106 protein-coding genes, 47 tRNA genes, 1 riboswitch and 1 other annotated feature (1 of these 155 cut by a window edge) are annotated in these 115,343 nt (G+C 39.0%); of the genes, 29 read left to right on the top strand and 124 right to left on the bottom strand.

The genetic code is table 11. The features are described 5' to 3' along the window. From phnM to CZ487_RS04195, 11 genes are all read right to left on the bottom strand, one after another. Positions 1-732, bottom strand: partial view of a phosphonate metabolism protein PhnM gene (gene phnM, locus CZ487_RS04245; protein WP_077210934.1) — the 5' portion only. 447 nt of this gene lie to the left of the window's left edge; the window shows 732 of its 1,179 coding nt (coding positions 1-732); its start codon is at positions 730-732; its stop codon lies beyond the left edge, outside the window. A 45-nt stretch (positions 733-777) separates the two neighbouring features. Next, complete coding sequence (locus tag CZ487_RS04240; RefSeq protein WP_077210933.1) at positions 778-1,623, bottom strand: ATP-binding cassette domain-containing protein; 846 nt, start codon at positions 1,621-1,623, stop codon at positions 778-780. Further along, positions 1,620-2,477 carry an alpha-D-ribose 1-methylphosphonate 5-phosphate C-P-lyase PhnJ gene (locus CZ487_RS04235; RefSeq protein WP_077210932.1) on the bottom strand — a complete coding sequence of 286 codons (858 nt, stop codon included), beginning with the start codon at positions 2,475-2,477 and terminating at the stop codon, positions 1,620-1,622. The genes CZ487_RS04240 and CZ487_RS04235 overlap by 4 nt, the downstream gene beginning before the upstream one ends. After that, complete coding sequence (locus tag CZ487_RS04230; RefSeq protein ID WP_077210931.1) at positions 2,477-3,601, bottom strand: carbon-phosphorus lyase complex subunit PhnI; 1,125 nt, start codon at positions 3,599-3,601, stop codon at positions 2,477-2,479. Before CZ487_RS04230 ends, CZ487_RS04235 begins: the two co-directional genes overlap by 1 nt. Next, positions 3,601-4,200, bottom strand: a complete 600-nt coding sequence (phnH, locus tag CZ487_RS04225; RefSeq protein ID WP_077210930.1) for a phosphonate C-P lyase system protein PhnH — start codon at positions 4,198-4,200, stop codon at positions 3,601-3,603. Before phnH ends, CZ487_RS04230 begins: the two co-directional genes overlap by 1 nt. Before the next feature lie 19 nt (positions 4,201-4,219). Then, complete coding sequence (phnG, locus tag CZ487_RS04220) at positions 4,220-4,642, bottom strand: phosphonate C-P lyase system protein PhnG (RefSeq protein WP_077210929.1); 423 nt, start codon at positions 4,640-4,642, stop codon at positions 4,220-4,222. A 184-nt stretch (positions 4,643-4,826) separates the two neighbouring features. Next, the gene (locus CZ487_RS04215; protein WP_077210928.1) at positions 4,827-5,528 is read right to left on the bottom strand and encodes a GntR family transcriptional regulator; all 702 of its coding nucleotides are present in this window, start codon (positions 5,526-5,528) and stop codon (positions 4,827-4,829) included. A 137-nt stretch (positions 5,529-5,665) separates the two neighbouring features. Next, positions 5,666-6,301 carry a DapH/DapD/GlmU-related protein gene (locus CZ487_RS04210; RefSeq protein WP_077210927.1) on the bottom strand — a complete coding sequence of 212 codons (636 nt, stop codon included), beginning with the start codon at positions 6,299-6,301 and terminating at the stop codon, positions 5,666-5,668. Positions 6,302-6,336: 35 nt separating this feature from the next. After that, positions 6,337-7,194, bottom strand: coding sequence for a PHP domain-containing protein (locus CZ487_RS04205; protein WP_077210926.1), 858 nt, complete (start codon positions 7,192-7,194; stop codon positions 6,337-6,339). Positions 7,195-7,333: 139 nt separating this feature from the next. Continuing rightward, on the bottom strand, positions 7,334-8,104 hold the full coding sequence (locus CZ487_RS04200; protein WP_077210925.1) for an ABC transporter permease: 771 nt from the start codon (positions 8,102-8,104) through the stop codon (positions 7,334-7,336). Further along, positions 8,101-8,778 (bottom strand): ABC transporter ATP-binding protein, encoded by a 678-nt coding sequence (locus tag CZ487_RS04195; protein ID WP_084783173.1) that lies wholly within the window; start codon positions 8,776-8,778, stop codon positions 8,101-8,103. Before CZ487_RS04195 ends, CZ487_RS04200 begins: the two co-directional genes overlap by 4 nt. Before the next feature lie 172 nt (positions 8,779-8,950). On the opposite strand from CZ487_RS04195, the gene CZ487_RS04190 reads away from it, so the two are divergent. Further along, complete coding sequence (locus tag CZ487_RS04190) at positions 8,951-9,430, top strand: glutathione peroxidase (RefSeq protein WP_077210923.1); 480 nt, start codon at positions 8,951-8,953, stop codon at positions 9,428-9,430. 74 nt (positions 9,431-9,504) lie between these two features. Here CZ487_RS04190 and CZ487_RS04185 read toward each other — a convergent pair whose 3' ends face one another. The 5 genes from CZ487_RS04185 to gltB form a co-directional block, all read right to left on the bottom strand. Beyond that, positions 9,505-9,930 (bottom strand): OsmC family protein, encoded by a 426-nt coding sequence (locus tag CZ487_RS04185; RefSeq protein ID WP_077210922.1) that lies wholly within the window; start codon positions 9,928-9,930, stop codon positions 9,505-9,507. 15 nt (positions 9,931-9,945) lie between these two features. Further along, positions 9,946-11,130, bottom strand: coding sequence for a DHH family phosphoesterase (locus tag CZ487_RS04180; protein WP_077210921.1), 1,185 nt, complete (start codon positions 11,128-11,130; stop codon positions 9,946-9,948). Positions 11,131-11,240: 110 nt separating this feature from the next. Then, a complete protein-coding gene (locus tag CZ487_RS04175) occupies positions 11,241-12,179 on the bottom strand; it encodes an FkbM family methyltransferase (RefSeq protein WP_077210920.1) in 939 nt (312 codons plus the stop codon). 196 nt (positions 12,180-12,375) lie between these two features. Beyond that, positions 12,376-13,854, bottom strand: a complete 1,479-nt coding sequence (gene gltD / locus CZ487_RS04170; RefSeq protein WP_077210919.1) for a glutamate synthase small subunit — start codon at positions 13,852-13,854, stop codon at positions 12,376-12,378. A gap of 15 nt (positions 13,855-13,869) precedes the next feature. Beyond that, on the bottom strand, positions 13,870-18,420 hold the full coding sequence (gltB, locus tag CZ487_RS04165; protein ID WP_077210918.1) for a glutamate synthase large subunit: 4,551 nt from the start codon (positions 18,418-18,420) through the stop codon (positions 13,870-13,872). A 159-nt stretch (positions 18,421-18,579) separates the two neighbouring features. Here gltB and CZ487_RS04160 point away from each other — a divergent pair, with 159 nt between their 5' ends. Further along, positions 18,580-19,482 (top strand): glutamate biosynthesis transcriptional regulator GltC, encoded by a 903-nt coding sequence (locus CZ487_RS04160; protein ID WP_077210917.1) that lies wholly within the window; start codon positions 18,580-18,582, stop codon positions 19,480-19,482. 18 nt (positions 19,483-19,500) lie between these two features. Here the strand turns inward: CZ487_RS04160 and glsA are convergent, their stop codons facing one another. From glsA to CZ487_RS03930, 48 genes are all read right to left on the bottom strand, one after another. Continuing rightward, the gene (glsA, locus tag CZ487_RS04155) at positions 19,501-20,430 is read right to left on the bottom strand and encodes a glutaminase A (RefSeq protein ID WP_077210916.1); all 930 of its coding nucleotides are present in this window, start codon (positions 20,428-20,430) and stop codon (positions 19,501-19,503) included. Between the two features lie 408 nt (positions 20,431-20,838). Further along, positions 20,839-20,913, bottom strand: a tRNA-Asn gene (locus CZ487_RS04150). Between the two features lie 55 nt (positions 20,914-20,968). Then, positions 20,969-21,045 (bottom strand) — tRNA-Ile (locus tag CZ487_RS04145). Positions 21,046-21,051: 6 nt separating this feature from the next. After that, positions 21,052-21,125, bottom strand: a tRNA-Gly gene (locus CZ487_RS04140). Between the two features lie 3 nt (positions 21,126-21,128). Continuing rightward, positions 21,129-21,203, bottom strand: a tRNA-Gln gene (locus tag CZ487_RS04135). 12 nt (positions 21,204-21,215) lie between these two features. Beyond that, positions 21,216-21,291, bottom strand: a tRNA-His gene (locus CZ487_RS04130). A 30-nt stretch (positions 21,292-21,321) separates the two neighbouring features. Then, a tRNA-Tyr gene (locus CZ487_RS04125) sits at positions 21,322-21,405 on the bottom strand. Between the two features lie 8 nt (positions 21,406-21,413). Then, positions 21,414-21,486, bottom strand: a tRNA-Phe gene (locus tag CZ487_RS04120). Positions 21,487-21,644: 158 nt separating this feature from the next. After that, positions 21,645-21,721, bottom strand: a tRNA-Asp gene (locus CZ487_RS04115). 57 nt (positions 21,722-21,778) lie between these two features. Further along, a tRNA-Met gene (locus CZ487_RS04110) sits at positions 21,779-21,852 on the bottom strand. A gap of 165 nt (positions 21,853-22,017) precedes the next feature. Continuing rightward, positions 22,018-22,110 (bottom strand) — tRNA-Ser (locus CZ487_RS04105). 4 nt (positions 22,111-22,114) lie between these two features. Beyond that, positions 22,115-22,188, bottom strand: a tRNA-Met gene (locus tag CZ487_RS26520). A gap of 16 nt (positions 22,189-22,204) precedes the next feature. After that, a tRNA-Ala gene (locus CZ487_RS04100) sits at positions 22,205-22,277 on the bottom strand. Between the two features lie 22 nt (positions 22,278-22,299). Beyond that, a tRNA-Pro gene (locus tag CZ487_RS04095) sits at positions 22,300-22,376 on the bottom strand. A 15-nt stretch (positions 22,377-22,391) separates the two neighbouring features. Further along, positions 22,392-22,468: transfer RNA gene (locus tag CZ487_RS04090), tRNA-Arg, on the bottom strand. Between the two features lie 36 nt (positions 22,469-22,504). Then, a tRNA-Leu gene (locus CZ487_RS04085) sits at positions 22,505-22,593 on the bottom strand. A gap of 9 nt (positions 22,594-22,602) precedes the next feature. Further along, positions 22,603-22,677: transfer RNA gene (locus CZ487_RS04080), tRNA-Gly, on the bottom strand. A 20-nt stretch (positions 22,678-22,697) separates the two neighbouring features. After that, positions 22,698-22,779, bottom strand: a tRNA-Leu gene (locus tag CZ487_RS04075). Between the two features lie 9 nt (positions 22,780-22,788). Beyond that, positions 22,789-22,864: transfer RNA gene (locus tag CZ487_RS04070), tRNA-Lys, on the bottom strand. 7 nt (positions 22,865-22,871) lie between these two features. Further along, positions 22,872-22,947, bottom strand: a tRNA-Thr gene (locus tag CZ487_RS04065). A 9-nt stretch (positions 22,948-22,956) separates the two neighbouring features. Beyond that, positions 22,957-23,032: transfer RNA gene (locus CZ487_RS04060), tRNA-Val, on the bottom strand. A 5-nt stretch (positions 23,033-23,037) separates the two neighbouring features. Then, positions 23,038-23,112 (bottom strand) — tRNA-Glu (locus CZ487_RS28140). Then, positions 23,113-23,850, bottom strand: a sequence feature (16S ribosomal RNA rRNA prediction is too short). It abuts the tRNA gene before it with no gap. Between the two features lie 474 nt (positions 23,851-24,324). Then, positions 24,325-24,398: transfer RNA gene (locus tag CZ487_RS04050), tRNA-Arg, on the bottom strand. A gap of 10 nt (positions 24,399-24,408) precedes the next feature. After that, positions 24,409-24,499, bottom strand: a tRNA-Ser gene (locus tag CZ487_RS04045). A gap of 11 nt (positions 24,500-24,510) precedes the next feature. Next, a tRNA-Asn gene (locus tag CZ487_RS04040) sits at positions 24,511-24,585 on the bottom strand. 18 nt (positions 24,586-24,603) lie between these two features. Then, a tRNA-Ile gene (locus CZ487_RS04035) sits at positions 24,604-24,680 on the bottom strand. Between the two features lie 8 nt (positions 24,681-24,688). After that, positions 24,689-24,762: transfer RNA gene (locus CZ487_RS04030), tRNA-Gly, on the bottom strand. A gap of 16 nt (positions 24,763-24,778) precedes the next feature. Beyond that, positions 24,779-24,860, bottom strand: a tRNA-Leu gene (locus CZ487_RS04025). 13 nt (positions 24,861-24,873) lie between these two features. Next, positions 24,874-24,947 (bottom strand) — tRNA-Cys (locus CZ487_RS04020). An 8-nt stretch (positions 24,948-24,955) separates the two neighbouring features. Further along, positions 24,956-25,030, bottom strand: a tRNA-Gln gene (locus CZ487_RS04015). A 12-nt stretch (positions 25,031-25,042) separates the two neighbouring features. Continuing rightward, positions 25,043-25,118 (bottom strand) — tRNA-His (locus CZ487_RS04010). A 9-nt stretch (positions 25,119-25,127) separates the two neighbouring features. Continuing rightward, positions 25,128-25,201 (bottom strand) — tRNA-Trp (locus CZ487_RS04005). An 11-nt stretch (positions 25,202-25,212) separates the two neighbouring features. Beyond that, positions 25,213-25,296: transfer RNA gene (locus tag CZ487_RS04000), tRNA-Tyr, on the bottom strand. Between the two features lie 7 nt (positions 25,297-25,303). Continuing rightward, positions 25,304-25,376 (bottom strand) — tRNA-Phe (locus tag CZ487_RS03995). Positions 25,377-25,426: 50 nt separating this feature from the next. Continuing rightward, positions 25,427-25,503, bottom strand: a tRNA-Asp gene (locus CZ487_RS03990). A 3-nt stretch (positions 25,504-25,506) separates the two neighbouring features. Beyond that, a tRNA-Met gene (locus tag CZ487_RS26515) sits at positions 25,507-25,580 on the bottom strand. A 20-nt stretch (positions 25,581-25,600) separates the two neighbouring features. After that, positions 25,601-25,693 (bottom strand) — tRNA-Ser (locus tag CZ487_RS03980). A gap of 11 nt (positions 25,694-25,704) precedes the next feature. After that, positions 25,705-25,778: transfer RNA gene (locus CZ487_RS03975), tRNA-Ile, on the bottom strand. Positions 25,779-25,788: 10 nt separating this feature from the next. Next, a tRNA-Met gene (locus CZ487_RS26510) sits at positions 25,789-25,862 on the bottom strand. Between the two features lie 16 nt (positions 25,863-25,878). Further along, a tRNA-Ala gene (locus tag CZ487_RS03970) sits at positions 25,879-25,951 on the bottom strand. Between the two features lie 19 nt (positions 25,952-25,970). Then, positions 25,971-26,047: transfer RNA gene (locus CZ487_RS03965), tRNA-Pro, on the bottom strand. Between the two features lie 11 nt (positions 26,048-26,058). Beyond that, positions 26,059-26,135 (bottom strand) — tRNA-Arg (locus tag CZ487_RS03960). Between the two features lie 35 nt (positions 26,136-26,170). Further along, positions 26,171-26,259, bottom strand: a tRNA-Leu gene (locus CZ487_RS03955). A 9-nt stretch (positions 26,260-26,268) separates the two neighbouring features. Further along, positions 26,269-26,343 (bottom strand) — tRNA-Gly (locus CZ487_RS03950). Positions 26,344-26,382: 39 nt separating this feature from the next. Continuing rightward, positions 26,383-26,458, bottom strand: a tRNA-Lys gene (locus CZ487_RS03945). 58 nt (positions 26,459-26,516) lie between these two features. Then, positions 26,517-26,592: transfer RNA gene (locus CZ487_RS03940), tRNA-Thr, on the bottom strand. Positions 26,593-26,777: 185 nt separating this feature from the next. Beyond that, a tRNA-Val gene (locus tag CZ487_RS03935) sits at positions 26,778-26,853 on the bottom strand. 68 nt (positions 26,854-26,921) lie between these two features. Continuing rightward, positions 26,922-26,996, bottom strand: a tRNA-Glu gene (locus tag CZ487_RS03930). A gap of 291 nt (positions 26,997-27,287) precedes the next feature. Between CZ487_RS03930 and CZ487_RS03925 the strand changes: the two genes are divergently transcribed. Further along, positions 27,288-28,658, top strand: a complete 1,371-nt coding sequence (locus tag CZ487_RS03925; RefSeq protein WP_077211848.1) for an aldehyde dehydrogenase — start codon at positions 27,288-27,290, stop codon at positions 28,656-28,658. Between the two features lie 46 nt (positions 28,659-28,704). On the opposite strand, the gene CZ487_RS03920 is transcribed toward CZ487_RS03925, so the two are convergent. Further along, entirely contained in the window at positions 28,705-30,255 is a 1,551-nt protein-coding gene (locus tag CZ487_RS03920; protein WP_077210915.1) for an ATP-binding protein, read from the bottom strand. A 188-nt stretch (positions 30,256-30,443) separates the two neighbouring features. Between CZ487_RS03920 and CZ487_RS03915 the strand changes: the two genes are divergently transcribed. After that, positions 30,444-31,562, top strand: coding sequence for an NAD(P)/FAD-dependent oxidoreductase (locus tag CZ487_RS03915; RefSeq protein ID WP_077210914.1), 1,119 nt, complete (start codon positions 30,444-30,446; stop codon positions 31,560-31,562). Between the two features lie 71 nt (positions 31,563-31,633). On the opposite strand, the gene CZ487_RS03910 is transcribed toward CZ487_RS03915, so the two are convergent. Together CZ487_RS03910 and CZ487_RS03905 are read right to left on the bottom strand one after the other, a co-directional pair. Beyond that, positions 31,634-32,020: a YidH family protein gene (locus CZ487_RS03910; protein WP_077210913.1), complete on the bottom strand. Its 387-nt coding sequence runs from the start codon at positions 32,018-32,020 to the stop codon at positions 31,634-31,636. Positions 32,021-32,065: 45 nt separating this feature from the next. Continuing rightward, positions 32,066-32,743, bottom strand: a complete 678-nt coding sequence (locus CZ487_RS03905) for a DUF421 domain-containing protein (protein WP_077210912.1) — start codon at positions 32,741-32,743, stop codon at positions 32,066-32,068. Positions 32,744-32,911: 168 nt separating this feature from the next. On the opposite strand from CZ487_RS03905, the gene cidR reads away from it, so the two are divergent. Together cidR and CZ487_RS03895 are read left to right on the top strand one after the other, a co-directional pair. Next, complete coding sequence (gene cidR / locus CZ487_RS03900) at positions 32,912-33,796, top strand: cidABC operon transcriptional activator CidR (RefSeq protein ID WP_077210911.1); 885 nt, start codon at positions 32,912-32,914, stop codon at positions 33,794-33,796. Between the two features lie 234 nt (positions 33,797-34,030). Then, positions 34,031-34,402: a hypothetical protein gene (locus CZ487_RS03895; RefSeq protein WP_077210910.1), complete on the top strand. Its 372-nt coding sequence runs from the start codon at positions 34,031-34,033 to the stop codon at positions 34,400-34,402. Between the two features lie 74 nt (positions 34,403-34,476). Here CZ487_RS03895 and CZ487_RS03890 read toward each other — a convergent pair whose 3' ends face one another. After that, on the bottom strand, positions 34,477-35,922 hold the full coding sequence (locus CZ487_RS03890; RefSeq protein ID WP_077210909.1) for a DEAD/DEAH box helicase: 1,446 nt from the start codon (positions 35,920-35,922) through the stop codon (positions 34,477-34,479). Between the two features lie 112 nt (positions 35,923-36,034). Between CZ487_RS03890 and CZ487_RS03885 the strand changes: the two genes are divergently transcribed. Further along, positions 36,035-37,378, top strand: a complete 1,344-nt coding sequence (locus CZ487_RS03885; RefSeq protein WP_077210908.1) for an NAD(P)/FAD-dependent oxidoreductase — start codon at positions 36,035-36,037, stop codon at positions 37,376-37,378. Positions 37,379-37,427: 49 nt separating this feature from the next. On the opposite strand, the gene CZ487_RS03880 is transcribed toward CZ487_RS03885, so the two are convergent. Together CZ487_RS03880 and map (CZ487_RS03875) are read right to left on the bottom strand one after the other, a co-directional pair. Continuing rightward, complete coding sequence (locus tag CZ487_RS03880; protein WP_077210907.1) at positions 37,428-38,042, bottom strand: PH domain-containing protein; 615 nt, start codon at positions 38,040-38,042, stop codon at positions 37,428-37,430. A 219-nt stretch (positions 38,043-38,261) separates the two neighbouring features. After that, positions 38,262-39,002 carry a type I methionyl aminopeptidase gene (map, locus tag CZ487_RS03875; RefSeq protein WP_077210906.1) on the bottom strand — a complete coding sequence of 247 codons (741 nt, stop codon included), beginning with the start codon at positions 39,000-39,002 and terminating at the stop codon, positions 38,262-38,264. 156 nt (positions 39,003-39,158) lie between these two features. Between map (CZ487_RS03875) and CZ487_RS03870 the strand changes: the two genes are divergently transcribed. Both CZ487_RS03870 and CZ487_RS03865 read left to right on the top strand, forming a co-directional pair. Beyond that, positions 39,159-40,220 (top strand): acyl-CoA dehydrogenase family protein, encoded by a 1,062-nt coding sequence (locus tag CZ487_RS03870; protein ID WP_077210905.1) that lies wholly within the window; start codon positions 39,159-39,161, stop codon positions 40,218-40,220. Between the two features lie 399 nt (positions 40,221-40,619). Continuing rightward, on the top strand, positions 40,620-41,114 hold the full coding sequence (locus CZ487_RS03865; protein ID WP_077211847.1) for a L,D-transpeptidase family protein: 495 nt from the start codon (positions 40,620-40,622) through the stop codon (positions 41,112-41,114). Positions 41,115-41,215: 101 nt separating this feature from the next. On the opposite strand, the gene CZ487_RS03860 is transcribed toward CZ487_RS03865, so the two are convergent. Next, the gene (locus CZ487_RS03860; protein WP_237562796.1) at positions 41,216-42,469 is read right to left on the bottom strand and encodes an MFS transporter; all 1,254 of its coding nucleotides are present in this window, start codon (positions 42,467-42,469) and stop codon (positions 41,216-41,218) included. A 225-nt stretch (positions 42,470-42,694) separates the two neighbouring features. Here CZ487_RS03860 and CZ487_RS03855 point away from each other — a divergent pair, with 225 nt between their 5' ends. Continuing rightward, positions 42,695-44,281 (top strand): sensor domain-containing diguanylate cyclase, encoded by a 1,587-nt coding sequence (locus CZ487_RS03855; protein WP_077210904.1) that lies wholly within the window; start codon positions 42,695-42,697, stop codon positions 44,279-44,281. Positions 44,282-44,342: 61 nt separating this feature from the next. Here the strand turns inward: CZ487_RS03855 and CZ487_RS03850 are convergent, their stop codons facing one another. From CZ487_RS03850 to CZ487_RS03810, 10 genes are all read right to left on the bottom strand, one after another. Beyond that, entirely contained in the window at positions 44,343-45,023 is a 681-nt protein-coding gene (locus CZ487_RS03850) for a Na-translocating system protein MpsC family protein (RefSeq protein WP_077210903.1), read from the bottom strand. A 121-nt stretch (positions 45,024-45,144) separates the two neighbouring features. After that, the gene (locus tag CZ487_RS03845) at positions 45,145-45,846 is read right to left on the bottom strand and encodes a Na-translocating system protein MpsC family protein (protein WP_077210902.1); all 702 of its coding nucleotides are present in this window, start codon (positions 45,844-45,846) and stop codon (positions 45,145-45,147) included. Positions 45,847-46,049: 203 nt separating this feature from the next. Beyond that, the gene (locus CZ487_RS03840) at positions 46,050-47,135 is read right to left on the bottom strand and encodes an ATP-binding protein (protein ID WP_077210901.1); all 1,086 of its coding nucleotides are present in this window, start codon (positions 47,133-47,135) and stop codon (positions 46,050-46,052) included. 381 nt (positions 47,136-47,516) lie between these two features. Then, positions 47,517-48,074 (bottom strand): hypothetical protein, encoded by a 558-nt coding sequence (locus CZ487_RS03835; RefSeq protein ID WP_202617783.1) that lies wholly within the window; start codon positions 48,072-48,074, stop codon positions 47,517-47,519. Then, positions 48,071-48,709, bottom strand: coding sequence for an SCO family protein (locus CZ487_RS03830; RefSeq protein WP_077210899.1), 639 nt, complete (start codon positions 48,707-48,709; stop codon positions 48,071-48,073). Before CZ487_RS03830 ends, CZ487_RS03835 begins: the two co-directional genes overlap by 4 nt. A gap of 192 nt (positions 48,710-48,901) precedes the next feature. After that, positions 48,902-50,593, bottom strand: coding sequence for a cbb3-type cytochrome c oxidase subunit I (locus tag CZ487_RS03825; RefSeq protein ID WP_202617782.1), 1,692 nt, complete (start codon positions 50,591-50,593; stop codon positions 48,902-48,904). Positions 50,594-50,607: 14 nt separating this feature from the next. Continuing rightward, positions 50,608-51,069: a cytochrome c oxidase subunit II gene (locus tag CZ487_RS03820; protein ID WP_084783120.1), complete on the bottom strand. Its 462-nt coding sequence runs from the start codon at positions 51,067-51,069 to the stop codon at positions 50,608-50,610. A gap of 17 nt (positions 51,070-51,086) precedes the next feature. Further along, positions 51,087-51,254 carry a hypothetical protein gene (locus CZ487_RS26505; RefSeq protein WP_154676010.1) on the bottom strand — a complete coding sequence of 56 codons (168 nt, stop codon included), beginning with the start codon at positions 51,252-51,254 and terminating at the stop codon, positions 51,087-51,089. A 252-nt stretch (positions 51,255-51,506) separates the two neighbouring features. Next, positions 51,507-52,481 carry a cation diffusion facilitator family transporter gene (locus CZ487_RS03815; RefSeq protein WP_077210896.1) on the bottom strand — a complete coding sequence of 325 codons (975 nt, stop codon included), beginning with the start codon at positions 52,479-52,481 and terminating at the stop codon, positions 51,507-51,509. A gap of 151 nt (positions 52,482-52,632) precedes the next feature. Then, the gene (locus tag CZ487_RS03810; protein WP_077210895.1) at positions 52,633-53,583 is read right to left on the bottom strand and encodes a phosphotransferase; all 951 of its coding nucleotides are present in this window, start codon (positions 53,581-53,583) and stop codon (positions 52,633-52,635) included. A 216-nt stretch (positions 53,584-53,799) separates the two neighbouring features. Here CZ487_RS03810 and CZ487_RS03805 point away from each other — a divergent pair, with 216 nt between their 5' ends. Beyond that, positions 53,800-54,564, top strand: coding sequence for a polysaccharide deacetylase family protein (locus CZ487_RS03805; protein WP_077210894.1), 765 nt, complete (start codon positions 53,800-53,802; stop codon positions 54,562-54,564). A gap of 91 nt (positions 54,565-54,655) precedes the next feature. On the opposite strand, the gene CZ487_RS03800 is transcribed toward CZ487_RS03805, so the two are convergent. The 6 genes from CZ487_RS03800 to CZ487_RS03775 all read right to left on the bottom strand — a co-directional run bounded on the left by CZ487_RS03800 (position 54,656) and on the right by CZ487_RS03775 (position 61,374). Next, a complete protein-coding gene (locus CZ487_RS03800; RefSeq protein ID WP_077210893.1) occupies positions 54,656-55,924 on the bottom strand; it encodes a mechanosensitive ion channel family protein in 1,269 nt (422 codons plus the stop codon). 212 nt (positions 55,925-56,136) lie between these two features. After that, positions 56,137-57,525: a 23S rRNA (uracil(1939)-C(5))-methyltransferase RlmD gene (gene rlmD / locus CZ487_RS03795; RefSeq protein WP_077210892.1), complete on the bottom strand. Its 1,389-nt coding sequence runs from the start codon at positions 57,523-57,525 to the stop codon at positions 56,137-56,139. A gap of 37 nt (positions 57,526-57,562) precedes the next feature. Then, a complete protein-coding gene (locus CZ487_RS03790) occupies positions 57,563-58,423 on the bottom strand; it encodes a DNA-3-methyladenine glycosylase family protein (protein ID WP_077210891.1) in 861 nt (286 codons plus the stop codon). Between the two features lie 124 nt (positions 58,424-58,547). Next, positions 58,548-59,348: a delta-lactam-biosynthetic de-N-acetylase gene (gene pdaA / locus CZ487_RS03785; protein WP_077211845.1), complete on the bottom strand. Its 801-nt coding sequence runs from the start codon at positions 59,346-59,348 to the stop codon at positions 58,548-58,550. 132 nt (positions 59,349-59,480) lie between these two features. Then, a complete protein-coding gene (locus tag CZ487_RS03780; protein WP_077210890.1) occupies positions 59,481-61,028 on the bottom strand; it encodes a fumarate hydratase in 1,548 nt (515 codons plus the stop codon). Positions 61,029-61,188: 160 nt separating this feature from the next. Next, a complete protein-coding gene (locus CZ487_RS03775; RefSeq protein WP_077210889.1) occupies positions 61,189-61,374 on the bottom strand; it encodes an SE1561 family protein in 186 nt (61 codons plus the stop codon). Positions 61,375-61,528: 154 nt separating this feature from the next. Between CZ487_RS03775 and yfkAB the strand changes: the two genes are divergently transcribed. Beyond that, on the top strand, positions 61,529-62,647 hold the full coding sequence (gene yfkAB / locus CZ487_RS03770) for a radical SAM/CxCxxxxC motif protein YfkAB (RefSeq protein WP_077210888.1): 1,119 nt from the start codon (positions 61,529-61,531) through the stop codon (positions 62,645-62,647). Positions 62,648-62,699: 52 nt separating this feature from the next. Here yfkAB and CZ487_RS03765 read toward each other — a convergent pair whose 3' ends face one another. Both CZ487_RS03765 and CZ487_RS03760 read right to left on the bottom strand, forming a co-directional pair. After that, positions 62,700-63,512 carry a YfkD famly protein gene (locus CZ487_RS03765; RefSeq protein ID WP_077210887.1) on the bottom strand — a complete coding sequence of 271 codons (813 nt, stop codon included), beginning with the start codon at positions 63,510-63,512 and terminating at the stop codon, positions 62,700-62,702. A gap of 56 nt (positions 63,513-63,568) precedes the next feature. Continuing rightward, entirely contained in the window at positions 63,569-64,186 is a 618-nt protein-coding gene (locus CZ487_RS03760) for a YczE/YyaS/YitT family protein (protein ID WP_077210886.1), read from the bottom strand. A 482-nt stretch (positions 64,187-64,668) separates the two neighbouring features. On the opposite strand from CZ487_RS03760, the gene CZ487_RS03755 reads away from it, so the two are divergent. Beyond that, complete coding sequence (locus CZ487_RS03755; RefSeq protein WP_077210885.1) at positions 64,669-65,850, top strand: MFS transporter; 1,182 nt, start codon at positions 64,669-64,671, stop codon at positions 65,848-65,850. A gap of 213 nt (positions 65,851-66,063) precedes the next feature. After that, complete coding sequence (locus CZ487_RS03750; RefSeq protein ID WP_077210884.1) at positions 66,064-67,986, top strand: heavy metal translocating P-type ATPase; 1,923 nt, start codon at positions 66,064-66,066, stop codon at positions 67,984-67,986. Positions 67,987-68,268: 282 nt separating this feature from the next. On the opposite strand, the gene CZ487_RS03745 is transcribed toward CZ487_RS03750, so the two are convergent. Genes CZ487_RS03745 through CZ487_RS03735 form a run of 3 tightly spaced genes read right to left on the bottom strand, consistent with a single transcriptional unit; the run spans position 68,269 to position 69,957 of the window. Then, positions 68,269-69,096 (bottom strand): YihY/virulence factor BrkB family protein, encoded by an 828-nt coding sequence (locus tag CZ487_RS03745; RefSeq protein ID WP_077210883.1) that lies wholly within the window; start codon positions 69,094-69,096, stop codon positions 68,269-68,271. A gap of 44 nt (positions 69,097-69,140) precedes the next feature. Beyond that, positions 69,141-69,473: a YtxH domain-containing protein gene (locus tag CZ487_RS03740; RefSeq protein WP_077210882.1), complete on the bottom strand. Its 333-nt coding sequence runs from the start codon at positions 69,471-69,473 to the stop codon at positions 69,141-69,143. Continuing rightward, on the bottom strand, positions 69,457-69,957 hold the full coding sequence (locus CZ487_RS03735; protein WP_077210881.1) for a low molecular weight protein-tyrosine-phosphatase: 501 nt from the start codon (positions 69,955-69,957) through the stop codon (positions 69,457-69,459). Before CZ487_RS03735 ends, CZ487_RS03740 begins: the two co-directional genes overlap by 17 nt. 222 nt (positions 69,958-70,179) lie before the next feature. Here CZ487_RS03735 and CZ487_RS03730 point away from each other — a divergent pair, with 222 nt between their 5' ends. Together CZ487_RS03730 and CZ487_RS03725 are read left to right on the top strand one after the other, a co-directional pair. Beyond that, entirely contained in the window at positions 70,180-71,535 is a 1,356-nt protein-coding gene (locus tag CZ487_RS03730) for an alanine/glycine:cation symporter family protein (protein WP_077210880.1), read from the top strand. Positions 71,536-71,753: 218 nt separating this feature from the next. Beyond that, positions 71,754-71,981 (top strand): DUF1128 domain-containing protein, encoded by a 228-nt coding sequence (locus tag CZ487_RS03725; protein WP_077210879.1) that lies wholly within the window; start codon positions 71,754-71,756, stop codon positions 71,979-71,981. 72 nt (positions 71,982-72,053) lie between these two features. Here CZ487_RS03725 and map (CZ487_RS03720) read toward each other — a convergent pair whose 3' ends face one another. Further along, complete coding sequence (gene map / locus CZ487_RS03720; protein WP_077210878.1) at positions 72,054-72,824, bottom strand: type I methionyl aminopeptidase; 771 nt, start codon at positions 72,822-72,824, stop codon at positions 72,054-72,056. Positions 72,825-73,040: 216 nt separating this feature from the next. Here map (CZ487_RS03720) and CZ487_RS03715 point away from each other — a divergent pair, with 216 nt between their 5' ends. Then, complete coding sequence (locus CZ487_RS03715) at positions 73,041-73,364, top strand: helix-turn-helix domain-containing protein (RefSeq protein ID WP_077210877.1); 324 nt, start codon at positions 73,041-73,043, stop codon at positions 73,362-73,364. A gap of 226 nt (positions 73,365-73,590) precedes the next feature. Here CZ487_RS03715 and CZ487_RS03710 read toward each other — a convergent pair whose 3' ends face one another. The 5 genes from CZ487_RS03710 to motA all read right to left on the bottom strand — a co-directional run bounded on the left by CZ487_RS03710 (position 73,591) and on the right by motA (position 79,652). Beyond that, positions 73,591-73,734, bottom strand: coding sequence for an anti-repressor SinI family protein (locus tag CZ487_RS03710; RefSeq protein WP_077210876.1), 144 nt, complete (start codon positions 73,732-73,734; stop codon positions 73,591-73,593). Positions 73,735-73,764: 30 nt separating this feature from the next. Continuing rightward, positions 73,765-73,854, bottom strand: a riboswitch (cyclic di-GMP riboswitch). Positions 73,855-74,910: 1,056 nt separating this feature from the next. Continuing rightward, positions 74,911-76,113 (bottom strand): ornithine--oxo-acid transaminase, encoded by a 1,203-nt coding sequence (locus CZ487_RS03705; RefSeq protein ID WP_077210875.1) that lies wholly within the window; start codon positions 76,111-76,113, stop codon positions 74,911-74,913. Positions 76,114-76,256: 143 nt separating this feature from the next. Further along, entirely contained in the window at positions 76,257-77,804 is a 1,548-nt protein-coding gene (gene pruA / locus CZ487_RS03700; RefSeq protein ID WP_077210874.1) for an L-glutamate gamma-semialdehyde dehydrogenase, read from the bottom strand. Positions 77,805-78,094: 290 nt separating this feature from the next. Next, entirely contained in the window at positions 78,095-78,865 is a 771-nt protein-coding gene (gene motB / locus CZ487_RS03695; RefSeq protein ID WP_077210873.1) for a flagellar motor protein MotB, read from the bottom strand. Beyond that, positions 78,858-79,652, bottom strand: coding sequence for a flagellar motor stator protein MotA (gene motA, locus CZ487_RS03690; protein WP_077210872.1), 795 nt, complete (start codon positions 79,650-79,652; stop codon positions 78,858-78,860). The genes motB and motA overlap by 8 nt, the downstream gene beginning before the upstream one ends. A 256-nt stretch (positions 79,653-79,908) precedes the next feature. Here motA and CZ487_RS03685 point away from each other — a divergent pair, with 256 nt between their 5' ends. From CZ487_RS03685 to CZ487_RS03680, 3 genes are all read left to right on the top strand, one after another. After that, positions 79,909-81,384 carry a methyl-accepting chemotaxis protein gene (locus tag CZ487_RS03685; RefSeq protein WP_077210871.1) on the top strand — a complete coding sequence of 492 codons (1,476 nt, stop codon included), beginning with the start codon at positions 79,909-79,911 and terminating at the stop codon, positions 81,382-81,384. A gap of 130 nt (positions 81,385-81,514) precedes the next feature. Then, positions 81,515-81,679, top strand: coding sequence for a hypothetical protein (locus tag CZ487_RS27025; protein WP_202617780.1), 165 nt, complete (start codon positions 81,515-81,517; stop codon positions 81,677-81,679). A 128-nt stretch (positions 81,680-81,807) separates the two neighbouring features. Then, entirely contained in the window at positions 81,808-82,131 is a 324-nt protein-coding gene (locus CZ487_RS03680) for a YbjQ family protein (RefSeq protein WP_077210870.1), read from the top strand. A 125-nt stretch (positions 82,132-82,256) separates the two neighbouring features. Here the strand turns inward: CZ487_RS03680 and CZ487_RS03675 are convergent, their stop codons facing one another. Beyond that, entirely contained in the window at positions 82,257-84,443 is a 2,187-nt protein-coding gene (locus tag CZ487_RS03675; protein ID WP_077210869.1) for a DNA topoisomerase III, read from the bottom strand. A 274-nt stretch (positions 84,444-84,717) separates the two neighbouring features. Here CZ487_RS03675 and CZ487_RS03670 point away from each other — a divergent pair, with 274 nt between their 5' ends. Both CZ487_RS03670 and CZ487_RS03665 read left to right on the top strand, forming a co-directional pair. Next, positions 84,718-85,437 (top strand): YebC/PmpR family DNA-binding transcriptional regulator, encoded by a 720-nt coding sequence (locus CZ487_RS03670; RefSeq protein ID WP_077211844.1) that lies wholly within the window; start codon positions 84,718-84,720, stop codon positions 85,435-85,437. Positions 85,438-85,529: 92 nt separating this feature from the next. Then, a complete protein-coding gene (locus CZ487_RS03665) occupies positions 85,530-86,762 on the top strand; it encodes an aminopeptidase (protein WP_077210868.1) in 1,233 nt (410 codons plus the stop codon). A gap of 45 nt (positions 86,763-86,807) precedes the next feature. Here CZ487_RS03665 and panF read toward each other — a convergent pair whose 3' ends face one another. The 3 genes from panF to queF all read right to left on the bottom strand — a co-directional run bounded on the left by panF (position 86,808) and on the right by queF (position 89,219). Beyond that, entirely contained in the window at positions 86,808-88,250 is a 1,443-nt protein-coding gene (panF, locus tag CZ487_RS03660) for a sodium/pantothenate symporter (protein ID WP_077210867.1), read from the bottom strand. After that, on the bottom strand, positions 88,250-88,531 hold the full coding sequence (locus CZ487_RS03655) for a YhdT family protein (RefSeq protein ID WP_077210866.1): 282 nt from the start codon (positions 88,529-88,531) through the stop codon (positions 88,250-88,252). The genes panF and CZ487_RS03655 overlap by 1 nt, the downstream gene beginning before the upstream one ends. A gap of 190 nt (positions 88,532-88,721) precedes the next feature. After that, entirely contained in the window at positions 88,722-89,219 is a 498-nt protein-coding gene (gene queF, locus CZ487_RS03650) for a preQ(1) synthase (RefSeq protein ID WP_077210865.1), read from the bottom strand. A gap of 319 nt (positions 89,220-89,538) precedes the next feature. On the opposite strand from queF, the gene mscL reads away from it, so the two are divergent. After that, positions 89,539-89,910, top strand: coding sequence for a large conductance mechanosensitive channel protein MscL (mscL, locus tag CZ487_RS03645; protein ID WP_077210864.1), 372 nt, complete (start codon positions 89,539-89,541; stop codon positions 89,908-89,910). A gap of 54 nt (positions 89,911-89,964) precedes the next feature. On the opposite strand, the gene CZ487_RS03640 is transcribed toward mscL, so the two are convergent. The 3 genes from CZ487_RS03640 to CZ487_RS03630 all read right to left on the bottom strand — a co-directional run bounded on the left by CZ487_RS03640 (position 89,965) and on the right by CZ487_RS03630 (position 93,143). Further along, positions 89,965-90,957 carry a DMT family transporter gene (locus CZ487_RS03640; RefSeq protein ID WP_077210863.1) on the bottom strand — a complete coding sequence of 331 codons (993 nt, stop codon included), beginning with the start codon at positions 90,955-90,957 and terminating at the stop codon, positions 89,965-89,967. A gap of 212 nt (positions 90,958-91,169) precedes the next feature. After that, complete coding sequence (locus CZ487_RS03635) at positions 91,170-91,688, bottom strand: acyl-CoA thioesterase (protein ID WP_077210862.1); 519 nt, start codon at positions 91,686-91,688, stop codon at positions 91,170-91,172. A 120-nt stretch (positions 91,689-91,808) separates the two neighbouring features. After that, positions 91,809-93,143, bottom strand: coding sequence for a polysaccharide biosynthesis protein (locus tag CZ487_RS03630; protein ID WP_077210861.1), 1,335 nt, complete (start codon positions 93,141-93,143; stop codon positions 91,809-91,811). 210 nt (positions 93,144-93,353) lie between these two features. Between CZ487_RS03630 and CZ487_RS03625 the strand changes: the two genes are divergently transcribed. After that, positions 93,354-93,806: a DUF2269 family protein gene (locus CZ487_RS03625; RefSeq protein ID WP_077210860.1), complete on the top strand. Its 453-nt coding sequence runs from the start codon at positions 93,354-93,356 to the stop codon at positions 93,804-93,806. A gap of 55 nt (positions 93,807-93,861) precedes the next feature. Here the strand turns inward: CZ487_RS03625 and CZ487_RS03620 are convergent, their stop codons facing one another. The 7 genes from CZ487_RS03620 to rraA all read right to left on the bottom strand — a co-directional run bounded on the left by CZ487_RS03620 (position 93,862) and on the right by rraA (position 98,720). Beyond that, positions 93,862-94,494 carry a response regulator gene (locus CZ487_RS03620; RefSeq protein WP_077210859.1) on the bottom strand — a complete coding sequence of 211 codons (633 nt, stop codon included), beginning with the start codon at positions 94,492-94,494 and terminating at the stop codon, positions 93,862-93,864. After that, entirely contained in the window at positions 94,487-95,533 is a 1,047-nt protein-coding gene (locus CZ487_RS03615) for a sensor histidine kinase (protein ID WP_077210858.1), read from the bottom strand. The genes CZ487_RS03620 and CZ487_RS03615 overlap by 8 nt, the downstream gene beginning before the upstream one ends. After that, positions 95,530-96,261 (bottom strand): cell wall-active antibiotics response protein LiaF, encoded by a 732-nt coding sequence (gene liaF / locus CZ487_RS03610; protein WP_077210857.1) that lies wholly within the window; start codon positions 96,259-96,261, stop codon positions 95,530-95,532. Before liaF ends, CZ487_RS03615 begins: the two co-directional genes overlap by 4 nt. Positions 96,262-96,350: 89 nt before the next feature. Then, complete coding sequence (locus CZ487_RS03605) at positions 96,351-96,995, bottom strand: PspA/IM30 family protein (RefSeq protein WP_077210856.1); 645 nt, start codon at positions 96,993-96,995, stop codon at positions 96,351-96,353. A 36-nt stretch (positions 96,996-97,031) separates the two neighbouring features. Then, on the bottom strand, positions 97,032-97,373 hold the full coding sequence (locus CZ487_RS03600) for a lmo0954 family membrane protein (protein ID WP_077210855.1): 342 nt from the start codon (positions 97,371-97,373) through the stop codon (positions 97,032-97,034). A 166-nt stretch (positions 97,374-97,539) separates the two neighbouring features. After that, positions 97,540-98,157: a SafA/ExsA family spore coat assembly protein gene (gene safA, locus CZ487_RS03595; RefSeq protein ID WP_077210854.1), complete on the bottom strand. Its 618-nt coding sequence runs from the start codon at positions 98,155-98,157 to the stop codon at positions 97,540-97,542. An 83-nt stretch (positions 98,158-98,240) separates the two neighbouring features. Next, positions 98,241-98,720: a ribonuclease E activity regulator RraA gene (rraA, locus tag CZ487_RS03590; RefSeq protein WP_077210853.1), complete on the bottom strand. Its 480-nt coding sequence runs from the start codon at positions 98,718-98,720 to the stop codon at positions 98,241-98,243. 117 nt (positions 98,721-98,837) lie between these two features. Here rraA and CZ487_RS26500 point away from each other — a divergent pair, with 117 nt between their 5' ends. Then, a complete protein-coding gene (locus CZ487_RS26500; protein WP_154676009.1) occupies positions 98,838-98,996 on the top strand; it encodes a hypothetical protein in 159 nt (52 codons plus the stop codon). Positions 98,997-99,062: 66 nt separating this feature from the next. Here CZ487_RS26500 and CZ487_RS03585 read toward each other — a convergent pair whose 3' ends face one another. Beyond that, on the bottom strand, positions 99,063-99,791 hold the full coding sequence (locus CZ487_RS03585) for a sirohydrochlorin chelatase (RefSeq protein WP_077210852.1): 729 nt from the start codon (positions 99,789-99,791) through the stop codon (positions 99,063-99,065). 199 nt (positions 99,792-99,990) lie between these two features. Here CZ487_RS03585 and CZ487_RS03580 point away from each other — a divergent pair, with 199 nt between their 5' ends. After that, positions 99,991-101,517, top strand: a complete 1,527-nt coding sequence (locus tag CZ487_RS03580; RefSeq protein ID WP_077210851.1) for an FAD-dependent oxidoreductase — start codon at positions 99,991-99,993, stop codon at positions 101,515-101,517. Positions 101,518-101,570: 53 nt separating this feature from the next. Here the strand turns inward: CZ487_RS03580 and CZ487_RS27650 are convergent, their stop codons facing one another. The 9 genes from CZ487_RS27650 to CZ487_RS03540 all read right to left on the bottom strand — a co-directional run bounded on the left by CZ487_RS27650 (position 101,571) and on the right by CZ487_RS03540 (position 108,779). Then, positions 101,571-101,699 carry a hypothetical protein gene (locus tag CZ487_RS27650; RefSeq protein WP_272914186.1) on the bottom strand — a complete coding sequence of 43 codons (129 nt, stop codon included), beginning with the start codon at positions 101,697-101,699 and terminating at the stop codon, positions 101,571-101,573. Between the two features lie 81 nt (positions 101,700-101,780). Beyond that, entirely contained in the window at positions 101,781-102,923 is a 1,143-nt protein-coding gene (locus tag CZ487_RS03575) for a DEAD/DEAH box helicase (RefSeq protein ID WP_077210850.1), read from the bottom strand. Between the two features lie 71 nt (positions 102,924-102,994). Next, positions 102,995-104,218, bottom strand: coding sequence for a Ger(x)C family spore germination protein (locus tag CZ487_RS03570; RefSeq protein ID WP_077210849.1), 1,224 nt, complete (start codon positions 104,216-104,218; stop codon positions 102,995-102,997). Next, a complete protein-coding gene (locus CZ487_RS03565) occupies positions 104,218-105,801 on the bottom strand; it encodes a spore germination protein (RefSeq protein WP_077210848.1) in 1,584 nt (527 codons plus the stop codon). The genes CZ487_RS03570 and CZ487_RS03565 overlap by 1 nt, the downstream gene beginning before the upstream one ends. Continuing rightward, positions 105,788-106,912 carry a GerAB/ArcD/ProY family transporter gene (locus CZ487_RS03560; protein WP_077210847.1) on the bottom strand — a complete coding sequence of 375 codons (1,125 nt, stop codon included), beginning with the start codon at positions 106,910-106,912 and terminating at the stop codon, positions 105,788-105,790. Before CZ487_RS03560 ends, CZ487_RS03565 begins: the two co-directional genes overlap by 14 nt. Continuing rightward, positions 106,909-107,136: a hypothetical protein gene (locus CZ487_RS03555; protein WP_077210846.1), complete on the bottom strand. Its 228-nt coding sequence runs from the start codon at positions 107,134-107,136 to the stop codon at positions 106,909-106,911. The genes CZ487_RS03560 and CZ487_RS03555 overlap by 4 nt, the downstream gene beginning before the upstream one ends. Before the next feature lie 163 nt (positions 107,137-107,299). Next, positions 107,300-107,458 carry a DUF1540 domain-containing protein gene (locus CZ487_RS03550; protein WP_077210845.1) on the bottom strand — a complete coding sequence of 53 codons (159 nt, stop codon included), beginning with the start codon at positions 107,456-107,458 and terminating at the stop codon, positions 107,300-107,302. Positions 107,459-107,534: 76 nt separating this feature from the next. Continuing rightward, entirely contained in the window at positions 107,535-107,996 is a 462-nt protein-coding gene (locus tag CZ487_RS03545) for a threonine/serine exporter family protein (protein WP_077211843.1), read from the bottom strand. Positions 107,997-108,014: 18 nt separating this feature from the next. Beyond that, the gene (locus CZ487_RS03540; protein WP_077210844.1) at positions 108,015-108,779 is read right to left on the bottom strand and encodes a threonine/serine exporter family protein; all 765 of its coding nucleotides are present in this window, start codon (positions 108,777-108,779) and stop codon (positions 108,015-108,017) included. A gap of 169 nt (positions 108,780-108,948) precedes the next feature. On the opposite strand from CZ487_RS03540, the gene CZ487_RS03535 reads away from it, so the two are divergent. Continuing rightward, a complete protein-coding gene (locus CZ487_RS03535; protein WP_077210843.1) occupies positions 108,949-109,785 on the top strand; it encodes an HAD family hydrolase in 837 nt (278 codons plus the stop codon). Positions 109,786-109,868: 83 nt separating this feature from the next. Next, the gene (locus CZ487_RS03530) at positions 109,869-110,864 is read left to right on the top strand and encodes an NADPH:quinone oxidoreductase family protein (RefSeq protein WP_077210842.1); all 996 of its coding nucleotides are present in this window, start codon (positions 109,869-109,871) and stop codon (positions 110,862-110,864) included. An 89-nt stretch (positions 110,865-110,953) separates the two neighbouring features. Here the strand turns inward: CZ487_RS03530 and recQ are convergent, their stop codons facing one another. Together recQ and CZ487_RS03520 are read right to left on the bottom strand one after the other, a co-directional pair. Continuing rightward, positions 110,954-113,101, bottom strand: coding sequence for a DNA helicase RecQ (gene recQ / locus CZ487_RS03525; protein WP_077210841.1), 2,148 nt, complete (start codon positions 113,099-113,101; stop codon positions 110,954-110,956). A gap of 277 nt (positions 113,102-113,378) precedes the next feature. After that, positions 113,379-114,173 carry an HAD family hydrolase gene (locus CZ487_RS03520; RefSeq protein ID WP_077210840.1) on the bottom strand — a complete coding sequence of 265 codons (795 nt, stop codon included), beginning with the start codon at positions 114,171-114,173 and terminating at the stop codon, positions 113,379-113,381. A gap of 214 nt (positions 114,174-114,387) precedes the next feature. Here CZ487_RS03520 and CZ487_RS03515 point away from each other — a divergent pair. After that, positions 114,388-115,343: MFS transporter (locus CZ487_RS03515; RefSeq protein ID WP_077211842.1), on the top strand; the 956-nt coding region annotated here is incomplete at its 3' end.

Genomic DNA, 115,343 nt, shown 5'->3' with positions numbered 1-115,343 from the left:
CTTTTCAACAGAATCATCATCATGGGAAGCAATAGCGATATTGTTTTCCTTTGCAATCTGTGCAATCTCCCGAATATCATCAATGCTCAGTTTTTCCTTTGTTTGATGGTTATGAATCAGCACATCTATCGACGAATCACTTAACTCGTTATACCCTTTTACAGTATTTCTCCATATTTCTAAATGACGGTACTGCCCTTGCCCTGGCGTATGATCCATAAAAGAGACTAAATGTACTTTTTTATCAGAAATATATTTTTTAAGATTGTTAATTTCATCGACATTATCAATCTCTAACCTCGCATGAAAACGATGGCGGACAAGATGCTTCATGCTGTGAGTTTGATGGATTAAATTTATTAATCTTCTCACATTATCCGGCTCACGAATCGGTTTATAAGAATATTCGCTTCCCTTAATCAGCGAAAGAGAATGAAACATGGTGGTAATACCGTGCGAGATCAATTCCTTTTCTGTTTCCCGCAGGCTGACTTGAAAATTCATTAATGAAGTCGGTCTTGGCGCTGCCATATGCTCGATATAGTCCGAATGAATATCGATGAATCCTGGTGTTACATAGCCTCCTGCAGCATCAACAATTTCCATTGATTCTTCAAATTTTAATTCGCCCTTAGGAACTATTTTTGCTATTTTGTCGTCTTGTATTAAAAGATCATAGCCTTGCAAAATCGCATCCTCTGTAATCAATTTTCCATTTGTAATGACATACACGGTACTTCCTCCTTAAATAAGTAATCCGATGATGTTGCAGCTTAGTTACAGTAAAGAATGAACAAGCTGCTGTGTATACTTGGCTTGGGGATCTTCTAGGATTTGGTCTGTCAGTCCCTGCTCAATCACTTTTCCTTCAAGCATTACCAATGTCCGGTCTGCAAGCATCCGTATCACGCCCAAATCATGGGATACTAAAACAATGCTGATGCCAAGCTCTCTTTGCAGGCTTTTTATCAAATCGAGTACACTAGCCTGCACAGATAAATCCAAGCCCGTTGTCACTTCATCCAAGAGGAGCAGCGGAGGGTGATTAGAAAGTGCTTTGGCAATTTGAACACGCTGCTGCATCCCGCCAGAAAAGTTTTTCGGAGCTTCTTTGCGGCGATGCACCGGGATATTCACTTTGTTCAAAAGTTCTGTTCCTCTTTCCTCCATCATTCCAACCTGACGATTGCCGGCAGCAATCAGCTTTTCGGCAATATTTCCTATCGAAGAAAAATTCATTCTAAGTCCAAGCATCGGATTCTGATAAACTTTTCCCATCATATGGTTACGAATATATCTCTTCGCCTGAGCTGATTCTTGAAAAAGATTTCTCTCGCCATTTTGATACGTTGAGATATAAGCTTCACCCCTTGTAACATCTTGATCAAAATAAAGACATTGCATCAACGTTGACTTTCCACTTCCGCTTTCACCCACGATTCCCAAGACTTCGCCTGGATATACTTCAAAAGAAACATCCTTGCACGCGTATACAGTTCCGCAAACCTGACAGTAATTTTTGATCATTTTAGTAGATTGAGTTTGTTGACAATATGGGCACCCCGGTCCAAATTGCTTATTTAAATTTCTGACAGACAGTACCGGCTCCTCTAACCCGTTCATACCCTTACCTCCAAAGCTGCGTCTTCATTTAATTTTTCCAAACAATAACTAGTATCATTGCACTGGTAAACCGTCTCTTTGCTTTCCTCATCGATAAGCTCATCCAAAAATACATCGCTTGCGCCACATAATCGACAGCACTTTCCAGCAAATGTCTCTCTTTGGAAAGGATAATCATCGAAATCCAGAGAAACTACTTTTGTATATGGAGGAACGGCATATACCTTCTTTTCACGTCCTGCTCCTAAAAGAATAAGTGCTTCACTCTCGTTCATTTTGGGATTGTCGAAACGCGGAATCGGACTTGGTGCCATGACATACCGATCGTGAACCATAACAGGATGATCAGCGCCTGTCGTCATGGACCCATATTTCATAATCTGTTCAAACAACATCAGCCAAGCTCCGCTGTACTCTTTTTCACCATGAAGCTTCTTTGTCTCGTATTCACTTGGTTCGTAAAAACGCAGCGGTTCAGGAATCGGAACCTGCAATACGAGAATTTGATTGTTTCTTAGCGGCACCTCAGGAATTCTATGTCTTGATTGGATGATCGTCGCATTTGAAGTATGATCGGTTATTTCAACACCCGTCGTGTCACAAACTAGTTTTTTTATGTTCACTGCGTTGACAGATTCGTCTGATCCCTGATCAATTACCTTAAGGACATCCTCTCTGCCAATAAGTGAAAGAGTTAATTGCAGACCACCGGTTCCCCAGCCGCGGCCAATCGGCATTTCTCTTGACGCAAACGGGACCTGATAGCCAGGGATTGCAATCGCTTTTAATGTCTTTCTTCTAATCTCTCTTTTTGAACCTTCATCGAAAAAAGCAAAGTTATAAGCTATATTCATCAACCTCTCACCTCTTCTTTTTCTGCTGTTGTTTTGGTCTTTCTTGCAGCATCAAGCTTCGATTGGAACGTGACATAATGAGGCATTTTTAAGTGCGAAATAAAGCCTGTCGATTCAACAGCATCGATATGATATAGAACAAACTCCTCGTTATGACTCGGGTAGGCAGGATCAGGATTTTCCAAGCAATGATCCAAGATTCCCATCGCAATCGCTTTTGTTTCATTTTGTCCAAAACATATTCCATAGCCGATCTCAAACTCTATTTCTTTTTTCCCTAATTCCTTTTCAACGGTAACCGGCATCAGCATCTCTACTTCAGTCGTTTTAATAGAACCAATGTAAAATCCGTCCTCATCATCACCATCTTCAAGTGGATGGTCGACATAAACTGGGAAACTGCCCACTCGAAGTTCTCCTACAGTTGGATGAAGCGCACCGTAGCCTCTGATAACAGCATAGGCAAGTGACGTGACGGCTCCCGTTTGTCCTCTCGTTAATACCTGAAGGCGCTGACTCCTAGCCGCGGGAAAATCCAGACTCTCTCTTGTAACGTCCCTTGGCTCCTGGTCATTATTTTCACAAGGAGCAATCAGGCCTTCCCCACGTAAATAATCCAGTACTTTCGGAATGGTGAGATCAGTTGTATGAGACTCCTCATTCGCTTCCATTTGTTCTGAATGGAACTGAGCAAGCCATTCCTTTACCTTTTCCTCTGTTTCCTCCAGCAGGTTAAAATCTAGCAGCCGTTGCGTATAATCTGTCGTAGCCCCTAGTATCTGTCCCCCTGGAATATCTTTAAAACTAGCGGATATCCTTCGTTCCACTAACATCTGCTCTGACTCTATGACTCTTGAAACATGTTTTCTTGGTAATGTTGAACGATATGCTCTTAAAAGAAAGACGGCTTCTTCTGGATTTCCTTCGGCTTGCTTAATCGCTAAAGAAGCTAAACTCTCGCTGTACAAGCTGCTTTCTGACATTACCTGATCTATTAACCCTCTTAGCCCGGCTTCAATTTTTTCTACTTCAATCGTCGATCCTTTATGAACTCTTTCATATTTGAGGCGCTTAATACTTTCTTCAATTGCTTTAGTCCCGCCTTTGACCGCAACATATCCCATTAATTCATCACCCTGTTTTTTATTATTCTCGTAGTCCTCGGCAACGCTAAAAGCTGATGCTGTTTATCAACAAACAGCAAATCGATCCCCATTGGATACTCAGTATTTTTGAACTGACGCGCTTCTACCCAGCTGTCGCTTTCACCTACAGCCACCGTATTACTTTTTTGAATGCCCGGCCCTGTTAATAGCAGCTCCCCGTCATCAGATAATCTATCTACTTCAGTAATAATCGTCGCTGACACATGAGGATCTTTCAGTGTACCTGGCTTGCCTTGTTGGATTGCCTCTACAAGGGAACCTTCTTCAGCATCTTTTAGGACAAATATATAATCAGCCTCATCTGCATCTTTCTTTTTCGCATAAGTAAGCGTACTAATTTTCTCTGACACCATATGGGATTCCTTCGAGTACACTTTAAAACTCACTTCAGGATCCAACAGTGTCAGCGCTAAGAGCAGAATCGACTCAGAAAAATCAACTGTATCATCAAGTTTATCTGCCTCAGGTACCAAATCCGAAATAAACCCGGGTCTTGAGGTGGAATCAACGAGTTTTCTATACACGGTTTGAAGATCATGAACACTGTCTAACTTCACTTGCTTTTCCTCCTTTTCCTTAAACATCCATATTTTCGAAACTAACTTTCATTTTTAAAATATCGTTATAATAAGACTTTCGGTCTTCATTAATTTTGCTCTCTTCTTTTTGAAGCAATCCTATCCATCTTGCCGTTTCAGGTACTTCTTCTAAAAAAGCGGCATCAATTACCGCAAGCTGATAAGCAAATTCAGGCTGATCTCCTATGACAACACCAATTCCGATCGAATCCTTTAACATCACCTTGCATTCTGTTACGATGACTTCCCCAAGATAAAACAGACTTTTTTGTGCTGTTTCACGTGTTTTTAACATCACCATTCCATGCTGGGGTTCCTGTATCACTTCAAGGGAATAATATTTTTCTATGTCACTAGCCATATTCTTCGCTAGCTGCCGAGAGCCGTTGATCAATATTTCCGTTCTTCTTTTTCTTTTCATCCCATGGCCTCCATTTGTCTTTGTTCTGCACTTTTACTCTATCTTGTTGCCAAGTGGGTGAACGTAAAAAAACGATTAAGTTCGTACGAGTTTTGTAAATTTCTTTAACGGAACAAATGCGGGAAGTCCCTTGGCGTGGAACTGAACGCAAAAAAAGCCCGCTGTATTAGCGAGCTCGGATAGATTAGATGACATATGTAAAGCAATCACTGCGATAATGAATTTTCGTATATTCAAGTACTGTCCCTGTTGCTTGATCGACACAGCCAGATTCTAAGAGAATCAGTGGTACCAAGCTTGTGCATTTCAAAATGGATCTTTCCTCTTGATTGGGAAAGACGACGCTTAAATGACTTCTTAAGCCCATGAAGTCCCGATATCCTTGACTTTTATAAAAATGAAAAATGGAAGTAATCTCTTCTCCAACTTCATCAACATTTCCAAACACTTCTTGTGAAACATAGGATGTATGAATAGCTACTGGAACATCATTGACAATTCTAAGGCGGCTGATTTTATAGATATGCTCCTCCGGTTTTGCTTGAAGCTTATGATAGACCTTTGAATCATAATCAATTTTTTCACAGCAAAGATTTACCGTTTCAAAATCAAATTCTAGCTCCCGCATTTTTTCACTAAAACTGATGTCACCCGAAAGAATTAAAGGAATTTGCAATTTTTGATTTTGCACATAACTGCCCTTCCCCTGTCTCGAGTAAATAAAACCAAGTTCCTGCAATCTTTCATACGCTTTTCGAACAATCATCCTTGGCACTTGAAATTGTTCTGCCAGCTGATTTTCTGATGGCAGTTTATCATTCGGTTTGTATTTTCCTCCCTGTATGTCCGAAATCAGTACATCAACCAAAATCATCTTTTCGCACATTTAGACAATACCCCCATCCGAAAGTTCAGATCACTGTAAATTTTAACCTTTTTATTTAAATCAGGGATTAAAATAATGTAAAGTTTTTATGGACAACCAAAAAAAGCCCTGCAAAATGAGCAAGGCTTTTATGAACATTATTTCCTATGTGCTACTATGAAAGTTTCGACGTCATTCAGTTCATCAAAGTGAGTTTCTAGTTTTTCACGGGACCAATCCCACCAAGATATTTTTAATAGGCAATCAGATATTTCCGGTGAAAACCTTCTCTTAATAGGCTTAGCTGGGACCCCCGCAACAATCGTGTAGGGATCCACGTTTTTTGTCACGATCGAACCCGAAGCAATGACAGCGCCAGTTCCAATCTCAACGCCTTTCATAATGATAGCTCCGTGACCGATCCAGACATCATGGCCGATTTTCACTCTTTGCGTGCGGCGCCAATCAAAGATTTCCTCATCATCTTCAGACCCAAAACCATAGGAAACTTTACGATAGGTCATATGATGCTGTGTTACTCTGTTCATTGGATGCTGAACGGGATTTATGCAAACATGTGAAGCAATACTGCAGAATTTACCGATTTCCGTATAATTAACTGTCACATCATCCATCGTATAAGTGTAATCTCCAAAGCTTGATTCAATGATTTTATTATAAGCGCCAATGGACGTCCATTTTCCTGCGTAACTATTTATAATCTGGCTGCTTTCATCAATATAAGGAGTAATGGACAACTTTTCTTCCTGCTTAGGTTTGTATATAAGCGGCACTAGCAGCGACCTCCCCTTCCTTTTTTACATAATTATTATTTTGCTATTTTCACTCTCCTAGCTGCTAATGCGTTCAAGCATTCTATCCCTGGATTTTTACTTCCCAACAGGACAGGCTTTTCTCCATACTCCCCATGAAAATCCGAGCCGCCTGTCATCACTAAATCATAATCAAAAGCTAATTTCCTCGCTTGTTCTTCATGTACTTTGCTGTGCAGTGGATGCCAGATTTCTATTCCTTGAAGACCTGCTTCTACTAATTCTGGGACGTATTCAAAATTACCATATTGTCCGGGATGAGCTAAAACAGGAACTCCTCCCGCTTCTCGAACTGCCCGGACAGCATCTTTAGCATCTACATATTCCATTGGGATAAAAGCAATGCCCGGCTTTTCTCCATTTTGTCCGCGATTAAATAATTTACGATACAGGTCCCCGTAAATTTGATCCGCGTACCCTGCTTCTATCAAAGCATGCATGATATGCTGCTTGTAAACCCCTGTTCCTCCAGCAGATAGCTCTAAACAACGTTCCCATTTAATGTTATAGCCAGCCGTGATCAAACGCTGCACCATCTCATAAGATAGAGCATGCCTTTTCTCAATTATTGGCTGGCATAGGCTGGTAATCGCATCATGTCCAGGTGTTACAAAGTAACCAAGAATATGTACTCTCCTGCCTCTTTGAAAATCAAACCCAGATACTTCAATACCTGGTATTACTTCAATCCCTAATCTTTTCCCTTCTTCCATAGCTTCTACTAACCCTTTTGTTGTATCATGATTGGTAATTGCGATATGGCTGATCCCTTCCCCTACAGCTAAAGACAAGACTTCTTCACTAGACAACGGGCAGTCAGATATATTTGTATGGCAGTGCAATTCAACCTTCATCTTGTTCCTCCTCTATCTTCTTTTCTTCTAGAGTAACTTGGCACCAAGTATGAAAGGTTAATAGAGTGTAAAATTAAGGTAAAAAATTCACGGCTTATCATGTCTCGGATTTACATTATTAGGAATAAGACAATAACCGTTATTTACCTTTTTTTAAGAAAACATGAACATCTAACTGCTGTTCCTTATTAAATAAGCCCGGATAAATTAAAAAACCTAAAACAATTGCCGTTAAAGTAGCGGCTGACATAATTAAAAAGACAATTAGCAGTTGGAATCGGACTGCCTGAATCGGATCTGCACCAGCAATGATTTGACCTGTCATCATTCCAGGAAGCTGTACAAGCCCGATCGTCTTCTGACCTTCAATTGTTGGGATAAGGCTTGATTTAATAGACCTTTTTAAAATCGGATAAATCGCTTGCTTAACACTTCCCCCAAGCGACAGTACCAGCAGGATCTCTTCCTTTCTAATCTCCACTTCCCCTTTAAGTCTATTTAGGAATAAATTTGCAATAATCATTGAATTTCCAATGATCATCCCGCTGATTGGAATGATATATTGCGGTGTTGCCGGCACAATTTTCAATCCTAACAAAAAACCCTGTGTAATGATTTCAACAATCGTGATCGTAATAAATATTTTCCAAAAAACATATGGCAATCCCCGCCCCTGCTTGGCAGCATTTTTCGTTGCGACCGTAATCATTAATAAAAGCATCAGAATCATCGCAAACGGATTATCAAAGCCGAAGACGATTTTTAAAATATAACCAACAATCATTAATTGAATTGTGGCACGGATTGTTGTGATAAGCAGGTCTCGCCCAAGGCCCAGCTTAAAAGCAGCAGACAAGAAATAAGCAATCATAACAAAGCTTAAACTAAGAATAAGTGCGAGTATGTTCATTGTGAATCCCTCATCAGATTATGTAAAAACTCCTTTGTTCTGTTATCTTTAGGTTGTGAAAAAAACAACTCAGTTGGGCCTGACTCAACTAGACTCCCTTCCATAACCATCCAGGTTTGTGTCCCTACGCGTTTGGCCTGATTCAGATCATGAGTGACCCAAATAATTGTCGTCTGCCTCTCGGCGTTAATCCTCATGATGAGTTCCTCTATTTCTTGCGATGATATGGAATCGAGCGCTGACGTTACTTCATCAAGCAATAAAACAGATGGCTTGTTGACTAAAGTGCGCGCTAAAGACAACCTCTGTCTTTGGCCGCCGGAAAGCTCCTTCGCTTCTCTCGTAAGTAAATCCTTGGATAATCCTACGAAGTCCAAGTACTTCTCTGGTTCTTCAAGTGATTGACCGCGCAGTTTCAAAGGCAGACATAAATTTTCTTCAACCGTTCCGGCAAGCATGGGTGCCGATTGAAAAGCGATTCCGACATAACGTCTTAACTCTTGTATATTCCATTCACGAATTTCTTTTTCACCAACATAAATCTCTCCTTCATCCGGTGTGCTCAACAAATTACATAGCGATAATATCGTACTCTTTCCCGAACCAGATGGACCAATAATCGTTAATATCGACCCCTTCGTAACTGTTCCGCTAACCTTTCTTAAGGCATACATTTCCTCACCATCGTTAACGAATATTTTTGAGACGTTTTTTAATTCCACTTCGGTAATCTTCTGCAATTTAACTTGTTCCTCTCAATTGTTTTTATATTTCAATAAATGTTATCATACATCAATAATAAAGCCTTACAAGAATAACTGACTAGCTCTTAACAGGAGGATTATAATGACAAAAGTATATGATTTCACTGTAGAACTGCCGAATGGGGAAGAAAAATCTTTAAAGGAATACGAAGGAAAGCCTTTAATTATCGTCAATACTGCAAGCAAATGCGGGTTAACTCCGCAATTTAAAGGATTACAGGAGTTATATGATAAATACAAAGACCGAGGGTTAGTTATCTTGGGTTTCCCATGTGATCAATTTAATAATCAGGAGTTCGAGGATATTTCAGAAACCACTTCATTTTGCCAAAAAAACTACGGTGTAACCTTTCCGATATTCGCTAAAATTGATGTAAATGGCGATACTGCCCACCCTCTTTTTACTTATTTAAAAGAACAGAAAAAAGGTGTGCTATCGAAAAATATTAAATGGAACTTCACCAAGTTTTTAGTAAGCCCATTAGGTGATGTGGTAGAACGTTATGCTCCCACAACGGAACCTGCGAAAATCGAGGAAGATTTAATGAAACTGTTGGCATAGAGTAAACAAGGATACAAGGTCGACTTGTTGTCTCTTTGTATCCTCTAGTAAGTATCTTTGTTAGTTGCTTTACTTTATACTTGTTTTTCCCCTTTCACTCCGTTAATCGAGTAACTTGCGGTTATTTCAGCATTTAGTGAATGAGAAACAGAACAATATTTATCTTTTGATAATTGAATAGCTCGAACTACCTTATCTTCTGGAAGTTCACCTTCTAGCGCATAATGAATATGAATGGTTGTAAATCTCTTTGGGTGATCATCGGCGCGTTCGCCTTTGACATCCATTTGAAAAGATGTCGGTTCTAAACGCATCTTTGTTAAAATCGAAATAATATCAATCCCTGTGCAGCCCGCAACAGCATTCAACAATAACTCCGTAGGCCTAGCACCCGTATTTTGACCGCCAATTTCTTCTGCTGCATCCATATTAATTTCATGACCAGACGGAGTTTGTCCTGAAAATGCCATTTTCTCTTTCCATTTAATACTGAATTCCATTGTATAACACTCCTCTTATTTACTGCCCTTTTTTACAAGCTTTATTAAATAGTTTACAAAATGTTCATCTCTAACAAGCCATGCTGCATAATTTCTTTTTAAAAATACTTCTCCATCATTAAAGCTAGTGAACACATTTTCTAATATCTTTTCCCCCTTCTTAATTCTCCATTGTTGATCATTTTCAGGATAAAGCAGGTATTGATGTTCTTTCCTGTCCTCATATAATGTACCAAATGAAGACTCCTTTACATTATAGCGATTTCTTTTCGCATCTTCTCGCAGTGGCTCTAAATGGAATGTCTCCGTTACAAACTTTTTATACGCTTCCTCATTTAAAGAACAGCCGGAGGCTTTGACATGACCACCGCCGCCAAACCGGCTTGCAACTTCTGATACATCGACATGATCATGTATCGTTCGGAATCCCATCCTCTTCCCGCCTATATTAAGGATAGCGATATAATCAAGATGTGGATATTCCTTCCCTAATTGATTCCCCAATTCAGAATGATAAGACTCAGCATAAACAATTCCTGCAAAATAATCATCAATTTCCGCTTGAACTAATTCACGTCTCTTTCTGCGGATATAGCGCTCAATTTTGTCTTCTTCCATATCAAGAATTTTTTCTTCAAAGTCGTTAAAGGTAAAGCTATCCCCTTCCTTTAAACGGCTGAGCATGCTCTCTTCAAATTCATCAATGGAAACGAGAAAAAATAAAGCATTCAACCGCTGTGCTTTTTGGTTATCATTCTTTTCCCATTCCCATGTGTCATATTGCCTGACTAACTCCACAAACTCTGCTACTGCATTAGAAGGTTCCATTAGCTCATGCTGGACTAAATACTGATATAACAAAGAAGTAGCAGAAGTTAAATGCCCGCTTTCTTCCTCAACTTTTACATATCCCCAGTCATACTCATTAAAATGAAGAGCCGTTTGGTGGTGATCAATCATCTGAACTTTGCCGCCTGACTGATAAAACTCCTCTAATCTTTTTTCATTCCCCTCATTAACCGACAAATCTGTTATGAACAAAAATGTCTCCTTACCTTCATTTTCAAGAAACCATTCCACCTCATGATTTAGGCCGCCAATGGAGTTGTAGCGGACTTTAACATCATCACCAAAAGCCAGCTTGGCAATGATTCCGCAGCCAACTCCATCAAGATCATTATGTGACAATAGACGATACATTCATTTCACCTCAGCATTTAGTATGTTTCTACTATAGTAAAAATATTGAAAGAAAGCTCTTATAATCCCTCAAAAAATACCCCTCAGTGAGAGGAGTACAATAGGTAAGGTTAATTTTTAAAAATAAATTCCGATAATCCTATTTCAAAATCCTTATTGACCAATATAAAATCTGTATGGATATATTCAGATTGAAATGTTTTCTGTATATCCTTATAGGTAAGGTCATTTCCTTTAATGATTACTTCATCCTCAAGAAAGATATAAATACAAAAGTAGGATTTCAAAGAATCTAAAAAATGGTCAAGATCAATTCCTAACTTCTCTACATACTCACTATTGAATTCAATAAAACCGATTGCAGAACTGCATCGATCTAATAAATTCGTCATTCCCTTTAAGACAAACGGCTCATAGCCTTCCACATCAACCTTGAAAAGCAGTTTTGGTGACGCTGCATCACTATGAACGAGAGAATCAATGGTGATTGATTTGACAGGAACCTTTTCAATCATGTTATGAGCAGGCATATAAGTAGCGGAGGATGTTCCAGACCAATGCTTGTCTTTATAAAACATAACACTCTCATAGTCTTGCTGTGATACAAAAGCATTAATGATCTTCATTTGCTCTTGGTTGGGATGCACTTTTCTTGATTCATGAATATACGGTATTAAATCTGCATTGGCTTCAATTCCATAAATAACAGTATGCTGTGGATAGGTTGTTGAAAATAAACATTCTCCATAATTCAATCCTACATCAATCACAAGATCCGGCGCGAATTCCTTTACAGCCTTACCCCAAAAATTTGTCAGTCTTTTTTGTGTCGTCCCATCGCTAATTAATAATGCACGACCTCGATTTTCATCCTTGTTAACATAGAGGGTATGGGAAGATGATAGGGTAATATGATCAGGGATATTCTTGGAATTCCATGTTTTATACTTAAGCAAAATTCCTACATCAATTAAAAACTTCCATGTTCGTGGATGCTGTTCCCACATTTTTAAAAAAAATGTATTTCGGACTGCTGTTCTTGGTCTCACTTTATGCCCTCCTATATTTAGATCACGGCTTGTTTACACATTCTTTTTTCATCGAAACGTTTCCTCTAACGTATGGAAGGCTTAACAAAAAATTTACAGAACCAAAACAAAGGCAAACAGACTAAGTCTGTTCGCCTTTAGATTTATCACCAGCTGATATCCGCGGTCAATTTAAAAGTAAACTCCATTAAAAATGCTAGACCACTTTCAATCCAAGATACTCTTCTACTTCTTTTGCCACTTCACGCCCTTCATTAATAGCCCAAACAATTAAACTTTGACCTCTTCTTGCATCACCAGCGGCAAAGATACCTTCAACATTTGTTTTAAATTTACCGTTAGTATCAGCAATTAGATGATTTTTTGTTTCCACGCCAAGTTGTGTTGTTAAAAAAGCTGATTCTGTTCCTTCAAACCCTATCGCGATGAAAACATACTGCGCCGGCCATACCTTTTCCGTACCAGGTACCTCTTTAAAAAAGTATGTACCATCCTCGCCCATCACTTTTTCCATTTCAACGGTGTGTAACTCTTTCACACGTCCATATTCGTCAGCAACCATTTTCTTCGTTTGGATGGAGTACTCCCTTGGGTCACTGCCAAATCTTGCTTCCGCTTCTTCATAGGCATATTCAAGCGTATAAACATTTGGATATGCCGGCCACATATTGTCAGAGGTACGTTCTGCTGGCAGTTTCGGATGTTTGCCAAATTGGACAACACTTCGGCAATTTTGCCTTAGTGCAGTTGCTACACAATCTGCCCCCGTGTCTCCTCCGCCGATGACAATCACATCTTTTCCTTTTGTATCAATAAATGCACCGTCATTAAAGTTCGAATCTAGTAAACTTTTTGTTGCAGCAGTTAAGTACTCCATTGCGAAATGAACACCTTCTGCATTCCTGCCTTCAATCGATAGATCACGTTGTTTTTGTGCACCCGTACACAAGATCACAGCGTCGTATTGCTGCTGAAGTTCCTCGGCTGTAATGTCCTTGCCCACTTCTGTATTTAGCACAAAATGTATTCCTTCTTGCTGTAACAATCCAATTCGGCGTTGTACGATCTCTTTATCAAGCTTCATGTTAGGAATTCCATACATTAATAGCCCGCCCGCACGATCATCTCTCTCATAGACAGTAACGGAATGTCCAGCTTGATTTAATTGATCAGCGCTTGCCAATCCCGCTGGACCTGACCCAATGATAGCGACTTTCTTTCCTGTCTTTTTCTTCGGAATCCTAGGTGTGATCCAGCCATTCGCAAACCCTTTGTCAATGATTGTCCGTTCGATATTCTTAATCGTTACAGCTGGATCAGAGATAGCTAATGTACAAGATCCTTCGCATGGTGCAGGACAAACACGTCCTGTAAATTCCGGAAAGTTATTGGTCTTTAGCAGGCGATCCAACGCTTCTTTCCATTGCCCGCGATAGACTAAATCATTCCATTCAGGAATTAAATTATGAATCGGACAACCAGTCGTTGATCCTTGTATCTCCATTCCCATATGACAGAAAGGAGTTCCACAATCCATACAGCGGCTTCCCTGCTTTTTTAACATACTATCGCTGAAACAAGCTGAATACTCTTTCCAATCGTTTAGCCTTGCGATAGGCTTTCTTTCTGTTGGCTTTTCTCTTTTATATTCCATAAATCCAGTTGCTTTTCCCATTTTCCCCTCTCCCTTCTATTGTAAAATTGCTTGTAATTCCTTTTTTAAACTTTTATCCTCTTTTTTTGAGATTGCTTGAAATGCGCTCATAATGGCTTTTTCTTCTGGTAAACCTGCTTTCTTATACTTTTCAATGCTGTCCGTCATCACCTTATAATCTTTCGGGACCACTTTTACAAATTTCTCAACCAGTTCATCCCATCTCTCAAGAACATAGCCCGCTTTCAGACTTCCCGTATAAATATAATGGAATAATACCATTTCCCAGACGATATTGAGATCGCTTGAATCCTCAAGTGAATGAAATTCAATCATTTCCTGATTGCATAATGACTTGAACTCTTCCACATCTTTAGGGAGAACGTAGGCAATCCCGCCAGACATGCCTGCACCAAAATTCTTTCCTGTATCACCCAAAATAACAACCCGGCCTCCAGTCATGTACTCACAACCGTGGTCACCAATTCCTTCAACAACCACATTTGCACCACTGTTTCTAACAGCAAAGCGTTCTCCAGCACGACCGTTTATATAGGCTTCTCCTTTTGCAGCCCCCATTAAGGCGACGTTTCCAGCTATTACATTCCTTGATGCTTTAAACTGAAATGGTTCCGGAGCTTTGATAACCAGCTTTCCGCCAGACAAACCTTTGCCTAAATAATCATTAACATCACCTGTTAAATGGAGAGACATCCCGCTTGGTACAAAGGCTCCAAAGCTTTGCCCCGCCGATCCGTTAAAACGAAGTGTAATCGTTTCTTCCGGAAGTCCTTCTTCGCCCCAGCGTTTTGAGATTTCACTGCCTACAATTGTCCCTACTACACGATGAACATTCGTAATTGGCAGTGTAAGATCAACAGGAGTTCCATCCTCTAAAGCTGGTTGAACTTTTGGCAGTATTTCTTGTATATCAAGGGAATTACTTAGATTATGATTTTGTGAAGTCTTGAACGTTCGTACACCGTCTGTTTTATATAAAAGAGCTGATAATTCCAGCTGTCTTGCTTTCCAGTGTTCCTTTGTGCGGTCACTGATCTGCAGCACCTCCGTACGGCCAACCATTTCTTCAATCGTTCTAAAACCAAGTTGTGCCATAATTTCACGAACTTCCTGGGCTATGAAACGCATAAAGTTCACAACATACTCTGGATTACCTGTGAATTTTTCCCGAAGCTCAGGATTTTGTGTAGCTACTCCAACAGGACAAGTATCCAAATGACAAGCACGCATCATCACGCATCCAAGAACAATTAATGGAGCTGTCGCAAATGCAAATTCCTCTGCCCCCAGAATGGCTGCCATAACGACATCTTTTCCAGTCATCAGTTTTCCATCTGTTTCAAGTACGACACGTTCCCGCAACCCGTTCATCATTAACGTTTGATGGGCCTCAGCCAAACCAAGTTCCCAAGGCAGACCGCTATGTTTGATACTTGTTCTCGGAGATGCCCCTGTTCCGCCATCATAGCCGCTGATCACAATCACATCGGCACTTGCCTTCGCTACACCAGCTGCAATCGTACCAACTCCTGCTTTCGAAACAAGCTTTACGCTGATTCGTGCATCGCGGTTAGCGTTTTTCATATCATGAATGAGCTGTGCCAAATCTTCAATTGAGTATATATCATGATGTGGAGGCGGTGAAATCAGTCCGACACCTGGAGTAGAACCTCGGACTTCCGCAACCCAAGGGTATACTTTATTCCCTGGCAGCTGACCGCCTTCACCTGGCTTTGCTCCCTGTGCCATTTTGATTTGGATTTCATCAGCGTTAACTAGATAATGACTGTTGACCCCAAATCTTCCAGAAGCTATTTGCTTAATCGCACTGCGTCGGTTATCACCATTTTCATCTAAAGTGTAACGCTTAGGATCTTCTCCGCCTTCCCCGCTATTACTTTTTCCTCCAAGCCGGTTCATAGCAATGGCCAATGTTTCATGCGCTTCCTTACTCAATGAACCAAATGACATCGCGCCTGATTTAAAACGGCGGACAATGGAATCGATCGATTCTACTTCTTCTATTGAAATCGCTTTTCTATCAGGGTTAAATGAAAATAAGTTTCTAAGAAAGCTCATTGTTTCTTCATTAGCTAATTTAGTGTATTCTTTAAATAACTCATAATCTCCTTTGCGAGTAGCCCATTGCAGGGTATGGATCGTCTTCGGATTAAAAGCGTGATGTTCTCCTTCTTTTCTCCATTGAAAATCACTGCCAGACTCTAACGTTTTATCATCTAAATCCCTATACGCTGTCATATGACGGATTTTTGCTTCTTTCGCAATCGTTGCCAAATCAATACCGCCTAATTGTGAGGATGTTCCAGTAAAATATCGTTCAATCACATCTGTACTGATTCCGACCGCTTCAAATATTTGCGCTCCACGGTAGCTTTGTACAGTAGAAATCCCCATTTTAGACATTACCTTCACAACACCTTCGGTAATCGCTTGCTTATAAGTATTAACACAATATTCGTAATCTCCAGTTACTAATTGAGCCTCTACGGCTTCCTTCAAAGTAGCATACACAAGATAAGGATTAATTGCATCACCACCATAACTAATCAGTGCCGCAAAATGATGAACTTCTCTTGCTTCTCCTGTTTCAACGATCAAACTAACTTTGGTACGATTACCTGACCTTACCAGATGGTGATGAAGAGCACTTACAGCTAGTAAAGACGGGATTGCTGCTTCATCATTGTTCATATTGCGATCAGATAAGACTAGCAGCTGAACGCCTTCTTCAATAGCCTGATCTGCTAGTTGAAACATTCTTTCTAATGCACTTTCCAGATCATCTGAAAACAGTGTATGGATCTCCTGGCTTTTGAAGGATTGCTGGGACTTCAATTCCTGCAACTGACTATTTGTTAAAATAGGTGTTTCTAATTGAATTCTTTGACAGTTACTTTCATCTGGATGAAGGAGATTCCCTTCACGGCCAAGATAAGAGACCGTCGACGTAACAATCTGTTCACGGATTGCATCAATCGGTGGATTTGTTACTTGTGCAAAGGATTGCTTAAAGTAATTGAACAGGGACTGCGGCCGTTCTGAAAGTACCGCTAAAGGACTATCATTCCCCATAGACCCAAGGGGATCCTTTCCTTCTAGAATCATAGGAATTAAGTACTTTTGAACATCTTCATACGTATAACCAAAAGCTTTCTGCCGTGTGATTAAATCTTCTATAGCTTCCTCTTCTTCACCATTTTCACGGTCTAATTTTACAAGTTTTTGATTTAACCATTGCTGGTAGGGATACTCATTTGCCATTTCTGTTTTAATTTCATCATCTGAAACAATACGGCCTTTCTCTAAATCGATCAAAAGCATTTTACCAGGGCTCAAACGATCTTTATAGAGAACGTTTTCAGGATCAACATCAATGACTCCTACCTCTGAAGAGAAAATAATATAATCATCTTTTGTGACATAATATCTTGCTGGACGAAGTCCGTTCCGATCTAATATAGCTCCAATTTGCTTTCCATCTGTAAAGGAAATTGCAGTTGGACCGTCCCACGGTTCCATTAAAGTACTATGATATTCGTAAAATGCTTTTCTATCTTCCGGCATATGCGGGTTTTCTGACCATGGTTCCGGAATTAACATCATGGCTGCGTGTGCTGGTTTCCGTCCCGCTAATACAAAGAACTCTAGAGCATTATCTAGTATAGATGAATCACTGCCGTTTTTATCTAAAATCGGAAACACCTTTGACAGATCTTCTCCAAATGCTTCAGAAACAAACTGCTGTTCACGGGCTTTCATCCAGTTAATATTCCCTCTAAGCGTATTAATTTCTCCATTATGGATGAGGTATCTATTAGGATGTGCTCTCTCCCAGCTAGGAAATGTATTTGTACTAAAGCGGGAATGCACTAAAGCAAAAGCCGAAACGAATGATTCATCTTGTAAATCGAGGTAAAATTTATCCACTTGTTCTGGAGTAAGTAATCCTTTATACACAATGGTTCTAGTGGACAAACTAGCAAAATAGAATCGCAGTTCCCGATCAGCTGCCCATTTTTCTGCTTGTTTTCTAATCATGTACAATTTCCGTTCAAAATTAATATCTTCTTCCATGTCTTTGTTCGCACCAATAAAGACTTGGCGGATCGCTGGGCATGTTTCTTTCCCTGATTCTCCAAGTTTATTTTCATTAACCGGAACGTCCCTCCAGCCAAGGAGTTTTTGTCCTTCCAGTTTGATTAATTCATTTACTGCCTTCTCAATCATCTGACGTTCCTCATCATCATTCGAAAAAAAGATCATCCCAACTCCGTACCGGCCTTTTTCTGGAAGATTGATGTCACTGCATGCTTTTCTAAAAAATTCATCCGGAATCTGTACCATTAATCCAGCTCCGTCACCTGTTTGAGGATCACTGCCCTGTCCTCCGCGATGATCTAATTGACATAGCATTTGCAAGCCTTTTTTGACAATATCATGCGTTGCATATCCTTTTATATGTGCGTATAAGCCGATTCCACATGCATCATGTTCAAATTCAGGACGGTAAAGACCTTGTGCATTTGGGATTTGATTATAAGACATAATTAACACCCTCCGTTTCAAAACTCACATTTTTCATTATATTTATCATTTTATGTTCCCATTTCAATATAAACAATATATCATTTATATATAATCATTCTTGATTTTAGATGAATTACAGTCAATGTAGTGATATAAAGAGGTTTTAGGAGGTATAAAATGGAATATCGCCAAATTCGTTATTTTATAGAAGTAGCGGAAAGGGAGCATGTGACAGCAGCTGCAGAGCATCTTCATGTCGCGCAATCCGCAATCAGCTTTCAAATTTCAAAACTCGAGGAAGAACTAGGGATTAATTTATTTGAACGGAAGGGACGAAACATAAAACTAACACAGATTGGAAAAACCTTTCTAAAATACGCAAAAAGATCCATAAAAGCGATCGATGACGCAAAAGTAAAGATCGATGAATACCTAGACCCTGAGAGCGGAACCATTAAAATCGGATATCCAACAAGTCTAGCAAACCACCTGCTTCCTACCGTTATTTCAGCATTTAAAGTAAAATACCCTAATATTTCCTACCACTTACGGCAAGGATCATACGCTTTTTTAATTGATGCTGTTAAAAATGGGGAGATTGATTTAGCCTTTTTAGGACCGGTACCATCAAATGACATCGAGATAAAGTCTCATATTTTATTCTCTGAAAGTTTCTCAGCGGTTGTCCCCTCCAGCCACCGGCTCGCTCAAAACAAAGTGATCACTTTAAAGGACCTTAGAAATGATTTCTTTGTTTTGTTTCCCGAAGGCTATGTGCTGCACAAAATCGCAATTGATGCGTGCAAACAAGTAGGATTTGAACCAAAGATCTTAGCTGAGGGAGAAGATATGGACGCGATTAAAGGGCTTGTTTCTGCTGAAATTGGTGTGAGCCTTTTACCGGATGGAACATTTTTTGATAGATCTACCGCCAGAACAGTGCAAATACCCATTGATAGACCGAAAGTAACTCGAACAGTTGGAATCATTACCCCGAAAGATCGTGACCTCGGACCAACAGAAGAGGTATTTTACGAATTTGTTAAAGACTTCTTCTCAAGACTAGAAAAATACAAATAAAAAAGGGGGTGCCTCCCCCTAGAACATACTTAAACTATAGTTTTTTGATAATAACTCTAATAACTTGATGCCGGCAATACTATTACCTTTTTCATCTAATGCCGGACCAAAAATCCCAATCCCGAATTTCCCGGGAACAGCTCCCATAATTCCTCCAGAAACACCGCTTTTAGCGGGAATCCCAATTTTTATTGCAAATTCGCCCGATGCATTATACATCCCACAGGTAACCATGAAAGTTTTACAAATACGAGCTATGTCCTTAGGAATGATCTGCTTCTCACTTATTGGATCTACCCCGTCCATAGCAAATACTACACCAATCCTTGCTAAATCTAGACAGTTCATCTCAATAGCACATTGTTTCGTATACAATTCCATTAACTCTTCTACATTTTCTTCTACAATGTTGTGCTGCTTTAAAAAATAACAAAGCGCGCGATTTAAATGGGCCGTTTGAAATTCTGAATCTGCCACTTCCTGGCTGTAATTAACATTTGGATCTCCCGCTAATTCTCTAATAAAAGCTAACAAGGAGCTAAACCTCTCCTCAACATTGCCTCCTTTGATCATATGGGTCACAACAAGCGCCCCGGCATTTATCATTGGATTCAAAGGTTTGGCAGGAGCCATTGTTTCAAGCTTCGCGATCGAATTAAACGGATCTCCCGTTGGTTCCATCCCAACCCGATTAAATACGTATTCCTTACCTCTCTCCATTAAAACGAATGCCAAACTGATCACCTTGGAAATACTTTGTAAGGTGAATTTCTTCTCAATATCCCCAGCTGAATAGCAGGTGCCATCAGGATAGTGAACAGCAATTGACAAATCATCTTGTTTTGCTTCTCCAAGGGCCGGAATATAATCTGCTACCCGACCATGCTTCGTGCAAGTTCTTGCCTCATCCACGATTAATTGTAATTCATCATTTGATTGACAGGGCATATTCATCACCGTTTACTAGTATGTACCAAGGTTTCTCAAATAATGAAGCTAATCCGAAAAACTATCCACAATCTTGTTACATATCAACAACTCTAATTCGGTCATAAAATTACGTTTTTTAAGACAATTCATAATATTATCCACAGTTTATTCAGAATATCCACAATCTAGTTTTGAGCGTGTTAATAATATTATGTTATCTCGCTAGTTTATGGACATTCTGTGTATAGATGTTGGGGATATATTTAGTAAGCTGACGATTGGGACCCAGTGCGGGGAGCTGTGCCTGTAGTTGTCCGAATCCCGTAGGGTCTTGCTCAGACTACGAAAGAAACCAATGATCCGAGGATCATTGGTTTCTTTTCTTATAAAATATTTATAAACATACGTTAATTTACTTATATATGATGGCTCCGCAGGTAGGATTCGAACCTACGACCGTTCGGTTAACAGCCGAATGCTCTACCACTGAGCTACTGCGGAATATTTAAAAATAATTTCTAAAGTCTTTACTTCGGAATACTAATTTATATGTATATGGTGGGCCTAAGTGGACTCGAACCACCGACCTCACGCTTATCAGGCGTGCGCTCTAACCAGCTGAGCTATAGGCCCATTATTTGGAGCGGGTGATGGGAATCGAACCCACGACAACAGCTTGGAAGGCTGTGGTTTTACCATTAAACTACACCCGCTTATGGCTGGGCTAGCAGGATTCGAACCTACGAATGACGGAGTCAAAGTCCGTTGCCTTACCGCTTGGCTATAGCCCAATTATGTATAAATGGGGCGATCGATGGGAATCGAACCCACGAGTGTCGGAGCCACAATCCGATGCGTTAACCACTTCGCCACGACCGCCATTATGATATTATCTAATTCTAAGTTAAATGGTGGAGGGGGACGGATTCGAACCGCCGAACCCTAAGGAGCGGATTTACAGTCCGCCGCGTTTAGCCACTTCGCTACCCCTCCATAGAAGGTGGCTCAGGACGGAATCGAACCGCCGACACATGGATTTTCAGTCCATTGCTCTACCGACTGAGCTACTGAGCCATATGAATATTTTAACCTAAAGTTATATAGCGTATTTGCTTCAAAGCCCTTAGGTCTTTGTCGCAGATTTTAAAAGCTTGTCAATCGAAGAAGAAGAAACAAGATGCTACAATCTTTTAAAATCCTCTACCGACTGAGCTACTGAGCCAACATATAAATGGCGGTCCGGACGGGACTCGAACCCGCGACCTCCTGCGTGACAGGCAGGCATTCTAACCAACTGAACTACCGGACCATAGATTTTTCGAGGTACGAGAAAATATCTTTCCTTCTCTTCCTTGAAAAAACTTAATTGCGGGGACAGGATTTGAACCTGCGACCTTCGGGTTATGAGCCCGACGAGCTACCAGACTGCTCCACCCCGCGATAATATTAATTAACATAATGTTTCCTATGCTTTTAGTGAACATACTGACTGTCCCGATCTTCAGGAAGCTTTTTCAAGCAGCAATATCGATCGGTACAACTCGCAGTAATTCAATGAAGCAAATGCTCGTTGCTCCACCCCGCGATAATATTATTAAAGTTTAATGGCGGAGGAAGAGGGATTCGAACCCCCGCGCGGTTTAACCCGCCTGTCGGTTTTCAAGACCGATCCCTTCAGCCAGACTTGGGTATTCCTCCATAATAGCGGCGGAGGGGATCGAACCCCCGACCTTACGGGTATGAACCGTACGCTCTAGCCAGCTGAGCTACACCGCCAATATTTAATTCTAAGTGGAGCCTAGCGGGATCGAACCGCTGACCTCCTGCGTGCAAGGCAGGCGCTCTCCCAGCTGAGCTAAGGCCCCATAATATCTTAAAGGTTCCGACTGGTCGGGAAGACAGGATTCGAACCTGCGACCCCTTGGTCCCAAACCAAGTGCTCTACCAAGCTGAGCTACTTCCCGGTTTAGATGTTAAAATGGCGCGCCCGAAAGGAGTCGAACCCATAACCTTCTGATCCGTAGTCAGACGCTCTATCCAATTGAGCTACGGGCGCATATAAGAGTAAGTTAATTCACTTTCGTAAAAAACATGGTGCCGAGGACCGGAATCGAACCGGTACGGTAGTCACCTACCGCAGGATTTTAAGTCCTGTGCGTCTGCCAGTTCCGCCACCCCGGCAGATAGTTCTGGAGCGGAAGACGGGATTCGAACCCGCGACCCCCACCTTGGCAAGGTGGTGTTCTACCACTGAACTACTTCCGCAGGGTATTTATATTTACTAATGCGGGTGAAGGGAGTCGAACCCCCACGCCTTGCGGCGCTAGATCCTAAGTCTAGTGCGTCTGCCAATTCCGCCACACCCGCAAATAAAAATGGTGAGCCATGAAGGACTCGAACCTTCGACCCTCTGATTAAAAGTCAGATGCTCTACCGACTGAGCTAATGGCTCACGAAAATGGTGCCGGCCAGAGGACTTGAACCCCCAACCTACTGATTACAAGTCAGTTGCTCTACCAATTGAGCTAGGCCGGCATATTTTTATGGTGGAGGATGACGGGATCGAACCGCCGACCCCCTGCTTGTAAGGCAGGTGCTCTCCCAGCTGAGCTAATCCTCCGTTTATGGTGACCCGTACGGGATTCGAACCCGTGTTACCGCCGTGAAAGGGCGGTGTCTTAACCGCTTGACCAACGGGCCAAAGAAAATTTTACCTTTAAAGTAAGACAAAATAATAGCCCCAAAATAGGGGCCTTGCCTGGCGACGTCCNCTGCACTCAAGTCTCCCAGTTTCCAATGACCCTCCCCGGTTGAGCCGGGGGCTTTCACATCAGACTTAAGAGACCGCCTGCGCGCGCTTTACGCCCAATAATTCCGGACAACGCTTGCCACCTACGTATTACCGCGGCTGCTGGCACGTAGTTAGCCGTGGCTTTCTGGTTAGGTACCGTCAAGGTACCGGCAGTTACTCCGATACTTGTTCTTCCCTAACAACAGAGTTTTACGATCCGAAAACCTTCATCACTCACGCGGCGTTGCTCCGTCAGACTTTCGTCCATTGCGGAAGATTCCCTACTGCTGCCTCCCGTAGGAGTCTGGGCCGTGTCTCAGTCCCAGTGTGGCCGATCACCCTCTCAGGTCGGCTACGCATCGTCGCCTTGGTGAGCCGTTACCTCACCAACTAGCTAATGCGCCGCGGGCCCATCTGTAAGTGATAGCGTAAACCATCTTTCAGTTTCTCCTCATGAGAGGAGAAACATTATCCGGTATTAGCTCCGGTTTCCCGAAGTTATCCCAGTCTTACAGGCAGGTTGCCCACGTGTTACTCACCCGTCCGCCGCTAACTTTTAAAAGCAAGCTTTTAAAAGTCCGCTCGACTTGCATGTATTAGGCACGCCGCCAGCGTTCGTCCTGAGCCAGGATCAAACTCTCCAAAAAAGAGTAAGATTAGCTCTTAAATAAATCTAAAATTAAAACGTTGACGTTTCTGCTTTGTTTAGTTTTCAAAGAACTATTTTTTCGATCTCCGCCGAAGCGACGACAAAATTAATTGTAACATCTAACTTCGTAGAAGTCAACTTCTTTTTTTAAAATCTTTTTTTATTTAAGATAAAAAAGATTGTAGCTCGCTTTTTAGCGACAAGAATTAATATAACATTTTGTTTCGTAGAAGTCAACTTCTTTTTTTAAAAAAACTTCAGTGTCATAACTGTACAGTATTGATAACTCAAATCAACACCTTGTAGATCAAGTTAAAAAGAGCATCAAAACTTTTGATCATAAATCACTAATGGGGTAGAAGCCTTTATATAGTTACTAAAATAATAAAGAAGAAAAAAAAGAAGAAAACAACGTTGGTTTTCGTCAAGCACGAACACAATGTTTAATCTATGAGTTAAATAAGTGCTCTAACGCGCCTTAGAGGATTCGAACCTCTGACACACGGCTTAGAAGGCCGTTGCTCTATCCAGCTGAGCTAAAGGCGCTTTTTTCTACTGGCGGAGAAGGAGGGATTTGAACCCTCGCGCCGGTTGCCCGACCTACACCCTTAGCAGGGGCGCCTCTTCAGCCACTTGAGTACTTCCCCATATAAAAAAATGGCTCCGCAGGTAGGATTCGAACCTACGACCGTTCGGTTAACAGCCGAATGCTCTACCACTGAGCTACTGCGGAGTAATACTATTTTACGTATGGTGGGCCTAAATGGACTCGAACCATCGACCTCACGCTTATCAGGCGTGCGCTCTAACCAGCTGAGCTATAGGCCCATTATATTTGGAGCGGGTGATGGGAATCGAACCCACGACAACAGCTTGGAAGGCTGTGGTTTTACCATTAAACTACACCCGCAAATAGGAGTCGACAATACCGGTGGTCGGGGTCGAACCGACACTCCAGAAGGAACACGATTTTGAGTCGTGCGCGTCTGCCAATTCCGCCACACCGGCAGTTCTAAATTAATGGAGGCAGCAACCGGATTTGAACCGGTGATAAAGGTTTTGCAGACCTCTGCCTTACCACTTGGCTATGCTGCCATTAAAATTGGCTGGGCTAGCAGGATTCGAACCTACGAATGACGGAGTCAAAGTCCGTTGCCTTACCACTTGGCTATAGCCCAAAATAATATAAATGGGGCGATTGATGGGAATCGAACCCACGAGTGTCGGAGCCACAATCCGATGCGTTAACCACTTCGCCACAACCGCCATATTTATTGGCAGGGATAGTAGGAATTGAACCCACACTGGAGGTTTTGGAGACCTCTGTTCTACCTTTAAACTATATCCCTATATAGCGTAATGGTGGAGGGGGACGGATTCGAACCGCCGAACCCTAAGGAGCGGATTTACAGTCCGCCGCGTTTAGCCACTTCGCTACCCCTCCAAAAAGGTGGCTCAGGACGGAATCGAACCGCCGACACAAGGATTTTCAGTCCTTTGCTCTACCGACTGAGCTACTGAGCCACACGAAAAGAAAAAATCTATATTAACAGTAGATACCTACTGGAATAAGATGGCGGTCCGGACGGGACTCGAACCCGCGACCTCCTGCGTGACAGGCAGGCATTCTAACCAACTGAACTACCGGACCAAATTGCGGGGACAGGATTTGAACCTGCGACCTTCGGGTTATGAGCCCGACGAGCTACCAGACTGCTCCACCCCGCGATAATTTTATTAAGGTTTTATGGCGGAGGAAGAGGGATTCGAACCCCCGCGCGGTTTAACCCGCCTGTCGGTTTTCAAGACCGATCCCTTCAGCCAGACTTGGGTATTCCTCCATATATATAAATGGACCCTGTAGGACTCGAACCTACGACCGGACGGTTATGAGCCGTCTGCTCTAACCAGCTGAGCTAAGGGTCCATTAATTTTATAGCGGCGGAGGGGATCGAACCCCCGACCTTACGGGTATGAACCGTACGCTCTAGCCAGCTGAGCTACACCGCCATAATGGCATAGAAAATGGAGCCTAGCGGGATCGAACCGCTGACCTCCTGCGTGCAAGGCAGGCGCTCTCCCAGCTGAGCTAAGGCCCCATAATAGAATTATTTGAACTGGTCGGGAAGACAGGATTCGAACCTGCGACCCCTTGGTCCCAAACCAAGTGCTCTACCAAGCTGAGCTACTTCCCGTAATGCTTAAATGGCGCGCCCGACAGGAGTCGAACCCATAACCTTCTGATCCGTAGTCAGACGCTCTATCCAATTGAGCTACGGGCGCGTATAAGAGTAAGTTATTTCACTTTGTAAAAAATATGGTGCCGAGGACCGGAATCGAACCGGTACGGTAGTCACCTACCGCAGGATTTTAAGTCCTGTGCGTCTGCCAGTTCCGCCACCCCGGCAGATAGTTCTGGAGCGGAAGACGGGATTCGAACCCGCGACCCCCACCTTGGCAAGGTGGTGTTCTACCACTGAACTACTTCCGCACGAATGATTGAAAGCAATATTACTATTGGCAAAAAATATGGTGAGCCATGAAGGACTCGAACCTTCGACCCTCTGATTAAAAGTCAGATGCTCTACCGACTGAGCTAATGGCTCGGAATAAAAAAATTCAACTTAAAGCAAAACTTCATTATTGCAATTTTTATTTAAAATATGGTGCCGGCCAGAGGACTTGAACCCCCAACCTACTGATTACAAGTCAGTTGCTCTACCAATTGAGCTAGGCCGGCTTAATATAGATATAATTAATATGCGGTATTAAACTTTGTAAAACGTCATCCTGATCTCAGAATGATCATTCAAGCAGCAGCTCGATCAGTATGCTGAAGCTTAAGCAGGATGCTTATTCGGTCGTGCTCTACCAATTGAGCTAGGCCGGCTTAGATTAGATTATTTTCACTTCGTGAAAAAATCATGGTGGAGGATGACGGGATCGAACCGCCGACCCCCTGCTTGTAAGGCAGGTGCTCTCCCAGCTGAGCTAATCCTCCGATGCACAGGATGTGCGAATGCATGCACTGCAACAGGACGTTGCACTTCTAACATACCTTCATTTAAATGGTGACCCGTACGGGATTCGAACCCGTGTTACCGCCGTGAAAGGGCGGTGTCTTAACCGCTTGACCAACGGGCCATACTGGATTTCTATTTGAAGTTTGTCCCAATGAAATATTTCATCAGCGACAAAAAATATAATAACAAGTGCTGTTCATTTTGTCAAACCTTTTTAAAATAATTTTCTATGCCACTTTACCTTTACCTTAATCATGAACCCTCATGGTATAAAATATTATTTGTGAAGTCAACTATATTTCCCCTTTTTCTTATGTAGGAAAGTTGATTGCAAAGATATAATTATGATAAAAACGGCATTAAGGATGAAAATTCATTTCAAATAAAACTTCACGCAGAGAGGTTAAGAAGAGTGGAAAACTACAATGAACTAATTAACAAACAAAAAACTTTTTTCAATACAGGGAAAACAAAGGATATTGAATTCCGTCTTGAAGCACTTCAAAAATTGAGAAGCGCAATAAAAAAACATGAAAACGACTTATTAAAGGCATTAAAAGACGACCTAAATAAATCTGAATTCGATGCCTATATTACTGAAATTGGAGTTCTACTCGAGGAAATCCGCTTCACTTTAAAGCACTTGCGTTCATGGGCGAAGCCGGAAAAGGTCAGAACACCTTTGACTCATATCGGCTCTAGGAGCTTTATTTTATCAGACCCCTACGGAGTAGCTTTAATCATTTCCCCATGGAATTACCCCTTCCAATTAGCAATAGCACCATTAATTGGGGCCATTGCTGCGGGAAACTGTGCCATTATTAAACCCTCAGAGCTCACACCGAGAACTTCAGAATTACTAGCTCAAATCATTGCAGAAACCTTTCCATCCGAGTATATTTCAGCGGTTTTAGGAGGAGTTGAAACAAGTCAAGCCCTATTGAATGAAAGAGTAGATTACATCTTTTTCACTGGAAGTGTCCAGGTAGGAAAAGTCATCATGGAAGCAGCGTCTAAAAATCTAACACCTGTAACATTAGAATTAGGCGGCAAAAGCCCGTGCGTCGTACATGAAGACGCAAATATAAAGTTAGCTGCGAAACGAATAGCTTGGGGTAAATTTATCAACGCGGGGCAAACCTGTGTGGCTCCGGACTATTTGTATATCCATAAAAACATAAAAAGGGAATTTCTCACAGAGTTACAAAAAGCGATTGTAGAATTGTATGGCGAACTTCCTCTTGAGAATGATGATTATACCCATATCGTCAGCAAGAAACACTATGACCGTCTATGTTCGTTTTTAAACAACGGAGATCTCTTCTTAGGCGGTAAAACTAGGGAGCGGGAATTAGTAATTGAGCCCACTGTGCTTACTAATATTACATGGCAAGACCCTGTAATGGAGGACGAAATTTTCGGACCTATCCTCCCCGTTCTTGAATATAGCAGCCTTCCAGAGATAATAGAAGGAATTCACGAACATCCGAATCCGCTTGCTTTATACTTATTTACCGAAGATAGAAAAGTACAAGAAGAGATATTACATCATATTACATTTGGGGGAGGCTGCATTAATGACACCGTTTATCATCTTGCATCACCCCATCTGCCCTTTGGCGGTGTCGGAAACAGCGGGACGGGGTCCTATCATGGAAAAGCAAGCTTTGATACCTTTTCACATAAAAAAAGCATCTTAAAACAAACCAATACTTTCGATATTCCATTTAGATACCCGAATATGAAAAATGGATTAAAAAGAATCAAACTATTTCTGAAATAACCTTAGATAACGCCATTCAACGTTGAATGGCGTTATTATTCCTCACTCATGCTTTGGTAACTATATTTTTTAATGCTTGCTGTAAAGTGCCTTTAAACTCTGCATTGCTGTTATAACCGATTCCCGAAGAAATTAGTGTCTTCACAATTTCTGCACGTAATCCAGTTAGTATGGTTTTAGTACCCATCATGGAAATACACTCTATCAAAGTTATAAAATGTTTAATTAATCCTTGATCCATTTGTGCAACACCAGAAAGATCAATAACTAACGTTTGAATATGCATTTGCTCAATTTCATGGAGCACCTTATCCTGTATTGTCAACACTCTTTGCTTGTCTAACGAACCAATTAACGGGACAATACAAACTTCACTATTAATCGGAATAATAGGGACCGAAAGTTTTTCAACCTTTTTACGTTCAGCCTCTAACAAGTCATCTTTATACCTCGAATAACTGATGAAAAAATAGGCGAAAAATTGATCAACTAGTTCATTGATTTGTTTTTCTAAGGAATAAAACTTTACACGATCAACCTCTGCTTCTGTTAATATATCAAAGTTATATAGAAAATCCCAAAGTGTCCTTCTAATTGCTTGAACCCATTCCAATTTAAACGCAAGTGTTAGTGAATATTTCGCCCACACGACTCCTTCCTGTTTGGCAAAAGAAATAAGTTCGTGTTCCTTTTCTTCTACAACAAATAAGACAACTTTTTGTGCGTTATGTAATAGATTAATATTTCCAATTCTATGTATCTCGTCAATTTTATCTTTTACATTAATCGCCTCATCCAATAATCTCTCTTCAAAAGTTTCCTTATTTGCCAAGAAAAAATCCTTTATTGTATAATCTTCACTATATTTCAGGTCCAATTTTCTCACTCCACGTTCTTTTATTTGATAGTTTACTGGAATTCTAATTGTGAACATTGTTCCTGACTTTTCCTTACTATCAACCGTTATCTTCCCGCCATGTTGATAAATGCTTGAAAAAACCTGAGTCAGCCCCATACCAGTGCCCTCTTCCTTTGTAGTAAAGAACGGAGTTCCCAAGAGACTAAGCCTGTCTTCTGGAATTCCAATACCTGTATCACGTATCATGACCACGACTTCATCGTCAGCTAACTTATGGGTTATGGTAAGGGTTCCTTCATTCTCGATTGATTCAATAGCATTTTTGATAAGATTGAAAAACGCCTTTTTAAATTGATTCTTTTTTCCTATAATTGTAACATCGGTATTTTGGAAATCCGTGATAAGTGTGATATTGTACAATTTATCTTGAAAAAGATTCAGGATTGATTCTAATTCAACAGTTAAATTGATTTTTTGGGTATCTTCATAGTCTGTATCCGGTTTAGAAACTTGAAGAAGATTGTTCAATGTGGTCAGCGCATTTTCTAGCTCTGAATATGCAATATCTATATATTGGTTACTTACTTCTTGCTGAAGCAGCTGCAAAAATCCCTTAACTGCCGTCAAAGGATTTTTAACTTCATGAGCAATCCCTGCTGCCATTTGCCCAACCGAAGCTAATTGGCTTAAATGAGTTTGGTTTTCGGCATCTAGATGGTCTATATCTTCGGATTTCATTTAGAGTGTTACTCCTTTCACCATATATAAGTTACATACTATTGATTATTCCTAAAATTTTAAATTATTTACCATTGGAAACATTTTACTAAAAAACCAATAGTTATACAACTATATGCAATCATAGCTCATCCCTTAACCTTTATAGAAAGCCATCATTATAGGACTATATGCATGGAGGAATCATGATGCAAAAAATTATTGTGGTTGGAGGAGGAATACTAGGAGCCTCTACAGCCTATCAACTCACAAAATTGGGAGCTGAAGTGATCATTGTCGACCGAAAAGACGAGGGCCAGGCTACCGATGCTGCCGCAGGTATTGTCTGCCCGTGGATCAGTCAGCGCCGTAATAAAGCATGGTATCATTTAGCAAAACTCGGAAGCAGATACTATCCGCATTTAATAGCTCAGTTAAAAAAAGACGGCGAAACAGAAACAGGATACTCTCAAATTGGTGCACTTAGCGTCCATCATGATTCGGAAAAACTTGATAAAACCAAGGAAAGGGCAATAAGCCGCAGAGAGGATGCACCAGAGATTGGTACGGTTGTCAAGCTGAATCAGGAAGAAACAAAATCTCAATTTCCACCTCTTGATGATAGATTCTCTGCCGTTTCAATTGGTGGTGGAAGCCGGGTTGATGGAAGAAAATTGCGGGACTCTTTATTAAATGCCTCTCAAAAAAACGGAGCTGTGCTTATTAAAGACAGCGCAAAACTTATGTTTGAAAAAAATATGGTAACAGGCGTTAGCGTTGGGGAATCAACCATTACTGGTGATGCTGTTATTGTCTGTGCTGGTGCATGGGCAAAAGAATTACTCCTTCCGCTAGGCGTCGATTTTAATGTAAAATTCCAAAAGGCCCAGATTGTGCATTTAGAAATCCCGAATGCTGATACCAGTAATTGGCCTGTTGTAATGCCCCCTGGGACGCTTTATCTTGTCGCTTTCGGTAAAAACCGAGTAGTTGCCGGCTCCACGCATGAAGATACAGAAAAATATGATACTAGCATTACTGCGGGGGGACTTCATGATATCTTTACTAAAGCATTGGATGCAGCTCCTGGCTTATCATCTGCTGCTTTTAAAGAAGCACGAGTCGGATTCCGCCCTTACACCCCAGGATTTCTTCCTGTTATTGGTCCTTTGCCTAACTGGAATGGAATCTTCGTTGCCAATGGCTTAGGAGCTTCCGGGCTGACGGTTGGCCCTTTTCTTGGATCTCAGCTGGCTCGGCTTGCACTTGGTCTGGAACTGGAAATTGATCTTGAAGACTATTCGGTAGAGACAGCTTTAAACCATTAATAGTTATTACAAAAGCAAGCTTACCTAAAGCACTTCTGGCCCCTAATAGGCTCTTAAGAAGTGCTTTTCTTTTATCCCATGGTGAAGAAAATCCCAAATAGCAAAGCAATGAGAATGATAAACACACTTAATGTAATGATGAATTTTTTGGAAGATACAAAGGTTTGGTTATTGATGCTAGTCACTTTTTTCAGATAGATAATTGTTGCCATAATAATGGTTGAAATCCCAAGACCTACTGAAAAAAGGCCAATTGTGTGAGCAAGTACATCTCCGAAAACAGTAAAGGAACTTATCATATTTTCATGCATATTTAATACAAGAAACCCTACTCCAATAATGGCAATAGCGGTCCGTATCCACGCTAAATAAGTCCGTTCATTTGGTAAATGCTGCTGAATGTACTTTGAGTCAACAGTTGTACCATTACCAACCGTTTTTGCTCGATTGAAGACCATCCTATCCCCCCTTTTGAGTCTTATAGATATAAATTACCTTCAAACCTACTGTAGATACTTCGGAGGTTCATGTTTATGTTTTTTTTGGAGAACTTCTTCAAATAAGTCTACCTGACCATCCTTCCCTTGTGTTTTGTCATTAGATGACATCGCCGGAACTGTCTTTAGCTTACCCCCCTTATCAATAATTTTCGTTCGAGGCATCCTCGTATTAATATAGTTTTTCAGCTGTTCTATTTCTTGAACCAGCCTTTGAATATCCTCCTTAGTAGCATTTTGTTTATTTGGATTTAACACAAACCCTACCTGTCCATTAGGTTCCAGTGTAGCGTACTGAACATCAGAGATATTGGTTACATTGTTTTGACGAAACTGCATTTCTAATTGATCTACCGTCATCCTTAACTTTTTTAAGTTTTTTATATTGATCTGTCCATTTTCTACTAATATTTTTGATTTTCCCGTTATAAATTTTTCGAAAAAATCGGTCTTGACCTGAATAAATTCAATGACTACTAGTGTAGTCACAAGAATGAATCCAACTGCTAAAGTTGACCAAACGCTCTTTCCAACAATCGGCTGAACTAATAATGAACCTATTCCAACCATAATGACTGTTTGAGCAAGGGTCATCTGCGAAATTGATTTCCTTCCTGCAATTCTTAGTAAAAGTGTCCCGCCTATCACAATCATTCCGGCTTTCCAAAGTAAACTCCAATCCATTACATCTCCATCCTCTTATATTAAATTTCAGTAAATAAGTTCTGTTTTATTATGCGAAAAGATACAGTGAGCATGCATTTTGAAAAAATCCTTCGAAAAAATTTTTGAAATCTTTTACCAATTGATTAATAATAAAATTAACTAGAATAAGAGAAGCAGGTGCTGAAATTGGATATAAAACATTTACAATATTTCATCAAAGTTTCAGAGTTAAATAGTTTCTCGCGTGCCGCAGACGAATTATATATTACACAGCCCACGATAAGTAAAATGATTAAAAACCTCGAGACAGAATTGGAGGTTGAACTCTTTGACCGTTCTAGGAAACATTTTGTCTTAACAGATGCAGGAAGGACTATTTTGGAACAAGCTAAGCTTATTGATCACGCCTTCAAAAACTTAGAAATGGAATTAGATAACTTAACTGGTCTTAAAAGAGGACATATCCGAATTGGCTTGCCGCCTATCTTTAATGCACGTAAATTCCTGAGTAAGGTGGGACTTTTTCACGAAAAGCATCCCGGAATCACTTTCCAATTTGTTGAATCAGGTTCAAAAAAAATAGAAGAGGATGTTGCGGGCAACCTTTTGGATGTCGGTGTCATCGTTCTTCCCACAAAAGAGAAGATCTTTGAACATTTTTCTTTTATGGAAGAAGATCTAAGACTTATTCTCCATATCTCTCATCCTTTATCCAAAAGAGAAGAAGTTCATTTATCAGAGCTTAAGAATGAAGCTTTTATCCTTTTTAATAAAGATTTTGTTTTAAATGATCGAATTATACACTCCTGCAGCAGCGTTGGTTTTAAGCCTCATATTATTTCCGAGAGTGCACAGCGTTCCTTTATTAAAGAAATGGTAGCAAGCGGCTTTGGCATATCACTCTTGCCTGAAAGTGTGTGTAATAATCTAAGTGAAAACGTAAAGTCCATTAAGATCGTCAATCCAAACGTCAGCTGGAATCTTGCGGTGATTTGGAGAAAAAATGAATACCTTTCCTATGCAGCCAAAGAATGGCTTCACTTCATGAAAGATCAATTAACAACGCCTTAAAAGGTCGACTGGATATAGTGTTACCTCGGCTGTTCACGAAGAAGTGAACAGCTTTTTTCACATTAATATAAAGACCATTTATACATGTAAGCATTTTCATAGATAAAAGCTATAGTTCACATAAAAACTAACCATTTTACTAACGTACCGGAGCATCGTACACTAAGTTCAAATAAGATCTTTTTCACAACACGGAATTTTTAAAAAAATGCAAGAAAAGTTGGAGGAGAGTCTATGATCACTTTATCCAGTATTAATGAACTAGAAGCAACACAGGAAGCTCTTAAAAAGATGAAAAAAGCCTATCCTGCCCTTTTTAGAAAGTGGTTAGACATGGTGTTTCTTACACGTGCACTCCAATTTAAATACCATTACTTAGGCTGTTTAATTATGAATGAAGACCCAGGTCAATACACTCCTGGCTTTGTGCACGAATCTGTCTTGAACTTATACAAAAATGAATTGCAAAAATTAAAAGATGATCAGGATTTCCACATCATCCAAAGCATTTTTTCACAATTCAAGGATAGTGGTTACGCACAGATCAGTCTCTTAGCGATGGGAATGGACCCAGAATCATTAATAGGTCCTTCACATATTAAGTAAGTTCTCTCTTTAATTAATACCTTTTTCCCACACCCTTTTAGAAAAGCAGGTTCTGATAATAGAACCTGCCTTTTTCAATCTCTCGCCTGATGAACCTTTAAGAGTTTCCCTTTAATCGTTGTTCTTTTCATTTTCTCTAACACTAACGGCCCCTTGCCATTTAGTATTTCCACAAATGAGGAGTTTGCCCCAATGGTAATGATTCCGATATCGTCTGCTGTTACACCATTTATTTTCGCAATGGTTCCAACAAAATCTACCGCTCTGATCTTCTTACTCTTTCCACCATTAAAATATAACTTCATAATACTTTTGTTTAGTTTTTCAGTTTTATTTTCTTTCAACTGAACTTTTGCCCTTAATTTTTCCTCAAAAGCATCTTTCTTTCTCTGGACTTCTTCTTCCGAAGGAGCGTTATCAAGAGGAATATCCATTCCTATGTATTCTTCTATTTCCGTTAGTATCCCCTCTTCATTTTGGGTAATAAACGAAATAGCTTTCCCCTTCTTACCTGCACGTCCAGTTCTTCCAGTCCTGTGGACATAACTTTCTTTCTCAAAGGGGATGTCATAATTAACGATGAGCGTAATATCCTCAATATCTATCCCTCTCGCCGCCACATCTGTAGCGACTAAGTAGCGGAAAATTCCCTTTTTAAAATCTTTCATAACATCAAATCGATCTTCTTGATACATTCCGCCATGAATTTTATCACATGGATAACCCAGATTGTCTAAGTTATCAAACACCTCATCAACTCTCTGCTGTGTATTACAAAAAATAATGCAGCTATCCGGATTTTCAACCGCAGTGATATCCTTCAGCAGGGAGAACTTCTCCTGTTCTTCCACCTTTAGATAAGAATGTTGAATGCGATGCTTCGCTTCCTCACTAGTCTCGATTTCTATCGTGATTGGGTCCTGCATATAATTTAAGCATAAGCTCTTAATTTCTTCCGGAAAAGTCGCTGAGAACACGCTTGTCACCCTTTTCTTAGGGAGCTCTTCGATAATTGCTTGAACTTGATCAATGAAACCCATACTGAGCATCTCGTCTGCCTCATCAATAATCAGATACTCTAATTTTTCTATTGGAAATGTTCCCTTCTGTATATGGTCCAAGACCCTGCCAGGTGTTCCCACAACCACATGTGCTTTTTGGTTCAGTTCAATCTTTTGTTTAACAAAGGATTGTTTACCATATAGCGAAACAGCTTTAATTCGCTTGAATCGCCCTATATTTATGATATCTTCCTTTACTTGAAGCGCTAATTCACGAGTCGGCGTTAAAATTAACGCCTGCGGTTTATTTTCTTCCCACAGTAAAAGCTCGCAAATCGGGATGCCAAATGAAGCTGTTTTCCCGCTTCCTGTTTGTGATTTTACAATAAGGTCCTTTTGTTTTAGAGCGAGCGGAATAACTCTCCGCTGTACTTTTGTTGGTTTATGATAATTTAAAACTGAAAGTGCCCTTGCAATTTCTTCACTCAATTTATAGTCTTTGAAATCTTTTTCACTCATCCTGCTACCTCATTTATTAGAATAGTTTTCTTTTTATCAAATATGTTATCAAAAAGCTTGAACTTATATGCTATCTTTAGTAAGGAATAGAAGATTTGGCAGGTGTACATTCATGGATATTAAAGATAAAGCAATCATTATTGGGGGAGGAATTTCTGGAAAACTAGTCTCGCGCGTCCTCGCGCCGTTTTTTAAAGAAGTGGTCATCATTGAACGCGATCACAGTATGAATAGCCCAAACCCTAGAAAAGGAGCACCCCAAGGCAAGCATATACACGCCCTTTTGGACGCTGGTGAAGCTGGTCTTGAGCAATTATTTCCGGGCATAATGAAAAGATGTCAATCCACTGGTGCTGTTAACATTCATTCCACAAAGGAATTGCACTGGTATCATCATGGACATTGGAAACTTCGGTATAACAGCGGCTATCGTACTACACTTCAATCAAGGCCTCATTTGGAATGGCATATATATCAATACATAAAAGAATTGGAAAATGTAAGCATTAGATACAATACGACTGTACAGGACTTTCTCTATCAAAGCAATGATAATGCTATCACAGGCGTTGTCATCAAAACGGATAACTCTGAGCCTGAAACGTTAATGGCTGACTTAGTTGTTGATGCGAGCGGAACAAGCAGCCTTTCAACCAAACTATTAAAAAAATACGGCTATACAATCCCAGAAGATAAAGTAAAAATCGACTTAAGCTATATAACGAAAACTTATCAACTGCAAACAAGTCCTGACAAAGATTGGACTATAAAAATGATCTATCCAAATCCCCCTCATGAAAAAATGGGCGGTTCAATCTCAAAGGTTGAAGGTGACCGTTATATGGTTACCGTGCTTAGCTATCAGAGTGAAATCAATGAAGAAGAATTGCTAAATAACGATGCTGCTTTTATAGAGCTGGCTGGAAAGCTGCCGAAAAAAGATATTTATGAAGAAATTAAGAATGGAGCACCACTGGATAAAACTTCAATCTATCGTGTCCCGCATATCAGTTGGAAGAGATTTGATAAAGTAAAGAACCTCCCCAGAGGACTATTATTAATTGGAGATTCTGTCTGCAGAATTAACCCTGTATTTGGACAAGGAATGAGCATTGCTATTTTAGAGGCTCTTTCTCTTAAAAAATTATTGGAGGAGCAAAATAGTAACTTGCAGGAAATTTCAAGTGTTTTACCAAAAAGAACAGCAAAAATCATAGCTCCCATCTGGACTATGGTTATCACAGAAGATTTCCGCTATCCAGGAACCATTGGGAAAAAGCCTTTTGGACTCTCCCTTCAACAGTGGTATTCCAAAAAGATTTTTCAGCTATCAGGGCATAATCAATACGTCTATGACTCTTTTATTAAAGTGATGCACCTAGTAAAACCAACATCCACACTGTTACAACCCAAAATATTAAAGGATGTCCTATTTCAGCGCATTCCAAAGAAATAGCCATCGCATACAGGAAACCCCCGCTTATAAGCAGGGGTTTCTAAACTCTCTAGTTATTAATATATTTTTCAAAAACAAACCCAAAGTCTTTCACATTGTATTTTTTCCGGCTGTTCATCAGCCAGTTAAATGCTGTCTCGTTAAGAACTTTAAAGCTGTCAACAATATTGTCTTCATTTATTGCTGCCCGCCCAAATGTGTTAGAAGCAAGGTTGAGACTTTGCTGAGCAAATTCCATTGAAACTTCATTTTCAAGACTGATTTCTGAGATTCGAATAAGTGCTTTATAAAGATCCTTTAGTTCCTCGATAAACTTTTTGTGTACATCAATCGAAAAAGGCACTGAGCCGATCGAAAACTTAATTTCCACATCCAGATCAACCGTACCTGCAGTTTCTAAGAACACATTAGAAATCGTATGCGCGTGATAGCTATAACGCTTTAAAGTACGTTTTTTGCTAACTGCACTTGTTCCATCTAAATGAATTAACGCCTTATTGGTAAAGCAGTATTCATCTGATTTGGATTTAATTAGGAAATAAATTTTTTCATTATCCTCGTGCATCACATAATCATCAGCGTCCACTTTATCATAATCAACTGGCTTAATAACACTGCCGACATCACTTAGTCCTAATACATCAGAAGCCACTTTTTTAAACACTATAATCCCCCCGCTTACATATCATTGATACTCTTGAGTTTTCACAATCACAATCACTATTTTACCATATATAAAGGGAAAATTTGGTTGTTACTATCCAAATACTCTGTAATTGGTTATTTTGGCTTAATGAATCAAATAGTACGTTTTTCCCTTATAATGAAATGATGATCAATGTAAAAAAGGTATCATCACTTGCGGATAATACCCTTTTTTACTTTATCGAGTAATAATGATCGGTCCTTCTTTTGAAACAATCACTGTATGCTCGCACTGTGCTACATAACTTTTATTAGGGGTAACGAACGTCCAGCCATCATCAAGCTCCATGACTTCTTCATCACCCGTTGAAATAAATGGTTCAAAAGCAAGGACCATTCCTTCTCTAAGCAAAGTATGCTCCCATGGATCATAATAATTTAAAATATGGTCAGGTTTTTCATGTAGTGAACGGCCAACTCCATGGCCGGTTAAGTTCATAATCACCGTGTAGCCATGATTGCGTGCAGTGTTATGAACTATTTTTCCAATCATATTGAGTTTTGCCCCAGGCTTGATTTTTTTCAAACCTTCCTCAAAAGCGATTTGTGCCGTTTCACAGAGTTTATTTAGCTTTTCATCCTTTCCAACAACGAAAGAAAGCCCTGTGTCTGCAAAGTAGCCATTTCTAGAACCCGATACGTCAATATTGACGAGATCTCCTTCTTGAATCACTCTTTTTCCAGGAATTCCATGCGCTACCTCTTCGTTAACACTGATACAAGTAAACCCTGGAAAATCATATTCTCCTTTTGGTCCAGATATCGCACCATGCTGTTCGAAAAGTTCGCCAGCGTAGTCATCTAATTCCTTTGTTGTTACACCCGGTACGGTCTTTTCAATTAACGCATCTCTAATGAGTGCTACGATTTTTCCAATTTCTTTCAATCCAGCTAAATCTTCATCAGTTTTTACAATCATAACATTTCCTGCCTTTGTCTGTTCTATTTTGTCCCTTTTATATAATAGCTATCTTTCCATACTTATTCAAAAATAAACTTATTGCATTTTATTTACGACTGATTCTATTCTTGATTTAATGAGTACTAGATATTCTTTTTGAATAAGGAGGCCACTATGTTTTCAGTTTCAGAGATTGAGATGATAAAAAGCAGCAGTGATAAGATTGAAAGATTAGGTACACTGCCAGAAAATATTTTGCAGATCATTTATGATCATAAGCTATTTAAATTATTCGTCCCAAATGAACTAGGCGGAAAAAATCTTGAATTGCCTGAAGCATTAAAAGTGTTTCAAGAAGCGTCTTCTATTGATGGCAGCTTTGGCTGGCTGGTAACAATCGGTTCTGGCGGAAATATGTTTATTCCTTGTATGGACAAAAATGTATGCGAAGCCTTATTCCGTCCAGCAAACGCTGTGATTGCAGGCAGCGGTTATCCTACTGGCACAGCAGTCAAAATAGGTGATGTTTATCAAGTGAGCGGCGAATGGAAATATTGCAGCGGTTCGGAGTATGCCTCGTTTTTTACTGCCAATTGCCTGGTTAAAGAAAATGGATCCGCCGCTGCGGATCATATTATTAGCTGTATCTTGATGCCAGAGGATGTTAATATCATCCAAGACTGGGACGCATTTGGATTAAAAGGAACCGGAAGTCATTCGATTAAAGTGGATACTGTAAAAATCCCTGAAAGCCGCACCTTTACTTTGCTGCAGCATAAAAACAATTATGGCGGACTCGTACATAGCTTTCCTTTTTTGCCATTTTCAGAAGCTTCTTTTACGGCAGTCTGCCTAGGAATCGGACAAGACTTCCTCAGAGAAACAAAAGTAAGCTCTTTTCGGAAAAAGGAAATTTGGTCTACCCACCATGAAGAACGATATGAAAATGTAACAAACTTAATTGAGGAGCAAGCCAAGCTTTTTCAGGAGAAAGAAGAAGTATTTTATACTCTCATTGAGGAACTGTGGCACAAGCATAAAGCAAATAATGAATTAACTCAACAAGACTTGCAGGAATTCACCCAATTTTGTAAGAGCTGCGTCAACGTGCTTATTGATGGGGCCAATACATTAATTCGCTATTTTGGAATGGAGGCTGTTAAGGAGTCCTCCACATTAAATCGTATTTGGCGTAATTTATATACCGCTGGCCAGCACGGCTTTTTAACTCCCTAGACCATTATTTTTCAGCGGGTTCTCTTTTGCAAAAAAATGAAAAAAGCATGGCAGTTTGGGGTGCCATGCTTTTTAGACGGAGAATTTCCCGCTATTGTATAGGAGAGATGTTTAAGTTGCAGAAATAAGCGGAAAAATTCCCCTTATCCTCTCAAATTAACGTCAAATCCAAAGATTTTGATCATATAACGGGAAAAAATACCCTTATTTATCAGGAAATATGGGTATTTCCTAATTTAAAGGGAATTTTTCCGTTTATTTTTCAAACACATTGAAATCATTATACTAGGGATTTACTGGTAACCCGTTACATGAGCAATCGCTCTTTTTTAAGGACGTTGACACATTTTTTAATATAATCATAGGATATACCATGTGACAACATGGGAGGTGTTTCCGCTGATTCATACTGTTAAACCCGGTGAAACACTATATCAAATATCTAGAGATTACCGCACACTGCTTGCTTCAATAATTAGGGCTAATCCCGGTATTAATCCAAATGTTATCTATTCTGGTCAAAGTATTGTCATTCCAGGGTTTCCGCCTGTCCAAACCATTTCATACAGAATTGATGTATCGATTAACAACCGCCAGCTGCGATTATATAAAGATGGAGTCTTGCAAAAGCAGTATCCAATAGCAGTAGGCCGTATCCTGAGTAATACACCGGTTGGTAATTTCATCATTATTAATAAAGCCCCTAACCCAGGAGGACCTTTCGGCACAATGTGGATGAGTTTGTCAAAAGAACACTATGGAATACACGGAACGAATAATCCTAGTTCAATTGGCAAGGCCGTATCTGCAGGCTGCATTCGAATGTATAACAAAGATGTTGAGGAATTAGCAGCGACTATTCCTATTGGAACACCAGTATCAATTCATCCTTAGAGGACCACTCTGATTCGGACTTGACTGATAAACTAAACCCTCAGCTTGTCCGAATAACTTCCTGAACCAGAATAGCCCCTTCAGTTTTTACAAAGTAAACCCTAAGCCGCTTCAGGATTATCCTTCCTTACAGCAGATTTCTTACCATGTAAGAAATAATACATAGCAATCGACAGCAACACAAGTACTGCCAGGAACAAATACATCCCGCGCAGCCCTACGAATGGCACGATCATACCAGTTAGAAATGGTCCGATTCCTACCCCCGTATCCAAACAGATGAAAAAGGTAGATGTCGCGAGGCCAACCCGGTGTCTTGGTGATTCTTTTATCGCAATCGCCTGTGAACTAGACATCATCGTCCCAAACCCAAGTGCAAGAAAGGCTCCTGATAACAGCAATACAAAGCCGCTATTTACGATATAGAGCAAGAACAAACTAATCGTAAAAAAGATCAGTGCTGGGTAAATAACAATATTATCTCCTTTAAGGTCTAACAGCTTTCCGGTAAAAGGTCTTGATATAAATAAGAACACCGCATATACCATAAAGAAAAAACTCGCTGCCTCAGCTAAGTCAATTTCAATCGCATACAGGTTTAAAAACGTTACTACGCCAGAGTACGCCACTCCCATTAAAATCATGATTAACGAGATCGGTACAGCTTTTTTCTCGAAGAAATCCTGCAGTTTAAACCCTTGTTTCATCGCTTGAAGCTGCTCTTTCGTCACTTGTGCTTCAGGAACTTTCAAAAATAGTGTCATCACAATACTGCTTACTGAGAAAATAGTACAAGCGACGAAAATCCACTTGAAATCTGCATATTGTGTAATTAACAGCCCAATGAATGGTCCAAAGGCTGTTGCGGCAGAGGAGCTTAAAGTATAGTAACTCGTGCCTTCTCCTCTTCGTTCCTTTGGAATCATATCCATGACCGCCGTTGACAAAGCGGTTGTCGCAATCCCAAATGCAGCACCATGGATAAAGCGTACAACTAGCAATACGTTCAAATTAGTCACTGTAAAATATAATAAAGTAGAAATTAAAAATAATAACAAACTTCCATAAATCAGCCTTTTTCGGCCAATCACTTCAATATATTTTCCTGCAAAAAGACGTGAAAAAACAGCCCCTATCACAAAGATACTAGAAGCAAGGCCAGCTTTACTTTGTGAAGCTTGAAACTGTTCTACCGCATAAACAGTTAATGTGGTCATTAACATATAAAAGGTTAGTGCCACAAAAAAACTAGTTACAGAAATAAAAATAAAGTCTTTCGTCCATAATTTTGGTTTATTCAATTTTACTGCTCCTTCTTGCTGAATTTCGATAAAAGCATGTTGAAAAATGCTCATCAACTATCACTTCTATCTTTCTTCACTTTCTCTTATAAACCTACAAACAAATATTATAACACATGATGAACGTCTGATTTTTCAATATGTGCCACTCTCGATTCTCTTCATTTTTCAAAAAGGTTCAATAAATCGATAAAATGTTAGGGATTTTTTACTAATTCACAGAAGTTGCATCTGGTAAAATAGAACTATAATATGGATAATAGAAAGAAGTGCGATATCATGTTTATTAAGAAGGGGATAAAACTTAAATTCGCAATAAGTCTTCTAGTAATATTTACAGTAGGAAGTACGACTATTATCAACTTATACCTGTCCACGCATGCACTTCGGGTTAACTTAACTGAAAACCATCTAGAAAATAACTTCCGCTATGCCACCAAAATTTCGATAAGTACAAATGACTTGCTTAATAATATGCAGCAAAATCTAAGCACTTTAGCCACGATCATAGGGAATAAAGAATTTACCCAATCTGATTTAGATGACTGGAAATCAGGTTCGAGCGGCTACTATAATTCGCTTTTCACAACAGATGAAAACGGAGTCGTTCAACTCATCAGCCCCCAAGCATTGCCGAGCAATCAAGGCAGTGTCAAACCTGGCACAAAAATTACCACAAACTTAATGAAACAAGCATTAAATAATAAGGAACCCTTTATTTCGGACCCTTATCTCGCGCAAACTGGTAATCTTGTGGTCCTCATCTCGCATCCTATATTTGATCAACATGGCAATTATAAAGGGGTAGTCGACGGAACGATTTATCTTGAAAGCAATAACTCTCTCAGAGAAATCCTTAACAGCCATGAATTAAAAAGTCAATCATCTGTAATTGTTGTGGACCGATTAGGCAGCATCATTTATCACCCAGACCCAAGCCGGATCAATGAATCTATTGCTGACCATCCTCTTGTGCAGAATGTTATGGGAGGAAAAAATGGAGCTGCACAAATCATCAATAGCAGAGGCATCGAATATTTTTCTGGATATGCGTATGTAGAAGAAACAGGCTGGGGGATAATCGCGCAAACACCTACGGCGGTTATGGAAGAGCCGCTTCACAACTTGACTAAAGACATGATTATTCGCTCTCTTCCGTTATTGTTGATTATTTTATTACTCTCAGGATTATTTGCCAATCATCTTTCACAGCCAATTACTCGTCTTGCTAGGTTTTCGGAAAAAGCGATACAAAATAATCAGCAAAATACTTCAATAGAGAAGCTAGATATTAAATCAAGTATCTATGAAGTCCGTCAGCTTTATCAGCATATACTAGAGCATTTTCAATTATTAAATAAGCAGATATCATATGATGGACTGACAGGGTTAGCTAACCGGCGGGCTTTTGATACGCAAATGAACTATTTAATAAAACAAAAAATGTCTTTCTCCCTGCTTATGTTGGATATTGATCATTTTAAAAAAGTCAATGATGTATACGGGCATTTGGTCGGGGACGATGTGTTGAGATTTCTTGCACTGCTCATGAAAGAGGCATCTCGCGGCGAAGATCTATGTTACCGATATGGCGGCGAAGAGTTTGCGTTTTTATTGAAAGGGAAAAATCTAGATGACGCTATTGCAATGGCCGAACGGCTGCGTAACAAAGTTGCTGAAACGCCTAGTCCTACAGGGAAGCCTATCCACATTTCGATCGGAATTTCTTGTTACCAAAATGAAGACCAGCTTCCTGAGGTCATCATTAAAAGGGCAGACTCTGCTCTATATCACTCAAAGAACACTGGCAGAAATAAAACAACCGTTTTCGAATACATGAAAGAAGATCTTAAAGAACTTTCCTAATAAAGTTATCACTAACGACACAAAGGTTATATACATTCCCCCGTCTAACTGGGGATTTTTTTTATTTGGATAAAATAAAAGCCATCAGCGACTTATCCTGTTTAAAGTTCCAGTCAATGAAGATATCCTTCACTTCCTTCTTAAAAATCTCATCAAATCTGCCATCACGGTGAAAATACTTTTTTTCCAGCTCATCCTTGGTAAATCTCAATTCTTTCTTAAAACCCTTTTCACACAAAGCCTTCTCAATCGGCACTAGTATTCCAATTCTCTCAACTAAACAGATCGATTCAGAAATAGGGTGAGTTCTAATTTCTTCTGGAACCTTTTCTACTAAAAGACTGATCCGCCCTACTTCCGATTCCAATCTCTCACGGTCAACTTTGGTTTCGCACTCACGCCCTGCCTCCTCCTCTAACACGAACATCAATATTCCAGAGTTATTGGGAAAATTCCAATCATGGTAATATTCCTCCACCTCAGTTTCTATCGTCACCTGTATAACACCTTTAATCTCATCCAATAGATGATCAACAATAACCGTCCTGGCATGGTCCACATACTTGTCTTGTCCCTGCTGCCGCAGGACATCTTCCATAGGTGTGGAAAAGCCTTGGATATATGTAACTAAATGATTTTTTGTAATCGTCGTTCGACAATTATGCGGCCCTTTGCCAAACTTTTTTCTCAACAACTTACTAATATAACTGCTAATATACTCTTCCTTATTTTGATTTGTCATATAGCTTTGTACTCCTTATTTTGGTAAAAAGCCCACTTGCATTCCATTTTAGTATACACAGAGTTCTCTATATTAAAAAACAAAAAAACACATTGTATTAAGACAACATGTTTTTTTGTCATTAATTTATTAAGTTTTCTTTCATAAATAAAAATATAAGGTAACACCGGTCATTTTCATAATCCCACATGATAAAAATATCATCGATTAAACGATTAAACACTCTTTCGAATAATTTCTTATTCTTTAAATACCCCTTTTTCGTTTCTTGCTCATGTCGGATCAATATATCCATATTGTTTTTTTCGTACACCAGGCGACCTAGCTGTGATAATACTTCTTTCGTTTCGATAGCACACATATTTTGTGTGTATTTCACGATCCTGATACTAGAGGGGCTTTTATGATGATAGCTTCCGATCTCCTCGATTAACTTATACAAGCCATCATCAAACATATCCTCTATTTTCTTTTCGTTCTTTCCTTTGCCATTCTCTAGTAGAAGCATTCCGGTATTTGACTGATAATTCCAATCTTGATAAAAAAGATCAAATGTATGATCTATTACCCTTGACGCCTCAGGAATATATTCTTTGACAACAGTATCAATAACTGAGGATCGGAAAAGCACAGCTAGATTAACTTTTTTAGTATTTACCAATACTTCTTCTGCAGGAGTCATAAAGTTTCGCATATGGACGTACAACTGGGATCCCCTGTACATTACATTGCAGTTTTCTGGACCTTTTCCCAGTCTCCGTTTAAGCAGTTTGCTAAATGTGCTGCTAAGAGACTGCAAATCTTCTTGACTTAATTGCTTCATAATTCTCTCCTTTTAGCAATAAAAAAGCCTAACCTCTAGAAAAGAAGTTAGGCCACGGCTAAGACGACTAATTTATAGTTTCTTCCATTTACCATACAAATTTATGATTGTGTTTGTAGTTATAAAAAATATAATTCTCTCATTTCCAATGACTGCAAGACATTAGACAAAGTTATCTTAACATAATATACACTATACAGCAATCATTTAAGCCTTATTGGTAACTTCACTTCAATACATGTACCCTCTGTATTACTATTAATCTTCATTTCACCCTTATGCTCTTGTATGATTTGATTACTAACCGCCATACCTAGTCCAGTTCCATTTTCTTTTGTCGTAAAAAAGGGATCACCGATTCGGTCGATAATTTCTATTGGAATGCCGCAGCCTTGGTCTTTTATCTTAATTCTAACAAAGCTTCTATTATAATAAGCGCATTCTATTTGAAGTTTTCCCCCATACGGCATCGCTTCAATGGCATTTTTTATGTAATTAATAAATACTTGTTTCAACTGATTAGCATCACCATGAATATCTTCCTCACTCAGAAGATATTTTCTTTCTACTTCAATATTATTTAATAGTGCTTGTGTTTCCATTAACATTAAAACCTGTTCTAATAATACCCGAATATTCAACCTCTCAAACTTTTTCCTTGTTGGTTTTGCCAAAATCATTAATTCTTTTAAAATTTCCTCAATGCGATCAATCTCGGACTCTATAATTTTTATGTATACGCTTTCGCTTTCCTGTTCATCTAAGATTAGTTGTATAAAGCCTTTAATCGCTGTAATCGGGTTACGGATTTCATGTGCAATTCCTGCTGCCAGCTGCCCAGCAGTCGCCTGTTTTTCCGACATTAGCCGCCTTTCCTTTTTTATCAGCGTAATATCTTTTAATACTACGTAGGTTCCGATAATCTCACCTTTAAATTGGATAGGAAAGGTCGTAACATTGACATCAATTTGAGTTCCTGAATGACTAATCATTTGTGCATCGAAATTATTTAACTTTTCGGATTCCTTCTCAAAAAAGAACACTCCCGTGCTATGTAAATCGCCTTTAACAAAAAGATGTTGAAGTTTCATATCTAGCAAATCACTTTTTGAATATTCCAAGAGTGTTTCGCATGTATCATTGACATAAAACAATTGTCCGTCCCTATTCATGATAAAAAATGGATCAGCATCGTTTGACAAAATAGAAAAGTCCTTATCTATATTAGCTTCAACATAGATTTGCAGCAGACAATTTAACCGTTTCAATTCATCTATCTCCACAAGCATACTCTCACTCCCGTCTTATCAAAAAATAAAAAAGCCAAAATAAGCGTAGGAACCTACACTTTTTTTGGCTTAAATTCTAGCATTAACATATCTAGAGAATCATTACCTACTATGACAATTTATAATATAAACAATTCAAACATTGGAAATAGATTAGGGCATTTATCCCTATATCCACACTTCATAATATAATATTTCTTCTGAATTTACAATCATTTTCTAGTAACCTATCTTAAAATAGAAAAAATAGTGGAATTTTATAACGATCCTTCGTAAAGAACCCCCTTACACCTATAACTCCCCAAATGACGTTTAACAAGGTAGCAATAATTCCCTAAGAATTCCTGCTTAAGGCCGTATAGTATTTCTAACTATTTCAATTTATTCATACTCTGAAGGATCCACCGTATAGGTATAAACTAAATAAATTACCAAACATATAGCCGTTGTAACAAATCCCCAGCCGAGCGTCAGCTGATCAATCAATAAATAGTTATTACATAATTGATCAGGTGTCCAAATATATAAAGCACCCATACCGAAATACTTAATGGTAAAGATGATAATAATAATATTTTTCCCTGCTTCACTAAGCTTTTTCCAACTATCTCTCAAAGGAATTCCAGCTAGGAACGGCAAACTGATAAACTTCCAGATTTCCACACTCTGCAAAGTCAATGCTTCGTCCATTGTTCGAGGGATCGTCCAGTAGATGACAATAATCATAAACAGAGTGATTCCTGGAATCCCATTGCTATTCCACTTTTCAAAAAAGCGTGGAAAGCGAGATTTAAGGATACCTCCCATTAACATTCCTGAAATAACGAGCAAGGGCATTTGCATATGCATATGCGTAATCATGATCGATTCAACTAAATCGGCAACTGGAGGAAGCATTAAGAAAATATATAGCAACAAACCATAAATGAATTGTGTCATGATTTACTCACCTGCTCCCCCTCAAGAATGCTTTCTACCTTTTCAGCAGCTTCGTCAATTTTCGTATAGTCCATCACTTCTAATAGTTTGCCATTTTTATCAACCAAGTAAAACGCAGAATTATGTGTAAAGTTTCCCCGTCCATCAGGTATGACAATGACACCAAATCGACTCAACAGTGATTCTAATTCCTGCTTGTCTACAATTCTGGCCATACGCCATGTTTCACCATCAGCATTAAAAGCTTTTCGATATGTTTCCAATGTGGCTGGGTCATCTCTTTCTGGATCAAAGCTAATACTCAAGAAAACGATGTCTTCACCAATATATTTGCTCGGGAGGGAATCATACACTTCCGCCATGTTTAATTCCAACTGTGGGCAAACCGTTCCGCATGCTGTATAAAGGAAGGTGATGAACACATATTTATCCTTAAACTCAGCGATGGAATACTTTCTTCCTTTATTGTCCTCCAGTGTGACATCCGGGAACGCTGGCTTATTTTCGATTAAGTCATTTACTCTTGCGGTTTCTGCTGTATATGCTTTAAACCCATCTGTTCCTATAAAAAACAAAACACAGCCAAACACGATAACCACCATTAAAGCTATAGTATTGTGCCGGTTTTTAAACATAGAGACCACTTCCCAAATCTTAATCTTACCTAAAAGCTAAGAAGAACCAATCATTTTCTTTTCACGTTGTTTGATGTTCCTAATTATTCATATTAAGAAGAAAGAGACAGCCCATAAATGGTGCTATCTCTATTGTCTTAAAGTGTCTAGCTTAAGCAGCTAGCCCCCTCCAGATCATTTCCGATTTTCTATTTACCAAGTTTTGAATGGCGGTGATCCTGGAGGTGCATTTACAATCATATCAGTTAGCGGCAAGACATACGCCATCGCAATGACGACTAGCATAACGACAACCCATACTCCCCAACGTTCTGTCATATATGGAGTTGGAGTTTCGCCTGGTTCTACCTCAGCAATTGGAAATTCTGTTTCACCTTTTGGTGCGAAAAACATCATATTGAATACTGCATACACTTGCAGGATAACAGCGATTAATAATAAAGTTGCACCGATCCCTACTGCAGCCATATATGGGTCCCAGCCTAATGTAGCTGAAAAGTCGCCATACGTAGTGAAAGAAGTTCTTCTAGGTGATCCGAATAGCCCTGCAGTGTGCATTGAGAAAGACATAATAATCATCCCAATTGTCCAGATGACTGTTTGAACAACACCTAATTTATTCATGGCCGGTGTTAATACTCGTTGCGATAAGTGAGGAACTAACCAGTAACTAATTCCGAAGAATGTCATTACTACCGTCATACCAAGTGTTAAATGGAAGTGTCCAACAACCCACATTGTATTATGAACCACTTGGTCTAATTGGTTGGTACTTTGAACAATACCACCAGCACCAGCAGGAATGAATGCTGCCATAGCGATGAATGGAGCTAAGAAACGAACATCGCCCCATGGTAGTTTTTTAAACCAGCCTAGTGCTCCTTTTCCGCCTTTTCTTCTGCCTGTACGTTCAAATACTCTAAACATTGCATACGCAGTCATTAATGATGGGAAACCGATAGCCAAACTCATAAATACATGCATAAATTTGATTGGCAATGAAATACCTGGGTCAATAATTTGGTGGTGGAATCCACCAGTAATGTTCATAATAACTAAGGCAATGACAACAACACGAGTTAAGTAGTCATTCCAGCGGAATCCGCCGATCACTTTAGGTATGATGACATACCAAGCGGAAACGGCTGTTAAATACCAAATGTTAACGGCTGTATGACCGAAAGCCCAGAACAGGGTGCGTGCAACCATTACATTGATTGTATCTACCCATCCAAGTGTCCATGGAATAATCATGAAAAGTACTTCGACTGCAACAAAAGCAGTTGCACCGACTAATAAAACAAATACACCAGTAGCAAAGAAAGCAAGGATTGGAAGATGCTGTCCTTTATGGTTCTTTCTCCAATGAGCTACATTGATAAAGGCACCAATTGAAAGCGCCCAGACACCTAGAACAATAAATACTAGCCCGAAATAAAACAGTGGGTGAGCTGCCATTGGCGGATAGAATGTATACATAACAGATGCTTCATTCATTAAGATTGGAATGACGACTAGTACAAAGCCGAAAATCTTCATCCAAAAACCGGTCCAAGCGATCTTTCTAACCTTCGGGAGAAGACCTCCTAACGTATGGGAAAGACCTGCGTAAAAATAACCAATTGTCAAAAAGGCTGACATGACAACAACTAATAGTAAACCATGTGCTGTTAAAACTTGATAATAATTGAGCCATACAGGCAATTCTAGAACACCTGCACGGTTTAAACCTTGTAGTAATCCCAATAATCCACCTAGAAGTAATGCGATAAAAGCAACAGATAAGTATGATTTCGATATTCTAGCATCATCTAGGTTGACACCAAGCACTTTATTTGTTTTTTCATTGATTGCTGAAGTTTTCCTATTATATGGTATAGCCACTATATTTCCCTCCTTTATTTAACCGTAATAGTCGTACTCATTAATTGGTGACCAGCACCACAATACTCATTACATAACACTAGATACTCACCAGGTTTATCGAATGTTTGCGTAATCTTTTGAATATGTCCTGGCATAACCATTGCATTTATATTTGTGTCTGCCACTTGAAATCCGTGAACAACGTCTTTTGAAGTCAACGTGAAGTGAACAGTAGCTCCAGCTGGTACTTCAATTTCCATCGGATCAAAACTAAAGATTTGTAGAGTCATAACCACTTCGTACTCATTTTCACCAATTTTCTTAATGCCAGGCTGGTCAAACGGCGGTGTCTCACTAACCTTTTGTGGATCGATTGTTTCATTATGACTAGGCGGTCCCATTTCTAAGGCAAATGTTTGATAACCAGTAATAAACATGAAAATCATAATCATTCCGAAACTCAAAGTAAGCCATATTTTTTCATCCAGATGCATGTTCAACTCTCCCCTTTCTAAACTCTATCCATATATAGTCCAAACAGGACAAAATAAGTTAAAAGAATGACAGCGGCCACTACTCCTACCGAAATCCAAGTACCAACCTTTGATGTTTCGTGCGCAGTTGCAATCTCGTTCTCATTCTGAATTTCATTTTGAGTATTTACATTTGTAGTTTTCATTGAAATTCCCTCCCTTTTGTTTTCTTGCCTTTATCATAATTGCGAATGAGAATCACTGTAGTGAGTAAAATCACTGAGGGACATATTATTGTAAAAATATGTTCACATATAGTCTCCAAAATCCATTGCTGCCAATGGTTTAGGCTTATATATATCGTTAATAGATAAAAAAACTTTTTAATTTTTATTCGAAAATCAATAAAAGAGGCAGGAAGATTATTGATCTTCCTGCCTCTTTTCGGTCAGCAATTCTCATTTTATTGTTGGAGTGAGGTTTCTGTTCCAGCTCTGAATGTTGTCATCCTGATCAAATTCTATAATGACATCGGTGACACCTTTTATCTCATTTATTTTAGCTTCAATCCGATCTTTTATCTGATCCGCTTGTGCTACTGTCAGCGACGAATCTATTTCGAGTTTCATTTCGATATGATAATCCTCCCCTTCTTTAACCGCAAACAAGGTTTGAATATCTTTAATTTCTGGATTGGTAAAAATATATTTAGCAATTTTCTCCTCTAACTCCTGATCGGCCTCACCAAGTACCCCTTTTGCGTTATCTAAGAAAACTCTACCTACTACATAAAACATCATCAATCCAATAATGATGGAGGCAATACCTTCCGCTGCACGCAAACCAGCAAAGTATGAAAGTAATATCCCTACAATCGCTATGATTCCTCCTAAGGTTGCTACCAAATCCTCCATAAAGACAAGCCTTGTCGCCGGCTTTGCACGTCTTAACCCAGTAAAGCTTTTTGCCACCACCCCAAATCCTTTTGCTTCAGTACCAGTCTCATGCAACACCTCTTTCATTGCTTTATAAAGAACAAATGTCTCCAAAATTACCGCTATGGCTAAAACAGAGATATTTATGAGAATACCTGTGGACTCGACAGGGTGGAGAATATGATGATAACCCTCTTTTATGGTTTCATAACTCATGATACCAACAATAATAACTGCTCCAAGTAATACTAAATTCACAAGTCGTCCAAAACCGTTTGGAAAGCGTTCTGTAGGCATTTTCTTACTTAAAGCACTCCCAATAAATACGAAAAACTGATTGGCTGCGTCACCAAATGAGTGCATTGTTTCTGCAAACATAGCAACATTGCCTGTAAAAAGGTAGGCCCCACCTTTAACCAAAGCAATAATTGTATTAACAACAGCAGCAATTAAAGATGATTTATTACCCTTCTTCAGCAGATGATCTTTTTGTGTCATATTTCCCTCCAGAAAGCGATGTAATCTGTCATTTTTGCTTTCCATAGTATTTGTCCTTTTAACAACATTTATAATTCTTGATAAGAGTATTTTATGGGATGATTCATTTTAAACTTGATAGTTTTGAGGTACATAAAAAAATAATTCTATATTAAAAATCTTTTTTACCGAACAATTCGTCTATGCACTGTTTAAAACTTAATACTGTCTCCTCTATCTGCTGTTTCAGCTGTTCTTTGGACCATCTTACATCGTTTCTTTCCAAATTACCTTCGATGAGCAAAATCATCCAAAGTGAGAAGGCGGATGAAAATAAATAATAATCTTGTTTAAAGCTGTTCCTGATTGGTGGTCTCCTGAGGTGGTCTGTTTCATCTATATATAACTCTAGTGCTGTATTGCGAAGATTTTTGTTTATTCTCTTTGGAAAAACAGGATGGGATATATCAAGGAGATGGTATAAATCCCAGTAAGGATAATTTAAGTGGGCATGTTCCCAATCTATGATGAAAAGTTTCCCTTTCGCATAGCCGAAGTTTCCTAAATGTAAATCCCCATGAGATAAAACTTTTTGCTGTTGGAATGAAATATGATTCAATTGAATAAAAAGGGACTCAATTGTGCTTACTGGAATGTGATAGTTGGCCGCAAGTCTTTTTACATCATCCTTACGAATCTTAAGATGCTCGACCACTTCTTCAATAGATGGTTTAGGACCCTTTTGAGGGAAACCTTCAATTATATCAGGCGTGGTTTTATGCCAATGAGCCATCAACTTTATAACGCCTAAAACGGATTCGTCAGAGAAACGGTGATCCATGACACCCAAATCTTCAAATATGATCCAATGGCTATTAGCGTCAATAGAATAGGCAATTAACCTTGGATAGATGGAAGGCAGTTCTTTCAAAATATGATTATGAACCCACAACTCCTTTCCGATCTGGCTGTCGTTTGTCAAAGGCTTGAATATGTAGCTTTGATCATGGTTGATAAAAAACCTCTCCACATATCGTCCATTCATCCCCTGGTAGACACGCTCTTTTTTCAAGACCTTTTGTTCATCAATTGTACCATCAGATAAGACTAAAGAATGAATCATCCCGCACCTCTCCTCTAGGTCTTTAGTTCTATATTATCATATTGAAGTTAATCTAATTACTAAATTCTAAATATTTTATTATTTAAAAAGAAGGGCCAAGTTAGATGCTGTGATATTCAAACAAGGGAAAGAAAGCCAAATAAAAAAGCGATAGTTGGGTATAAGCACTCCATTTAACATAATACTAAGGTAAGTATGATGAAAGAAGGGAATGACATGGTTTACAAACGTTTTTTTCTTATTGTGCATGTTTTTTTTATCCTATTTTTTGGACTAGTTTATTCCGCTAATCTTTCAGCTCAGGCTTCAGCAGCATACCCGCTTCAAGTAAAATATTCAAACATCATGATGTATAAAGCACATACAAATGAAAAAGTGATCGCTCTCTCTTTCGACGATGGTCCGGACACTAGATTTACGCCCCTAATTTTAGATATTTTAAATAAATACGATGTTAAAGCTACCTTTTTTTTATTAGGGACAAGAGTTCATACCTATCCTGATATCACGAAAAGAATTGTTAGTGAAGGCCACGCAGTAGGTAATCATACTTATTGGCATCCTAATTTAAGTGATACTGATGTACAAAAAATGATATGGGAAATTGAAAGGAACGACCAAGAAATTTCTTCAATAATAGGATTTAAATCTAATTTATTCCGTGCTCCTTATGGGGCTTTAACAGAAGAACAGGTTAGGCAATTGGGAGTAATGGGATATCGTGGTATAGGATGGTCTGTAGATTCTGAGGATTGGAAAAGCCTAACTGCTAATGAAATAATGCAAAAAGTATTGACTGCGGTTCACCCTGGAGCCATTATCCTTATGCATAGTGCCGGCCATTGGACACAAGACTTAACCGGTACGGTAAATGCCTTAAATGAACTTATACCTCATTTGAAGGAGAAAGGATATCGTTTTGTTACCATTTCAGAACTCTGGTCAATCGAACACCCTCATAAAAGGGAGATCTTCAAATAGTGTTAATGTGCTGCTTCATAATAGAACCACTATAATAGGAAAACCGACTGTATGATTAAAACAGTCGGTTTTCTATTGGGAACTGATTATTTCAATAGCTTCTCTCGCCAATTAATGCTTTGTTTCCTGATTCTTCTGCCATGATCCTTAAATCAGCCCCAGATGGATTTTGGAATACTCTAAGTCCAAATTCTGGTGCAACTGCAAATAGATGGTCAAAGATATCAGATTGCACAGATTCATAGTCTCCCCACAGTACGGAATTTGTAAATGCATAAATTTCCAGAGGCAGCCCGTGTTCGCTATGTCCCAACTGTCTAACCATTAAGGTCATATTCTGATTGATTCCATGGTGATTCTTCAGATAATTACTGATATACGCCCTAAACACACCGATATTGGTTAGCGCCCTGCCATTCACAGGGTTGTTCCTATCTATTTCATTTTTGGCATTGTATTCGGCAATTTCCCTTTCCTTATGAATAATGTAGTCTGAAAGGTAATGAACTTGCATAAATTTTTCAATCATTTCCTCGCTGCAAAACGTAATGCTGCTGGTATCGATATACAAAGGGCGCTTAATTCGACGGCCGCCTGAACTCTGCATTCCTCTCCAGTTTATAAAGGAATCCGAAATAAGGGCATAACTTGGTAGCATCGTAATCGTTTTGTCAAAATTTTGGACCTTTACGGTATTTAAGGTTATATCAATAACATCACCATCAGCTCCATATTTCGGCATTTCAATCCAGTCGCCGACACGGACCATATCATTGGCCGTTAACTGAATTCCTGCCACTAGTCCTAATAGGGAATCTTTAAATACTAACATCAATACTGCTGAAAGTGCACCAAGTCCACTTAATAGAATAATAGGGCTCTTACCGATTATATTCGAGATCCCTATGATGAACCCGAAAGTAAAAATAATAATGTTCACTACTTGAATATATCCTTTAATAGGCTTAACCTTGGAAATTTCAAAGGTTTGATAAATATCATTAAGTGCATTTAATAAACTTTGAATAAAGATTAAACTTACAATAATGATATAGATAACGGCCAATTTCTCAATGCTAGTTTCAAAGCTTGGAAAGGTTGTAGCAAACGAATAAATAATAACCGCCGGAACGATATGGGATAGCTTTCGAAAAACTTGTCTGTCTAGAATAATTTTACCCCACTTGACTTTGGAGTTTGTAACGATACGAGTGATCAGCCTGATCACTATTCTTTTAGTAATTAAATTTGCTGCGATACAGATTAGCCCTATTAACAGAACCTTAATTATATTTGAAAGAAATTCTACTAATCTAGGATCTAATTCCATATCTAAAAGTAAATTATTAATGAATTGCATCTGTTCTCCTCCGTTTTAATTTGCATCATAAGCAACTTTACGGGGAAAGTAACTTAACTGTCAATTCCTACTGTAACAATAGCGAAAAAATGGTGCCTTAGCCCCTGAGTGATAACGCTCCAGTTTCCAGGAGGCAGGCGAATGGATGTGGTTTTACTCAATACAGCTTTGGCGACTTGTTGCAGGAAACTTAAAAAGGCAACACCCAGAGGTTAGTTGCCTTCTTTTAAAATGAGCTGCGAGACACATTCAACGTGAGAAGTCTGCGGGAACATATCTACCGGCTGCATATATTCCACTTTATACTTAGAGGACAAGACAGCAATGTCTTTTGCCAGTGTGGAAGGATTGCATGAAACATAGACAAGTCTTTTTGGTTTCACTTTTAATATGGTTTTTAATAGCTGCTGATCAAGACCTGTACGCGGCGGGTCAACGATAATGACGTCAGGATTCCAGCCCTCTTTCGCCCATTTTGGCAGCACTTCTTCCGCTTTGCCCGTTACATATTTTGCATGCTTGATTCCATGGCGTGCTGCATTTTTCTTAGCATCTTCAATTGATTCAGGAATGACATCCATCCCGCGAATTTCACCCGCTTTATCGGCCACCCATAAACCGATCGTTCCAACGCCGCAGTAGGCATCCACAACCTTTTCTTTTCCAGTTAATTGTGCAGCTTCCTTCACTTCATTATAAAGTTTTACCGTCTGCTCAGGATTAAGCTGGAAAAACGTTCTTGCAGACAGCTCAAATTGGAGGTCGCCCAGCGTTTCCTGGATAAAGTCATTTCCCTCTAATGTAACAGTCTGATCACCGAAGATAACCGAGGTCTTTTGACCATTTACATTTTGAACAATGGATTTAACCTCCGGAAGAGTCTTCTTAATTTCTTGGACAATCATGTCTTTCTTAGGCAATTCTTTTTTCGAAGTAATTAAGACAATTTGTAATTCGCCCGACTCGACACCAGCTCTTGCCACAATCGTCCTAACTAGCCCCTTCCTTGTTTTTTCGTTATAAATCGGAATATTAAGATCCTGCAGAATTCGTTTCACCGTAACAGTTGCCTTCGTTGTTAATGGATGCTGGACCGCACATTGTTGAATATTAATCAATTTATGCGAATTTAGTCCATATAATCCAGCTAACACTTTTCCATCCTGCTGACCTAATTGAAATTGGCTTTTGTTCCGATAGCTCCATGGATCTTCCATTCCTATCGTATCTTTAATATCGATTTCATCGACAGCAAGCTTTGTGTGTCGTTCTAGAGATTGAATAATTATATCCCTTTTTTCCTTTAGCTGCTGATCATAACGCAAATGCTGCAGCTGGCAGCCGCCGCACTCTTCATACACGGGGCAAGGCGGCTGTACACGATAAGGAGACTTTTTCCTGATCTTTTTAATTCGGGCCTCTGCAAATTTCGGATGTACTTTTGATGCTTCAACGACTACTTCTTCCCCTGGTAGAGCACCAGGTACAAACACTACCTGCTTTTTGAAGTACCCTACACCCTCACCATTGATTCCCAGCCTTTTAATCGTTAGGGGGAAGGTTTGTTTATCTTTAATTTTGACTGTTTGTTCCTGTTTCATAGGAAAATTCACTCCATCTTTTGCCTATCCATTTCCGTCACTCTATACTTCTCCATAAATAAAGAGAAGCATAACTCAAGTACGGTTCCCAAGCTTTTTTGTATTGTTCCATTTCTTCTATTGTCGGCTTTCTTTCGAGGTTATATAGCTTCTTAATCGCATTTTGTATGCCAATATCAGCCATTGGGAAGAGATTTTTTCGTCCCAGCCCGAACATTAAGAAATTCTGTACCGTCCAAGGCCCTACACCGCGCAATTTTATTAAAGAAGACATAACCTCATCATCACTTTTTTCAGCCAAGGCATCCAAATCTAACTGGCCCTCAGCTATGACCTTGGCAATTCCAATGATATACTGTGCTTTTCGCCCGCTAAACTGCATTTCCCGCAGTTCTTCCTCTGTGATATTTGCTGCTGTTTCTGGCGGTGGATAAAAGAATACCCCCTCTTTCTCAAATCCGAACTGCTTGACGAATCTTTCTGTCAGGGTATGAGCAAAGGACATATTCAACTGCTGATGAATGATACATTTTATAAGAGTCCGATACGGATCGAAATCAAGGACCAAAGGAGTTCCCATATGCTGCTCAAAAATTTCTTTCAAGTCCGTAGTGAGAAAATGCTGATGAATGTCAGTTAATGGTACGTCCCACTGAAGAATATGAGCTAATCTTTTTATCGTTTGATCATCGATTGAACCTTCGATGATAAACTTTGGATTTTCTGTCGTCCCTATTCCTTTAACAATTGCTACATTAGGTTCACCTTCAATGATGAGAGGAACCCTCACCGTTCGTTCTGCAAGGTTTACCTCATTAAGCGGATCAATAGAAAGCCGATCCAATATTCCATCAAAATTATATGGTCCCTTCACATTAACGGTCTGCAAAACATTCATCCTTTTCAACCAATTTGTTCGTATTATAGCACTCCTTAAAAAATCCGCAAGCTCCTTGCTCACTAAAACCAAAAGGCCTAATCTAACAAAAATGCCCACTCCGAACCAACGAAGTGAGCACTCTTTAAAATAAACTAGGATCCTCAACGGCTTTGCTTTTGGTTAAGTCATCCAGGCTTTTAAACGTATAACCTTTCTTTTTCAAATCCTTTATTGCTTGTTCCAATGCATCTGCATTATCTTTTGAAACAGTATGAAGGAGAAGAACTGCCCCAGGGTGAATTTGTTTCATGATATTATCATATGCGTATTGCCATCCCTTTTGGTTATTGATTTCCCAATCAACAAATGCCAAAGACCACATCACATGCGTATACCCTTCTTTTTTTGCTAATTTTAACGTTCTTTCACTAAATATCCCACGAGGAGGACGAAGATAAACCATATGCTTCTCCCCAGTAAGCTCTTCAGTCTTAGCCCGTACCTTTTCTAATTCTCTTTTAAGTCTTTCGTCATCTACCTGCGTTAAGTCAGGATGGTAATATGAATGATTCCCGATAATATGTCCCTCTTCCGCCATTCTTTTCACCAATTCCGGCTGACTTTCTAGATAATGACCTGTTATAAAAAACGCACCCGGGACCTTTTCTTTTTTCAATATATCTAAAAATTTAGCGGTATGCCCGTTCTCATAACCATTATCAAAAGTAAGGTAGATATCTTTTTTATTAGGATCCCCCTTATAAAAGGCATCATATTTCTCTAATAACTCGTCTAATTCTTTCCCTGCTTCTGCAGGCTGCTCGTTCGCCCCTTTTTTAAAACCCCAATGTATAGGCGAGTTACTCACAGCCAAAGCTGTGACAGGATATACTATCGCTAACATGATTAAAATAAAGAACATCAAAATCTTTCTCGTTCGTATCATCACTTCGCACATCCTTCTATATATTTGTATATAGTTTTTGTCCCAGGCGGGAAATGATGAATTACAGTTTTAGGTAAATTCTCATAAAAAAAGGGCTGATTCTCTAGAATCAGCACCTTCCTTTATTTATTAAAATACACGTTCTTTAAACTGAGCAAGCTTCTCTAAAGATGATTTATCAACATCTTTATGCAAGCTGTTTCCATGTGAATCCATTGTAACAACAGCTGTAAAGCCTTCTACATTCAAGTGCCACATCGCTTCCGGAATTCCAAACTCTGTTAAGTCAACACCGTCTACTGACTTAATACAATCAGCATAATATTGAGCTGCACCGCCGATTGCATTTAAATAAACGCCGCCATGTTCTTCAAGTGCAGCGAGGGTTTTAGGACCCATTCCGCCTTTTCCAATCACAGCGCGAATGCCGAACTTCTTCATGATGTCACCTTGGTAAGGCTCCTCACGAATACTTGTCGTCGGACCAGCAGCCTTCACATGCCACTTTCCTTCTTCATCCTTAAGCATAACAGGGCCGCAATGATAAATAACTTGTCCATTTAAATCAACCGGTGCATCATGATCAGAAAGATACTTGTGAATCGCATCACGGCCTGTATACATTCTGCCATCAATGCGGACGACATCTCCTACTTTTAATTCACGGATTTGTTCTTCAGAAATTGGAGCCTTTAACGTGATGACCTTTTGTTCTTCTTCAGTTGCTGTCGCTGCAGTTTCTTTCTCAGCTTCTGAAGCGAAGTCAATTTTGTCTCCTTCTTGGTAAAGCCATTCGTTAATATCCCCTGTTTCAGGATTAACTTTTACTCCAAGACGACGGAATGCCCAGCAATTATAAGCAACTGATACAAAGAAGCTGGCTGGAATGCGGTTCATAACGCCGACTTTACAGCCTAGTAAAGTCGTTTCTCCACCAAATCCCATTGTTCCAATTCCAAGTTCGTTGGCATGCTCCATAACGTATTCTTCAAGCTTGCGAAGGTCTTCATTTGGATTAACATCATCATTAGAACGGAAAAGCTGTTCTTTTGCAAGATCATATCCAGAAGAACGATCTCCACCAATTCCAACACCGATAAATCCTGCACTGCAGCCTTGTCCTTGTGCTTGGTACACAGAGTGCATGATACATTTGCGAATTCCATCTAAGTCACGACCTGCACGGCCTAATCCTTCTAATTCACAAGGAAGACTGTATTGAATGTTTTTATTTTCACAACCGCCTCCTTTTAAAATAAGACGGACATCAATATAGTCATTTTCCCATTGTTCAAACTTTACAACTGGCAGGTTTCCGCCAAGATTATTCCCGCTGTTATCACCTGTTAAGGAATCAACAGAGTTCGGGCGAAGCTTTCCATCTTTCGTAGCTGCCTCAATTGCAGTTTGAATTGCTTTTTTCATTTCGATTTGATTAGCTCCAACAGGTGTTTTGATTTTAAATGTTGGCAATCCTGTATCCTGACAAATTGGCGATACATTTTCATCCGCCATTGAAATATTATTTGTAATCGTAGCTAAACTCATTGCCGCACGTGTGCCAGCGCTTTCTTTTTCCTTCGCAGATTTAACTGCCCGGCGTACGTCTTTTGGTAAGTTTGTAGAAGTTTCTACAATCAGCTTGTACATACTTTCTTGAAATTTTTCAATGTTCATTGATTGTACTCCCCTTTCCCTTTGACCCCATATGTTTTCTATCTATTTTCAGTCATTACGAATTTTACAACAATTTCATTATACTCCTATCACGAATTGATTAAAAGCCAAAGTAGAATTTTTAGAAAAAACCATAAAAATAAGAGCCCTGCTAGGACTCTTATTTATCGCGATTATTAAATTCTCGGCACTTTGCTTCTAGTTCATCTACGATCTCAAGAAGACGATCAATATCTTCAAGGTCTGTCGTTTCTGGTTCAATCGATTCTAACACATCCAAAAACATATTTAATCTCTTTTTTAAGAAGTCAACCTGTGTACCAGTTTCTTTAATTGGTGATCCCAAGAAATTCTCTCCTTTCATATTCCGTTTCCATCGTACAGAAAAGTTCTCCCTTTCGCAATAATCCTTATCAAAATAGAAATGATTTGACAAGAATTTCATACAATTTGATAATAGCAACAGAAATCATATCGAACGGCTAAAGGAGATTTTCGTCATGAAAACAGAAACATTTAAAAAAATCACTCCAGTTTATGACCCGTGGGAAGCATACATGGATGTGGATCAATATGGAAAGTTATCTCTAACAAATATTGAATTTACGACTACAACGATCTGCAATATGCGCTGTGAGCATTGTGCGGTTGGATACACATTGCAGCCAAAAGATCCGGACGCCCTTCCGATCGACTTGCTTATCAAAAGGCTAGATGAAGTACCGACATTAAGATCAATTAGCATTACAGGCGGGGAACCGATGCTTTCAAAAAAATCGCTTACACATTATGTTTTGCCCTTATTACAGTATGCTCATTCAAGAGGTGTCCGGACACAAATAAATTCAAACCTAACACTGGATCTTGAAAGATATCATCAGATTGCACCTTATTTAGACGTCTTGCATATTTCCCATAACTGGGGGACAGTAGATGATTTTGTGGAAGGCGGATTTGCAAGGATGGAACGAAAACCTACCATAGAACAACGAAAGGCTCTATTTGATAGGATGATCGAAAATAGCCGAGCGTTATCGGAGTCTGGTGTTCTCGTGTCTGCTGAAACGATGTTAAACAAGCGGACATTACCTCATCTCGAGCATATCCATCACCAAATTGTAGAGGAAATGAAATGCGGCAGACATGAGGTGCACCCTATGTACCCATCCGATTTCGCCTCCTCACTAGAAGTTTTAAGCCTTGAGGAAATCCGCTCTGCCATACATCGGATTTTAGAAATTCGCGATGAACATACATGGATGTTATTTGGCACGCTTCCATTTTATCCATGCAGCAGTAATGAGGAAGATTTACAGCTTCTAAAAAAGTTGTATAACAGTAAAAATGTCACATTAAGAAATGATCCAGACGGCAGGTCACGACTAAATGTAAATATATTTACCGGAGATGTAATCGTAACAGATTTTGGAGACACTCCTGCTCTCGGTAACGTCCAGACAGACAGCCTGCTTGATGTGTATAACAAATGGATGAATACTTCGTTAGCCAAGAGTTTAAATTGTCATTGTCCTTCTGTCCGCTGCCTAGGACCGAATGTGTTGGTGAAAAATAGCTACTATCCCGATATCAATTTTCAACAGCGAAGGTCTAAAATATAAAACAAAAAACAAGCGTCCGTTTAGTAAAACGACGCTTGTTTTTTTAAGTCATTTATCTCGGCCGTTCTGTTGCTGCAAATCCAAAGGATACATGATCCTGCAGAGGAATCCAAGCCCCGATTCCTTGCGATGTAACGTTTTTAACGACAATCATCTTCTTATTCCCCTTCAACATTAAATAAACCTCTCCGTAAGTCACCTTCCCTTTTTCATTCACTGCCGGGGCAAAGCCGTATAAGTAACCTAAACGCTTAGGAGGAATATTATAGACATGATCTTTTTTTGTTCCAGCTCCTACCACTGTTTCAAATGCCAGAGGCAGGCCTGTTTTTTCTGAGGCCTTTAATAACATCATCTTTTTCACATCTTCCGCATCAGGGACTTTAGCTGTCAGTCCTCCCCGCACTACCTTTTGCGCCTCTTGGACATAATGAATTTGATAATTCGCTTTTCCTCCGCGATTATCGTAGTAGTTCGTATTGATCTTTTGATATTCCCAATTAGGCGCAGTTTCAGATGATTCATAGTTTAAAGCCCATTGACCTAAGTAAATGACAGCTCGATAGCCGAGGGCAAACGGAGTACTATTTACGGTTGATTCGTTAAGCATCCGAATTAAATGAGGATTCTCAATCTTAACTCTAGCTGTCTTTATAAGTTCTTCTGTTAATTCGCTCGGCTGTAACGTCGGCAAATCCTGTGTTGGATTTGGATAAGTGTTCTCCTTTGTAATGGTTAAAACCGAATCTGGTATTTGAAGGGCCTTTTTGGGTTGTTCTTCTTTCTTTTCTGCATGTGTTAATGGTACAGAAAACATTAAGGTAAAAAGAAAAACAACGACAATTGCATAAGACCATTTTTTCATCATGAAAGACTCCTTTCAACTATATGTAGTTATAGTTTTTTCGGAGTGTAATCATATTATCCATATTTTATAATGAAACGCGTTAAGAGCTTTTCAAAAAATGGGTAAAACCACTGGATACACGATCCAATGAGAAATGTCACGAAAATTGTCCCTACCCCTATTGGTCCTTTTAATACGAAGGCTAACAAAAACGCCGCTACTTCCCCGACTGTTTTTGCGACATTGAGATCCAGCTTGAACCTAACCTGAATGGCAATCATAAGATGATCAACTGGATTGGCCGGAAATCTTGGCTGCATATAAACTGCTACCCCTATACTCATTAATATCAATCCTAAGATCAAGAGGATGAGCTTAACCATGAGGGTTTCTGGTTGAAGATCTTTCAAAATGACGAGCATCCATATGTCAACAAAAAAGCCCATTATAAATATGGGAATGACTGCATAAATATCGGGTTTATCTTTCAACAAAATGCTGTTAATTATAATTAGGATGATCCCCGTTATCATTACCCAGCTCCCAATCGTTAATCCTGTCGCCTCTGAAAGTCCTACATTTAATGCATCCCATGGACCGGCGCCCATATCCGCTTTAATCGTTATAGCCACCCCCAGCGTTACCACTACAAGTCCCAAAAAATAAAACAATAGTCTGTAAATAAGTGTCATAATCATCCCCCTTTGTAACGAAACTGTAAAATTCAGAATATTTACAAATTTTATTTTCTATCTTATAATTACCTTACCTTATAAAAAGGAGGGCAGCAGGTCGATCATTCGCTAAATAAAGGAGGTTTTTAGTTTATCTGGTATGTGTTTCTCTCAAGCCAAAATTAAAGATAGAGAGGCGGTCGATAAACTGAACAAAAACTTAAGCGATTGAATGCATCTTCTCTTTTATGTATATTCGGTTTACCACTTGGACATGCGATACTTATGTATAAAAAAGACTCTTAGCCAATAAATACTGGCAAAGAGTCTTTTGTTTCCCAGAAAATTGTATATTCACTGCCTCTTTTATCCCTTCCTGACCATTTCCCCTTTGATTGATTTTTTTATCCGTAGATACAATTTCAACAATATCCCTTGCCAAGATGTATATTTCTCGTTAGTATCATCATGAAATCAACAATAATGAGGTATGCAAAAAAATGGATAAACAGCTAACAATTAGATTTTGGATATTAGTTGGAATTGTCGCCATTTCCGGCTTTTCACAAGGGATGCTCCTTCCCCTGATTGCCGTTATATTTGAACAAGATGGGATTTCTTCTTCTATTAACGGACTACATGCAACAGGAATTTATATCGGGGTGCTGCTTATCTCTCCTTTTATGGAAAAACCGCTGCGGAAGTTCGGTTACAAGCCGATCATCCTAACTGGAGGGTTCTTAGTAGTTTTATCACTCGCGTTATTTCCCCTATGGAAATCATTTTGGTTTTGGTTTGTATTGCGTCTTATCATTGGAATCGGCGATAATATGCTTCACTTCGGAACACAAACTTGGATTACCTCATTTTCCACGATCGATAAAAGAGGGAGAAATATAGCTTTATACGGATTATTTTTTGGATTAGGTTTTGCAGTTGGACCGGTAATGACAAGCTTTTTAGAGATTAGTGAAGCTTTGCCGTTTATTATTTCAACGATCATCACTCTTATTGCCTGGATGACGTTATTTTTCCTTAGAAATGAGTTTCCGGACCAAGAAATCGAAACGACTTCAATCCTTAGTACATTTAAACGTTTTGGATCGGCATGGAAATATGCCTGGATCGCCTTTTTGCCTCCATTTAGCTACGGGTTTCTAGAAGCATCCTTAAATGGGAACTTTCCGGTCTATGCCTTAAGGAACGGAATCGATCTTCAGGGTGTATCGATTATATTGCCAGCCTTTGCAATTGGCAGTATAGTGTTTCAGTTACCACTTGGAATGCTAAGCGATCGGTTTGGAAGGAGAACCATCTTGATTTATTGTATGCTGTCTGGAACGATCGTCTTTACCGCGGCCGGCATGATTCAACAGTCTGTGTTCCTCCTTTTCATTTGCTTTTTTATAGCTGGAATGCTCGTCGGCTCTACCTATTCACTTGGTATATCCTATATGGCAGACTTGCTTCCAAAGCAGCTGCTGCCTGCAGGAAATATCATGTGCAGTGTCTTGTTCAGCCTAGGCAGTATCAGCGGGCCATTTATAGGGGGATTAGCAATACAATATTTAAAGGGAGGAAGCTTCTTCTACGTTATTAGCATCATGCTTGTCTCAATTCTTATTGCATTGTTCATATTTAGGTCTAATAAAGAGCAGCAATCAAACGTGCAATCGGCATGATAACAATTAACGATAGAATAGATAATTCTTTATCTTTATGGTTATGCACATTTATGATAAAATTAAAATAAATATAAATTAAAAATATGTTCAGGGATAGCGCTGTCATCTATATGGTGACAGTTTTCGTATTTTATAGGGGTAATGATGCTGATTATTTTTCTCAATTAGAAAACCTTAGTTGAAATTAATTTTGGGAGGGAGAACAAAAAAATGGATGCTGAAATAAAAGCTATATCACAGTTGGAAACTAAAGAAGATGGTATTATTGAAAAAATAAAGCCGCACGCTGAATTAATCGCTGCTAGTATTAGCGGGATATTAATTGCCGCAGGATGGATTCTCGAAAAAACAGACTCCACAACAGCCTCCATCATTTTCTTTTTACTAGCTTTTGTCATTGGCGGTTTTGCAAAGGCCAAAGAAGGAATTCAAGCCACCATTGAAGATAAAGAATTGAATGTTGAAATGCTTATGATTCTTGCTGCAATTGGTTCTGCAGTAATTGGCTATTGGACAGAAGGGGCTATATTAATCTTCATCTTTGCAATGAGTGGTGCTTTAGAGACTTACACCATGAATAAAAGTCATAAAGAAATCTCAAGCTTAATGGAGCTGCAGCCAGAAGAAGCTTTGCTTATTACAAATAGTGGAGAAAAGGTTGTGGCTGTTTCAGATTTAAAGATTGGCGACCATATTCTTGTAAAGCCAGGGGAACGCATTCCATCAGACGGCGTGATTGTAAAAGGAACTACCCATCTTGATGAAGCAGCCATTACAGGCGAATCCATCCCGGTATCAAAAGGTATTAAGGAGGATGTATTTGCTGGTACTGTGAATTTAAACGGTTCGATTACATTGGAAATCACGAAAGAAAGTACCGATACACTTTTTCAAAAAATTATCCAGCTAGTGCAATCCGCTCAAAGCGAAAAATCCCCTTCGCAATTATTCATTGAAAAATTTGAAGGCACCTATGTCAAAATTGTCTTACTCGTTGTGTTATTAATGATGTTCCTTCCTCATTTCTTGTTAGGATGGAGCTGGACAGAAACTTTTTATCGGGCCATGATATTGTTAGTCGTCGCTTCCCCGTGTGCACTTGTTGCATCCATCATGCCAGCTACCCTGTCGGCTATATCAAGCGGTGCAAGGCACGGAATTTTATTTAAAGGCGGCGTGCACCTAGAAAATCTCAGTAACCTAAAGGCGATTGCATTTGACAAGACAGGTACACTTACAAAGGGAAAACCAGAGGTAACCGATTTTCTAGTTCTTGACGGACTCGAAAAAGACGAAGTCCTTTTAAAGACAGCAGCGATCGAAAGTCATTCTAACCATCCATTGGCAAATGCGATCGTGCACTACACAAAACGACTTTTGAACAAGGATTTTATGCAGCCAGAGAGTATTGAAGACGTTCCTGGATACGGAGTGAAAGCCTCTTATGGAGACGAGTCCTGGAAAATTGGAAAAGCAGATTTTGTAGGCAGACTTGAAGCAGAGATGTTTCAAAATGGTGCGGCCAAAGTTATGGCACAAGAAGGAAAAACCATTGTTTATGTTCAAAGGAATGACAGTATTGTCGCAATACTTGGTTTAAAAGATGTCGTCCGTGAGGAAACGAAGAAGGCGATTGATGATTTAAAGAAAAATGGGATCTATACCATTATGCTTACTGGCGACAGCCATAATACAGCACAAGCCATCTCTAAAGAAAGTCATGTAAATGATTTTGTGGCTGAATGCCTTCCTGAAAATAAAGTCACAGAATTAAAAAAACTGAAGGAACGTTTTGGGCAAGTTGCAATGGTTGGGGATGGAATTAACGATGCACCGGCCCTAGCTACAGCAAATGTAGGAATTGCCATGGGGGATGGATCAGGAGTTGCTTTAGAAACAGCGGATGTCGTGCTGATGAAAAATGACTTACCCCTCATCGCAGAGGCAATACAGCTTTCAGAAAAAATGAACCGTATTATTAAGCAGAATATTATCTTCTCTATCAGTGTGATCATGCTCTTGATCGCCTCTAACTTCCTGCAATTCATAGACCTTCCCTTCGGAGTGATTGGTCATGAAGGAAGTACCATTCTTGTAATCCTAAATGGACTGCGCTTATTAAAAAAATCATAAAGTAAAATTGCCTACGCCGCAGTCACACGATCGTTAACCTGCAAAAAACAGGGCCGGGATTTCCCGGCCTTTTTTAATGATATCCATTTGATCCATTTGCAGAACTAGATGTTTTCTGTTTTGGACTATTCTTTTTTCCTTTTTGCTTTGTACCGCCATCTTTTTTTGTATGCTTTGTCATCTTGTATAAACCCCCTTGAATTAAAATGTTTGTTTCTCCTTCATTATTGTGTGGAATCACTTCACTTTTAATTTAGGTAACTTACGGCAGTTAAGCCACTATTAGCAATTTTCATTTTTCCTCTTAGAGGAGAATGCGTTAATTTCCCCGCCAAGTATAATAATGATGCCAGATAGATAAAACCAGATCATCAGAACAATAACGGCCCCAATACTTCCATACATCACAGAATAATTACCGAAATTGTTTACGTAATAGGAAAAGCCAAGTGAAACAAGGGACCAGCTGATTACGGCAAACAAAGCTCCTGGGACAGCTTGAACACACTTAAACTTTTTGTTAGGGGCAATCCAATAAAGAACAAGAAAAATGGTAAAGATGGTAATCGCACTCAATGCCCATCTTAATGTATTCCAAACGGTAATAAACTCTTGGGATAAACCAAACTTTGCGAACAAATAGATGCCAATCTGTTTGCCAAAGACAGAAAGAATTAAAACCAAAATAAAAACAAAAATCATTGCAAACGTAAATAATATAGCTACACCTCTTGCTACGAAAAAGGACCTGCTTTCTTTTACATCATAAGCTTTATTTAAAGCTCGAATAACGGCATTCAGACCGTTTGAAGCCGCCCAAACAGTAGCAATAATCCCGAAAGACAAGAGGGTTCCATTATGATGAGACATAATCTCATTTAAGTTCGACTCGATAAAAAGCATCGTCTCACCAGGAGCGAAATCCCCCACTACCCCCAGCAGGTCATCTTGGGTCAGGGGTAAATATGGCAATAATGTTACTAGAAAGATAAGCAGAGGAAATAATGATAATAAAAAAAAGTAAGCCAATTGGGCCCCTAATCCAAACACATCATCCTCTTCTATTTTTTTCCACAGCAATATAAGATTTCTTAAATTAACTGTGATCAAATCACCACCCCTTTACCCCCCCTAATTTAATTGCCAGCTTATTATTAATTCTCTTTCTCTTCCTGATCAAAAGCCTCCCTTGTATCTTTAACAAGCCCAGCGACTGACGGAGTTACTTCTCGTAATTCTTCCACTTTTTCCGCAATATATGTAACATCCTCACTTACTTGTGCAACTGTTGTTCTTAATTTAGATGTTTTGTCTCTAATTTGTTCAGCCATTTCAGTTGGATGTGATAGATAATAGGACACCTCTTTTGTCCCTTTTTTACAGCTTTCTACAACCGACTTTCTCGTTTCGCGATCAAGCAGGCTGATAGCACCGCCTGCGATTGCCCCCATTAATATCCCTTTAAAGAATTTATTTTGACTGCCCATTGTTACCCTCCTTATCCTTAAAATGCTCAGCAATTATTTTTGAAAGCAGAGCTGAGCAGCCTTTCTCTACTAACTCATAAACTTCTAAGAAATTCCCTGTAAAATAAGGATCTGGTACGTCTTTATCCGCAATTTCTGGTACATACTCTAACAGAACAGAAACATCAGCTTTTGGATAAGCAGCTTTGATCATATTGATATTTTTACGGTTATCTGCATCCATTGCAATAATATAGTCAAAATTTTCTAAGTCCTGCGGTTGGATTTGTCTCGCCTTTAATCCTTCCACACTTATATTATTTTTTGATAATATTTCAACGGTGCCTTTATGCGGCGGTTCACCAATATGCCAATTTCCAGTGCCAGCGGAATCAATATAAATTTGTTCTTCCAGTCCTTTCTTTTTAACAAGTTCCCGAAACATCGCTTCTGCCATCGGGGAACGACAGATATTGCCCAAGCAAACAAATAATACTTTAATCATAAATAAACTACCTCCTAACTTCCATTTTCTTCGATTCATCACCTTACATGCAAGACTTCCGCTAAAATTTTTATGATATTTATATTTTTTAAATACAAAACTTAAAAAAATAAAAATTTTAGTATAATTTTAAAAATAATTCTTGACATTTGTTTCATATTTTCAGAATATTCATATATAGGAATTATTCTTTTTATCAAATAATATTTAGGAGGAACAGGTATGAGCTTTCAGGATTGGATTGACAAAATAAGCGGCTTGGTTTGGGGACCACCACTTCTTATTTTGATCGTTGGTACTGGTCTTTATTTAACATTTAGAATTGGTTTTTTACAATTTAGAGCACTTCCCTATTCTTTAAAGCTGGCGTTTTCTAGAAATCAGGATAAACGCTCCGATGGAGACATCTCTCACTTCCAAGCGCTGATGACAGCACTTGCCGCAACAGTTGGTACCGGTAACATTGCCGGTGTTGCAACCGCAGTTTTCTTAGGCGGCCCCGGAGCTGTCTTCTGGATGTGGATCACCGCACTTGTCGGTATGGCCACAAAGTATGCAGAGGCTGTCTTAGCAGTTAAATATCGTGTCCAGGATGAGAATGGTGAAATGTCTGGCGGACCAATGTATTATTTAGAACGTGGTCTTGGGCAGAAATGGCTGGGTGTGTTATTTGCCATTTTTGGAGCTGTAGCTGCTTTTGGAATTGGAAATATGGTTCAATCAAATTCAGTAGCAGATGTCGTTAAAACAACCTTCTCAATTCCTACTTGGGTTACTGGCATCGTGTTAATGATCTTTACTGCACTTGTTATTCTTGGCGGAATTAAAAGCATCGGAAAAGTAACATCCTACTTTGTACCGATTATGGCTATATTCTATGTTGGCGCTGGACTTATCATTATGATTTTAAATGTTGACCTTATCCCTGGTGCTGTAGGATTGATTTTCACAGATGCGTTTACAGGCGACGCTGTGGCAGGCGGAGCCATCGGTGCTGTTATTCGCTGGGGGGTTGCCCGCGGAGTATTCTCTAATGAAGCCGGTATGGGTTCAGCACCGATCGCTGCAGCTGCAGCAAAAACGGACTTACCTGGCCGTCAAGGTTTAGTATCAATGACAGGGGTTTTTATTGATACAATCGTTGTTTGTTCTGTAACGGGTATTACACTTGTTATGGCTAATCTTTATACAGGAGATACAACAGGTTCTGCTTTAACTAGTCTTTCATTTGAAAAGTTTCTAGGACCTGCCGGCTCCATTATCGTTGCGATCGGACTTCTATTTTTCGCCGCATCGACGATTCTTGGATGGGCATACTATGGAGAGAAATGTTTCTCTTATCTGTTTAGTAAAAAAGCAGTTGTTTACTACAGAGTTGTGTTTGTTCTTGCTGTAATGGTAGGCGCTGTTTCCCAATTATCTGTTGTATGGGGAATCGCAGACATTATGAATGGACTTATGGCTGTACCAAACTTAATTGGACTTATCGGTCTATCAGGTGTTGTCGTAGTTGAAACGAAAGAGATCTTGAACAGAATAAAAGAAGAAAAACAGCAAGGCAAAACAATGAGTGTATAAAACAAAGTGTAACCTATTTATGACAGTTTTCCCACGCATGGGATTTTTCACATACGCTAAGACAGAGTTATTTTTTCGAGAAAATCCAGCTTCCTAGAGGCTGGATTTTTTTTGTACTATTTAATGTTAACGATAAAGATGATATATTTAAATGAAATGCAGAACATATAGTAAGAGTAGAGCAATGAATTCTATTGATCTAGGAAAGGAATGAAAAAATGAACTTATCTGTAAAATCTGTTGAAAATGTTGAATACATGATAGAAAAAATCAAGGAAAAGTTAAAAGTATTGAACTTAGGGGCAATCAAACCTTCTCATTTTGACGAAGAAATGTACGAGGAGTTAAAAGAAATTTACGATCTTGTCATGAAGAAAAACTCTTTCAGTCCAAATGAAATGCAGGCGCTAGCTGAAGAACTTGGGAACCTAAGAAAGCAATCTTAATCATTTATCATCATTTCAAAGCTAGCGGCATGTTTCATTGAATTACAATTACTCATTAAATGAGACAGTCGATTACACCGACTGTCTTTCATTATCTTCTTGGCTTGTTAAAATAATGGGTCCTTCTTTTGTTATAGCAATCGTATGCTCGTACTGAGCTGAATATTTACCGTCTACCGTTCGAGCTGTCCATCCGTTTGAATCCATTTTCTTTTGGTAAGCTCCTACATTCACCATTGGTTCAATTGTGAAGACCATACCTTCTTTAATTCTTGGTCCTTTTCCCGGAAGTCCGTAATGAGGCACGTCAGGTTTTTCATGAATGGAAGCTCCTATACCATGACCAATGAAGTCGCGTACAACTGAGAAGCCTTCCTCTTCTACATAGGTTTGGATTGCGTATCCAATATCACCAATACGATTTCCAACCTTTGCTTGTTCTATTCCCTTATATAGAGCCTCTTTGGTTACATCTAACAGTCTTGAAGTTTCCTCCGTAACAGTTCCCACAGGATAACTCCAAGCTGAATCTGCCAAAGCTCCATCGAGGTTAACAACCATATCAATCGTGACAATATCACCTTGTTTAAGGGGTTCCTTTCGTGGGAAACCATGGCAAATTTCATCATTCACGCTTGCACAAGTTGCATACTTATAACCTTTATAGCCTTTTTGCTCAGGAGTTGCTCCATGCTGCTTTAAATAACTGTCCACAAACTCTTCAATTTCCCAGGTGGTAATGCCCGGGGTAATCATTTTCGCAATTTCTTTATGAACAGAAGCCAGCAGTTCTCCTGCTTTCTTCATTTTCTCTATTTCCCTTGGTGATTTCAGAACAATCATGTTTTACCCCTCCTAAAGTAGCTAAGTTCATTTTAATACTTTTAAAACGACATTGAAAATATTTTATTGTATTAACGATTTTAGCAGCTGCCTTTTCTATATATAAAAAAGTTATTATAAAATAAAAAAGTATTGCATATAAGTTCTTAGTATGGAACTGCTTACAAAAATCTGATATTATAGCTTTATACAGATGATAAGGTGTGTGAGACTTGAATGATAGGTGATCGCGTAAAAAAACTCCGCATGGAAAAAAAGATGTCGCTTTCAGAACTCGCGGAACAAGCCGGAGTAGCAAAATCGTATTTGAGCTCCCTCGAGAGAAATTTACAGAGTAACCCTTCGATTCAGTTTCTTGAAAAAATCGCAGCAGTCTTGCATGTCCCAGTAGATAGCTTGATTCATGAACATCTCGATGATAATGAGCTTGACTCTGAATGGTTAAAGATTGTAAAAGAAGCAATGGAATCTGGAGTTTCAAAAGAGCAGTTCCGAGAGTACCTTGAGTTTAACAAATGGAGAATAAATCAAAACAAATAAGTAAATAAAACCTGTTCAATAAAGGAAACAGGTTTTATTTTTGAATATCTTTTTTTGGACGCATCACCAATTCAGATGAAAGGAACTGAGCATTAAAAGATGTTTTTATTATCCCGCCACTGGGATTATAGAATATTAGATTTAGAGGTTAATCAGAATTGGAGGTTTGGAAATATTCGCTTTGTTCAGCGAATATTGAAGCGTTCTACTAACTAATTCATTTATTTCACATGCTAGCACGGTTGTTTGTACGGTTTTTCTCTATATACTCTCGTATATCTTCCTTCTCTAGTCCTATTTTCTTAGCTTCCAAGATTAATTTTATCCATTCAATGTCTAATCCAGAGATAATCTCTCTTGTCTCAATCACATACTTTCCCCCTAAATAAACGGAACGGATTATTGCAGCCCAGCCATCATAGTACAAAAGGATTACCTTAGACCCGAGACTTTGCGTCCCTACCTTTCAATAGGTTTGCCCTTACATCGTCCATAATTAAATTATTTCTTCCCAAATTCAGTTTAACTCTTCTAAACATATAAAAATGTTAGTATTTGTCATATGTAATTGTTTTTTTACTATTTTATTTCTACAACCGTCTCCAAAATTCTACATACCCTCTTCACCATACAATAATCTAAATGCATCAGGTACAGCATACTACGATTTCCCTTTACCGCTTTTTGTCGGAAAGTATCTTTTAAGTTTTTCTATATTCTGGTACTATGGTCCTTAATAAAAAAATAGGAACTTTTTTTCATAGTTTTCTATCTTTTTATGATTGAATTTTGATTTCACTTGGAGTCGTTCAAATGTAATAGCATCAAAAAATGGGTAAGTGGTTAAATCTTTTCCGCATACTGGACAAATCCATTCACCAAACTCTGAACTACTGTAGGATGGTCTGTTGCAGTTTTGACAGTTTTTCCGATACATTTGAATCACCTTCTTCTCATAAAGTGGGCATTTGTTTCTATTTTCGTTTCATATAAGATTTATTTTGTTCTTTATATAGAATTTATTAAAGTATAGTTCTTTTTATTCAAAAGAGAAACATAGAAAATTCTTTGTTTTTCAGCAGAAATTAACGTTTTTCTTTCATATCCATCAGCTCTCTTCATTTATCATAATTTTATGATTATTTAATCTTTTCATTCCTAAAGAATCATGTTTTTAAAGTAATGCAGCAACAAAATGGTCAAAACAATTCTATGATGGAGTCATCAGAACAAGAAGAAACTATTTTTTTATGTCAATATGTAATTTTGAATATTATGTGAAATATATTTGTCTAAATTATCAAAACTATCGTATAATTTATATAAATACTATTTCTACGATGGAAAGGATGAATAATCATGACATTTTTCCATATTGTTAATTTCAGTATTCCAATTGCCAGTATCATTTTATTTGGATTCGCCTTAGACCGGATGTGTAAGCCAGAAAAAAGTAAAGAATAATGTAATCGCTTTCTATTCCCAAAATAAAAATTCCTTGGAATAACTATCTCCAAGGAACTTTTTTCTAAATGGAACTCTAACATTAGTTTAAGACCTTTTTAATGCGCTCGATTGCCCAGTCTAATTCTTCTTGGGAAATCACTAGTGGGGGCGCAAACCGAATAACTGTCTCATGTGTTTCTTTGCATAGCAGACCTTCTTTTTTTAATGCTTCACAATATTTTCGTGCTGGTTCTGTCAGCTCGACTCCAATGAATAAGCCCCGGCCGCGTATTGCTTTAATGGCAGGATTTTTCATTTTTTTTAATTTATTGAGAAAATATTGACCTAGCTCTAGAGATCGCTCAGCCAGTTTTTCTTTAACAATAACGTTTATAGCCGCTATAGAAACGGCACAGGCCATGGGATTACCACCAAAAGTTGACCCATGTGAACCCGGGTTAAATACACCAAGGATATCTTTATCAGCAACAACACAAGAAATTGGGAATACCCCTCCTCCTAGCGCTTTCCCTAAAATGTACATATCCGGATTTACATCTTCCCATTCACACGCAAACATTTTACCAGTGCGAGCTAGTCCAGCTTGAATTTCGTCAGCAATAAAAAGGACATTCTGTTTCTTGCATTCTTCATAAGCATTCTTTAAATAACCATCAGGAGGAATAATAATACCAGCTTCACCTTGAATTGGTTCAATCAAAAAAGCTGCTGTATTTTCTGATATGGCATTTTTCAATGCTTCTAAATCACCATAAGGGATAAGTTTGATTCCTGGCAGCATCGGACCAAATCCGCGCTTATATTCTTCATCCGAAGAAAGTGAGACAGCTCCCATTGTACGACCATGAAAATTTCCAATGCATGCAATGATTTCAGCTTGGTTCTCCTTCACACCTTTTACATCATAGGCCCAGCGGCGCGCTGCTTTGATAGCGGTTTCAACTGCTTCTGCACCTGTATTCATAGGAAGAACCATTTCTTTCTTAGTCAATTCGCACATCATTTCATACCAAGGCCCAAGCTGGTCATTGTGGAATGCACGCGAAGTTAATGTCACACGATCCGCTTGCTCTTTCAATGCTTTAATAATTTTAGGATGGCGATGCCCTTGGTTTACTGCTGAATATGCACTTAACATATCCATATATTTATTGCCTTCAGGATCTTCAACCCAAACTCCCTCTGCTTTTGAGATGACTATAGGCAGCGGGTGATAATTATGAGCACCATACTTTTCCGTTTGTGCTATTAATGATTGAGAATCAACCTTTCCTTCTACCATACTCTCATTTCCTCCCATCAAAATATTACCATCTAATTCTGTAAATCATCATATTATAGAAATGGGTTTCCGAAGGAGCAACATCCTCAACCGGAAACCCATTACCTTCTTATTTATTGATATGATTTATCAACCTCTCCTGATTAAAACATTTCTGAAGTTGTTTTTGCTTGCATGTGCAGCAGCAGGTAATCAGGTCCACCTGCTTTCGAGTCAGTTCCGGACATGTTAAATCCGCCAAATGGCTGATAACCTACAATCGCACCTGTACAGCCGCGGTTAAAGTAAAGGTTGCCAACATGGAAGTCTTCTCGCGCCTTTTCCATATTCTCACGATTTTTTGTGATAACAGCACCTGTTAAACCATATTCTGTGTTGTTTGCAATTTCGATTGCATGGTCAAAGTCTTTCGCTTTTGTAAAACCAACCACCGGACCAAATATTTCTTCCTGCATGATGCGCGCTTCTGAATCCAGGTCAGCAAATACGGTTGGCTGAATGAAGAATCCTTTTGAATTGTCACCAGTTCCTCCTGCCATGAGCTTTCCTTCTTGCTTTCCGATTTCAATATAGCTCATAATTTTGTCAAACGCATTTTGGTCGATAACCGGACCCATGAAATTACTTTGATCAGCAGGGTCCCCTACCGTTAACTCTTTCGTTAATTCTACCACACGGTTTAATACTTGGTCATATACGTCTTCTAATATTACAGCACGTGAACACGCAGAACATTTTTGTCCTGAGAATCCAAAAGCTGATGAAACTATGGATTGAGCGGCTAACTCTAAATCAGCTTCTTTATCAACAACAATAGTGTCTTTTCCACCCATTTCAGCAATGACACGCTTCAGCCAAATTTGACCTTTATTTAATTTTGCAGCACGTTCGAATATACGCAAACCTACATCCCGAGAACCAGTGAATGAAATAAAGCGTGTATCCTTATGGTCCACCAGGTAATCTCCAACTTCCGCACCGCTTCCTGGAACGAAATTCAGAACACCTTTAGGCAGACCTGCTTCCTCCATTACTTCCACAAACTTCGCAGCAACAATAGGCGTCGTTGAAGCTGGTTTTAATAGTACGGGGTTTCCTGATACAATTGCCGCTACCGTTGTACCAGCCATAATAGCAAAAGCAAAGTTCCATGGCGATATGACCACACCCACTCCAAGCGGAATGTAATCATAACGGTTATATTCGTTAGGACGGCTCTCTACTCTCACACCGTCTTTTATTCTTAACATTTGTCGTGCGTAGAATTCCATGAAATCAATCGCTTCTGCTGTATCTGCATCAGCCTCATTCCAAGGTTTTCCTGCTTCTTTCATTAATAATGCAGAAAATTCATGCTTGCGGCGGCGAACAATCGCTGCTGCTTTAAATAATACATCTGCACGAACCTCTGGTTTTGTTTTTCTCCATGTTTTAAACGCTTCTACAGCTGCTTGCATAGCTACTTCTGCAAGTTCTTTATTCGCTTTCGAAACACGGCCCACCACTTCTACTTTATTGGAAGGATTCGTTGATACAATTTTATCTTCTGTTGAAACACGCTTTCCGCCAATTACTAAAGGATAATCCTGGCCTAAATAACCTTCTACCGTTTTAACTCCCTCTAAAAACGCTTGACGGTTTTCTTCAACCTTAAAATTTGTAAATGGCTCATGCTGATATGGTTGTACCATTACTTCATCCCCCTAGCATTTCTTTTTGTTGATCACTCCCTTAATACATATGCAAATGCTGTGCCAAGAAATGAAGGATTTTAGAAAACTATTGGACTCAATATTCTAAATAAAGCCAACCCTATAGGGCCGGCTTGTGAAAATCTGTGTTGTCAGCAGACAGCTTGGGATATCCGTAACTTTTTGGACTATTTCCGTAAGAAATTGGTTTTATCCGTAACTTTTTAAACTATATCCGTAAAAATGCAATTATTTCCTTAACTTTACTCACTTTATCCGTAACTCCATTTTTAGTTTGAACTTCTTGGCAGTATCAAAACTTCAACACGTCGATTTTTACTTCTTCCTTCTTCTGAATCATTGGATGCTATTGGCTCAAATTCACCGAAACCCTTGGCACTAAACCAACTTGGGTCTAAGTTTTCATTTTTTAAAATAATTTTCATGAAATTGATCGCTCTCATCACACTTAGCTCCCAGTTTGATTCAAACCTTGGATTGCTAATCGGAACATTATCAGTATGCCCGCTAATAATAATATTTCTTGGCGGGTCCATAACAAGCAGTTCCGATATTTCATTTGCTACTTGCAGATCTTGCGGCCTCACATCGGCACTTCCTGATGCAAACAGCACATTATCGCGAATCGTCAATAACAGCCCTTCATCAGTCAAGGATGTTTCTAACATGTCGCCAAGATTCTCTGTTTGTATATAAGTGTTTACTTTCTGTTGGATAGTTTGAAGTTCTAGCTTCTCTACTTTTTCAGCCGCCACTTGATCATTAACCTCATTTTCCTCTTTTTCTCGCTTTTCTTGTTCATCTGGAGATAATTCCCCATTTTCTTGTGTCGGACTAGGAAAGTTCAAAATTCCCGTCCCTCCTGAAAGATTTTCACTAAAGGCTGCCGACATCGCTGCAAATTTCGCAGCATCTATTGAACTCATCGAGAACAAAACGATAAAAAGAGCCAGTAATAAAGTCAATATATCAGCATAAGGCAACAGCCATGCTTCTCCTACTTCTTCCTCATGATGTTTCTTCTTTTTCCGCCTACTCATCCGAATTCACTCCACTTTCTTCAAGGAACTTTTTCCTTTCACCAGCAGGCAAATAAGACGCTAGTTTTTGCTCAATCACTCGCGGTGCTTCCCCCTCTAGAATGGATAGAATCCCTTCAATCATCATATATTTCAACTTTGCTTCTTGTTTTGATTTTCTTTTTAACTTGTTTGCAAATGGATGCCAAAGTGCATATCCCGTAAATATCCCAAGTAATGTCGCAACAAACGCCGCACTAATGGCATGTCCTAAAGCATCAACATCACTCATATCTCCTAAAGCCGCAATCAGCCCGACAACCGCTCCAAGCACTCCTAATGTAGGAGCATATGTCCCTGCCTGAGTAAAAATCAACGCCCCTGTTTGATGACGTTCTTCCATTGCCTCGACTTCCTCTGACAAAACATCACGAATATAATCTGCACTTTGTCCATCAACAGCTAAAGATAATCCATTACGTAAAAAATCATCTTCTACATCACCTGTCTTTGCCTCAAGTGCTAATAACCCTTCTTTTCGGGCCAACTGTGCCCAATCGGAGAACATTTTAATTAAAACAGGCATACTCATTTCCTGTTTTTCCTTAAATAAAATCCCAAATAACTTTGGAACGTTTTTGATTTCATTTGTTGGAAAAGCTATCGTAACAGTACCGATTGTTCCTAATATAATGATAAAGATCGCTGCTGGATTGATCAGAACAGCAGGGCTGACTCCTTTAAAAACCATCCCAACTCCTACTCCAATCAACGCTACAATAATTCCTATTAATGATGTTTTGTCCATATGTGCCCACCTATCTCTATTTTGGTAATACCCTAGTCTTTTATTCCTATTAAATTACCTATCTCTCTTATTTATTTCGACTAAATTCCTATATTATTTAGCATAGAGAATAATTTAATCATGGTATTTTCTCTATCATTTAGTAAGTAAAAAACAGTTTTACAAAAAAATGAGAATTTTCTAATATTCAGGTATTGCGTATTTACATATTTTTCCGCTATAATAATGCTATGAGATTATAATGGGGATGATATTTATGGATGGCATTGCAGAATTAAGGCTTAATGACATGAGAAAAAAGAATGTATTAATGTTGTCAACTTATTCTATATCACTATTAAGTACAGCTGTTTTTACAGCTTTTGGTTTAGGATGGATGGAAAAAGCGGCTCTTTATTTCGTACAACTCCTGCTCTTCATAGGGTTATTCTTTTTGTTTCATATTATATTAAAAAAAGAAAAGGTTTTTCCATATGCTTCAATCTTGATGATTTCAGTACTCAATTTTATTAACTTAGTATTATATGGTGGTACCAGTGCTTTTTTACTAGTTATCATTTTTTTATCCGTATTTTCAGCAATTCACTTTGATATGAAATTATACTTAATAGGTTACCTTCTCGGTTTTCTCTGTCTAATCCTAAGTAATGTATTTGCTGCTGATTCCGAGGTATTACTACAAGAGATATATTCAGCCGCAATATTGGTTTATCTCCTAATCGGTGTTGTCCTCTTTGTTTTGATCAAACTTAGCAGCAAACAGTTTCAATCACTGGAAGACTTTCTAACAACCGCCGAGAAACAGCAAGATGAAAAGACCGCATATAATCAATTCTTGCAAAAGGAAGTTTCCGTCATCACCGATAGCCTTAACATGATAAACAATCAGGTGCAAAACCACTTAGTATCCCAAACAGAAATGAAGTCTGCAATTTCAGAAATTTCTGCAGGCAGCCAAGTGCAAACTGAACAAATTAACCATATTGCTGAGAACACCCAATCAACTAAAGCGATGATGGAGCAAATTGACGAAGCATCCATTAAGCTTTCTACTGAAACAGCTGCCGCAGCTCACTCATCAAGGAATGGCTTACATAAGGTGAATGACCTCCAGCTTGACATGAAAGAACTTGCTGAATCTATTAAGAATTTAGGAATTACTTTTGCAAGCTTGACGAAAAAAATTGAGGAAACAAATGGTTTTATAACAAACATTCAAAAGATTACTGAACAAACCAATCTTTTAGCCTTAAATGCGTCTATTGAAGCAGCACGTGCTGGTGAAGCGGGAAAGGGTTTTTCTGTTGTCGCAAACGAGATCCGCAAATTAGCAGAAATGACAAAAGAGACAGCTAAACAAATAACTGTCAACTTAACAGAGGTAAACACCACAAATTCATCGGCTTATACGCAAATGAATGAAAGCAGTAATAAATTAACAGAAAGCATTCAAACTGCTGAAAGCGTCTCAGGAGTTTTCCATGAAGTAGGGAGTATTTTGGAAAATCTAGATATTCAATTCAGTGAATTTAAAAATACTGTTGGAGATGTCATGTCTCATTCATTGGAAGTGGAGTCCTCCACAAAAGAACTGGCTGCCGTGATTGAAGAAGCTACCGCTGGTTTAGAAGAAATGAACGCCACAGTGGAATCATTAAATGAAGACAATAAGACAATTGCTCGTTATGTAGAAGAAACAGCTGCCTCTGCGCAAAAAATTAAAACCAGCTGAGCCAAGGAGATTTTTCTCCTTGGTCTTTTAGTATGTCCATATCTCTTTGAAATACCATTACATACAAGTGATGCATTCGGAAATAATACAAGGTGAATATAGTTTTATCAATGAAAGGAGTCTGCCTTATATGGGTCGTGGCAAAGAATTTAATCATAAGCGTAAAGGGCATCCAGGAAATCTTCCTGAAGATACTCTCGTGGAAAGAAAATCAAGGGATGCCATTGGAGATGAAGAGTTTATCGTTGTCCAAGAAGCATTCAAAAATCGTGTAGAAGAAACGGATATTGAATAAACCTTATTAGGCCAGCCGCCTCAAAATGATGGCTGGCCTTTTTCTATGCTCACATTAAATAATAATTGAAACTTTCCTCTATCCCACACGTAATTAAAACTAAGAAAATAAAAAGGAGGAATTTTCCTATGTTAGTAACTACCACTCCCTCATTGGAAGGAAAACAAATTGAACGGTACTTAGGTATTGTTACTGGTGAAGCCATTATGGGTGCAAATGTCGTTCGGGACTTTTTAGCCAGTGTCACAGATATTATTGGCGGGCGCAGCAGTGCTTACGAGAACAAGCTGTCAGAAGGGCGCGAAATCGCCATTAAAGAAATGGAAGAAAAAGCACGACGCTTGGGTGCAAACGCTGTCGTTGGTGTTGACCTGGATTTTGAAACACTTAGAGATGGAATGATGATGTGTATTGCAACTGGTACAGCAGTGTATGTGAAGGATACGAACTAAAGCAAAAGGAGATGGGTGGTCAATTTACTCGTCTATTATAGAAAAAGCCTTATATACAAGATTTTGTGCAAACTTGTATATAAAGGCTAATTTTTTTATGAAACATTATTCTTTACCACTACGCCTTACTTCAATTTCAAATTCTTCAAAGCATCTGCTAAAGCTGTATTAATTGGCTCTTCTTCCTTGTTTTGGTTTTTCAGATACTTCTGCACTGTACGTTTATCAACTTTACCGCCAGATTTTTTACGTCGCGCCTCAAAAGCTGATAATTTCTCACGGTACCCGCATTTACAAGCGAAGATTTGTCCTTTCCCTTCTCCTCGAAGCTCCATTTTTTTATGGCATTGTGGGCAGCGCGCATTAGTGACTCGTGAAACATTCTTACGATGGCCGCATTCCCGATCTTGGCATACAAGCATTTTACCCTTTTTCCCATTTACCTCGAGCATTGGTTTCCCACAGTCTGGACAACTTTTTGTAGAGATATTGTCGTGCTTATACTTTTTATTACTCGCTTTTATTTCAGCCACAATTTCTTTTGTATACTTTTTCATTTCGCTGATAAATACGTCTTTTTTCAGCTTTCCATGAGCAATTTGATCAAGCTTTTGTTCCCACTCTGCTGTCAGTAAAGGAGATTTTAGTTCTTCAGGCACTAAATCAAGCAATTGACGTCCTTTAGAAGTAAGGTGAATATCTTTTCCACGCTTTTCAATTAAAAATGAATTAAACAGCTTATCGATAATATCAGCACGTGTAGCTACCGTTCCTAATCCACCAGTGGATTTTAATGTTTCTGCCAGCTGTTTATTTTTTGTCTCCATATACTTCGTAGGGTTTTCCATTGCCGAAAGTAATGTAGCCTCATTAAAACGGGCAGGTGGATTGGTTTGACCAGATGTTTGCAGAATAAGTTTAACGTTTAATATATCGTCTTTTTCAATACGAGGTAAGATTTGCTCCTTTAAGTCATCAGCTCCATCCTCGTCCTCATAACGATTTTCGTATACCTCTTTCCAACCATTCGCTAGGATCGTTTTTCCCCTTGCAACAAAGTTCTCACTGCCAATTTTTGCACGAAGCGTCAATTGCTCATATTCGAATGCAGGGAATAAAACAGCTAAGAATCGTTTTACAACCAAGTCATAAATTTTCCTTTCTTTATCAGTGAAAGCAGAAAAATTCACATAACCTTCAGTCGGAATAATCGCATGGTGATCTGATACTTTGCTGTCATCAACAAATGCTTTCGAAACTTTTATCTGCTTGCTTAAAATCTTATTCGTTAATGGTCTATATTCTCCAACACCACATGCTCTCAATCTTTCCGGAAGTGTTCCAACAATATCTGAAGAAAGATAGCGCGAGTCAGTCCGAGGATACGTTAACACTTTATGCTGTTCGTACAGTTTTTGCATAATGTTTAACGTTTCCTTTGCAGAGTATCCAAAGATTTTATTAGCATCCCGTTGCAGCTCTGTTAAATCATAAAGCCCCGGAGAAAAAGACTTCTTTGATTTTTTCTCAATTTCTGTTACAACGGCATTTTGTTTACCTAGTTTTTTCACAATCTCATCCAACTTCTCTTTATCAAAGCTGCGGCTATTTCCTTTTGCATCCTGCCAAGTTAACTTTAAATTACTTGATGTTTGTGCTTCTATTCCATAATAGGTCTGTGGTTTGAAGTTTTTTATTTCGTCCTCCCGTGATGCAATAATCGCAACAGTCGGAGTTTGAACACGGCCACAGTTTAGCTGTGCATTAAAGCGGGTTGTTAATGCACGTGTCGCATTCAGACCGATATACCAATCTGCTTCGGAGCGCGCAACAGCAGATTCATACAAATTCTCATAAGCTTTTCCCGGCCTCAATTTTGCAAAGCCATCTTTAATTGCTTTATCTGTAACTGAAGATATCCACAGGCGTTTTATAGGTTTATTAACCTTTGCCTTATTAAGAATCCATCGTGCAACCAGCTCCCCCTCGCGGCCGCTATCCGTTGCGATAACAATCTCCCCGACATCAGAGCGTTGCAGCTGGCTTTTCACAGCATGAAATTGCTTACTAGTCTGTTTAATGACAACAAGCTTCAACTCATTTGGAAGCATCGGTAAATCTTCAATATTCCAAGTTTTATATTTTTGATCATACAATTCCGGGTCAGCAAGCGTAACTAAATGCCCTAACGCCCAAGTGACAATATATTTATCTCCTTCTAAAAAACCATTACCTTTTTTACCACACTTCAGTACCCGAGCGATATCTCGTGCAACAGATGGTTTTTCAGCTATTACAACGCATTTTTTCACTATTAATACACCCTTTCAATACACACTTATCTTAATATATCATACAGAGTTGATAAGTTTCCTTTAACAGGATAACACATGGCAGCGTGAACTTATTCAAAACATACGTCCTTCCTGACCAAACCTTAAACAAGGTTTGGTTTTTTTATTAGCTGATATTTTGTACATAATGGAAATGAGGTATAATATGCTAGTGAAGAAGTCTCATCATTTTTATGAATGGAGAAACAGCTTGTTTCACATCGAGACATTAGTTGAAAGTGAGATGTTATATATGGGTCGTAAATGGAATAATATTAAAGACAAGAAGGCGGCAAAAGATGCAAATACTAGTCGTATTTATGCAAAGTTTGGCCGTGAGATTTATGTAGTAGCAAGACAAGGTGAGCCGGATCCAGAATTGAATCAAGCATTAAGATTCGTACTAGAACGTGCAAAAACATACAATGTTCCTAGACATATAATTGATCGAGCTATTGAGAAAGCTAAAGGCGGATCAGATGAAAGCTATGATGAGCTTCGTTATGAAGGATTCGGTCCAAGCGGATCAATGGTTATCGTTGATGCCCTAACGAATAACGTCAACCGTACCGCTTCAGAAGTTCGTGCAGCATTTGGTAAAAATGGCGGAAACATGGGAGTCAGCGGATCAGTAGCCTATATGTTCGATAAAACGGCTGTTATTGGAATTGAAGGAAAAACAGAAGAAGAAGTTCTTGAGCTATTAATGGAAGCTGACGTAGATGTACGTGACATTACCCAAGAAGAGGATTCTGTCATTGTATACGCTGAACCAGATCAATTCCATGCTGTACAGGAAGCATTTAAGGGTGCTGGAATTATCGAATTTACTGTTGCTGAACTGTCCATGCTGGCGCAGAACGAAGTTTCATTACCTGAAGATGCTAGGGAACAGTTTGAAAAAATGATTGACGCATTAGAAGATTTAGAGGATGTTCAACAAGTTTATCATAACGTCGATTTAGGCGAATAAGCTAATAAAATCATCAGTGAGGGCCTCCCCCGCTGATGATATTGTTCATACATAGAAAAAACAAAATTTCTGGAAAGAGAGATGAAGATTAAATGAACGATTTTCAGAAAAACCTAGAAAAATACGCTGAGCTTGCCGTTAAGGTGGGCGTCAATTTGCAACAGGGACAAACCTTGGTGATCAATGCTGCGATTGATTCAGCTGAATTTGTCCGTCTAGTGGTTAAAAAAGCATACGAAGCAGGAGCTTTTAACGTTGTTGTAAATTGGAATGATGACATCGTTTCACGTACCAAGTACGATTTAGCTCCAGCAGAGGCTTTTCAAGAATATCCGATGTGGAGGGCAAAAGAGACAGAAGAGCTTGCTGAAAAAGGAGCTGCTTTTATGTCTATCGTCTCTTCAAGTCCGGATCTTCTCAAAGGCGTTGACCCTGAGCGAATTTCCAACTTCCAAAAAGCAGCAGGAAAGGCACTGCATACATATCGGAAGTACATTCAATCAGACAAAGTCAGCTGGACGGTCATTGCTGCACCTTCACAAAGCTGGGCTAATAAAGTCTTTCCTAATGAGACTCCAGAAACAAGTGTTGAAAAGCTATGGGAGGCTATCTTTAAAGCTACCCGTGTTGATCAAGACGATCCAATCCAAGCATGGAAAAAGCATGATGAAACATTGCATGAAAAGGTTGATTACTTAAACAAAAAGCATTATAAAAAACTTCATTATAAAGCTCCGGGAACTGATCTTACCATTGAGCTTCCTGAGAAACATCAATGGGTTGGAGCCGGCAGCATTAATGAAAAAGGCTCCGAATTCATGGCAAACATGCCGACTGAGGAAGTCTTTACTGTACCGCATAAAACCGGTGTAAACGGGACTGTTTCCAGTACTAAACCATTAAGCTATGGTGGAAATTTAATAGATGGCTTCCAAATTACATTTGAAAATGGGCGAATTGTCAATGTTAAGGCCGAAGAAGGCGAAGAAATGCTAAAACGCCTTGTGGAAACGGATGAAGGTTCACACTATCTTGGGGAAGTTGCATTAGTTCCTCATAACTCACCAATATCACAATCTAATGTTCTTTTCTATAATACGTTATTCGATGAAAATGCATCAAATCACCTCGCGATTGGAAGTGCTTATGCATTCTGTATTGAAGGCGGTAAAACAATGTCCAGTGAAGAACTGGCAGAAAACGGCTTAAACGAAAGCATCACCCATGTTGATTTCATGATTGGTTCCGCGCAAATGGACATTGATGGAATCACAGCAGATGGAAAATCAGAGCCTATATTTAGAAATGGAGATTGGGCATTTTAATTTACCATAATTTAAAGCAGGGAAGATTCTCCCTGCTTTTTTCTTTTACATTAATTGTGCCCGTTCAACTTTTCTTTTTGTCAATAAGCTGCCGACGACAAACGCTAGTAAGGATAGCAGTATCGGCAGTACGACTGTATGCATTCCTAAAGGATTTGGATAATAACTGTGGAATAATATATATGATCCTACCCCGACCACCATTGAAGATATAGCACCAAATTTGTTCCCGGCCTGCCAATATAGACCTAATACAACAGGCCAAATAAAGGCAGCTTCCAGTCCTCCAAAAGCAAATAAATTCAGCCAAATGATCAAATCAGGCGGGCTTAAAGCCATTAAAAATACAAGAATCCCCAATATTGTTGTTACTCCCAGACTGATCGTTTTAATACTTTGATTGCTCGCATCAGGCTTAATATAGTTAATATAGACATCTTTAACAACAGCCGAGCTAACTAGGAGCAAGAGAGAATCAACCGTTGACATGATTGCTGCCATTGGCGCTGCCAGTACTATCCCGGCAAGCCATGGCGGGAGGACCTCCATTGCCAACAACGGCATCACAGTATCTCCAATTTCAATTCCAGGTAGAATCGGCCTCGCAAATACTCCAATTAAATGCATTCCAAGCATAATAAAACCAACGACAATCGTTCCTACTATTAATGCTCTGTGCATCGCTTTAGCATTTTTATAAGACATCGCCCGAACTGTAATTTGCGGCAAACCTACAACACCAACACCTACTAATATCCAAAACGATGATACATAGATAGGTGTCAATCCGCCATCAAACCCATACGGAGTAATAAGATTAGGATTTTCAGCAGCTAAATCGGAGATTAAATTGGTGATTCCCCCTCCAGCAATGACCGTTGCAACTAATAGAATGAATGTCCCAATGAACATAACGGTCCCTTGAACTGCATCAGTGACCGCCACCGCTCTGAAACCGCCAATAATAACGTAAACTAAGACAGAAGCAGCAAAAATGAACAGCGCTGCAGTATAGGATAATCCCGTTAATGATTCAATCAGTCTAGCACCGCCAACCCATTGGGCAGCCATAGCAGCAAATAGGAAAATAATGATACTAAAAGCAGATAGCAGCACAACCCATTTGCTATCATAGCGTTCCTTGAGAAAATCGACCAATGTAACCGCGTTGTATTTTCTGGTAACAATCGCAAACTTCTTGCCGAGTATCATTAATACAAAGTATCCTGTCGCCAATTGCGCCATTGACAATAGTACCCAGCCAAGCCCCTGTGTATACGCTGCACCTGGTCCGCCGATAAAGCTGCTGGCACTCCCATATGTAGCTGTCATCGTCATAGCAAGAATAAAACCGCCTAGCTCTCTCCCTCCAAGAAAATAATCTTGTAAAAAAGAGTTAGAGTCTTTTAAATTAGCACTTGCCCAGAATCCAATCATGAATATAATAATTAAGAAAACGAGTAAAGGGAATATAACCGCCCAGTTCATTAAGATTCCCCTCCCTCGTCTTCAAATGGCACATCTTTAAAGAAGAACTTAACGGCGAATGATACTAGTACAACCATTAAAATAAACCCGCCCACACAACTATAAAAAAACCAAGCCGGTAAACCGAATACATATGTATAATCTTGAACAGAGTCAGAACCTAATCCATAAGCGAACCCATACCACCATACAAAATTGATGATGACCAGAATAACACCTATCCACGCTTCTCTGTGAGCAATCTTAAAACGCGGGTCCTTTTGGTTGATTCCATGTTTCATATAAACCATAACCTTTCCCGATAATTATTTTTAGAAAATTATATAATTTTATAAAAATTATATCAATAAGAAATCAACAGAAATGCACACACTGTTTTTCATCTTGTCCTATTTTACAGATGTTATTGCGAGTTGAAAACCATTATTATGGTTCAAAATTAAAAAGGAGTGCATGGCACTCCTTTCAACGTCATCGATTATCTATTTTTTCCGGATATAAATCATGGTTCATTAACCGATGTTCGGCCATTTTTTCAAATTTCGTGCCTGGCTTTCCATAATTACAATATGGGTCAATCGATATTCCGCCTCTTGGGGTAAATTTCCCCCAAACTTCAATATAACGCGGGTCCATTTTTTCGATTAAATCATTCATAATAATATTCATACAATCTTCGTGAAAATCACCATGATTTCGAAAACTAAATAGATACAGCTTTAACGATTTACTTTCTACCATTTTTTGATCAGGGATATAGCTAATATAGATCGCAGCAAAATCTGGCTGCCCCGTCATTGGACAGAGACTTGTAAATTCAGGACAATTAAACTTAACAAAATAATCCCGATTAGGGTGCTTATTATCAAAAACTTCTAGGATATCTGGAGAATACTCAAATAGATACTTTGTTCCTTGATTCCCCAGAAGGGTGACTCCTTTTAACTCCTCATCTTTTCTTCCAGTCATATTAAATGCCTCCTTCTAAAATAACGTGGCATCAAATAAGAGATAATAGCTACTAGTTCATTTTGACAAATAAAAAACCATATCCTATAAAGACATGGTTGATGTTCATCATCAAATCCATAGTTTTTTATAGAGGGTTTTCAGCTATGAACCTCTCGGGCGCACCACAAAAATAATACATCTTGTATTGTAAATCAACCATTCATAATTGTCGATAGTTTATCCTACATGCTAAACGGGGAACTTTCATGTTTATTAATTATAATCAGGACCACTATTTATAGTATAATTGCTTATATTATTCAAGGAGGAACGAATTATGTGGAATGAATTTAAGAAATTCGCCATGAAAGGCAGTGTTTTGGACTTAGCAGTTGGGGTTATTATCGGAGGAGCATTCGGAAAAATTGTATCTTCACTAGTTGATGACATCATCATGCCGCTAGTTGGGCTTTTATTAGGAGGAGTCGATTTTTCTAAGCTGGCTATTACTGTAAAAGATGCAGAATTAAAATATGGAATGTTCATACAAACCGTAGTAGACTTCTTAATTATTGCTTTCTCGATCTTCTTATTTGTACGCTTCTTTAATAAATTAAAACGAAAAGAAGAAGTAGCAGCTGCTGCACCTAAAGTAGATAAGAAAGAAGAGCTTCTTGTAGAGATTCGCGATTTACTGAAAAACAAATAATATCAGAAGGTACATAATGTACCAGGTAAAGGGAGATGCCTCTCCCTATTACCATCATCCTTCCCTATGCATACCTGTTTCTTTTTTCAGCAGTTCTAATTTCCTCTTCACTCCTGTATGGGAAGCGTAGCTATGTAAAATCATCCCCACGATCACAAGCATCATTCCAAACCAAGAAAGAGGCTGCGGAAGCGCTATAGATAAGAATATCATTTCTCCTATCAATGCAAATAAGACCTCAACGGACTGAGTCGCTTCCACAGAAGCCATTTTCTGCATATCATCCTTGACCATATCGGTTGCCATAAAGAATAGTACTGTCGCTATAACTCCAGATGAGATTGCTACAATAAGAGATTGATAAGTTTGGGTTACACTTGGCACACCAACTGACGATAGCCCATAGATCGATAACAATAGCCAAAATGGCATGCTGGCTATGGTCATTCCCAAAACACGTTGAAAAACATCCAGCCGCCCTTTTACCACCACCATCATTTTACGATTACCAAGAGGATAGGCAAAAGATGCCACAGCCACCGGAAGTATCCCTAGCCATAATGAACTTGATGATAACTGACTAGCATGTTCTAGCTGCATGACAATAATTCCTAATAAAATAATGAACGAAAACAGAAGCCCCCTTAGAGGAATCCTCCCTTTTACCTCAATCGGTCCATTTGCGCTCTGTACAGTCTCTATAAAAAATGGAGCTAATAAAGATCCCGCTATAATCGTAAATTGCCAAGTCCCCGCAACAAGCCATCCTGGTGAATATACGGTCGCGAAACATAAAGGAGCATAGAAAAGGCCAAATCCTACAAAACTCCACGAAAGCCATGCAACTGGCTTCTCCCTCATTACCTTTAGTAACTGTTTTAAGTTGCCCCTCCAAATAACAATAATGAGTAAAAAAGGAATCATAAAAATATATCTGAGTGAAGCGCTCCATATCCAACTCCCACCTGATACTTCCATCACCCTGTTTAATACAAATGTCGCCGCAAAAAAGAATGCCGCTAAGACTCCCAGTATAATTGGACGCAATTAGCTCCCCCCTAAAATGATGATTGACCAACCGAAGATTGCCTTCCCATTATACTATTATTTTGTAAAATTCAAAATTATCTATTCATAAAAATCCGTTTGCAGTTTTCGAGGAATAAAGAGAATTTCCAAGGAAATATTTCATTTTTTCACAGCATATGTCGAAAATCTAGCATACAAAGAAAAAACTGCCCTCCATTGGGACAGTTGCTTTAGAGTTTTGACCACGGGAGGCCCGTTCCAAATTTCCGAGCAAATTCCTCGCTTCTTTTCTTACGTTTTTTTCGAAATTCGGCACGATCTTTTGCAGACTGATATAGTTCTTTTTCCTCTTCTGTCTGCGGAATGACCTTTGGAACCTCGACTGGCTTCCCATTTTCATCAACGGCAACCATTGTTAAGAACGATAGTGCACAAATATTTCGTTCTCCTGTTAAGAGGTTTTCAGCAATAACACGTACAAACACTTCCATAGAAGAAGTTCCAGTATAGGTTACAAATGATTCCAGACATACAGAATTCCCTTCCTGTATAGGATGCAAGAAATCTACAGAGTCCGAGGACGCTGTAACAATGTGTTTCCGCGCATGTCTCATCGCTGAAATGGCTGCTACATCATCAATATAGGCCATTAGCTTTCCGCCAAATAATGTTCCATGACTATTGGTATCTGGTGGAAAGACAAGGCTTGTTTTAACAACAAAAGAATCTTTACAATACTTCTCTACCATGATGCTGCTCCTTTTATTTAAGTTCTAGTTGTATTCACTAACTTGCCAAGTTTATAAACAAAACATACATTTGTCAAAAAAATGTCGCATTCCGATAATTTCGAACTATCTCGCAGTTGTCTAAATCTGTTGATCTGCCGTTTTCTTTAAAGAGAAATAGGAAACGCCAATCTTCTTGCATATCGTTACATAATGCATCAGCGTTACTAGCACAGCTCCAGTGTTCATCCCAATGATAACACCATCCATGCGAAATTCATGTAGTGAACCAAGAATATAAATGAGTGCAAATGAAATCAATGTTGACCAGACATTATGAATAAATGCATCCTTTAATAGGCCGAGTCCAATTAAATAGGCCTGAAAAGGAATGGTAAAAAAGTGAAGAAGAAAATATGGCGCTAATACCTGCAAATAACCTGCGCCCGTTGACGATTTAATAAACAACCCTGATAACGGTTCTGCAAAAAAGTAAAATATTAGGACTGCCGGTACTCCATATAAAAAAGTGAAGCTCATAACTTGTCTTAAAAGATGCTGAAGTCTCACAATGTCATGCTGAGCATAAGCTTTCGAGACAGTTGGAATTAAAACGATTAGCAATGAATGAGCTATAAATGCTGGAAAAAAACCAATCGTCATCGCAACACCCGCTAAGAGACCAAACTGTTCTGTTGCAACTGCTGCCGTAACACCCGATTTCAGAAGTGCTGCTTTTATTAAAAATGGCTGAACCGCATGTGTTAAGGAGTGAAACACCCTTATGCTCGTCGTTGGAATCGATACAGCCATTAAATTTTTCCGAACCGTGCTTCCGTTTAAATATACCGTTGTTGGTCTTCCTTTTAATTGCTGATACTGAATATAGTACATATGAATTAAGTAGAGAAAAATTACAAACTCACTGCCTACAAAACTAAAGAAAGCAATCATGATTGCCGTCTCTGAATCAAAATCAAACAGTTGAAAAAGAAATACGAGAAGTCCGAGCTGTACCATCTTTCTCATTAAGTTAGCTGTCGCGATTTTCCCCATTTGATGTTTCCCCATAAAATACCCTCTAGCAATCGATGAAAAAGTAATAAGTGGGATTAAGACAACAACTAACCATTTAAACAATGGATGATAATCTTCAAAAATCGTCAAAAATGGCAAGATCAGAATAAATAGTAACAGAACAACCGATGTGATGATGACCGTTAATCGCAATACAGACTGGAGCATGCTTCTATGAAACTTTTCATCCTTTTCAGCAATAAACTTTGAAATAGAAATAGGAAGTTCCAAGCTTGCAAGTAGAACAATCAGGAACACGGTTGGGAGAATTGACATATATAAGCCAAGGCCTCTTTCCCCAAGCTCTTTGGCCAACACCATATTCATCACAAACTCTACACACTCACCTAAGAACGAAGCAATTATTAATAGCAATGACCCTTTCATAAATGTGCTCATGCTGCATCTCCTAACGTTAAAAATCTTTCACTCTTTAAACATATGAGACAAGTTAGGAGATTATTTTTAAAAGATATATATACAGAAAAAATTAAGAGAATTTCCTCTTCGTTACAGTCTCAAAAAAATATATAAACACTATATAAATAGTATAAAAGTTCTAGTATAATAGACTGGTAAAAAATATAAAATTAGGAAGGATGATACAAAATGAGTTTGTATGGGAGCATTGTTTTTATTCATATTATCGCTGCCGTAGCAGGACTGGGGGCTAGCTTTGCGATGCCTGTCATCATGAAAAATCCAAGTACAGCATCTCAGGCCAAATTTGCCCTTGACCTTAACCACAAAGTAGAATTATTCGCTAAAGTTGGGTCGATCGCCTTATTATTGACAGGACTTATTCTAGGAATTTTAAACACAAATCTTTTTACTACAGGCTGGTACATCACATCAATTATCATTTATTTGGCCGTTCAGGTTGTGGTCGCTGGGATTATGCCTAAGAAAGTAAAGAAAATGACAGAAATTATTGAAGCACATAAAGGGGAGGATATCCCTGAATCGTATCAGAAGGTCAATAAAGAATTAGCACCTTATAATTCAATATTACATACTGCCATTGTCATCTTAGTCATCTTAATGTCATTCAAACCTTTCTAAAGGCAGTCAGAAGTTCTCCATTAAAAAAGCTTACTGCAGATATGGCAGTAAGCCTTTAATTTACCAAGGAATGTTTAAAAGCATAAATGACAGCCTGTGTTCGATCTTGTACTTCAAGCTTGCTTAATATATTGCTTACATGGGTTTTTACTGTTTTTAAGGCAATGAACAAATCATCTGCGATTTCTTGGTTTGTCTTACCCTCAGCAATTAACAGCAGGATTTCCATTTCACGTGTGGTTAGCTCTTCATGAGGCAATGTTTGTTTCTTTTGCCGCATTTTTGACATCATCTTTCCAGTTACTTCAGGCTCTAGAACAGATTGACCATCATAGGTAGCACGAACCGCATCCGCTATTTCACTGGCCTTTGATGTTTTAAGCATATAGCTGGTCGCCCCTGCCTCCAAAGCTGGATACACCTTTTCATCATCTAGAAAGCTTGTAACGATGATGATTTTTGCCTCCGGCCATTGTTCAATAATCCTTTTCGTCGATTCGATTCCATCCATTTCCTTCATAACGAGATCCATTAAAATAATGTCTGGTCTGAGGTCAAGGGCCAAGTCAATCGCTGTTCCTCCATTATCTGCCTCACCCACCACTTCAATATCCGGCTGTGCTGAAAGATAAGAGGAAACCCCTATTCTAACCATTTCATGATCATCAACAAACAACACCTTAATCATTGCCTACACCTTCTTTTTTCATAATTGGCACCTTTACTTCCAGGCGAGTCCCTTTCCCTTTAACACTAACGATTTTAAAAGCTCCTCCAATCTCAACTGCCCTTTCGTACATGTTCTGCATGCCATAGGAACCTGCCCTAGAGCCTTCCACATCAAATCCTATTCCATCATCCACCACTCTTAAAATAATGAAGTCATCACGTTGTATTAACAGAACCTCTAAATTAGACGCTTTAGAATGCCTTAATGTATTTGAAACAGACTCTTGTAAAATGCGAAACAAATGGTCTTCTATCCCTTTATCAAGACAGAACTCCTCCACCTTCCAATCGATCTTCATGGTCACCTTTTGTGATAGTTCGATTAAGAGCTCCTCCATTCCCTCCTGCAGCGACTTTCCTTTTAATGCAACAGGCCGCAAATGGAGCAGCAGTGCCCGCATCTCAAGCTGGGACTGATGAATCATCGACTCCACTAATTTCAATTGTTTCGTTTCCCTTTCATCTGCAGATGACCTTGTTTCGTTTATAGCAGACATGAGCATGGAGGCGCCAAAAAGCTGTTGGCTCACCGAATCATGAAGTTCTCTTGCCAGTCTATTCCGCTCTTGTGAAATAATCTCTTGGATGCGATTTTCCTGATCCTCTGCTTTTTGATTAGCTAACCTTTGAGATAGTTTAACCTGTTCCTGCATTTGGTTTTGAATTTTATTGATTCTATTTAATATGGTCTTCATATCTCCAATAGAATTGATTTCCAGCGAATCTATGCTTCTTCCTTCTTCGACTTCATGAAGAATACGGTCAATTGAATGAAATCTCTTTCTCCAGTATACCCCTGAGCTAAAACCAAAAATAAGTCCGGCTGCCAAGCTTACACTTGGAACGAACAGAATAAAGGGAACATCCATTAAATCTCGATCCCAAAGCTCTTTCCACCCATTTAGTGGAAACGCGATTAAAAAGGAGCTCGTAACTAAAATGAAGACAACGAAAGCGACTAGCATTCCCCAGACGACCTGCCGATGGATGACATTCATACCCGCTTCACCTCTAAATCACCGACAAGGAACGAAGTAAGAATCTTTATTTTCTGGTCTGCATTTTCATACCCTTTTGTCTGATATTGAAGGTTCTGATTAAAGGTTTTTTCGCCCTCAAGCTGGAGAATTTTAGTCTTCCCGGCAATTACTGAATGGTTTACACTGACTTCTACATCATACGGAACCAATACTTGTAAATTACCTACCAAGCTGCGGATAAAAATAATTGTTTCTCCCTTTGGCAGAACTGTATAACTTAAATCTATATTCGTATCACCTATGCCTGTTTGAATATTGATATCATTCCATTCATAAACATGTTCATCCGTTTTTCGTTCTCCATAAAAAATGTTTTCTAATATCGGCTTTTTCTGAATGCATTCTGGAGTCACCGATCCTTGAGTTTCTTTTATAACAGGCTTAATCTGCTTTGGCTGCTTCTTATTTTGAAAGTATTGAATGAACAAATGAATTAAGATCGCTAACATTAGAAACCTAAAAGTCATCATATTAAAAATACTGATCGAAAAGAATACTACTCCGAACCAGAAGAACAATTTCCCTATCGATCTTGGCATCCATTTTCGACCAATAAAAATCATGCCCGCAGCCACTAGAAGAGAGAATATGACTCCACTATTAAAAAAAGCAACTTCAATAAAAAGAACAATTGCACCAATTAATAGAGCCCAACTTAAAAATGTGCTTTCGACCTTAAATACCATATCCATTCCTCCCTTCTGTGCTGCATTTTCTTACTAATTGCTAAAAGGCGTAGAGTACTACGCCTAGTTCTAGAATACCATGTTTCATGTTATTTAGAGAGTAAATCTTCTTTCGGCATATTCTTTTCAATCTCAGCTATTCTTGCATCAATCGTATGGCGGTGAAATGATTTCGAAACCTTATTTTCTAACTGCTCTAAATAAGATTCGATTTCTTGAAAACGTGAATATGCTGTATTTGAGTAAGTTTCATCTTCCGTTACTCTGCTAATTTGCTGATTAGCTCTTGTTATATTTTCGCGTCCCATTAGTTCCATTCTGCGAATTTGCATATCTTTTAGCTTATGCTTCATCTCTTCATATTTTTTCTCAAGGTCATGCAACTGCGACCCGCTTTCAGACAATAGCTGCTTCAGACGTTCTGCACGTTCACTATAATGAAGTTCTTCTTGTATAGCAAACTGATATAAATCATTTTCATTCGCCTTTAAAGCAATCTCTGCCTGACGTTTGCGTTTTTCTGCCATATTCAAAGCTTGATTGTATTCGCGGCTGAATTCCTCGTTTAAAGAATATTGCCTTTCAACAAGTTTTTTTACTTTTTCCGTTTCTTGTTCACACTGGCGCAAGTATTGATTTAATAACTTTATCGGATTTTGCGTTTCCTTACGGTCCAACACTTCATTGATATCAGCTAACACTGTATTTTTAATACGAGTAAATAAATTTTCCATAGTAATCTCTCCTCTTTGATTTAAATTTATTGATTATTATTTATTCAATTGTGCCCATTGTTTTTCAAAGTTTTGAAATGGGTCATTTTCTTCCACTACTGTGTTCTTATTTTCATTCCATTTTTTGTAAACCACATAAAGAATATAGGCAGCAGCAATTCCAACAATCGCCGGTACATTTGATGCAGCTGCTGTCAGCAATACCAATCCTAAAATACCTAAACCAATTTTCAACCAAATGGAGTCAGTCTTTAAAAATTGTTTAAATACAAAGTAAAGTATTGTTAGGCTGACTGCCAATCCTACCAGGGGTCCTAAATTTGATAACAACACTAATGCCGCAATACCTCCAATTAAAAGCAACCCGAATTTTTTCATTTTTTGTTGCCTCCTTTCTTGATTACATCTTATCTATTTTTCGCTTTTGCAATAACGAGCCTCAGCTTTAATTTCATCTCGGTCTTAAGGCTTAGCTGCTATCAGCCCTGCCTCTTAAACAAGAAAAAACAGACCCATTTCCCTTAAGAGTCTGTTTCTTAAATATTTATCTAGATATAAACATTTGTGTCCAATAATGCCTTCTCGAGCCGCCTTCTGCATACCCTACACCAATCTCTGTGTATGATGCACTCAAGATATTCCTGCGATGTCCTTCACTATTCATCCACGCTTGAACAACCTGCTGTGGAGTCGTTTGACCAGCTGCAATATTTTCCGCTGCACTTCGATACGTAAGACCAAAGCTTCTAATCATATCGAATGGTGACCCATAAGACGGGCTGGTATGTGAGAAATAGTTTCGGTCTCTCATATCTTCCGACTTATATCTAGCAACTCTTGATAATTCCCAGTTGGCTCTTAGCGGCTTAAGGCCATATTTAGCTCGTTCCTGGTTCGTTAATTGGATGACTTGAGACTCGATACTTTTAGCTGCTTCCTGATGACCAGGAATCGTAACTCGTTGACCAGGATAGATCATGTTGGGATTACGAAACTGCGGATTCGCTGCAATGATTTCAGATAATCCCACCTGATACCAAACAGAAATTTCCCAAAGTGTATCCCCCCTGCTGACAGTATGTACCTGCTGTGCATGTGAAATCGTTGGTACAACTATTAGGGAAATTAGTAACCATATGCTAAATATTGTTTTCTTGAACATTTTCGATTCATCCTCCTTCGAGGATAGAATGTGAAAAATGAAAAAGAAAAAAACCAACATTATTTTTCCAATTTAAAAGCTCATTAAATTAATTTTTTGGCTGAGACCACTACGCCATCTTCATCGGCATACACATAATCACCAGGATTCCATTGGAGATCAAGGAAATTAACGGTAATATCTCTTTCACCTTTTCCTTCTTTTATACTCTTTAATGGATTTGTACCTAGTGCGAGAATACCTATTTCCAACTGTGCGAGCTCAGCTGCATCTCGAATACAGCCATTTATAATTACGCCGGCAAGGCCCCTCGTTTCGGCAATGATCCCCAGCATATCACCCATTAGTGCCCTTCTATATGAACCGCCTCCATCGACAACCAAGACACTTCCTTTAGGAATAGTTTCTAATGCTTGTTTTACAAGCACATTATCTTCAAACACTCTTACCGTACAAATAGGACCAGAAAATCGTTTTCGTTTTCCATATGACGTTAATTTTGATCCGACTATTTGGATTTCACTAGAAAATTCATCACATAAATCTGCAGTTTTGAAGCTCATTCGTCTTCCTCCCTATTTTCAAATCACTTTACTAATTCTTTAATGTGATTAAAAATTCCTCTATTTAAAGTCTTTTACATTATTTGTTCGCATAATCTGTTGTAAGGGAGGGATTACATGGCTATTTCATGGGTCACGACAATCGGTTTTGTAATTGTTATAGCGATTGCCGGCTGGATTTTTTCTCATTTCATACAAGAAGCATTAAATAAGAATGACTCCTTTACAATCGATCCTTTACCTGATGAGGAAGAAAATACTACAAATAATAGTTGAATCTGACCTATCTTTTTCCATACAAAAAGCTGTTCATGCACATGAACAGCTTTTATTTCTATGCTCTTAACTCAAGACATGCTCCCGTCTTGCTGATTCTACTCGATTAGTCAGTAAGTTCCTCAAACTTTCATCATATCCGATCTCGTCGCAAAGGATAAGATGATCATTGACTTCGGACACTTCTTTTAGTTCTTGTAAAAACGATCCAGCAAATAAAAAATAAGGGACAATGTATACTTTACTATATCCTTCATTTAACAGTTTATTCGTCACATCCATGAAGAGCGGATCTGTAACAAGGAAACCTGTTTCTACCCTTACATCCATTTGACCGCTCACAACTTGTGCCATTTTCTTGAATTCACTGTACGCTACAGGGTCATGGCTTCCATGGCTTAATAAAAGTATCGCGTCTTCCATCTTCCCTTCAAAAGCTGCATCAGCTAATCTCTTGTTAATGATATTGGCCATAACCGGGTCTGCACCTATCGGACTTCCCCATTTAACCTGAACCCCCGGGAACTTCTCTTGCAGCCTCATTATTTCACTTGGGATTTCTTCTGTTGTTTGCTTTCCAGGCAGAAGTAACACAGGTAGAATATGAATACTTGTTGCACCACGTTTTATACAATTTTCAAAAGCCTCTGGTAAAGTTGGTTCCGCCCGTTCATAAAAGCAGTACTCTTTAATCGGAACAATGATACCTCTCATTGCCTTCTTAATAAATTTCACAAACTCCAAACTTCCTTTTGGGGAACGGTTACCATGTCCAATAAATATAACAGCTTCCAATTTTTCCACCTGCATTTCATTATGATTAACTAAAGATAGTGTATAGAATTATATCAGATCTAGATATGAGAGAAATCACTTTTTTCATCCCTTCACATATTTGTAATATACATATGGCGACTTTTAATAAAATTGAATACATAAAACTTCTAAAATTGGGAAAAATTATCCATATCAACTATATTAGGAGGAGATCTCCATGTCTGATTTACATACACAAATGCCCCAATTTCCGGAGCCTTATTGGCGAGATCTAGATTTGCCTATTTATAATAAACTCATAGAAGATACACAGGTAGATGTTGCTATTGTCGGCGGTGGAATCACTGGTATCACAACTGGTTATTTATTGGCTAAAGAAGGGGTGAAGGTTGCCCTGATCGAAGCTGGTAGAATTCTCAACGGCACCACAGGGCATACAACAGCAAAAATCACCGCTCAGCATGGGTTAATTTATGATGAACTTATCAGTCACTTCGGGGAGGAAAAGGCAAAGCTATATTACGAAGCCTCTGAGGATGCTTTGCAATTTATTCGCTCTACGATTCAAACAAATAAGATTGAATGCGACTTTAGTGACCAAGATGCGATCATTTATGCTGAAAGTGACCAATATGCCAGCAAAGTACAAAATGAGGCTGATGCTTATCAAAAATTAGGGATTAACGGGTCTGTAATTGACAGTATCCCTTTTGATATTGCTATAAAAACAGGGTTAACGATGCATAAGCAAGCTCAATTTCACCCTTTAAAATACTTGCGGGAGCTCGTCAAGCTGTTCATCGAGGCGGGCGGAACGGTGTATGAAAATACAACTGCTGTCGATATCGAGGATGGTCCAAATCCAAAGGTTCTGTTGCGGAGTGGAAAAAAGATATCATGCAATCATTTGGTGGCTGCTTCCCATTATCCTTTCTGTGATAAAAAAGGGCTTTTCTTTGCTAGAATGTATGTAGAAAGAGCGTATATCTTAGGATTAAAAACGAAAAAAGCTTTCCCAGGCGGGATGTACATAAGCGCTGATACGCCTACACGTTCCCTTAGATCAACCCCTATCGACGGGGAAGACCTGGTTTTAGTCAGCGGTGAAGGGCATAAGACCGGCCAGGGAATTGATACAATGAAGCATTACCGAAACTTAGAATCTTTTGCAGAAGAAGTTCTTGGCATACAAGAATATATGTATCGCTGGTCAGCACAAGACATATACACGTTAGATAAGGTACCATACATTGGCCCGATTACTGATGAGCAGCAAAAAGTCCTTATTGCAACAGGCTATCGCAAATGGGGAATGACAAATGGTACTGCCGCAGCGATACTACTCAAAGACTACATCATGAATAAAGAGAATAAATACAAAGAACTCTTCACTACATCAAGGTTCCATAGCGACCCTGAAATCAAGAAGTTTATCAGTGTGAACGCCGATGTAGCAAAGCATCTGATTAAAGGAAAGCTAGAGTTCGTCCCTAAAGAACCTGGGGAACTTGAGAATGATGAAGGTGCTGTTGTCATGGTCGACGGACAAAGAGCAGGTGCCTACAAGGATCATGATGGACAACTTCACCTTGTGGACACTACATGCACTCATTTAGGATGTGAAGTCGAATGGAATCACGGTGAACGAACATGGGATTGCCCTTGCCATGGTTCTAGATACTCCTATGACGGGGAAGTCTTTAATGGTCCAGCCACAAAACCGCTAAAGAAACTTGACATGTAATAAAAGCCTGACTCAGAGAACCTTTCGGTGTGTGAGTCAGGCTTACCTAATTTTTAATCTAAAAGCCGCTTTTGATTTCGTTCATCCTTTGGAGTGAACTCTACCAATTCAGAACTTGTTCGCTGCTTTTTCTTATTCTTATTTCTTTCCGCATTAGCATTGCCTAGCTTTGTTCTGCCCACACTGCCTCAACTCCTTTTTTAAAGTCAATGGTAGTATGAGTATACAAATGAAGACTTATACGGTGACAGTGACAACAACATTTACCTTCTATCTTCCGCCTTTGTTATCGACCCTTTATAAAATACTCTTTTCTCGACTTCAATACCGAGTTCGCGGCATATCTTTTTTAATTCTCTTTCCTCACGATCCGTTACAATTGAAATAACGGTCCCGTCTGCACCAAAACGCCCGGTTCTGCCCGAACGGTGAACATACTGTTCGATGTCCTTCGGAAAATCATAATGGACAACATGGGTAACTCCATTAATATCTAAACCTCTGGCAGCAACATCTGTTGCAAGAAGCATATTCACCTTGCCTGTCCTGAAATTCTTTAAAGCATTCTTACGTTTATCCTTATTAAGATCACTATGCAATACCGCCGTCTCGATCTCGTGAAAGGTCAGCTTTTCACTTGCAACCGTTAAGTTTCCAATGTCTTTAATAAAGACGAGCGACTTAGCTTCATCAAGGCGTGATATTTTCTCCAGGATCTTAATTTTCTCCCGCTGCTCTGCTGTAAAATAAATATGCTCCACCTGTCCAGAATGAATGCTTTCATCTTTTTCGATTCTTATGACTTCAGGCTCATTCATTAAAGCTTTCGCTTCCTTCTCTATAACTTGAGAAAGCGTTGCTGAGAACAAGACAACTTGACGGTCGGCAAGTGCTGATTTAATGATAGTTTGAACAGTCGGTAAATGTTCCTTGGTAAGAAGCTGATCCCCCTCATCCAACACGATTGTTTTGACTTCATGCATCTTGATTTTCTTTTGCTTTATTAGCTCAAGGGTTCTCCCAGGAGTTCCAATAATGATATGGGGATTTTTCTTCAATTTTTCTAACTGTCTTTTTACATTGGCACCGCCAATAAAAGAGGCTGAGCGTATCCCGCTGCCTTCACTCCATTTTTGTATCTCTGATAGAATTTGCATCACCAGTTCTTGTGAGGATGCTAAGATTACCCCTTGAATGGTTTTCTTGTCAGCATCAATATTGTTGAGCACTGGCAATAAATAAGCAAGGGTCTTGCCCGTACCTGTCGGTGATTCAGCCAAAACATCTTTTCCTTCAAGCATCAATGGAATCGCTTCAGCTTGAACTTGAGTAGGCTCGCCAAACTGAGACTTTTCCCATACATTCTGAATAAATGGCTTCAATCGTTCTTTTAGTAGTTCACTCATAACATACTCCTTTTTTCATGCTATGTTAAAGATACAGAAAAAAATTAAAAATTACCAGATTGACACCTACATTACTCTTCCATTCCATCAGATAACTCTGTTAAGAAACTTTTGCTCTTTGTTCCTGCCCTTCTAATCTGCACTTTAGCAGAAACGACCACTTCTGCTCTAGCAAACTCCTTATTCCAGTCATCTTCAACGTCTTTAAATTTTTTATAATCCTGACGATACAATGCTTCTCCAAATCCAAATATATCTACACCATACTCTTTTTGTGTTTTACTTATTGTCCTTCCTACACTCTCTTCAATATATTTTTCTGCATTCTTCTCTAACTTTTTAAATGTGTCAATTTTTGTTAAATCATCCGAACACTGAGTTTCAATAATCTGGGCTTCTGTATAGATGTTTACCTTTAATACGGGTTGTTCATTTCGATAGTACGTCTCCATTTTTGTTCTGCTATTAGGAACTCTAACATTCACATATTGCTTTTCCTTCGCACTGTCCCCATGATCATGACAAGGAAAAGTGAGAGTCGTTTGCTTCAAATCCTGTGTCCACATATAATTCCGTGAATCATCTAATGATAAATAACCTGCTAATTTTTCATTATCAAATACAGCTAACCCATCAAACAAAATAAGTGCTTCACGACCATTTGACATATTACTTTCCTGTTTACTTCCTTTTTCTGGATCCCCTTTTAAGACAACTGTATTTGTAACAGGATTTCGCCCCTTAGATATGAGTGCATCAATGAAATCCGATAGAACCACTTTCGGATCCCCTCCCCAACCCTCTGCAAAGCTTTTAGCTTGCTTCTGAAGTTTTAGTGATGGAACCTTCTCTAACGGGTTATTTATTTTTACATAATCTTCTGCTTTATGACTTTTCGTTATCAAAATATTAAAGTCATTTCGAAAAGGAGCGCTTCTTTCCAAACCATCTAAAAAACCTAGTATTCCTTCTTCGGCGATTTTTTCATTTATAAACAACACTCTAGTATGGGAGAAGACCAGCTGTCTGCTCGCACCTACATTCACCTTCCCTGCCAGATCTGCAATAGAGTTCCCCTCTTGTACCATAGTGGATACCGGAGCCCCTTGTTGAGAGGATGTCTTGGAAAAATTCGCTGGATTCATATATTCCAATGTTAGACGGTATTTCTTATCCTCTCCTGGGTCAATCGCCATTCCCGTGACAATGGCGATATCATTTAATTCCACACTATCCCAGCAGCCTGTTAAGACGAAAGCAACCATAACTAATATAAGAAGACATTTTCTTTTCATCAGCCGCCCCCCTTTTGCATAGGTGGAGAAGGCTTGCCACTGCCTTCTTTTTTTATTGGTGACTTTGTATATAAATAAGTGGGCCGTGTTCTATTTGTCCATAAAGGCAGCCTAACAAATACATCACCCTGATCCTCAAGTTTAAATGGAGCAATTGGTGCTAAGTAGGGTACCCCAAATGACCTTAGACTAACGAGATGGATCACCATCACAATCAAAAATAAGAGCACACCATACAACCCGTATACAGCCGCGCACAGTATTAAAATAAAGCGAAGCAATCGCGTTGAAATTGAAAAGTTATAAATCGGTGATACAAAACTCGCAATTGCAGTAAAAGCCACGACAATGACTAAAACATTGGAAACAAGCCCCGCTTCCACAGCTGCTTGTCCAATCACTAAAGCACCCACAATCGATACCGTCTGCCCAACAGCTCGCGGCATACGTACGCCTGCTTCTCTTAATACTTCAAAAGTCAGCTCCATGATAAAAATTTCAATTACTGCTGGAAAAGGAACTCCTTCTCTTTGGGCTTGAATACTTACCAATAGCTGTGTTGGCATTAATTCTTGATGAAAGGTAGAAAGAGCAACATATAAAGATGGCAGTACTAAAGCGACCATGAAGGAAATATAGCGGATTGCCCTTATAAAACTTGACATCAGAAATGGTTGATAATAGTCCTCTGACGATTGAAAAAAGTCTGTCAGTACACTAGGGACGGTTAATACGAAAGGACTGCCATCCACAAATATCGCTGCTTTTCCTTCCAAAATATGTCCACATATGCTATCTGGTCTTTCTGTATTAAAAGTAAGCGGAAACGGTGTAAAAGACTTATCTTTTATAAATTCTTCAATATTTCCTGAATCCAATACTCCACCAATATCCACTTTTTTCAATCGATTACGAACCTCATTTAATATATCTTCATTCATTATATTTCCAATGTATCCGATAGCCACCGTAGTTTTTGTGTCACGGCCAATGATCATACTCTCAAAGGTTAATCTAGGGTTCTTAATTCTTCTTCTCACTAGACTAATATTTGTATTAATATTTTCAACAAACGACTCTTTTGGCCCTCTAATAATCGTTTGAGTGCTAGGCTCCATAATAGCTCGATGCTCTTTATTTCCTATTTCTAGTGCCAATGCTTTTTTTTGTCCATCTACCATAATAACAGCGTAACCATTTAATACTTGCCAAACGACTTTGTGAAAGTTATCAGCATATTCAAAGGCACAAGTAGGGAAATAAGTATCACGGATCTCTTCAATATCCATTAAAAGGGACTGTTTGGAGGATGACTTCGCTGCATTTAACACTTTATTTGTAAGGGCATCTTTATCTAACATCGTTCCTAAATAGCAGACACACGCCTCTTGATCTGCTATTTTAATGGAATCGATATTAAAATCAAATGTGTCCTGGAAGAGATTTTTTAACTGGTTTTTATTTTTTTTGAGATTTGTAAAATATTGCTTTGATATTTCATCCTGTTCAAATAATTCTTCCTCTGTTTTTTTATTTCCCTGTTTATTTTTATGCCTTTTAAATAAGATATCAAACAGACTCATTGTCCGTTCTCCTTTGTTGTTTTTTTACCTTCCAGATCAGAATAGGTGTAATTAATGCCGGTATAAATAGTTGAAAAGGTAAATGCAAAAACATGGGAATGACCATAATTCCTTCCTCAATATGTTCTGCAAAAGTATCACTAATTTGAATCGAGAAATAACTGATCACCATTCCTAATGGGAATACCAAAGTCCGATATGGCTTATTGATAATGACTTCTATCCCTTTTAATCCTCCATAAAAAAACACACTCACCTTTACAATAATTCCATACATGACGATAAATACAATAATTAAATCGACTCTCTCAATGAAAGCAAGTAAAGAAATTTCCCTTGCCGCTGATAGCAAAGGAAAACTTGATCTTTCCCACATATTAAGACCAAGCGTCGTTATTTGAATGACTGATGCGTAGATGATCATCAAGCCGCTGATAGCAACAGCTGCTATACTAACTTTTCCAGCCTTTTTGAACTTCGTTAAATAAGGAATGATCATCATGAATGCAATCATTTCTCCAAAAGGAAACGTGAGCAGCTGTGGGAAAATGGCTTTTGCAATCGGCCCTATTCCATCCGCTAAAATGGGCTGTAGATTTTTAAATTCCATCTCTCCAGAAAACAAAGTCCCTAATCCGATAAAGATAATAAATGAAAAGACATAGGGGATAAAAACTTCACTTGTTCTCCCAAGGACCTCCAATCCTAAATACAGCATATACACAATGACTAACATCATGGTAATAGCAATGGTCTCAATCGGAGTTCTTTTAAAAATTACGGTGATAATTAATTCACAAAAATCTCTCAGCACTCTCGATGCAATATAGAAAAAATAAAGCACATAAAGGGCTCCAATGAACTTTCCTACCCACTTGCCAAGACAAAATACTAATATTTCAAAAAGGTTTTTTCCAGGCAACTTACTTAACAGGAACATATAAAAAGCGATTAAGCCAATGCCAATACCTGTTGCTAACGCTATCGCAATCCATGCATCCTGTTTCGCTTCCTGTCCAACTCCAACTACCGCTACGCTGCCAACTTCGAAGATAAAAATTAAAATCGCCAGCTGCCATAGTGATAATTTCTCCACTAGTTTCGGGTTCATCCTTTTTGGGATCCTTTACCTTTTTTCAGTCGATAATCTACCGCAATAGCGTATAAAAAACCAACTCCCACTCCCACGTTGATCATCCATTCATTTGTCCCCTTTCCTTGCATAAACAGGTAGGAAAGGGATGTTAAGAAGGATTGTTTATAAATAAACATATCGATTGTTGAAACGAGTGAAAGCAGGGCTATGTAGACCGTACAAAATGTCAATGTAATCAAGCTCTATCATCCTAAATACAATAATATTCTTGGTAATGAACCATAAGGAGCGCCAGATTTTAACTGGTTTCTCATATTTTTCTCAACTATGCCTTAATTATGCCTGTTTTTGGAAATCAATCATAAATAAAGAAGACAGCCCGTTTAGGCTGCCTTCTTTCTTTTAAAGTCCTTCAGGTTCAAATGTTTTACAATCTGTTTCCCTGCTATCATTTGCTTCTTTTCCTCTATGACTAACCACAAAAATCTCTGATGCACCACATTTCATTCCATCCCGATTATGAACACAATTTGCTACTTCACAAAGAACGTCTTGTGCCATTATTCCACCCCCTGCTTATATTTTGTACCGAACACGGGGGCAAGATTCTGCATGTTATTGGATGAAGTTCCAAAGATTATGGCGTACGTTTCATTTTAATTTTCGGGGTTTCCTTTGTTTTTCTGATCACTTGGTTTATGACCTCAGAAAAAATCAGCCCTAACGCAATTGCCCCTGATAGCAGAAAGGCCTTTGCCGCTAAACTGACCGCTAAATTATAGTTATTTTCGACAAAATTTCTCATGGCATCATAAGCCATCCCGCCAGGAACCAAGGGAATAATGCCCGCTACAATGAAGATGATAATAGGGGTCTTATACATTTTTGCAAAAAGCTGACTAATTACAGCGACGACAAAGGAAGCCGCCAGTGTAGCCCCGACTGAATCGAAGTCAGATTCTGTCATTAAAAAGTAAATAACCCAGCCTGCCATACCAACAACCCCACATGGCAGAAGGGATTCCTTTTGCGTATTGAAGATAATTCCAAACGCCGCTGATGCGATAAAGCTCGTAATCAGTTGTTCTAAAATAGGCAACATTCCACATCTCCTTTCTCAGATAAACGAAAGAACAACCGCAATCCCTGACCCAATAGCAAATGCAGTCAGCAGCGCTTCCGCTCCTTTCGATATTCCTGAAACCAAATGACCGGTCATTAAGTCTCGAACGGCATTGGTGAGGAGGAGGCCTGGAACTAAAGGCATAACAGATCCTATAATAATTTTATCGATTTCGACACCCCACCCGGTAAATACGAATAAATAGGAGAGAATCCCAATTATTAACGATGCTGCAAACTCCGCAAAAAACTTAATCGGGACGAGGCGATGAAGGAAAATAACGCTTAGTAGTCCTGCCCCTCCAGCGATAAATGCTGGCAAGAAATCGTACCAAGACCCCTTAAACATGATTAAAAAACAACCGCTGGCTAGCGCGGCAGCTGATACCTGTGTAGGAATAGAATAAGTATAGTTTGAAGAAGACTCGATCTCCTTTAGTGCGTGATACGATTCTTCCAGGGTTAATTCTCCATTGCTAATTCTTCTTGAAACGCTATTGACAAGTGTAACTTTATGTAAATCAGTCGTTCGCTCGGTTATTCGGATAAGCTTTGTCTTGGTAGGCTGTTCACTTTCGATGGAAAAAATAATAGCTGTTGGGGTAACATAATTATGTGATTCCTTTCCCCCTAACGAATGAGCAATTCGTCCCATCGTATCCTCGACACGAGCCGTTTCTGCACCGCTTTGAAGCATAATCTTGCCCGCAAGCAAGCAAACTTCCATGATATCGTATGTATAGATTTTTTCTTTGTCCATTTGCTTTCCCCCGGAATTGAAACATAGTAATTGTACGATTAAGGATGTCATAATGTTTCTTATTTACCTGCGATAAATTGTATCATATCCTTATCTTCAACGTAATAAAGGGATAATGCTAGAGATAAATCATCAAAAAGTATTACACTGAATAATAGAGGTGAAGAACATGAATTTATCAAAATCAAAAGTGTTGGTCTTTGATTTAGATGGCACTCTTTACGAAGATACCCACCACTTTGATTATCAAGCAGCACGACTAAAAGAGAAACTACCGGAAAGTAAACAAGATTTATTTGAAAAAGATTACCGTGCAGCTAAAATAGGTGAACATCCGTTAATCATTGGACGGATATTCGATGTAGTAAACGATCTCATTCTAGTGCAGCTAGACAATATCGTAAAAGAAGCGTATCAATGGAATGGAAACCCGCTTTCGCAAGAAGAAATCGCAAAGCTTTATCCGAGTAAAATTGAACTTGATTTCGAAAAGATGCTTAATGTCGGTGACCCATGGTGGATTTCGATGTCGATTGCAGCTCATTATGGAATGGAATATAAAGTTTCCTACCAGGCTTTTTTAGAAACAAGAGAATATATGATGAGCCCCCAGTTTGTCATGGAACCAATTCCAGGCTTTAAGGACGCTTTGAAGGCTGTACATGAAAAAAGAGACCTTGTGCTTTTGACCAATAGCCCTGAGCCTGACAGTGAAGCCATATTACAAAAGCTCGGCCTTCATGAAATATTCGCACTGAAAATCTTTAATGGAGAGAAACCAACTAAAACAGTGGATCGGTTTGAGCAAATTAAAGACCACTTTCAAGTGTCTTATGACGAAATTGTGAGCATTGGGGATAACTGGATAAATGAAATCCGCCCAGCTAAATCTCTTGGCTGCTCCACAATCTTTATTGATGCATACAGATTAGGCGATGAAACATTTGCTGATTTGGTTGTACAGAGGATGTCCGAGGTTATTCCTTATTTAAAAAACATTAATTAGAAATTTTAACCATCTTAACCATTCAGTTCACTCCCATTTTCCCGTATACTATAAATATCTGATAAGTGAGAGGAGTTTGAAGATTGGAAAATCAGTTCAAAGCATTTTTTGTAAATAAAACAGATGATCAAGTTACCACTGAAGTGAAAGAGATTAACCTAGAGAATCTGCCAGAAGGTGACGTTGTTATTAAAGTCGCTTATTCCAGCGTCAATTACAAAGACGGACTGGCAAGCCTTCCGAATGGCAATATTGTTAGAAGTTATCCCTTCGTTCCAGGAATTGATTTAGCGGGGGTTGTAGTCAGTTCGAGTGATCCACGCTTCCAACAAGGCGATGAAGTGATTGCGACGAGCTATGAAATTGGCGTTTCTCATTACGGAGGCTATAGTGAATACGCCAGAATTCCTAGTGAGTGGATCGTCCCTCTGCCAACTGGTTTATCACTGAAGGAATCCATGGTGTATGGAACAGCTGGATTTACAGCCGCTTTGTCTGTTCATCAATTAGAGAAATCAGGTTTAACACCTGAAAAAGGGAAAGTCCTAGTAACAGGAGCTACTGGCGGTGTAGGCAGCATAGCTGTTTCAATCCTTGCTAAAAAAGGCTACGAAGTGGTCGCAAGTACAGGCAAGGCATCTGAACATGATTACCTGAAGAAAATCGGTGCAAGTGAAGTAATTTCAAGAGAAGAAGTACTAGGAGAGAAACTAAAGCCACTTGATAAACAACTTTGGGCTGGTGCAGTCGACCCTGTTGGCGGAAAGTCACTTGCTGCTGTTTTAAGTAAAATTACATACGGCGGTTCTGCTGCTGTGAGCGGTCTAACTGGCGGAACTGATCTTCCTGCTTCCGTATTTCCATTTATTTTACGGGGAGTAAATCTGCTTGGAATTGATTCCGTCTACTGTCCAATGGAAATGAGAAAAACCATTTGGAACAGATTAGCTACTGACTTCAAAACAGAAGATCTTCTCGAAACGATACAACATGAAATAAGTTTAGAAGAACTCCCTCAAGCGTTAGACACGATTTTGAAAGGACAAGCAAAGGGACGAATGATTGTAAAACTTTCATGATTATAAGAAAGGACGCTGGCGGTTGTGACCCCAAAAAGTTTGATTTTCACTCTAACTTTGGGTGCAGTACCAGCTGCGTCCTTTTTTAACTACTCAGTCTTGACACCAATTTTGCTATTTTGCAGATACACTTTAATCATAAAATAGGAAATTTCCTTCGGGAGAAGCTCCTTAATGGGTTTCAGCTTTTCTCTGCCTGCTTCCTCCACAGCCTTTTCAATAAGCGGTATAATAGTCTGTGGCAGCACTTCTGAAAAATCTACTTCCATCCCTTCGTCAGCACAGTGAATAAGATGATTCTCGATTGTATTTGTTGAAAGCTCACGCTTCTTTGCGATTTCCCCTACCGTTAATCCGTCATTAAATAATTCCAACGTTATGTAATGAGAATTTTTCTCTGCTTTTTTTGCAGGCTTTTTGGGCTGATTCGCAGCGGGTGTTTGTTGTTTTTCCTCTAGTCTTTCTGGATGCTGCCGGCAAAATTCAATAATTTTATTGATAAATTCTCCACCATATTTTTGTAGTTTATGCTCCCCTACCCCGCTAACCTGAAGAAACTCTTCCTCATTGTGAGGCAATTTGACACACATATCCTTCAATGACGTATCTGAGAAAATGACAAATGGGGGTACTTTTTCATTTTCAGCGATTATTTTCCTAATCTTGCGGAGCTCGTCGAATAGCGGGTCATTTGCGGAAATCGCGGGCTTGGCCTGTACAATTTCTTTTCTATAGACTTCTCTATTTCCAAGCAGTACTTCTTTTCCTGCCGGTGATACAAATATCGTTGGGAATGAACCATGCTCGACACCAATACATTCTTGCGATATTAAGAACTCTATAAATTCACTTATTTCCTTTACGCTTTTCTCTTTTAAAATTCCGTAAGTTGGCAGTTGATCAAATTTTAAATCGAGGATTTTTTTATTTTTCGAACCGGTCAATACTTGAGCCACTGCATTCTTTCCAAACCTCTGCCCCATTCGAATGATACACGATAATACCATCTGCGCTTCCTTTGTTACATCAATACTAGAACGGGAGTCCATACAATTCCCGCAGCGCCCGCATGGCTTAATTTCTTCTTCGCCAAAATATTCAAGAATATGTCCCTGCAAGCAAAGCTCTGTATGGCAATAATCAATCATTGCTTGAAGCTTTTCAAGCTCCGTCGCAATTCTGCTTCTATCAGCTGATTGGTCGATTAAAAAACGCTGTACCTGAACATCTTGAGGTGAGTATAACACGGTACAATCACTATCAAGCCCATCTCGTCCGGCACGTCCGGCCTCTTGATAGTAGCTTTCCATATTTTTGGGAAGCTGGAAATGAACGACATAACGTATATTTGATTTATCAATGCCCATTCCAAATGCAGATGTGGCAACCATAACGGTGGTTTGATCCTGCAGGAATTTCTCTTGCTCAAGCATTCGATCTTTGTCACCCATCCCCGCATGATATCTGCCAACTTTTATATTTTCTTTTCGAAGCTTTTCGTAAAGCTGATCAACCGTTTTTCTTGTCGCAGCATAAATAATGCCTGCCTCTTCAGTATTTTTCTTCACATAATTTTTCAGATAGGCATAACGATCCTGCCCTTTGATTACATGGAAGGAGAGATTTTCCCTTTCAAAACCTGTCATGATGGTATTCTCTTCATTAATATGGAGAGTTTGCGTAATATCCTTCCTTACCATCGGGGTCGCCGTTGCTGTTAAAGCCATCACTTGCGGCTTTTGAGGCAGCCTGTCAATCATTCTTTGGATATGCAGGTAGCTCGGACGAAAATCATGTCCCCATTGAGATATACAATGTGCTTCATCAACCGCAATTAATGGGATTTCCATTTTTTCTAAACTCCTGATGAAGTCAGATGACTCTAGACGTTCAGGAGCTATGTAAAGAAGCTTATACCTACCTTCCATTGCATCTCGGATTCTTTCATTTGCTTCACTGATGCTAATTGAGCTGTTTATATAAGTAGCAGCAATCCCCGCCTGCAACAGCGCATCCACTTGATCTTTCATTAGCGAAATAAGGGGTGAAATAACAATGGTAGTCCCTTCTAGAACCAATGCGGGGATTTGATAACAAATCGATTTGCCTCCTCCAGTCGGCATTACGCACAGGACGTCTTCTCCATTTAACACTGAGGAAATCGCATCTTCCTGCCCGCTGCGAAAAGATGAATAACCAAAATAAGACTGCAGGTATTCTTTTGCTTTTTGTAACATACGTCAAACCTCCATTTGTTCATTTGGGTTGTTGAATTGTTGAGTGTAACGGAAGGATAAAAGAGAGGATACTAAAGGATTTGACAGCAAAAGGGGTGGAATCACACCCTTTTGCTGTCTCCTTTGCTAGTGAATAGGCGGGTTTTGTACCATTTTTTCCGATATCGGTCACTTTAGCATGGTTATCGGTCAGTTTTTCGATATATCGGTCACTTTCACTGAGATATCGGCTACATTTTCGATATATCGGTCACTTTTACACATATATCGGCCAAACCTAGTTTTCTTTGTTTAATTCTTCAAGAATGGTAAAAAGCTCTTCAAGATGTTTGATTTCAAAATCTGGAACCACTTCATTGCGTTCCTTGTCATGGCGATTAATCCAAACAGACTTCATGCCAACACGAGAAGCACCTAAAATATCGGTCATCAAATTATCTCCGACCATGATCGCTTCGTCTTTCTTTATATTCATACGCTCTAAAGCATGTTCAAATATGGTTGGATCTGGCTTTCCTCTGCCAAATGCACCAGAAATCACAATCTGATCAAAATACGGAACCAGCTCAGGCGTTATCTCAAGCTTCGTATTCTGAAGGTCTGGTGAACCGTTTGTTAAGAGCAATAGCTTGTATTTCCCCTTTAACTTATCTAACACCTGGAAGGATTCTTCATAAACAAATGGTTTTTTTCGGCGTTCAGCAGGAAAACGCTCCGCTAGTTCTTGTCCAAATTCGGGATCGTTGATTCCAACTGCCTCAAGCCCTTTCGTCCAAGCATCTTTTCTATATCCAGGAACAATATCCTTCATTTTACGGAAATTGTCATCATCATCTAAGAAATTGCCCCATAAGCCTTCAAAAGGATTAATTCCTATCATTTGTGTGAAGGAATATGTTTCATAGGATGCATACAGCTCTCTTGCTTCCTTTCGAACCGCTTCTTCGAAAACCTCTGGGTCCACACCGTATTTTTCCTGTGCCACTTTACATGTTGCTGCAAATGCTTCTTTTACACTTTTTTGATCCCAAAGCAATGTATCATCAAGATCAAAGAAAATTGCGTTAATCATTACTAGACAACCTCATTTCCCCATAAAAATCTGCAACTTTTTCTGCTTAAAATTAAGGTTACAAGGAAATGAGGAATAAGTAAATAGAAGCTTTGCAATTTTCGGATACAAATGTCAGGTGTTCTGCCCCAGTTAAAAATATTTGTATTAATTGTAAATTGCCTTATTATAATATTTAGGAAAACGAAATGTTTTTCAAGAAAGAAGTGTTACCATGAACGAACAAAGTTTGGCAAAGCGGAACTTAATGATTATGTGGTTTGCCAATTTTTTCATTGGCGGCAGCATGACAATGGTTCTTCCTTTTATTGCCTTGTATATTGAAACATTTGGGCATTATTCCGAGCAATATGTACAACAATGGGCAGGTATCACGTTCGGAGTTACGTTTGTAACCGCCTTTATCTTCTCACCTATTTGGGGTCGGATTGGGGACCGGTATGGCCGGAAGAAAATCTTGATCTTTTCCGCGTTTGGATTAGGTTTTTCTATTCTTTTAATGGGTTTCGTCACATCTGTTTGGCAGTTATTTGTCCTTAGATCCTTTATGGGTATCTTCGCCGGTTTCATTTCTATGTCCCAGGCTTTTATCTCCACCCAGACCCCTAGAGAAATCGCAGGACGAGTGCTAGGCACATTACAGACCGGCAGTATCACCGGACAGTTATTCGGCCCTCTGCTCGGGGGAGTTCTGGCTGATACAGTTGGATATGCAACAACCTTTAGATGGACGTCAATTGCAATCCTTATCTCAGCTTTATTAGTCATTGCAACGAAAGAATATCGAATGCAGGATAAAAAAGGGGCCAAAACGAATTATTCCAGCAAGGAAGTTATTAGGCATATAACACAGCATCCTGTTTTATTAAATGTTCTGCTTATTTCAACCCTTATTCAAATTGCACATTTTAGTATTCAACCGATTCTATCCCTATATGTCAGTGAACTCCACGGACAAGAAAATTTGGCACTATTTTCTGGCATTGCCTTTTCTGCCGCTGGACTTGGCAACTTAATGATGGCAAGGCAATGGGGAAAAGTAGGCGATCGCTTTGGTTATATTAAAATACTAATTACCCTCCTATTTTTAGCGGCCATCTTTTATTTACCTGGGGCCTTTGTTACGAATTTCTGGCAGCTCGTATTCATCCGCTTTGCGCTTGGTATAGC

The organism is Robertmurraya dakarensis (assembly GCF_900156875.1).
Taxonomy (GTDB): Bacteria; Bacillota; Bacilli; order Bacillales; family Cytobacillaceae; genus Robertmurraya; species Robertmurraya dakarensis.
Note: the sequence above shows the minus strand (reverse complement) of the source record. Positions and strands in the feature narration are given on the sequence as shown.

Bases quoted from the DNA above. Each gene is read 5' to 3' on its own strand.
- CZ487_RS04240 (WP_077210933.1), bottom strand. From the start codon at position 1,623: ATGAACGGGTTAGAGGAGCCGGTACTGTCTGTCAGAAATTTAAATAAG.
- CZ487_RS04235 (WP_077210932.1), bottom strand. From the start codon at position 2,477: ATGAATATAGCTTATAACTTTGCTTTTTTCGATGAAGGTTCAAAAAGA.
- CZ487_RS04230 (WP_077210931.1), bottom strand. From the start codon at position 3,601: ATGGGATATGTTGCGGTCAAAGGCGGGACTAAAGCAATTGAAGAAAGT.
- phnG (WP_077210929.1), bottom strand. From the start codon at position 4,642: ATGAAAAGAAAAAGAAGAACGGAAATATTGATCAACGGCTCTCGGCAG.
- CZ487_RS04215 (WP_077210928.1), bottom strand. From the start codon at position 5,528: ATGTGCGAAAAGATGATTTTGGTTGATGTACTGATTTCGGACATACAG.
- CZ487_RS04205 (WP_077210926.1), bottom strand. From the start codon at position 7,194: ATGAAGGTTGAATTGCACTGCCATACAAATATATCTGACTGCCCGTTG.
- CZ487_RS04200 (WP_077210925.1), bottom strand. From the start codon at position 8,104: ATGAACATACTCGCACTTATTCTTAGTTTAAGCTTTGTTATGATTGCT.
- CZ487_RS04195 (WP_084783173.1), bottom strand. From the start codon at position 8,778: ATGTATGCCTTAAGAAAGGTTAGCGGAACAGTTACGAAGGGGTCGATA.
- CZ487_RS04190 (WP_077210923.1), top strand. From the start codon at position 8,951: ATGACAAAAGTATATGATTTCACTGTAGAACTGCCGAATGGGGAAGAA.
- CZ487_RS04185 (WP_077210922.1), bottom strand. From the start codon at position 9,930: ATGGAATTCAGTATTAAATGGAAAGAGAAAATGGCATTTTCAGGACAA.
- CZ487_RS04180 (WP_077210921.1), bottom strand. From the start codon at position 11,130: ATGTATCGTCTATTGTCACATAATGATCTTGATGGAGTTGGCTGCGGA.
- gltD (WP_077210919.1), bottom strand. From the start codon at position 13,854: ATGGGAAAAGCAACTGGATTTATGGAATATAAAAGAGAAAAGCCAACA.
- gltB (WP_077210918.1), bottom strand. From the start codon at position 18,420: ATGTCTTATAATCAAATCCCAAATGCACAAGGTCTTTACCGTCCTGAA.
- CZ487_RS04160 (WP_077210917.1), top strand. From the start codon at position 18,580: ATGGAATATCGCCAAATTCGTTATTTTATAGAAGTAGCGGAAAGGGAG.
- glsA (WP_077210916.1), bottom strand. From the start codon at position 20,430: ATGCCCTGTCAATCAAATGATGAATTACAATTAATCGTGGATGAGGCA.
- CZ487_RS03920 (WP_077210915.1), bottom strand. From the start codon at position 30,255: ATGAAATCCGAAGATATAGACCATCTAGATGCCGAAAACCAAACTCAT.
- CZ487_RS03915 (WP_077210914.1), top strand. From the start codon at position 30,444: ATGCAAAAAATTATTGTGGTTGGAGGAGGAATACTAGGAGCCTCTACA.
- CZ487_RS03910 (WP_077210913.1), bottom strand. From the start codon at position 32,020: ATGGTCTTCAATCGAGCAAAAACGGTTGGTAATGGTACAACTGTTGAC.
- CZ487_RS03905 (WP_077210912.1), bottom strand. From the start codon at position 32,743: ATGGATTGGAGTTTACTTTGGAAAGCCGGAATGATTGTGATAGGCGGG.
- CZ487_RS03895 (WP_077210910.1), top strand. From the start codon at position 34,031: ATGATCACTTTATCCAGTATTAATGAACTAGAAGCAACACAGGAAGCT.
- CZ487_RS03890 (WP_077210909.1), bottom strand. From the start codon at position 35,922: ATGAGTGAAAAAGATTTCAAAGACTATAAATTGAGTGAAGAAATTGCA.
- CZ487_RS03885 (WP_077210908.1), top strand. From the start codon at position 36,035: ATGGATATTAAAGATAAAGCAATCATTATTGGGGGAGGAATTTCTGGA.
- map (WP_077210906.1), bottom strand. From the start codon at position 39,002: ATGATTGTAAAAACTGATGAAGATTTAGCTGGATTGAAAGAAATTGGA.
- CZ487_RS03870 (WP_077210905.1), top strand. From the start codon at position 39,159: ATGTTTTCAGTTTCAGAGATTGAGATGATAAAAAGCAGCAGTGATAAG.
- CZ487_RS03860 (WP_237562796.1), bottom strand. From the start codon at position 42,469: ATGAGCATTTTTCAACATGCTTTTATCGAAATTCAGCAAGAAGGAGCA.
- CZ487_RS03855 (WP_077210904.1), top strand. From the start codon at position 42,695: ATGTTTATTAAGAAGGGGATAAAACTTAAATTCGCAATAAGTCTTCTA.
- CZ487_RS03850 (WP_077210903.1), bottom strand. From the start codon at position 45,023: ATGACAAATCAAAATAAGGAAGAGTATATTAGCAGTTATATTAGTAAG.
- CZ487_RS03845 (WP_077210902.1), bottom strand. From the start codon at position 45,846: ATGAAGCAATTAAGTCAAGAAGATTTGCAGTCTCTTAGCAGCACATTT.
- CZ487_RS03840 (WP_077210901.1), bottom strand. From the start codon at position 47,135: ATGCTTGTGGAGATAGATGAATTGAAACGGTTAAATTGTCTGCTGCAA.
- CZ487_RS03835 (WP_202617783.1), bottom strand. From the start codon at position 48,074: ATGACACAATTCATTTATGGTTTGTTGCTATATATTTTCTTAATGCTT.
- CZ487_RS03830 (WP_077210899.1), bottom strand. From the start codon at position 48,709: ATGTTTAAAAACCGGCACAATACTATAGCTTTAATGGTGGTTATCGTG.
- CZ487_RS03820 (WP_084783120.1), bottom strand. From the start codon at position 51,069: ATGCATCTGGATGAAAAAATATGGCTTACTTTGAGTTTCGGAATGATT.
- CZ487_RS26505 (WP_154676010.1), bottom strand. From the start codon at position 51,254: ATGAAAACTACAAATGTAAATACTCAAAATGAAATTCAGAATGAGAAC.
- CZ487_RS03815 (WP_077210896.1), bottom strand. From the start codon at position 52,481: ATGACACAAAAAGATCATCTGCTGAAGAAGGGTAATAAATCATCTTTA.
- CZ487_RS03810 (WP_077210895.1), bottom strand. From the start codon at position 53,583: ATGATTCATTCTTTAGTCTTATCTGATGGTACAATTGATGAACAAAAG.
- CZ487_RS03805 (WP_077210894.1), top strand. From the start codon at position 53,800: ATGGTTTACAAACGTTTTTTTCTTATTGTGCATGTTTTTTTTATCCTA.
- CZ487_RS03800 (WP_077210893.1), bottom strand. From the start codon at position 55,924: ATGCAATTCATTAATAATTTACTTTTAGATATGGAATTAGATCCTAGA.
- rlmD (WP_077210892.1), bottom strand. From the start codon at position 57,525: ATGAAACAGGAACAAACAGTCAAAATTAAAGATAAACAAACCTTCCCC.
- CZ487_RS03790 (WP_077210891.1), bottom strand. From the start codon at position 58,423: ATGAATGTTTTGCAGACCGTTAATGTGAAGGGACCATATAATTTTGAT.
- CZ487_RS03780 (WP_077210890.1), bottom strand. From the start codon at position 61,028: ATGAACATTGAAAAATTTCAAGAAAGTATGTACAAGCTGATTGTAGAA.
- yfkAB (WP_077210888.1), top strand. From the start codon at position 61,529: ATGAAAACAGAAACATTTAAAAAAATCACTCCAGTTTATGACCCGTGG.
- CZ487_RS03765 (WP_077210887.1), bottom strand. From the start codon at position 63,512: ATGAAAAAATGGTCTTATGCAATTGTCGTTGTTTTTCTTTTTACCTTA.
- CZ487_RS03760 (WP_077210886.1), bottom strand. From the start codon at position 64,186: ATGACACTTATTTACAGACTATTGTTTTATTTTTTGGGACTTGTAGTG.
- CZ487_RS03755 (WP_077210885.1), top strand. From the start codon at position 64,669: ATGGATAAACAGCTAACAATTAGATTTTGGATATTAGTTGGAATTGTC.
- CZ487_RS03750 (WP_077210884.1), top strand. From the start codon at position 66,064: ATGGATGCTGAAATAAAAGCTATATCACAGTTGGAAACTAAAGAAGAT.
- CZ487_RS03740 (WP_077210882.1), bottom strand. From the start codon at position 69,473: ATGGGCAGTCAAAATAAATTCTTTAAAGGGATATTAATGGGGGCAATC.
- CZ487_RS03735 (WP_077210881.1), bottom strand. From the start codon at position 69,957: ATGATTAAAGTATTATTTGTTTGCTTGGGCAATATCTGTCGTTCCCCG.
- CZ487_RS03730 (WP_077210880.1), top strand. From the start codon at position 70,180: ATGAGCTTTCAGGATTGGATTGACAAAATAAGCGGCTTGGTTTGGGGA.
- CZ487_RS03725 (WP_077210879.1), top strand. From the start codon at position 71,754: ATGAACTTATCTGTAAAATCTGTTGAAAATGTTGAATACATGATAGAA.
- map (WP_077210878.1), bottom strand. From the start codon at position 72,824: ATGATTGTTCTGAAATCACCAAGGGAAATAGAGAAAATGAAGAAAGCA.
- CZ487_RS03715 (WP_077210877.1), top strand. From the start codon at position 73,041: ATGATAGGTGATCGCGTAAAAAAACTCCGCATGGAAAAAAAGATGTCG.
- CZ487_RS03705 (WP_077210875.1), bottom strand. From the start codon at position 76,113: ATGGTAGAAGGAAAGGTTGATTCTCAATCATTAATAGCACAAACGGAA.
- pruA (WP_077210874.1), bottom strand. From the start codon at position 77,804: ATGGTACAACCATATCAGCATGAGCCATTTACAAATTTTAAGGTTGAA.
- motB (WP_077210873.1), bottom strand. From the start codon at position 78,865: ATGAGTAGGCGGAAAAAGAAGAAACATCATGAGGAAGAAGTAGGAGAA.
- motA (WP_077210872.1), bottom strand. From the start codon at position 79,652: ATGGACAAAACATCATTAATAGGAATTATTGTAGCGTTGATTGGAGTA.
- CZ487_RS03685 (WP_077210871.1), top strand. From the start codon at position 79,909: ATGGATGGCATTGCAGAATTAAGGCTTAATGACATGAGAAAAAAGAAT.
- CZ487_RS27025 (WP_202617780.1), top strand. From the start codon at position 81,515: ATGGGTCGTGGCAAAGAATTTAATCATAAGCGTAAAGGGCATCCAGGA.
- CZ487_RS03680 (WP_077210870.1), top strand. From the start codon at position 81,808: ATGTTAGTAACTACCACTCCCTCATTGGAAGGAAAACAAATTGAACGG.
- CZ487_RS03670 (WP_077211844.1), top strand. From the start codon at position 84,718: ATGGGTCGTAAATGGAATAATATTAAAGACAAGAAGGCGGCAAAAGAT.
- CZ487_RS03665 (WP_077210868.1), top strand. From the start codon at position 85,530: ATGAACGATTTTCAGAAAAACCTAGAAAAATACGCTGAGCTTGCCGTT.
- panF (WP_077210867.1), bottom strand. From the start codon at position 88,250: ATGAACTGGGCGGTTATATTCCCTTTACTCGTTTTCTTAATTATTATA.
- CZ487_RS03655 (WP_077210866.1), bottom strand. From the start codon at position 88,531: ATGAAACATGGAATCAACCAAAAGGACCCGCGTTTTAAGATTGCTCAC.
- queF (WP_077210865.1), bottom strand. From the start codon at position 89,219: ATGACTGGAAGAAAAGATGAGGAGTTAAAAGGAGTCACCCTTCTGGGG.
- mscL (WP_077210864.1), top strand. From the start codon at position 89,539: ATGTGGAATGAATTTAAGAAATTCGCCATGAAAGGCAGTGTTTTGGAC.
- CZ487_RS03635 (WP_077210862.1), bottom strand. From the start codon at position 91,688: ATGGTAGAGAAGTATTGTAAAGATTCTTTTGTTGTTAAAACAAGCCTT.
- CZ487_RS03630 (WP_077210861.1), bottom strand. From the start codon at position 93,143: ATGAGCACATTTATGAAAGGGTCATTGCTATTAATAATTGCTTCGTTC.
- CZ487_RS03625 (WP_077210860.1), top strand. From the start codon at position 93,354: ATGAGTTTGTATGGGAGCATTGTTTTTATTCATATTATCGCTGCCGTA.
- CZ487_RS03620 (WP_077210859.1), bottom strand. From the start codon at position 94,494: ATGATTAAGGTGTTGTTTGTTGATGATCATGAAATGGTTAGAATAGGG.
- CZ487_RS03615 (WP_077210858.1), bottom strand. From the start codon at position 95,533: ATGAATGTCATCCATCGGCAGGTCGTCTGGGGAATGCTAGTCGCTTTC.
- liaF (WP_077210857.1), bottom strand. From the start codon at position 96,261: ATGGTATTTAAGGTCGAAAGCACATTTTTAAGTTGGGCTCTATTAATT.
- CZ487_RS03605 (WP_077210856.1), bottom strand. From the start codon at position 96,995: ATGGAAAATTTATTTACTCGTATTAAAAATACAGTGTTAGCTGATATC.
- CZ487_RS03600 (WP_077210855.1), bottom strand. From the start codon at position 97,373: ATGAAAAAATTCGGGTTGCTTTTAATTGGAGGTATTGCGGCATTAGTG.
- safA (WP_077210854.1), bottom strand. From the start codon at position 98,157: ATGTTCAAGAAAACAATATTTAGCATATGGTTACTAATTTCCCTAATA.
- rraA (WP_077210853.1), bottom strand. From the start codon at position 98,720: ATGAGCTTCAAAACTGCAGATTTATGTGATGAATTTTCTAGTGAAATC.
- CZ487_RS26500 (WP_154676009.1), top strand. From the start codon at position 98,838: ATGGCTATTTCATGGGTCACGACAATCGGTTTTGTAATTGTTATAGCG.
- CZ487_RS03580 (WP_077210851.1), top strand. From the start codon at position 99,991: ATGTCTGATTTACATACACAAATGCCCCAATTTCCGGAGCCTTATTGG.
- CZ487_RS03575 (WP_077210850.1), bottom strand. From the start codon at position 102,923: ATGAGTGAACTACTAAAAGAACGATTGAAGCCATTTATTCAGAATGTA.
- CZ487_RS03570 (WP_077210849.1), bottom strand. From the start codon at position 104,218: ATGAAAAGAAAATGTCTTCTTATATTAGTTATGGTTGCTTTCGTCTTA.
- CZ487_RS03565 (WP_077210848.1), bottom strand. From the start codon at position 105,801: ATGAGTCTGTTTGATATCTTATTTAAAAGGCATAAAAATAAACAGGGA.
- CZ487_RS03560 (WP_077210847.1), bottom strand. From the start codon at position 106,912: ATGAACCCGAAACTAGTGGAGAAATTATCACTATGGCAGCTGGCGATT.
- CZ487_RS03550 (WP_077210845.1), bottom strand. From the start codon at position 107,458: ATGGCACAAGACGTTCTTTGTGAAGTAGCAAATTGTGTTCATAATCGG.
- CZ487_RS03540 (WP_077210844.1), bottom strand. From the start codon at position 108,779: ATGGACAAAGAAAAAATCTATACATACGATATCATGGAAGTTTGCTTG.
- CZ487_RS03535 (WP_077210843.1), top strand. From the start codon at position 108,949: ATGAATTTATCAAAATCAAAAGTGTTGGTCTTTGATTTAGATGGCACT.
- recQ (WP_077210841.1), bottom strand. From the start codon at position 113,101: ATGTTACAAAAAGCAAAAGAATACCTGCAGTCTTATTTTGGTTATTCA.
- CZ487_RS03520 (WP_077210840.1), bottom strand. From the start codon at position 114,173: ATGATTAACGCAATTTTCTTTGATCTTGATGATACATTGCTTTGGGAT.